The 115,343-nt window shown below is 31.1% G+C and carries 114 protein-coding genes and 1 pseudogene (2 of these 115 running past the window's edge); 13 read left to right on the forward strand and 102 right to left on the reverse strand.

All coding sequences use genetic code 11. The features are described from left to right. The 22 genes and pseudogenes from truB to G9F72_RS16425 all read right to left on the reverse strand — a co-directional run. Nucleotides 1-480, reverse strand: the 5' portion of a protein-coding gene (gene truB, locus G9F72_RS16320) for a tRNA pseudouridine(55) synthase TruB (protein ID WP_164955700.1). It extends 390 nt beyond the left edge of the window; 480 of the gene's 870 nt are visible here — the first part of the coding sequence; the start codon lies at nucleotides 478-480; its stop codon lies off the left edge, out of view. Beyond that, nucleotides 477-1,439 carry a DHH family phosphoesterase gene (locus G9F72_RS16325; protein WP_164956062.1) on the reverse strand — a complete coding sequence of 321 codons (963 nt, stop codon included), beginning with the start codon at nucleotides 1,437-1,439 and terminating at the stop codon, nucleotides 477-479. Before G9F72_RS16325 ends, truB begins: the two co-directional genes overlap by 4 nt. 58 nt (nucleotides 1,440-1,497) lie before the next feature. After that, nucleotides 1,498-1,854 (reverse strand): annotated as a pseudogene (rbfA, locus tag G9F72_RS16330) (30S ribosome-binding factor RbfA); the annotation flags it as partial. Between the two features lie 20 nt (nucleotides 1,855-1,874). Then, entirely contained in the window at nucleotides 1,875-3,950 is a 2,076-nt protein-coding gene (infB, locus tag G9F72_RS16335) for a translation initiation factor IF-2 (RefSeq protein WP_164955702.1), read from the reverse strand. 5 nt (nucleotides 3,951-3,955) lie between these two features. Next, a complete protein-coding gene (locus tag G9F72_RS16340; protein WP_164955703.1) occupies nucleotides 3,956-4,321 on the reverse strand; it encodes a ribosomal L7Ae/L30e/S12e/Gadd45 family protein in 366 nt (121 codons plus the stop codon). Further along, nucleotides 4,311-4,598, reverse strand: a complete 288-nt coding sequence (rnpM, locus tag G9F72_RS16345; protein WP_164955704.1) for an RNase P modulator RnpM — start codon at nucleotides 4,596-4,598, stop codon at nucleotides 4,311-4,313. Before rnpM ends, G9F72_RS16340 begins: the two co-directional genes overlap by 11 nt. Nucleotides 4,599-4,609: 11 nt before the next feature. Then, nucleotides 4,610-5,716 carry a transcription termination factor NusA gene (gene nusA, locus G9F72_RS16350; RefSeq protein WP_164955705.1) on the reverse strand — a complete coding sequence of 369 codons (1,107 nt, stop codon included), beginning with the start codon at nucleotides 5,714-5,716 and terminating at the stop codon, nucleotides 4,610-4,612. A gap of 13 nt (nucleotides 5,717-5,729) precedes the next feature. Further along, nucleotides 5,730-6,191 (reverse strand): ribosome maturation factor RimP, encoded by a 462-nt coding sequence (gene rimP / locus G9F72_RS16355; protein WP_164955706.1) that lies wholly within the window; start codon nucleotides 6,189-6,191, stop codon nucleotides 5,730-5,732. A 221-nt stretch (nucleotides 6,192-6,412) separates the two neighbouring features. Continuing rightward, nucleotides 6,413-10,762 carry a PolC-type DNA polymerase III gene (locus G9F72_RS16360; RefSeq protein ID WP_164955707.1) on the reverse strand — a complete coding sequence of 1,450 codons (4,350 nt, stop codon included), beginning with the start codon at nucleotides 10,760-10,762 and terminating at the stop codon, nucleotides 6,413-6,415. A 24-nt stretch (nucleotides 10,763-10,786) separates the two neighbouring features. Further along, nucleotides 10,787-11,845 (reverse strand): flavodoxin-dependent (E)-4-hydroxy-3-methylbut-2-enyl-diphosphate synthase, encoded by a 1,059-nt coding sequence (gene ispG / locus G9F72_RS16365; RefSeq protein WP_187356025.1) that lies wholly within the window; start codon nucleotides 11,843-11,845, stop codon nucleotides 10,787-10,789. A gap of 12 nt (nucleotides 11,846-11,857) precedes the next feature. Beyond that, on the reverse strand, nucleotides 11,858-12,889 hold the full coding sequence (gene rseP / locus G9F72_RS16370; protein ID WP_164955708.1) for an RIP metalloprotease RseP: 1,032 nt from the start codon (nucleotides 12,887-12,889) through the stop codon (nucleotides 11,858-11,860). Nucleotides 12,890-12,903: 14 nt separating this feature from the next. After that, nucleotides 12,904-14,064: a 1-deoxy-D-xylulose-5-phosphate reductoisomerase gene (locus G9F72_RS16375; RefSeq protein ID WP_164955709.1), complete on the reverse strand. Its 1,161-nt coding sequence runs from the start codon at nucleotides 14,062-14,064 to the stop codon at nucleotides 12,904-12,906. Nucleotides 14,065-14,537: 473 nt separating this feature from the next. Next, nucleotides 14,538-15,344 carry a phosphatidate cytidylyltransferase gene (locus G9F72_RS16380; protein WP_164955710.1) on the reverse strand — a complete coding sequence of 269 codons (807 nt, stop codon included), beginning with the start codon at nucleotides 15,342-15,344 and terminating at the stop codon, nucleotides 14,538-14,540. Nucleotides 15,345-15,355: 11 nt separating this feature from the next. Further along, nucleotides 15,356-16,060, reverse strand: coding sequence for an isoprenyl transferase (locus tag G9F72_RS16385; protein ID WP_263487169.1), 705 nt, complete (start codon nucleotides 16,058-16,060; stop codon nucleotides 15,356-15,358). A 144-nt stretch (nucleotides 16,061-16,204) separates the two neighbouring features. After that, entirely contained in the window at nucleotides 16,205-16,762 is a 558-nt protein-coding gene (gene frr / locus G9F72_RS16390; RefSeq protein WP_164955711.1) for a ribosome recycling factor, read from the reverse strand. A gap of 21 nt (nucleotides 16,763-16,783) precedes the next feature. Further along, on the reverse strand, nucleotides 16,784-17,506 hold the full coding sequence (pyrH, locus tag G9F72_RS16395) for a UMP kinase (RefSeq protein WP_164955712.1): 723 nt from the start codon (nucleotides 17,504-17,506) through the stop codon (nucleotides 16,784-16,786). 71 nt (nucleotides 17,507-17,577) lie between these two features. Further along, nucleotides 17,578-18,498, reverse strand: coding sequence for a translation elongation factor Ts (gene tsf / locus G9F72_RS16400; protein ID WP_164955713.1), 921 nt, complete (start codon nucleotides 18,496-18,498; stop codon nucleotides 17,578-17,580). Nucleotides 18,499-18,634: 136 nt separating this feature from the next. Beyond that, nucleotides 18,635-19,336: a 30S ribosomal protein S2 gene (rpsB, locus tag G9F72_RS16405; protein WP_164955714.1), complete on the reverse strand. Its 702-nt coding sequence runs from the start codon at nucleotides 19,334-19,336 to the stop codon at nucleotides 18,635-18,637. Nucleotides 19,337-19,605: 269 nt separating this feature from the next. Then, nucleotides 19,606-20,382 (reverse strand): GTP-sensing pleiotropic transcriptional regulator CodY, encoded by a 777-nt coding sequence (codY, locus tag G9F72_RS16410; RefSeq protein WP_164956065.1) that lies wholly within the window; start codon nucleotides 20,380-20,382, stop codon nucleotides 19,606-19,608. A 247-nt stretch (nucleotides 20,383-20,629) separates the two neighbouring features. Further along, on the reverse strand, nucleotides 20,630-22,741 hold the full coding sequence (topA, locus tag G9F72_RS16415) for a type I DNA topoisomerase (protein WP_164955715.1): 2,112 nt from the start codon (nucleotides 22,739-22,741) through the stop codon (nucleotides 20,630-20,632). Nucleotides 22,742-22,776: 35 nt separating this feature from the next. Then, the gene (dprA, locus tag G9F72_RS16420; protein ID WP_164955716.1) at nucleotides 22,777-23,859 is read right to left on the reverse strand and encodes a DNA-processing protein DprA; all 1,083 of its coding nucleotides are present in this window, start codon (nucleotides 23,857-23,859) and stop codon (nucleotides 22,777-22,779) included. Nucleotides 23,860-23,947: 88 nt separating this feature from the next. Then, nucleotides 23,948-25,471 carry a YifB family Mg chelatase-like AAA ATPase gene (locus tag G9F72_RS16425; RefSeq protein ID WP_164955717.1) on the reverse strand — a complete coding sequence of 508 codons (1,524 nt, stop codon included), beginning with the start codon at nucleotides 25,469-25,471 and terminating at the stop codon, nucleotides 23,948-23,950. Between the two features lie 235 nt (nucleotides 25,472-25,706). Between G9F72_RS16425 and G9F72_RS16430 the strand changes: the two genes are divergently transcribed. Further along, nucleotides 25,707-26,075, forward strand: a complete 369-nt coding sequence (locus G9F72_RS16430; protein ID WP_164955718.1) for a YraN family protein — start codon at nucleotides 25,707-25,709, stop codon at nucleotides 26,073-26,075. A 69-nt stretch (nucleotides 26,076-26,144) separates the two neighbouring features. On the opposite strand, the gene G9F72_RS16435 is transcribed toward G9F72_RS16430, so the two are convergent. From G9F72_RS16435 to pta, 20 genes are all read right to left on the reverse strand, one after another. Beyond that, nucleotides 26,145-26,951 carry a ribonuclease HII gene (locus tag G9F72_RS16435; protein ID WP_411955962.1) on the reverse strand — a complete coding sequence of 269 codons (807 nt, stop codon included), beginning with the start codon at nucleotides 26,949-26,951 and terminating at the stop codon, nucleotides 26,145-26,147. Between the two features lie 201 nt (nucleotides 26,952-27,152). Continuing rightward, on the reverse strand, nucleotides 27,153-27,998 hold the full coding sequence (ylqF, locus tag G9F72_RS16440; RefSeq protein WP_164956066.1) for a ribosome biogenesis GTPase YlqF: 846 nt from the start codon (nucleotides 27,996-27,998) through the stop codon (nucleotides 27,153-27,155). 110 nt (nucleotides 27,999-28,108) lie between these two features. Then, complete coding sequence (gene rplS, locus G9F72_RS16445) at nucleotides 28,109-28,456, reverse strand: 50S ribosomal protein L19 (protein ID WP_164956067.1); 348 nt, start codon at nucleotides 28,454-28,456, stop codon at nucleotides 28,109-28,111. Between the two features lie 180 nt (nucleotides 28,457-28,636). Continuing rightward, the gene (gene trmD / locus G9F72_RS16450) at nucleotides 28,637-29,362 is read right to left on the reverse strand and encodes a tRNA (guanosine(37)-N1)-methyltransferase TrmD (RefSeq protein ID WP_164955720.1); all 726 of its coding nucleotides are present in this window, start codon (nucleotides 29,360-29,362) and stop codon (nucleotides 28,637-28,639) included. Continuing rightward, nucleotides 29,359-29,850, reverse strand: a complete 492-nt coding sequence (gene rimM, locus G9F72_RS16455; protein WP_164955721.1) for a ribosome maturation factor RimM — start codon at nucleotides 29,848-29,850, stop codon at nucleotides 29,359-29,361. The genes trmD and rimM overlap by 4 nt, the downstream gene beginning before the upstream one ends. Before the next feature lie 121 nt (nucleotides 29,851-29,971). Continuing rightward, a complete protein-coding gene (locus G9F72_RS16460) occupies nucleotides 29,972-30,199 on the reverse strand; it encodes a KH domain-containing protein (protein WP_124999039.1) in 228 nt (75 codons plus the stop codon). Between the two features lie 34 nt (nucleotides 30,200-30,233). Beyond that, the gene (gene rpsP, locus G9F72_RS16465; RefSeq protein ID WP_164955722.1) at nucleotides 30,234-30,476 is read right to left on the reverse strand and encodes a 30S ribosomal protein S16; all 243 of its coding nucleotides are present in this window, start codon (nucleotides 30,474-30,476) and stop codon (nucleotides 30,234-30,236) included. 40 nt (nucleotides 30,477-30,516) lie between these two features. After that, nucleotides 30,517-31,866 (reverse strand): signal recognition particle protein, encoded by a 1,350-nt coding sequence (ffh, locus tag G9F72_RS16470; RefSeq protein ID WP_164955723.1) that lies wholly within the window; start codon nucleotides 31,864-31,866, stop codon nucleotides 30,517-30,519. A gap of 10 nt (nucleotides 31,867-31,876) precedes the next feature. Further along, nucleotides 31,877-32,224 carry a putative DNA-binding protein gene (locus G9F72_RS16475; RefSeq protein WP_164955724.1) on the reverse strand — a complete coding sequence of 116 codons (348 nt, stop codon included), beginning with the start codon at nucleotides 32,222-32,224 and terminating at the stop codon, nucleotides 31,877-31,879. A gap of 88 nt (nucleotides 32,225-32,312) precedes the next feature. Continuing rightward, on the reverse strand, nucleotides 32,313-33,224 hold the full coding sequence (ftsY, locus tag G9F72_RS16480) for a signal recognition particle-docking protein FtsY (protein WP_164955725.1): 912 nt from the start codon (nucleotides 33,222-33,224) through the stop codon (nucleotides 32,313-32,315). 45 nt (nucleotides 33,225-33,269) lie between these two features. Continuing rightward, nucleotides 33,270-36,824: a chromosome segregation protein SMC gene (gene smc, locus G9F72_RS16485; RefSeq protein ID WP_164955726.1), complete on the reverse strand. Its 3,555-nt coding sequence runs from the start codon at nucleotides 36,822-36,824 to the stop codon at nucleotides 33,270-33,272. A 344-nt stretch (nucleotides 36,825-37,168) separates the two neighbouring features. Then, nucleotides 37,169-37,429, reverse strand: a complete 261-nt coding sequence (locus tag G9F72_RS16490) for a stage V sporulation protein S (RefSeq protein ID WP_164955727.1) — start codon at nucleotides 37,427-37,429, stop codon at nucleotides 37,169-37,171. Nucleotides 37,430-37,493: 64 nt separating this feature from the next. After that, nucleotides 37,494-38,585 (reverse strand): elongator complex protein 3, encoded by a 1,092-nt coding sequence (locus G9F72_RS16495; protein ID WP_164955728.1) that lies wholly within the window; start codon nucleotides 38,583-38,585, stop codon nucleotides 37,494-37,496. Then, nucleotides 38,578-39,279 (reverse strand): ribonuclease III, encoded by a 702-nt coding sequence (gene rnc / locus G9F72_RS16500; RefSeq protein ID WP_164955729.1) that lies wholly within the window; start codon nucleotides 39,277-39,279, stop codon nucleotides 38,578-38,580. Before rnc ends, G9F72_RS16495 begins: the two co-directional genes overlap by 8 nt. Before the next feature lie 187 nt (nucleotides 39,280-39,466). Beyond that, complete coding sequence (gene acpP / locus G9F72_RS16505) at nucleotides 39,467-39,700, reverse strand: acyl carrier protein (RefSeq protein ID WP_318010983.1); 234 nt, start codon at nucleotides 39,698-39,700, stop codon at nucleotides 39,467-39,469. Nucleotides 39,701-39,733: 33 nt separating this feature from the next. Next, nucleotides 39,734-40,756: a phosphate acyltransferase PlsX gene (gene plsX / locus G9F72_RS16510; RefSeq protein WP_164955731.1), complete on the reverse strand. Its 1,023-nt coding sequence runs from the start codon at nucleotides 40,754-40,756 to the stop codon at nucleotides 39,734-39,736. A gap of 191 nt (nucleotides 40,757-40,947) precedes the next feature. Continuing rightward, complete coding sequence (rpmF, locus tag G9F72_RS16515) at nucleotides 40,948-41,133, reverse strand: 50S ribosomal protein L32 (protein ID WP_164955732.1); 186 nt, start codon at nucleotides 41,131-41,133, stop codon at nucleotides 40,948-40,950. 12 nt (nucleotides 41,134-41,145) lie between these two features. Continuing rightward, on the reverse strand, nucleotides 41,146-41,646 hold the full coding sequence (locus tag G9F72_RS16520; protein WP_164955733.1) for a YceD family protein: 501 nt from the start codon (nucleotides 41,644-41,646) through the stop codon (nucleotides 41,146-41,148). A gap of 218 nt (nucleotides 41,647-41,864) precedes the next feature. Beyond that, on the reverse strand, nucleotides 41,865-43,058 hold the full coding sequence (locus G9F72_RS16525) for an acetate/propionate family kinase (protein ID WP_164955734.1): 1,194 nt from the start codon (nucleotides 43,056-43,058) through the stop codon (nucleotides 41,865-41,867). Between the two features lie 51 nt (nucleotides 43,059-43,109). Next, nucleotides 43,110-44,111 (reverse strand): phosphate acetyltransferase, encoded by a 1,002-nt coding sequence (gene pta / locus G9F72_RS16530; protein ID WP_164955735.1) that lies wholly within the window; start codon nucleotides 44,109-44,111, stop codon nucleotides 43,110-43,112. 229 nt (nucleotides 44,112-44,340) lie between these two features. On the opposite strand from pta, the gene G9F72_RS16535 reads away from it, so the two are divergent. After that, a complete protein-coding gene (locus tag G9F72_RS16535; RefSeq protein ID WP_164955736.1) occupies nucleotides 44,341-45,564 on the forward strand; it encodes a nucleotidyltransferase in 1,224 nt (407 codons plus the stop codon). Nucleotides 45,565-45,689: 125 nt separating this feature from the next. After that, nucleotides 45,690-46,868 carry a sporulation integral membrane protein YlbJ gene (gene ylbJ, locus G9F72_RS16540; RefSeq protein ID WP_164955737.1) on the forward strand — a complete coding sequence of 393 codons (1,179 nt, stop codon included), beginning with the start codon at nucleotides 45,690-45,692 and terminating at the stop codon, nucleotides 46,866-46,868. Here the strand turns inward: ylbJ and G9F72_RS16545 are convergent. The 6 genes from G9F72_RS16545 to G9F72_RS16570 all read right to left on the reverse strand — a co-directional run bounded on the left by G9F72_RS16545 (nucleotide 46,851) and on the right by G9F72_RS16570 (nucleotide 52,819). Next, entirely contained in the window at nucleotides 46,851-47,375 is a 525-nt protein-coding gene (locus G9F72_RS16545; protein ID WP_164955738.1) for an ATPase, read from the reverse strand. The genes ylbJ and G9F72_RS16545 overlap by 18 nt on opposite strands. A 10-nt stretch (nucleotides 47,376-47,385) precedes the next feature. Further along, nucleotides 47,386-47,868, reverse strand: coding sequence for a pantetheine-phosphate adenylyltransferase (coaD, locus tag G9F72_RS16550; RefSeq protein ID WP_164955739.1), 483 nt, complete (start codon nucleotides 47,866-47,868; stop codon nucleotides 47,386-47,388). 39 nt (nucleotides 47,869-47,907) lie between these two features. Further along, nucleotides 47,908-48,471: a 16S rRNA (guanine(966)-N(2))-methyltransferase RsmD gene (gene rsmD, locus G9F72_RS16555; RefSeq protein WP_164955740.1), complete on the reverse strand. Its 564-nt coding sequence runs from the start codon at nucleotides 48,469-48,471 to the stop codon at nucleotides 47,908-47,910. Nucleotides 48,472-48,547: 76 nt separating this feature from the next. Beyond that, the gene (gene recG / locus G9F72_RS16560; RefSeq protein WP_164955741.1) at nucleotides 48,548-50,656 is read right to left on the reverse strand and encodes an ATP-dependent DNA helicase RecG; all 2,109 of its coding nucleotides are present in this window, start codon (nucleotides 50,654-50,656) and stop codon (nucleotides 48,548-48,550) included. 143 nt (nucleotides 50,657-50,799) lie between these two features. Continuing rightward, on the reverse strand, nucleotides 50,800-52,455 hold the full coding sequence (locus tag G9F72_RS16565) for a DAK2 domain-containing protein (RefSeq protein WP_164955742.1): 1,656 nt from the start codon (nucleotides 52,453-52,455) through the stop codon (nucleotides 50,800-50,802). Nucleotides 52,456-52,468: 13 nt separating this feature from the next. Then, entirely contained in the window at nucleotides 52,469-52,819 is a 351-nt protein-coding gene (locus tag G9F72_RS16570; RefSeq protein WP_164955743.1) for an Asp23/Gls24 family envelope stress response protein, read from the reverse strand. Nucleotides 52,820-53,016: 197 nt separating this feature from the next. On the opposite strand from G9F72_RS16570, the gene rpmB reads away from it, so the two are divergent. Beyond that, complete coding sequence (gene rpmB / locus G9F72_RS16575; RefSeq protein WP_164955744.1) at nucleotides 53,017-53,208, forward strand: 50S ribosomal protein L28; 192 nt, start codon at nucleotides 53,017-53,019, stop codon at nucleotides 53,206-53,208. 212 nt (nucleotides 53,209-53,420) lie between these two features. On the opposite strand, the gene G9F72_RS16580 is transcribed toward rpmB, so the two are convergent. From G9F72_RS16580 to G9F72_RS16685, 22 genes are all read right to left on the reverse strand, one after another. Further along, a complete protein-coding gene (locus G9F72_RS16580) occupies nucleotides 53,421-53,591 on the reverse strand; it encodes a hypothetical protein (protein ID WP_164955745.1) in 171 nt (56 codons plus the stop codon). A 122-nt stretch (nucleotides 53,592-53,713) separates the two neighbouring features. Then, nucleotides 53,714-54,349, reverse strand: a complete 636-nt coding sequence (locus G9F72_RS16585) for a thiamine diphosphokinase (protein WP_164955746.1) — start codon at nucleotides 54,347-54,349, stop codon at nucleotides 53,714-53,716. 1 nt (nucleotide 54,350) lies between these two features. Beyond that, the gene (gene rpe / locus G9F72_RS16590) at nucleotides 54,351-55,001 is read right to left on the reverse strand and encodes a ribulose-phosphate 3-epimerase (protein ID WP_164955747.1); all 651 of its coding nucleotides are present in this window, start codon (nucleotides 54,999-55,001) and stop codon (nucleotides 54,351-54,353) included. Next, the gene (gene rsgA, locus G9F72_RS16595; protein ID WP_164955748.1) at nucleotides 54,998-55,867 is read right to left on the reverse strand and encodes a ribosome small subunit-dependent GTPase A; all 870 of its coding nucleotides are present in this window, start codon (nucleotides 55,865-55,867) and stop codon (nucleotides 54,998-55,000) included. Before rsgA ends, rpe begins: the two co-directional genes overlap by 4 nt. Nucleotides 55,868-55,918: 51 nt before the next feature. Beyond that, nucleotides 55,919-57,811: a Stk1 family PASTA domain-containing Ser/Thr kinase gene (gene pknB, locus G9F72_RS16600; protein WP_164955749.1), complete on the reverse strand. Its 1,893-nt coding sequence runs from the start codon at nucleotides 57,809-57,811 to the stop codon at nucleotides 55,919-55,921. Next, nucleotides 57,786-58,532: a Stp1/IreP family PP2C-type Ser/Thr phosphatase gene (locus G9F72_RS16605; RefSeq protein ID WP_164955750.1), complete on the reverse strand. Its 747-nt coding sequence runs from the start codon at nucleotides 58,530-58,532 to the stop codon at nucleotides 57,786-57,788. Before G9F72_RS16605 ends, pknB begins: the two co-directional genes overlap by 26 nt. A 2-nt stretch (nucleotides 58,533-58,534) precedes the next feature. After that, entirely contained in the window at nucleotides 58,535-59,572 is a 1,038-nt protein-coding gene (gene rlmN, locus G9F72_RS16610; protein WP_164955751.1) for a 23S rRNA (adenine(2503)-C(2))-methyltransferase RlmN, read from the reverse strand. Nucleotides 59,573-59,592: 20 nt separating this feature from the next. Further along, entirely contained in the window at nucleotides 59,593-60,921 is a 1,329-nt protein-coding gene (gene rsmB, locus G9F72_RS16615) for a 16S rRNA (cytosine(967)-C(5))-methyltransferase RsmB (RefSeq protein ID WP_164955752.1), read from the reverse strand. Nucleotides 60,922-60,948: 27 nt separating this feature from the next. Beyond that, nucleotides 60,949-61,626 (reverse strand): zinc metallopeptidase, encoded by a 678-nt coding sequence (locus G9F72_RS16620; RefSeq protein WP_164955753.1) that lies wholly within the window; start codon nucleotides 61,624-61,626, stop codon nucleotides 60,949-60,951. Nucleotides 61,627-61,642: 16 nt separating this feature from the next. After that, nucleotides 61,643-62,572, reverse strand: coding sequence for a methionyl-tRNA formyltransferase (fmt, locus tag G9F72_RS16625; RefSeq protein WP_164955754.1), 930 nt, complete (start codon nucleotides 62,570-62,572; stop codon nucleotides 61,643-61,645). 1 nt (nucleotide 62,573) lies between these two features. Further along, nucleotides 62,574-63,026 (reverse strand): peptide deformylase, encoded by a 453-nt coding sequence (def, locus tag G9F72_RS16630; RefSeq protein ID WP_164955755.1) that lies wholly within the window; start codon nucleotides 63,024-63,026, stop codon nucleotides 62,574-62,576. Between the two features lie 86 nt (nucleotides 63,027-63,112). Further along, on the reverse strand, nucleotides 63,113-65,314 hold the full coding sequence (priA, locus tag G9F72_RS16635; protein WP_164955756.1) for a primosomal protein N': 2,202 nt from the start codon (nucleotides 65,312-65,314) through the stop codon (nucleotides 63,113-63,115). 47 nt (nucleotides 65,315-65,361) lie between these two features. Then, the gene (gene coaBC / locus G9F72_RS16640; RefSeq protein WP_164955757.1) at nucleotides 65,362-66,552 is read right to left on the reverse strand and encodes a bifunctional phosphopantothenoylcysteine decarboxylase/phosphopantothenate--cysteine ligase CoaBC; all 1,191 of its coding nucleotides are present in this window, start codon (nucleotides 66,550-66,552) and stop codon (nucleotides 65,362-65,364) included. Between the two features lies 1 nt (nucleotide 66,553). Further along, entirely contained in the window at nucleotides 66,554-66,772 is a 219-nt protein-coding gene (gene rpoZ / locus G9F72_RS16645) for a DNA-directed RNA polymerase subunit omega (protein WP_164955758.1), read from the reverse strand. Further along, on the reverse strand, nucleotides 66,765-67,376 hold the full coding sequence (gene gmk / locus G9F72_RS16650; protein WP_164955759.1) for a guanylate kinase: 612 nt from the start codon (nucleotides 67,374-67,376) through the stop codon (nucleotides 66,765-66,767). Before gmk ends, rpoZ begins: the two co-directional genes overlap by 8 nt. Further along, nucleotides 67,376-67,648: an extracellular matrix/biofilm regulator RemA gene (remA, locus tag G9F72_RS16655; protein WP_124998964.1), complete on the reverse strand. Its 273-nt coding sequence runs from the start codon at nucleotides 67,646-67,648 to the stop codon at nucleotides 67,376-67,378. The genes gmk and remA overlap by 1 nt, the downstream gene beginning before the upstream one ends. 14 nt (nucleotides 67,649-67,662) lie before the next feature. Further along, nucleotides 67,663-68,541 (reverse strand): YicC/YloC family endoribonuclease, encoded by an 879-nt coding sequence (locus G9F72_RS16660; RefSeq protein ID WP_164955760.1) that lies wholly within the window; start codon nucleotides 68,539-68,541, stop codon nucleotides 67,663-67,665. Nucleotides 68,542-68,750: 209 nt separating this feature from the next. Next, nucleotides 68,751-69,905 (reverse strand): aminotransferase class I/II-fold pyridoxal phosphate-dependent enzyme, encoded by a 1,155-nt coding sequence (locus tag G9F72_RS16665; protein ID WP_187356027.1) that lies wholly within the window; start codon nucleotides 69,903-69,905, stop codon nucleotides 68,751-68,753. Between the two features lie 154 nt (nucleotides 69,906-70,059). Next, nucleotides 70,060-71,481: an NCS2 family permease gene (locus G9F72_RS16670; RefSeq protein WP_164955761.1), complete on the reverse strand. Its 1,422-nt coding sequence runs from the start codon at nucleotides 71,479-71,481 to the stop codon at nucleotides 70,060-70,062. A gap of 144 nt (nucleotides 71,482-71,625) precedes the next feature. Next, nucleotides 71,626-72,621 (reverse strand): asparaginase, encoded by a 996-nt coding sequence (locus G9F72_RS16675; RefSeq protein WP_164955762.1) that lies wholly within the window; start codon nucleotides 72,619-72,621, stop codon nucleotides 71,626-71,628. A gap of 258 nt (nucleotides 72,622-72,879) precedes the next feature. Next, nucleotides 72,880-73,080, reverse strand: coding sequence for a hypothetical protein (locus tag G9F72_RS16680; RefSeq protein ID WP_164955763.1), 201 nt, complete (start codon nucleotides 73,078-73,080; stop codon nucleotides 72,880-72,882). Nucleotides 73,081-73,362: 282 nt separating this feature from the next. Continuing rightward, nucleotides 73,363-73,506 carry a hypothetical protein gene (locus tag G9F72_RS16685; RefSeq protein ID WP_164955764.1) on the reverse strand — a complete coding sequence of 48 codons (144 nt, stop codon included), beginning with the start codon at nucleotides 73,504-73,506 and terminating at the stop codon, nucleotides 73,363-73,365. A 370-nt stretch (nucleotides 73,507-73,876) separates the two neighbouring features. Between G9F72_RS16685 and G9F72_RS16690 the strand changes: the two genes are divergently transcribed. Beyond that, nucleotides 73,877-74,062 carry a hypothetical protein gene (locus G9F72_RS16690; RefSeq protein WP_164955765.1) on the forward strand — a complete coding sequence of 62 codons (186 nt, stop codon included), beginning with the start codon at nucleotides 73,877-73,879 and terminating at the stop codon, nucleotides 74,060-74,062. A gap of 176 nt (nucleotides 74,063-74,238) precedes the next feature. Here the strand turns inward: G9F72_RS16690 and G9F72_RS16695 are convergent, their stop codons facing one another. Beyond that, complete coding sequence (locus tag G9F72_RS16695; RefSeq protein ID WP_164955766.1) at nucleotides 74,239-74,730, reverse strand: ferritin family protein; 492 nt, start codon at nucleotides 74,728-74,730, stop codon at nucleotides 74,239-74,241. 270 nt (nucleotides 74,731-75,000) lie between these two features. Between G9F72_RS16695 and G9F72_RS16700 the strand changes: the two genes are divergently transcribed. The 3 genes from G9F72_RS16700 (at nucleotide 75,001) to G9F72_RS16710 (ending at nucleotide 79,299) form a co-directional block, all read left to right on the forward strand. Next, complete coding sequence (locus tag G9F72_RS16700; protein WP_164955767.1) at nucleotides 75,001-77,952, forward strand: hypothetical protein; 2,952 nt, start codon at nucleotides 75,001-75,003, stop codon at nucleotides 77,950-77,952. Between the two features lie 225 nt (nucleotides 77,953-78,177). Continuing rightward, nucleotides 78,178-78,723, forward strand: coding sequence for a glutathione peroxidase (locus G9F72_RS16705; RefSeq protein WP_164955768.1), 546 nt, complete (start codon nucleotides 78,178-78,180; stop codon nucleotides 78,721-78,723). Between the two features lie 129 nt (nucleotides 78,724-78,852). Continuing rightward, nucleotides 78,853-79,299, forward strand: a complete 447-nt coding sequence (locus tag G9F72_RS16710; RefSeq protein ID WP_318010955.1) for a MarR family transcriptional regulator — start codon at nucleotides 78,853-78,855, stop codon at nucleotides 79,297-79,299. An 80-nt stretch (nucleotides 79,300-79,379) separates the two neighbouring features. Here the strand turns inward: G9F72_RS16710 and G9F72_RS16715 are convergent, their stop codons facing one another. After that, complete coding sequence (locus G9F72_RS16715; protein WP_164956070.1) at nucleotides 79,380-79,802, reverse strand: putative ABC transporter permease; 423 nt, start codon at nucleotides 79,800-79,802, stop codon at nucleotides 79,380-79,382. 223 nt (nucleotides 79,803-80,025) lie between these two features. Between G9F72_RS16715 and G9F72_RS16720 the strand changes: the two genes are divergently transcribed. Then, the gene (locus G9F72_RS16720; RefSeq protein WP_164955769.1) at nucleotides 80,026-80,796 is read left to right on the forward strand and encodes a YkgJ family cysteine cluster protein; all 771 of its coding nucleotides are present in this window, start codon (nucleotides 80,026-80,028) and stop codon (nucleotides 80,794-80,796) included. Nucleotides 80,797-80,846: 50 nt separating this feature from the next. Here G9F72_RS16720 and G9F72_RS16725 read toward each other — a convergent pair whose 3' ends face one another. The 6 genes from G9F72_RS16725 to G9F72_RS16750 form a co-directional block, all read right to left on the reverse strand. Then, nucleotides 80,847-81,695, reverse strand: coding sequence for an AraC family transcriptional regulator (locus G9F72_RS16725; RefSeq protein WP_164955770.1), 849 nt, complete (start codon nucleotides 81,693-81,695; stop codon nucleotides 80,847-80,849). Between the two features lie 96 nt (nucleotides 81,696-81,791). Next, entirely contained in the window at nucleotides 81,792-82,820 is a 1,029-nt protein-coding gene (locus tag G9F72_RS16730; protein ID WP_164955771.1) for a Gfo/Idh/MocA family protein, read from the reverse strand. A 21-nt stretch (nucleotides 82,821-82,841) separates the two neighbouring features. Then, nucleotides 82,842-83,765 (reverse strand): sugar phosphate isomerase/epimerase family protein, encoded by a 924-nt coding sequence (locus G9F72_RS16735; protein WP_164955772.1) that lies wholly within the window; start codon nucleotides 83,763-83,765, stop codon nucleotides 82,842-82,844. A 21-nt stretch (nucleotides 83,766-83,786) separates the two neighbouring features. Then, nucleotides 83,787-84,887, reverse strand: a complete 1,101-nt coding sequence (locus G9F72_RS16740) for a Gfo/Idh/MocA family protein (RefSeq protein WP_164955773.1) — start codon at nucleotides 84,885-84,887, stop codon at nucleotides 83,787-83,789. A gap of 343 nt (nucleotides 84,888-85,230) precedes the next feature. Continuing rightward, nucleotides 85,231-86,508 (reverse strand): FAD-dependent oxidoreductase, encoded by a 1,278-nt coding sequence (locus G9F72_RS16745; RefSeq protein ID WP_164955774.1) that lies wholly within the window; start codon nucleotides 86,506-86,508, stop codon nucleotides 85,231-85,233. Next, nucleotides 86,505-87,464, reverse strand: coding sequence for a sulfide/dihydroorotate dehydrogenase-like FAD/NAD-binding protein (locus G9F72_RS16750; protein WP_224676299.1), 960 nt, complete (start codon nucleotides 87,462-87,464; stop codon nucleotides 86,505-86,507). Before G9F72_RS16750 ends, G9F72_RS16745 begins: the two co-directional genes overlap by 4 nt. Nucleotides 87,465-87,621: 157 nt before the next feature. Between G9F72_RS16750 and G9F72_RS16755 the strand changes: the two genes are divergently transcribed. Further along, nucleotides 87,622-88,281, forward strand: coding sequence for a phosphatase PAP2 family protein (locus G9F72_RS16755; protein ID WP_224676151.1), 660 nt, complete (start codon nucleotides 87,622-87,624; stop codon nucleotides 88,279-88,281). Between the two features lie 87 nt (nucleotides 88,282-88,368). Here the strand turns inward: G9F72_RS16755 and G9F72_RS16760 are convergent, their stop codons facing one another. Both G9F72_RS16760 and G9F72_RS16765 read right to left on the reverse strand, forming a co-directional pair. Continuing rightward, complete coding sequence (locus G9F72_RS16760; RefSeq protein ID WP_164955777.1) at nucleotides 88,369-90,723, reverse strand: ATP-dependent Clp protease ATP-binding subunit; 2,355 nt, start codon at nucleotides 90,721-90,723, stop codon at nucleotides 88,369-88,371. Nucleotides 90,724-90,908: 185 nt separating this feature from the next. After that, a complete protein-coding gene (locus tag G9F72_RS16765) occupies nucleotides 90,909-91,061 on the reverse strand; it encodes a hypothetical protein (RefSeq protein ID WP_164955778.1) in 153 nt (50 codons plus the stop codon). A gap of 232 nt (nucleotides 91,062-91,293) precedes the next feature. Here G9F72_RS16765 and G9F72_RS16770 point away from each other — a divergent pair, with 232 nt between their 5' ends. Continuing rightward, nucleotides 91,294-92,886, forward strand: coding sequence for a recombinase family protein (locus tag G9F72_RS16770; RefSeq protein WP_164955779.1), 1,593 nt, complete (start codon nucleotides 91,294-91,296; stop codon nucleotides 92,884-92,886). Nucleotides 92,887-93,142: 256 nt separating this feature from the next. Here the strand turns inward: G9F72_RS16770 and G9F72_RS16775 are convergent, their stop codons facing one another. After that, a complete protein-coding gene (locus G9F72_RS16775) occupies nucleotides 93,143-94,273 on the reverse strand; it encodes a D-alanyl-D-alanine carboxypeptidase family protein (protein WP_164955780.1) in 1,131 nt (376 codons plus the stop codon). Between the two features lie 128 nt (nucleotides 94,274-94,401). Here G9F72_RS16775 and G9F72_RS16780 point away from each other — a divergent pair, with 128 nt between their 5' ends. Both G9F72_RS16780 and ytfJ read left to right on the forward strand, forming a co-directional pair. After that, on the forward strand, nucleotides 94,402-94,986 hold the full coding sequence (locus tag G9F72_RS16780; RefSeq protein WP_164955781.1) for a DUF2953 domain-containing protein: 585 nt from the start codon (nucleotides 94,402-94,404) through the stop codon (nucleotides 94,984-94,986). After that, nucleotides 94,979-95,401, forward strand: coding sequence for a GerW family sporulation protein (ytfJ, locus tag G9F72_RS16785; RefSeq protein WP_164955782.1), 423 nt, complete (start codon nucleotides 94,979-94,981; stop codon nucleotides 95,399-95,401). Before G9F72_RS16780 ends, ytfJ begins: the two co-directional genes overlap by 8 nt. Before the next feature lie 107 nt (nucleotides 95,402-95,508). Here the strand turns inward: ytfJ and scpB are convergent, their stop codons facing one another. The 21 genes from scpB to spoIIIAE all read right to left on the reverse strand — a co-directional run. Beyond that, a complete protein-coding gene (gene scpB, locus G9F72_RS16790) occupies nucleotides 95,509-96,108 on the reverse strand; it encodes an SMC-Scp complex subunit ScpB (RefSeq protein WP_164955783.1) in 600 nt (199 codons plus the stop codon). A 1-nt stretch (nucleotide 96,109) separates the two neighbouring features. Continuing rightward, nucleotides 96,110-96,850, reverse strand: coding sequence for a segregation/condensation protein A (locus G9F72_RS16795; RefSeq protein ID WP_164955784.1), 741 nt, complete (start codon nucleotides 96,848-96,850; stop codon nucleotides 96,110-96,112). Between the two features lie 221 nt (nucleotides 96,851-97,071). Continuing rightward, nucleotides 97,072-98,265, reverse strand: a complete 1,194-nt coding sequence (locus tag G9F72_RS16800) for a serine hydrolase (protein ID WP_411955937.1) — start codon at nucleotides 98,263-98,265, stop codon at nucleotides 97,072-97,074. A 497-nt stretch (nucleotides 98,266-98,762) separates the two neighbouring features. After that, a complete protein-coding gene (gene spoIIM, locus G9F72_RS16805) occupies nucleotides 98,763-99,413 on the reverse strand; it encodes a stage II sporulation protein M (protein ID WP_164955785.1) in 651 nt (216 codons plus the stop codon). Between the two features lie 254 nt (nucleotides 99,414-99,667). Then, the gene (spo0A, locus tag G9F72_RS16810; RefSeq protein WP_164955786.1) at nucleotides 99,668-100,483 is read right to left on the reverse strand and encodes a sporulation transcription factor Spo0A; all 816 of its coding nucleotides are present in this window, start codon (nucleotides 100,481-100,483) and stop codon (nucleotides 99,668-99,670) included. Nucleotides 100,484-100,685: 202 nt separating this feature from the next. Then, nucleotides 100,686-101,807: a SpoIVB peptidase gene (gene spoIVB / locus G9F72_RS16815; RefSeq protein WP_164955787.1), complete on the reverse strand. Its 1,122-nt coding sequence runs from the start codon at nucleotides 101,805-101,807 to the stop codon at nucleotides 100,686-100,688. A 353-nt stretch (nucleotides 101,808-102,160) separates the two neighbouring features. Then, on the reverse strand, nucleotides 102,161-103,843 hold the full coding sequence (recN, locus tag G9F72_RS16820; protein ID WP_164955788.1) for a DNA repair protein RecN: 1,683 nt from the start codon (nucleotides 103,841-103,843) through the stop codon (nucleotides 102,161-102,163). Nucleotides 103,844-103,854: 11 nt separating this feature from the next. Beyond that, on the reverse strand, nucleotides 103,855-104,307 hold the full coding sequence (locus G9F72_RS16825) for an arginine repressor (RefSeq protein WP_164955789.1): 453 nt from the start codon (nucleotides 104,305-104,307) through the stop codon (nucleotides 103,855-103,857). Further along, nucleotides 104,276-105,157, reverse strand: coding sequence for an NAD(+)/NADH kinase (locus G9F72_RS16830; protein WP_164955790.1), 882 nt, complete (start codon nucleotides 105,155-105,157; stop codon nucleotides 104,276-104,278). The genes G9F72_RS16825 and G9F72_RS16830 overlap by 32 nt, the downstream gene beginning before the upstream one ends. Before the next feature lie 56 nt (nucleotides 105,158-105,213). Further along, on the reverse strand, nucleotides 105,214-106,026 hold the full coding sequence (locus G9F72_RS16835; RefSeq protein WP_164955791.1) for a TlyA family RNA methyltransferase: 813 nt from the start codon (nucleotides 106,024-106,026) through the stop codon (nucleotides 105,214-105,216). Nucleotides 106,027-106,061: 35 nt separating this feature from the next. Next, nucleotides 106,062-107,924 (reverse strand): 1-deoxy-D-xylulose-5-phosphate synthase, encoded by a 1,863-nt coding sequence (dxs, locus tag G9F72_RS16840; RefSeq protein ID WP_164955792.1) that lies wholly within the window; start codon nucleotides 107,922-107,924, stop codon nucleotides 106,062-106,064. A 262-nt stretch (nucleotides 107,925-108,186) separates the two neighbouring features. Then, a complete protein-coding gene (locus G9F72_RS16845; protein ID WP_164955793.1) occupies nucleotides 108,187-109,056 on the reverse strand; it encodes a polyprenyl synthetase family protein in 870 nt (289 codons plus the stop codon). 115 nt (nucleotides 109,057-109,171) lie between these two features. After that, nucleotides 109,172-109,402: an exodeoxyribonuclease VII small subunit gene (locus tag G9F72_RS16850; RefSeq protein ID WP_164955794.1), complete on the reverse strand. Its 231-nt coding sequence runs from the start codon at nucleotides 109,400-109,402 to the stop codon at nucleotides 109,172-109,174. Continuing rightward, nucleotides 109,402-110,607, reverse strand: a complete 1,206-nt coding sequence (gene xseA, locus G9F72_RS16855; protein WP_164955795.1) for an exodeoxyribonuclease VII large subunit — start codon at nucleotides 110,605-110,607, stop codon at nucleotides 109,402-109,404. The genes G9F72_RS16850 and xseA overlap by 1 nt, the downstream gene beginning before the upstream one ends. After that, nucleotides 110,597-111,445: a bifunctional 5,10-methylenetetrahydrofolate dehydrogenase/5,10-methenyltetrahydrofolate cyclohydrolase gene (locus G9F72_RS16860; RefSeq protein WP_164955796.1), complete on the reverse strand. Its 849-nt coding sequence runs from the start codon at nucleotides 111,443-111,445 to the stop codon at nucleotides 110,597-110,599. Before G9F72_RS16860 ends, xseA begins: the two co-directional genes overlap by 11 nt. 156 nt (nucleotides 111,446-111,601) lie before the next feature. Next, complete coding sequence (nusB, locus tag G9F72_RS16865; RefSeq protein ID WP_164955797.1) at nucleotides 111,602-111,997, reverse strand: transcription antitermination factor NusB; 396 nt, start codon at nucleotides 111,995-111,997, stop codon at nucleotides 111,602-111,604. 157 nt (nucleotides 111,998-112,154) lie between these two features. Beyond that, nucleotides 112,155-112,544: an Asp23/Gls24 family envelope stress response protein gene (locus G9F72_RS16870; RefSeq protein WP_164955798.1), complete on the reverse strand. Its 390-nt coding sequence runs from the start codon at nucleotides 112,542-112,544 to the stop codon at nucleotides 112,155-112,157. A gap of 81 nt (nucleotides 112,545-112,625) precedes the next feature. Then, complete coding sequence (locus G9F72_RS16875) at nucleotides 112,626-113,126, reverse strand: SpoIIIAH-like family protein (RefSeq protein ID WP_164955799.1); 501 nt, start codon at nucleotides 113,124-113,126, stop codon at nucleotides 112,626-112,628. 38 nt (nucleotides 113,127-113,164) lie between these two features. Continuing rightward, the gene (gene spoIIIAG / locus G9F72_RS16880; protein WP_224676152.1) at nucleotides 113,165-113,830 is read right to left on the reverse strand and encodes a stage III sporulation protein AG; all 666 of its coding nucleotides are present in this window, start codon (nucleotides 113,828-113,830) and stop codon (nucleotides 113,165-113,167) included. Nucleotides 113,831-113,942: 112 nt separating this feature from the next. Further along, nucleotides 113,943-114,536 carry a stage III sporulation protein AF gene (gene spoIIIAF, locus G9F72_RS16885; protein ID WP_164955800.1) on the reverse strand — a complete coding sequence of 198 codons (594 nt, stop codon included), beginning with the start codon at nucleotides 114,534-114,536 and terminating at the stop codon, nucleotides 113,943-113,945. A gap of 56 nt (nucleotides 114,537-114,592) precedes the next feature. Beyond that, on the reverse strand, nucleotides 114,593-115,343 hold the 3' portion of the coding sequence (gene spoIIIAE, locus G9F72_RS16890; protein WP_164955801.1) for a stage III sporulation protein AE. The gene runs 398 nt beyond the window's last position; only the last 751 of its 1,149 coding nucleotides appear in the window; its start codon lies beyond the right edge, outside the window; its stop codon occupies nucleotides 114,593-114,595.

Consider the following 115,343-nt stretch of genomic DNA (forward strand, 5'->3'; position numbering starts at 1 on the left):
AAAGTTCACGTAAGGTATTTTAATAGAACTAATTTCTATGTCATAAATTGTTATAGCTCTCGCTTCTCTCTCTATTTCTATCCCAGCCCTTGCCAGTTCATAAAGTTTTTTTCCATTAACCTTTAGCGCTGAGTACATAGGAGGAACTTGTTTTATTTCTCCTATAAATGAATTAATCGCACGTGTAATTTCATCTTCACTTGCATTGACCTCACACTCATGTAGAATTTTGCCTTCTCTATCATAAGTATCTGTAATAACGCCCAACTTAAGTTCAGTTTCATAAATTTTAAAGTCCCCCATTATATAGTCAATAGCTTTTGTTGCTTTTCCTATACAAACAGGTAAAACCCCGCTAGCCTCAGGGTCTAGAGTGCCAGCGTGGCCTACTTTTTTTATATGACTGATTTTTTTTATTATGCGAACTACATCAAAAGAGGTCATTCCTGTAGGTTTAAATACATTTAATATACCATTCATTTTATCAACTCTTTTTCTATAATTTCCAGCAGTTTCACTTTAGTATCATGAAAATCCCCTTCTGTGAAAAAACCTGAAGCTCTAATATGCCCACCACCGTTAAATACTTCCGCAATTTTGCTAACATCAACTAGTGATTTAGATCTTAAACTCACTTTAACACCATTTTCAGCATCTTTTATAAGAATAGTAACTTCAACCGTATCGATGGAAGCACCAAAAGCAATAACATCTGATGTATCTTCGGAAACAGTCTCATATTTTTCAAGCATGCTTTTAGATATATACATAATACACACTTTAGAGTTAAGTTCTGAAGTCATGTTATTAATAACTTCTCCATAAAATTTTATTTTTTCAAATTTCTTATTTTCAAAAATCATTCTATGTATGTTACTAAATTCTATACCTGTATTAATAAGTTCACCTGCTATATTATGAGTTACTGCTGTAGTACTTGAATGTTTAAAGGAGCCTGTATCTGTAAGTAGTGAGGTGTACAAGCATGTACTTATTTCTTTATCTAATTCCACATGAAGAAGTCTAAGCACTTCATATACAATTTCTCCAACTGCAGAAGCGCTTGTATCTACAAAATTTACATCTCCATATAAATCATTAGATAAGTGGTGATCCATATTAATTAATTCAAACTTTTTATTTTGCATACATAAATTTGCATTAATTCTTTTGAAATCACCACAATCCAACACTATGACACACTCTGTATCCACTAATGGTTCAATTATTTCACCATTAATTTCATTGGAGCATGGCAAAAATAGAAAAGCTTGTGGCATAACCTCTTTTGAAATTATATAAACTTCCTTTTTTAATTTTCTAAGTCCAATAAGTAAAGCCAGCGCACTACCTAATGAATCACCATCAGGTGAACTGTGAAAAGTTATAGCAATTTTTTTAAATAGCTTTATTCTATCAACAATTTCATTAATTTTCATTGCTATCTTCGTCATTACCATTTTCTTCATTTATATCTTCATCATTTATGTTTTCTTCATCAAGTTTTTCTTTTTCCTTTATTTGATGAAAAATACCTTCTAAATGTATCGCACGTTCTATAGTTTCATCTACCTCTATGAGAACTTGAGGAACATGTCTTAGCTTAACATGAGCCCCTATTTCTTTTCTCATAAGACCAGTTGAACTCTTAAGTGCTTGTATTGTTTCTTTCTTAGACTCTTCGCTACCAAATATACTAACATAAATCTTTGTATAGCTTAGGTCTTTTGTTGTGTCTACTTTTGTTACACTTACCATAGCACTTTTTCTTGGATCCTTTATTTTGTTTTGAATTGTATTGCTTACTTCTTTTTTAATTTCTTCATTTATTCTACCATTTCTATAATTAACCATACAACTCACTACTCCTTATATTAAGCTAATTTGGGTTTTACTTCTTCCATTATGAAAGCTTCAATAATGTCGCCTTCTTTAATGTCATTGAATTTTTCTACACTTAATCCACACTCATATCCTGCAGCAACCTCTTTTGCATCATCTTTAAATCTCTTCAATGAAGCTAAAGTTGATTCAGTTATTACTATTCCATTTCTAAGAACACGTACACTACTATTTCTTGTAATCTTACCGTTTAATACATAAGACCCAGCTATTGTTCCTACGTTTGAAACTTTATATATTTGTCTTATTTCAACTCTACCTAAAACAACTTCTTTAAATACAGGATCTAGCATACCCACCATTGCAGCTTTTATATCATCAAGAGCATTATAAATTATTCTATAAGTCTTAATTTCTACCTTCTCTTTTTCTCCGATTAAAGCAGCATTGTTATCTGGTCTTACATTAAACCCTATAATTATTGCATTTGAAGCAGCTGCAAGTATAACATCTGTTTCTGTAATTGCTCCAACTCCAGAATGTATAACTCTTACTTTAACATTATCAGTAGATAGTTTTTCAAGTGATTGGCGTACAGCCTCTACAGATCCTTGAACGTCAGCTTTAACAATAACACCAAGTTCTTTAACAGATCCTTCTTGTATTTGACTATATAAGTTTTCCATGGAAACTCTATTACTAGATTGAAAATGCTCTTCTCTTGATTTTAATTTTCTACTTTCAGCCATGTTTCTTGCAGTTTTCTCATCTTTAACTACATTAAATCTATCTCCAGCTGCTGGCACTTCAGATAATCCAAGTATTTCTACTGGTATCGAAGGTCCTGCAGTTTTTATTTTGTTACCCTTATCATCAAACATTGCTCTTATTCTTCCATAAGTTAAACCAACTATTATAGAATCTCCAGTGTTTAATGTACCATTTTGTACGAGTAGTGTAGCAAGAGGACCTCTACCTTTATCAAGTTTTGCTTCAATTACAGTTCCTTTTGCACTTCTGCTAGGGTTTGCTTTTAGTTCTAGCATTTCTGCTGTAATTAATACCATTTCAAGCAAAGTGTCTATACCCTCTTTAGTATGCGCTGATACTGGAACACAAATTGTGTCTCCACCCCAATCTTCAGCTACAAGGCCATATTCTGTTAATTCTTGCTTAACTTTATCAACATTAGCTCCTGGTCTATCTATTTTGTTTATAGCTACTATCATTGGTACTTTAGCAGCCTTACAATGATTTATAGCTTCTGCAGTTTGAGGCATAATACCATCATCTGCAGCTACAACAAGTATAACAATATCTGTTATTTGTGCACCTCTAGCTCTCATTGCTGTGAAAGCTTCATGACCAGGTGTATCTAAAAATGTAATTTTTTCTCCATTAATATTAACCGTATAGGCACCTATATGTTGCGTGATTCCGCCCGCTTCTGTTTCAGTGACCTTAGCTTTTCTAATACAATCAAGTAATGATGTCTTACCATGGTCAACATGACCCATAACTGTTACAACAGCTGGCTTTTTAGCTGTTGCTAAATCTGCATCAATATCTTCCACTTCTTCATCGTCAGCAATTTTGCCTTCTTCTTCTTCTTTGAGTACTGCAAGTGCACCATATTTTTCTATTACTTTCTCAGCTGTAGCAAAATCAATTTCTTGGTTCATTCCAGCCATAACACCTATGAAAATAAGCTGTTTTATTACTTCAACATAAGGTCTCTTTAATGTGTCAGCTAAGTCCTTAACTGTAATAGAACTTTCTATAACTACAACCTCATCATCTATTGCTTCAACACTATTGTTACCATTTCCCAGTTCGTCTCTACCTTTTCTACCTCTTTTTCTAATAACTACTTTGTTAGCATCTTCATTAGCTATATTTTCATAGTGCTCTACTGTTTCATTTTTTTCATCTTTAAGTCCTGAATTTTCATCACTATAAAGTTCCTTTATTAACTCAGCATCCTCTTCCTCAATCACACTCATATGATTCTTGGCTTTTATACTAAACTCTTCGAATAGTACATTAATTAATTCTTTACTTGACACTTCTAATTCTTTTGCTAATTCATATATTCTGACTTTTGCCAAATCATTCACCCCCGAAATTTAATTTCTTCATTTTCTTCATTTTCTTCATTTTCTTCATTTTCTTTATTTTCTTCATTCCATAAGCTGAGTAGTTTAATACTCATTCTTTTATCATTTACACACAAAACATTAATTTCTGCTCTTCCAAGACACTTACCTAAAACCTCATTGGATACTCCTTCTATAAGTGGTATATTGTTTTTAATACTAAATCTTTTAAATTTATCTTTAGTATTTGTGGAGCTTTCCTCAGACAGTATCATAAGGGTTCCTCTTCCATGTGACAACGCATCTTCACATTGATTGTAACCTTCAATAAGTTTGCCTGCCTTCTTAGTTAAACCTAAAAATTGAAAAAATTTATTGTTCATTATTTACCTCATCTTTAGGATCTATCTGAGCCTTCAGTGTTCCATAAATTTCTTCACTTATTTTTCCACCTAAATTTCGCTCTAATCTTTTTGTCTTAAAAGATTTTTCAAAGCATTCTATATTTTTACAAATATATGCACCTCTACCTGGCTTTTTCCCGGACAAATCTATAGAAATTTCTCCTTCTTTGCTACGAACTATACGTAACAATTCTTTTTTACATTTCATTTCCATACAACCTGTACACATGCGCTGAGGTATTTTTTTAACCTTCATAAAGCTATCACCTACTCCTGCGTAATGGTTTGAATTACTTTATTTTCAATAGTTTCCATTGCTTCCATCTTATATTGAGCTTGAGTTCTACTTTTAATATCAATTTTCCAACCTGTGAGTCTTGCAGCAAGCCTAACATTTTGACCTTCTTTTCCTATAGCTAGAGATAATTGATTATCTTCAACTATAACCTTTGCTGATTTAGAAGCTTCTTCAACTACTACATTCAACACTTTTGCTGGACTTAAAGCATTTGAAATATACTCTTCAGATTTTTTGCTCCACTTAATAATATCAATTTTTTCGTTTCTTAACTCATTAACTATATTTTGAACTCTAATGCCCTTTGGTCCAACACAAGCTCCCATAGCATCAACATTTTCATCATTTGAATATACTGCAATTTTAGTCCTTGAACCTGCTTCTCTTGAAATACTTTTAATTTCAACAACTCCACCAAAAACCTCTGGCACCTCCAGTTCAAATAATCGTTTTACAAGACCTGGATGAGTTCTTGATACTCCTATTTGAGCACCTTTAGTAGTATTTTTAACCTCAACAATATATAGTTTTAGTTTTTCGTTAAAATTATATTCCTCGCCGGGCATTTGCTCATTAGCTCCAAGCACAGCTTCAATCTTGCCTAAGTCTATAAATACATTGCCTCTATCTTTTCTAATAACGCTTCCTGTAATAATATCAAATTCTTTGGTAATAAATTCATTGTAGATGATATTTCTTTCTGCTTCTTTAATTCTCTGAATAACTACTTGTTTTGCAGATTGTGCAGCTATTCTTCCGAATTTTCTTGGAGTAACCTCAATATCAACAATATCATCAATTTGATATCTAGGACTATATTCTTTAGCTTCTTCCAGTGATATTTCATTAACTTCTTCAACCACTTCTTCTACAACTACTTTTTGACCATAAACATGTATTTCACCTGTTTCTCTATTCATTGATACTTTTACATTTTGGCTATTGCTGGATAACGTAGCATAATTTTTCTTATATGCTGCAACTAATGCATCTTCAATAGTTTGAAAAAGTAAATCTTCACTGATTCCCTTTTGATCTACAATTTCTCTCAATGCTTCAATAAATTCCTGATTCATTTTAACATCCTCCTTACAGCACTGGCTTCAAATTCACAATGGAAATCTTTTCTTTAGGAATAGATATATTATTCCCCTCATATTGAATTTCTATTTGCATATCAGAAAATCCTAATAAATTACCCTCAAATTTTTTCTTGCCCTCATATAGACTATTTAAATTAACTAATACATTCTGGCCAATGTATTTTTCAAGATGATTATCGTTATATAAAGTTCTCTCGATTCCTGGAGAGGAGACTTCTAAACAGTAACTATCAGTTATTGGGTCTTCTACATCTAATATTTCACTCGTGGCTCTGCTGACTTTTTCACAATCTTCTAAAGATATTCCATTAGCACTATCTATATAAATTCTCAGAAAATTTTCTCCTGCCTCTTTTACATACTCTATATGATATAATTCAACATTATTTTTTTCTACTATTGGCTCAGTTATTTTTCTAAGTTTCTGTATCAAGGTATCATTTTTCATTTTAACACCCTCCTTTTATTAATATTTTCTACAATTATTAACATAATTAATCATAATATTATAATTAAAACGCAACCATGAGTTGCGTTTCAATAAATAGAGAGTAGGCGGGCCTACTCTCTTACAATAAAATTCTCTCTTACAATAAAATTATCAGCGATAACCAATATATATTATTCTATCATATAAAATTTGCTATTTCAAGGGCTAATTACATTTCCCTAAAAAAACGACAGCTGATTTGTCTCAGGTAACCCTTTTAAGCATCCATGATTGGCTAATGCTTCAACAACTGTTTTAGAAATTTTACAACGAGTTCTTAAATCTTCTTTTGAAATGAACTCACCTTCATCTCTTAAGGCGACTATGCTTTTGGCAGCATTTTCTCCTACACCCTCAAGTCCATTTAGTGGTGGTCTTATAGCATCATCTTCAATTTTAAATTTAACAGCATCAGATTTATAAAGGTCCACATTTAATAATTTAATTCCTCTTTTAAACATTTCATAAGATAACTCAAGCGTTGTAAGAAGTCCCTTTTCTTTAGTTCCTATATCGTTACCCAAAGCACCTAATTCATCCATTTTAAGTTTTATAGCGCTCTCACCTTTTGCAATCAAATCCGCATCAAAGTCATCTGCCCTTATTGTAAAGTAAGTTGCATAGTATTCCTTAGGATAATAAACCTTATGGTATGCTATTCTTACCGCCATCATTACATAGGCTACTGCATGACCTTTAGGAAACATATACTTTATCTTTTTACATGATTCTATATACCAATCAGGTACATCATGTTCTCTCATTACCTTCTCATCATCTTCCTTAAGTCCCTTACCTTTTCTTACGCTCTCCATGATAGTAAATGCAGTCTTAGGAGGAAGTTCCTTTTGCATTAGATATACCATTATATCATCTCTTGTAGAAATACAATCTTTTAATGTGGTAAATCCTTCTTTAATATAATATTGTGCATTATTAATCCATACATCCGTACCATGTGATAATCCTGAAATTCTAACCAAATCAGCAAAAGATTTTGGTTGTGTATCTAAAAGCATCTGTCTAACGAATTTTGTACCAAACTCCGGCAGACCATAACTTCCTACTTCACACCCTAATTCTTTAATGGTGAGCCCCAATGCTTTTGGTGAGGTAAATAAACTTATAACCTTAGGATCTGATAATGGGATAGTTTTGGGGTCAAGGCCAGTTAAGTCTTGAAGCATCCTAAGCACTGTAGGATCATCATGACCAAGTATATCAAGTTTTAATAGCCTTCCACTTATGGAATGGTAATCAAAATGTGTTGTAACAATATCTGATGTTGGATCATCAGCTGGGTGTTGTACTGGGCAAAAATTATATATCTCATTGTCGCTTGGTACAACCATAATTCCACCCGGATGTTGCCCCGAGGTTCTCTTAACACCAGTGCAGCCCAGAACCAGTCGTTCTATTTCAGCTTGAGGCACCGTAATGTCTTTTTCTCCCAAATATTTTTTTACATATCCATAAGCAGTCTTGTCAGCAATTGTTCCAATGGTCCCAGCCTTGAATGTATGCCCTTTCCCAAATAGTACTTCTGTATACCTATGAATATCTGCTTGATTTTCTCCTGAAAAATTCAAATCTATATCCGGTTCTTTATCTCCTTCGAAGCCTAAGAATGTTTCAAATGGGATATCGTGCCCATCTTTCATATATTGTGCACCACAACTTGGACATACTTTTTCAGGTAAATCAGCACCTGATCCAATAGATCCATCTAAAAAAAATTCACTCTTTTTACAATTTGGACATACATAATGAGGTGGCAGACCGTTTACTTCTGTTATATTAGACATATTGGCTACAAAGGAAGATCCAACTGAACCTCTCGACCCTACTAAATAACCATCTGCAAGGGACTTAGTCACTAATTTTTCAGCTATTAGATAAAGTACAGCATATCCATTATTTATTATAGAGTTTAATTCCTTGTCCAACCTTTTTTGTACTACTTCTGGTAAGGACTCCCCATATATTGAATGGACTTTATCCAAGGTCATCTTGCGAATTTCCTCTTCTGCACCTGGTATTTTAGGTGGAAAAGTTCCATCTGGTATTGGTTTTATAACTTCTATCAAATCAGCAATTTTATTTGGACTGAAAATTACAACTTCCCTGCATTTTTTTTCTCCTAAATAAGCAAACTCCTTTAACATCTCATTAGTAGTTTTAAAATATAGCGGTGGTTGGTCATCTGCATCTGAAAAACCTTTACCAGCCATCAGAATTTTTCTAAACACTTCATCAGAGGCGTCTAAAAAGTGTACATCTCCTGTAGCAACTACCGGTAAATTATTTTTTTCTCCTAATGCACATATTTTCTTATTAATATCCATTAATTCATTTTCATCTTTTACCATACCATTTTTAATTAAGAATTTATTATTTAGGAGAGGTTGTATTTCTAAATAATCATAAAATTCTACAATACTTGTAAGGTCTTCTTCCGATTTTCCTTGAAGCACTTCCTTGTATACTTGCCCAGCTTCACAGGCAGATCCAATTATAAGACCTTCTCTATACTTTTCAATTAATGTCTTAGGAAGTCTAGGTCTTCTATGGAAATATTCTAAATTTGAAATTGAAATTAGCTTATAAAGATTTTTAAGACCTATTAGATTTTTTACCAAAATAATAACATGATAAGTATTTGCCTTTTTTATATCGAAATCGCCTAAAAACTTTTTATTTAGTGTATTGAGATCTAAAATGTCTTTTTCTTTTAATAAACCGAAACAATGTAATAGTATATCTGCAGTAGCTTTAGCATCGTCTACGGCTCTATGATGATTTTCTAGTGAAATGCCTAAATGCTTAGCCACTGTGCTGAGCTTAAAGCGTTTAAGAGTTGGTAGTAAAAACTTTGCTAGTGGAATTGTATCCATAATTGCATTTTCAAACACGAGCCCTAACCTCTGTGAATTTTTTATAATAAAAGCTATATCAAAAGCAGCATTATGAGCTACCACCACACTACCCTGCACAAATTCTAAAAACCTAGGAAGTATTTCATCAATAGAGTCTGCGTCCTCCACCATTTCGTTTGTTATTCCAGTAAGTTCTGTAATCTTATAAGGTATATCTATTCCTGGATTTACAAATTCATTAAATCTGTCTACTATTTTTCCATTCTCAATTTTAACTGCCCCAATTTCAGTAATTCTATCATTTTCACTGGATAGCCCTGTTGTTTCTATATCAAAGACTACAAACCGATCATCTAAACTTTCATTCTTATTATTAATAACAATAGGAACTCCATCATCTACAAGGTAACCCTCTACACCGTATATAATCTTAATATTATTCTTTTTAGCTGCATCCATGGCCTCTGGAAAAGCTTGTACTACACCATGATCAGTTATTGCTACTGCAGAGTGCCCCCATTTAGCAGCTCTTTCAACAAGTTTACTTGTGGAAGTCATTCCATCCATAGCACTCATTTGAGTGTGCATATGAAGTTCAACTCTTTTTTCCTGCGCATTATCCATTCTTTCTATTTTCTTTAGCTTTACTATATCTCTTGCCATTACAACAACCTCTTTTGCATAGGTGTCATAACTTGCTTCTCCACGCACCTTACAATAAAGTCCTACTTTAATTTCATCCATTATCTTTTCTACATCTTTAGGCTTTGGAAAACATTTCACTGTAATGGAGCTTGAATAATCCGTAATAAAAAACGTTATAATTATTCTACCAGTTTTTGTTTCTAATATATTTACTTTAAAAATATCACCACAGGCACATACTATTCCTGCAGTTTCATTTATATCTTTTATTTCTATATTTTCACCATTTATATTTCTGCCCATTATAGTGTTTTCATCTGCAACCTCATTCTTTTTATAGCCTTGTCCGCCGCCTTTATTCCATTTGTTACCATTCCCAAAATCTTTATTTTGACTATTTCCTTGGCTATTACCTTGAGGTTTATCTTTCTTTTCTACATTTATGTTTTTAATAATTTCATTTATTACAGTTTGATTTTCTTTTTCCTTTTTACCAAAATCCTCTTCCTTAGAAAGTTCACTATTGTGTTCTAATTTTACAAGTGAATTAACTCCGAACATATCATTTATAGTGTTTTTTAAAAGAACTTCTATGTTTTTATCTCTTAGAATCTTGCACATAAAATCATTACCACACTGAATTTTCAGTATGCCATGCTCAATAATCCTAGAAGATTTTAATAAACTATCCTTGCTGGATGGTTGTGAGGTAGCTATTACATTGACTACATCTACCCAAAACTTATCTGATACATCTTCTATTGTGGCATTTGATACATCTTGGTAACAAATTAACTGTATATCTTCAAAACTACTTAACCGTTTCGAAATAATATTCTTGATTAATAGTGTTTTATAATCATCTATATTCTCAAAAGATTTGATTATTACTCTTAATTTGTTGCTTTTTTTAAGGTATTGAACTCTCAATACCTTAATATCATCTACTAATGTTTGTTCATTAGAATCAAAATCATTTTTTAACATTTCAGCTAGGCTTACATTCATTAGTATTCCTCCTGATGTGACATTTTATAATTTATCTATCTCTCGAAGAAGTTCTTCCACTAAATCTTCTTCCTTAACGGTTTTAATTATTTCACCTTTTTTAAATATAAGACCAATTCCGTTGCCTCCAGCGATGCCAATATCAGCTTCTCTTGCTTCACCTGGACCATTTACGGCGCATCCCATTATTGCAATTTTTATGTTCTTATGGCAATTTGCCAATCTTTCCTCTACTTCATTTGCAATTTTTATAAGATTAATTTGAGTTCTGCCACAAGTAGGGCATGATACAAATTTAATTCCCTCATCAATATAACCTAGTGATTTTAAAATTTCTATGCCAACTTTAACCTCGTCTACTACCTCACCAGTTAGCGATACTCTTATAGTATCTCCAATTCCAAGGGCTAGTAGTGCTCCAATGCCCACACTTGATTTTATTGTTCCTCGCCATGTAGTTCCTGCCTCAGTAACACCTAAGTGCAATGGATAGTCTACCTTGCCTGATATTAATTTATAACTTTCAATCATCATGACTACATCAGAAGATTTTATAGAAATAACTATATCATAAAAATTTAAACTCTCTAATATTTCAACATGTCTTAAGGCACTTTCAACTAATGCCTCTGCGCATACATGACCATACTTTTCAAGAATATCTTTTTCTAGGGAGCCTGAATTAACACCAATTCTAATGGGGATGTTCTTATCACTGGCAGCCTTTGCAACTAATTTTATTTTATCTAGACTTCCAATATTACCTGGATTAATTCTTAATTTAGATATCCCGTTCTCAATAGATTTTAATGCTAGCCTATAGTCAAAATGAATATCCGCAACTAAGGGTATGTGAATCCTTTTTACGATATCTTTAATAGCTTCCGCCGCTAGCATATCAGGCACAGCGCATCGTATAATGTCACAGCCTGCCTCTTCTAACAAAAGAATTTGGTTTACAGTAGCCTCTACATCTCTAGTATCAGTGTTTGTCATAGATTGCACCGCGACTTTTGAATCTCCACCTATATATATATTTCCAATTTTAATCTTTCTAGTTTTTCTTGTTCTTATATCTTTCATAGTCTCCATCTCCTAAAATTTTAGTGGACTAACTATATCCTTTATGACTACGAACACCATAAATGCCATTAAAATCATAAATCCAATATAATTTACAGCTCCAACTTTCTTATCATCTAATTTCTTACCTGATATTATTTCAAATAACAATATAAAAATCCATCCTCCATCTAGTGCTGGGAAAGGTATTATGTTTAATATTCCTAGTTGCACACTTAACATTGCTGTTAACATCATTAAATTTATTATTCCAGTTTGTGCAGCCATTGTTGAAATTCTTATTATACTTATTGGTCCACCTACATCATTTACTGAAACTTGCCCGTGAAATAAGCTCCCCAAAAATCCGAAAATTAGTTTTGATGTGCTAATAGTTTGATTAAATCCATAACTTGCGATTTCGCCAAAGTTCATTTTTTCTTGTGTACCACTGACTCCTATCATATATCTATTTTCTTTCTCGTTTTTAATAGGGGTCAAAGTGATTTCTTTCACTTTTGAATCTCTAAGTATTTCAATATTCATACTTTTCCCTTTAGCAACAGAAAGTTCATTTATAAATTGCTCCCATTTGTCTATACTAACTTTATTAACCTTAGTAATCTTGTCTCCAACTTGCATACCAGCCTTCATAGCCGCACCATTAGGGACTACTTCCCCTATTACTGGCACTATTTTCCCTGTCGTAGCGCCTATAATAGCAAATAAAACCACTGCCAATATTATATTCATAATTGCACCAGCAGAAACTATGCTTAATTTTTGAAGAGGAGTTTTATTGTTGAAAGCTCTCGGATCATCACTGACTTCATTTTCCCCTTCCATCTTAACATAGCCACCAATAGGAAACGCTTTAATCAAATACTCCGTTTCTTTTCCTTTTATTCCAAAAAGTTTTGGACCCATTCCTAGTGAAAACTCATGAACTTTTACTCCATTTAGTTTAGCTAGAGTAAAATGACCCAATTCATGTATTATAATCAAAAGACTAAATGCTAATATAGCCATAATAAAATATGGTATGTTTGCTATAATACTACTCATAATAATTCCCCTTCCTACTCTTTATCATAATTATTTCTTACATATTCCCTTACCCTTAAGTCAATTTCTAAAATCTCTTCTAAACTAGGACTCCTGTGGTACTCAAATTTATTCATACATTTTTCTATAATATATTCAATTTGCAGATACTTTATTTTATAATCTAAAAATAATTCAACAGCTACTTCATTTGCAGCATTCATTATAGCAGGCATATTACCGCCCATTTTCCCTGCACTGTAAGCCAATTTAAGGCATTTAAAAGTATCCATATTCGGCTTTTCAAAAGTTAAATTACCCATATTGTAAAAATCTAATTTATCTATAACTGCCTCATTTCTTTTTGGATAATTAATAGCATATTGAATAGGTAGCCTCATGTCAGTAGCACTTAGCTGTGCTATTACACTTCCATCTATGTATTCGACCATAGAATGTATTATACTTTGAGGATGAACTACCACTTGTATATCTTCATAATCTACACCAAATAACCAGTGTGCCTCTATAACCTCTAGCCCCTTATTCATAAGTGTTGAGGAATCAATAGATATTTTTTTTCCCATATTCCATTTAGGGTGTTTTAACGCCTCTTCCGGTTTTATTTCAATTAATTGCTGTTTGTTTTTACCTCTAAATGGTCCACCTGAAGCAGTTAATATTATTTTATTAACATCTTTTAAGTTATTACCTTGAAGACATTGAAAAATCGCACCATGTTCTGAATCAACTGGTAAAATATTTACATGGTTTTTTTTTGCAGCCTCCATTACAAGGCTGCCTGCTGCCACTAGTGTTTCTTTATTAGCTAAAGCAATATCTTTCCCAGCATGTATAGCTTTTATAGTAGGGACTAGTCCTATCATACCTACAACTGAAGTTACTACAAGATTAACTTCCTCTAGTGTACTTATATAGTTTAAACCTTCAAGTCCCTGCAAAATTTTTGTTGAATAGTTTTTCTCCCTGCAGTATTTTTCAAGTTTTAATGAAGCTTCCCTGTCCATCATGGCAACATATTTAGGTTTAAATTCCTCTATGATGGGTATAATTTTTTCACAATTTGTATTAGCTGATATCCCTACAATATCAAAATTTTGAATATCCTTTCGAATAACATCTAACGTTTGAGTTCCTATGGATCCCGTAACGCCTAAAATAGTAACCTTCTTCATGTAAATCTCTCCATTCGTGTATTACTATAATTAAATCTTCAATTGTGCAGCTATTTGTATTCTTCGAAGCTACAATATTTTTGTTATTTTTTTACAGTTAGTATAAATCTATTTAAAAATAGAGCAAATAAGTCCAAATTTTTCTCCCTTCTATATTGAATATTAACAATTTACGCAAGAGATACACTTGGAGTTTATTGTTCAACAAATTTTCATATTTTCATTAGTTAGTAATTCTTCTATAGCATTTAATATAACATATTTATCTACTAAAATAAAGTAAGTAGCACTATTCCCTATTATACAGAATATTATTTCATTTATAGTATAATTACACAATAAATGAAATAATATTACAATGAAATATAAAATCATATATTACAGCCAATGCCAATTCAACAATTGAGTTAACAATAGCTAGAAATTGCTTTTTGCATTTTGCTCAATATATGATTTTTTAGTGTTATATGAATTTATATTCCTAATACAAATGTAATATAATAAAATGCTACCACTGACACAAATAGAATACTATCAAACCGATCCAAAATTCCACCATGTCCCGGAATAAGGCTACTATAATCTTTAGCTCCTACAAATCTTTTTATAGATGAAGCAATTAAATCTCCAAATTGTCCAAAAACACCACAAGCAGCACCAATTATAGCGTAATGATATAATTCTATAGGAACACCATATTTTGAAATAACAAAACCATAAATCGTGCATCCTATAGTACTTCCAAGGAGACCTCCAATTGAGCCCTCAATTGTTTTATTAGGGCTAACTTTAGGACATAGCTTATGTTTGCCACCTTTTCCTAAAAACCTTCCAGAATAATAAGCTGAGGTATCACAAACCCATGAACAAATAAATATAATCCATACTAAATATCCACCATAGGGTTTAGTATTCGTAAAAACTATAAAGCTAAAAAATACTGCCACATACAAAAATCCAAATATAGTAAGGGCCACATCTATAAAATTATAGTTTGTATAAATTACAGGAATACAAAGTAACAAGAAAATTGTTGCTATCAAAGTGTATATATTAAAACTACTTGAAAAATCATTGCCCATATTTAAGTAATATACTATACACAAAATATATCCTATAAATCCCATTGGCTTATAGTGTTTTTTCCTAGAAACTTTATAGAACTCATACATACCCAAAAGTGAAAGTACCATTACAAGATATTTTAGGTAATCCCCCCCTAAAAATAAAAATATTACTAATGGTGCTAGAATAAGTGCTCCAATATATCTATTATTCATAATTTTCTCCCTTATTTAACCTTTCCAAATCTTCTGTCTCTTTTCTGATAATCTCCTATTGCAAGTGTTAGCTGCTTCTCATTAAAATCTGGCCAATTAATATCCGAGAACCAAAATTCTGAATATGCGCTTTGCCATAGCAAAAAGTTGCTTAATCGTAGCTCTCCACTGGGTCTTATTATAAGGTCCGGATCTGGCATTTCCCTGGTATACATATATTTTGAAAATAGCTCTTCAGTTATTTCATCTTTTGATATTTTTTTACTAATTAAATCTCTTGAAATTTCTTTTACAGCATCTACTATTTCATTTCTTCCGCCGTAATTTAAAGCTAAATTTAAAATTAAGCCCTTATTATTCTTTGTTTTTTCATAGGCATTATCGAGTTCTACTCTACATATCCTTGGTAACTTTGATATGTTACCAATAGAATTAATAACAACATTATTGGCGTTTAATTCCTCAACCTCATTTTTTAAATATTCTACTAATAATTTCATTAGTGAATCTATTTCTTGCATTGGCCTATTCCAATTTTCAGTGGAAAATGCGTACAATGTTAGGTATTTAACCCCTAAGTTGTTACATTCTTTTACGATTTTCCTTATTGCTTCTACGCCAGCCTTATGTCCAAGCGCTCTAGGCAGCTTATGCTGTTTGGCCCATCTACCATTTCCATCCATAATAATTGCAATATGCGCAGGTATCCTCGTCATATCTAACTCAACATTATTACTTGCATTTTTAGTTTTCCTAAAAAAAGCGAATAATTTTTTCAATAAAATTCTCTCCTTTTTACTAGTTATAGTATAATTTTAAATAGAACCTGCATAACTGCAGGTTCTATTTAAAATTATATACTAAACTACCATTATTTCTTTTTCTTTAGTGTCTATCATTTTATCTACTTCTTTAATGAATTTGTCTGTTTCCTTTTGGATGATATCTTCTGATTTTTTCACTTCATCTTCAGTAACTTCATTGTTTTTTTTCAAAGTCTTTATTTTATCATTAGCATCTCGCCTAATAGATCTTATTGCTATTTTAGCATCTTCGCCTGTTTTCTTAACAGTTTTAAGCAGAGTTTTTCTTGTTTCCTGCGTAAGTTCAGAAATAATCAATCTAATTGATGTACCATCATTTGATGGGTTTAATCCTAAATCAGATTTCAATATAGCTTTTTCTATATCTTTCATAGATGATTTGTCCCAAGGCTGAATTAGTAGTACTCTAGGTTCTGGCGCAGAAATATTTGCTAGTTGACTGAGTGGCATAAGACTTCCATAACATTCAACATGAACCCTATCTAACATTTTAGGATTTGCTCTTCCCGCTTTCATACCTTCAAACTCATGTTTTAAAACAGCAATAGTTTTATTCATTTTTTCATCAGCAATACTAATAATTTCTTTAATCATAGAATTCCCTCCATATTATTGTTATTCTTTAATAGAAGCAGTTACTAAAGTACCTATTTTTTCTCCTAAAACTGCTTTTTTTATATTCTCTGGTTTATCAAGCCCAAAAACTAATATAGGTATATTGTTATCCATACATAATGATGTAGCAGTAGAATCCATAACTTGAAGTCCTTTTTCAAGCACGTTTATATAACTTAGCTCATCAAACTTCACTGCGTCATTATATATATGTGGATCCTTATCGTAAACTCCATCAACTTTTTTAGCAAGGAGTATTACTTCAGCTTCTATTTCTGCCGCCCTGAGCGCTGCTGTTGTATCAGTTGAAAAATATGGATTACCTGTACCAGCTGCGAAGATAACAACCCTGCCTTTTTCCAAATGTCTCATTGCTCTTCTTCTTATAAATGGCTCAGCTACTTCCTTCATTTCAATGGCAGTTTGTACTCTAGTTTTCACACCTAGATTTTCTAGTGAATCTTGAAGTGCTAATGCATTGATGCAAGTTGCCATCATTCCCATATAATCTGCAGTAGTCCTGTCCATGCCTTCACCACTTCTACCACGCCATATATTTCCACCACCGACAACTATTCCTATTTCTACACCGAGCTTTACCAATTCTTTTATTTGAAGTGCTATTTCATTTGTAGTATCAAAGTCTATTCCAAATCCTTTTTCACCAGCTAGTGCTTCTCCGGAAATTTTTAACATAATTCTTTTATACTTAGCAATCTCCATAAACATTATACCTCCAAATTTAAAGTATTACTTATTTTAAAAAAGAGAACACTCAGTGTTCCCTTTAATTATTATTTACCTTCTACTTGTCTTCGAACTTCTTCAGCAAAGTCCTCTACCTTCTTTTCTATACCTTCGCCTCTTTCGAATCTTACAAATCTTGTTATCTTTATTTCAGCACCAAGTTTTGTAGATTCTTCTTGAAGATATTTTGTAATACTATAGTCAGCATTTTTAACCCAAACTTGTTCAAGCAAACAAACTTCTTTATAATATTTATTTACTCTACCCATTACCATTTTTTCAACGATTTTTTCTGGTTTTCCTTCATTTAAAGCTTGAACTCTGTATATTTCTTTTTCTTTTTCTAAAGTTTCATGATCAACGCATGTATTATCTAAGAACAGTGGACTAGCAGCTGCAATTTGCATTGCAACATCTTTAGCAATCTGAATTAGAACATCATCTTGTTTATCACAAGCAAGTTCTACTAAAACGCCTATTCTTCCACCACCGTGAACATAGCTTTGAACTACACCATTTTCAATTGCAAACTTTTGAAATCTTCTTACAGACATGTTCTCGCCCAATTTAGCTATTAGTGCTGTAACAGCCTCATTAATAGTAATGGCTTCATTAGCTATGTATTTTTCAGCAATGAATTCATCAATAGTAGTTGAAGTAGTTTGTGCTCCTTGGATTGCTACATTTTTAGCTAGTGTAACAAAGTCTTCATTATCAGCAACGAAGTCTGTTTCACAGTTAACTTCTACAACAGCTCCAACCTTCATATCTTCTGAAATATATGTGCATACTAAACCTTCTGCCGCTATTCTTCCAGCTTTTTTAGCAGCAGCAGCTAATCCTTTTTCTCTTAAAAGTTCAATGGCTTTATCCATATCACCCTCTGTTTCACTTAGAGCTCTTTTACAATCCATCATTCCAGCCCCAGTTCTTTCTCTTAACTCTTTAACCATGCTTGCAGTAATCATTATTTTTTCCTCCTATTCCTATCTAACTTAAAAGGTAAATGAAAGAATTAACTTCCACCTACCCCTCAACTTTTATTCCATAATTATGTTTTAGATAAATATAGTTACTATTCCTATTAAATAAATATAGTTACTATTATTCAGCTAATTGTTCGCCTTGTCTTCCTTCTATAATTGCATCAGCTAATCTTTCAGTTATTAATTTAACTGCTCTTATAGCATCATCATTACCTGGAATTACATAATCAACTTCATCTGGATCACAGTTAGTGTCAACTATAGCAACTACAGGAATTCCAAGAATTTTAGCTTCAGAAATTGCATTTTTTTCTTTTCTTGGGTCTACTATAAATAGAGCTCCAATTTTGTTTGCATCCATGCTTCTGATTCCGCCTAAATTCTTTTCTAGTTTTTCTCTTTCATTTAAAAGTTTACTAACTTCTTTTTTAGGAAGAACTTCGAAAATCCCATCTTCTTCCATTTTATATAATTCTTCTAATCTTTGTATTCTTGTTTTAATTGTTTTGAAGTTTGTTAACATTCCGCCTAACCATCTATTGTTTACAAAATGCATTCCTGATCTTATTGCTTCAAATTTAATAGCTTCTTGAGCTTGTTTTTTTGTTCCTACGAATAGAACATCCTTACCTTCTTCAGATACAGATTTAATAAAGTCATATGCCTCATCGATTTTTCTAACTGTTTTTTGTAAATCGATAATGTATATTCCGTTTCTTTCTGTAAATATGTACGGAGCCATCTTAGGGTTCCACCTTCTAGTTTGATGTCCAAAATGAACACCCGCTTCTAATAATTGTTTCATTGATATAACTGCCATTAATAGTAACCTCCTTGGTTTTTACCTCCATTACCATCATCTTATTGAAGACCAAATATTGGCACCCTTCCATAATTAAGCAATGTGTGTATTTTCTCACTAACTTATTGTATCACATGGTAAATATGTATTCAATGAAAATTTTTAATAAAGTTGAAAACTTTTAATGGGATTAAAAAAATAATGCATTATTAATATCTTCATTTATTACATATTTATACTTTAAGAGCTAAAAAAAACGAGTCAGAGCTTCATTGCCCTGACTCAGTTTATTTTATTTTTTTAAGTTCATCCATTAGTTTCTCATTTAAAATCTTAATATGAGTACCTTTCATTCCAAGTGATCTTGATTCTATTACTCCTGCACTTTCGAATTTTCTAAGTGCATTAACTATAACAGATCTTGTTATTCCTACTTTGTCTGCTATTCTAGATGCTACTAGTAATCCTTCGCTACCATCTAATTCATTAAAAATATGTTGTACAGCTTCAAGTTCAGAATAGGATAAGGTTCCAATAGCAAGTTGTACTACAGCTTTCTTTCTTGCTTCTTCTTCTATCAAATCATTTTTAGATCTCAAAATTTCGAGACCAACTATAGTAGCACTATACTCAACTAAAACTAAATCATCATCTGTAAAGTCTTTATCAAATCTTGCAAGTAAAAGAGTACCTAATCTTTCTCTGTTTCCGTTTATTGGTACAATAGTGGTTATTTTATTTTCTATTGTACATTCCTTACTATCTGCGAATACACAGTTGTCTTTATTAGTAAGATTGGCCTTTGTTTCATTGATATTAAGCAAACTACCATTGTAATCTTCTGGAAACCTCATATTTTTTATAATGTCGTCTTTCATAATATCACATTCGTATCCGCTTGATAAATCATAACCCAGTATTTTACCTCTTCTGCTAATAATGTACACACTACACTGTAATACATCGCTTAGCAAATTACAAATATCATCAAAAACTACAGGCTCTGTTCCTGATTTTTGCAATATTTTGTTTAACATTCTTGTTTTAGCTAATAATGACACAATATTCCTCCTCGTTTATGTTATAAACACAATCTATATTATTTAACCCAACTCATAAAGCAACTTTTTTCAAGAACTACTTCTGAATAGATAAAATTCAAAATATTTAAAATATTAAAAATTTTTAGAATCGTTCGGCCTCTATTTAATAATATCACAGTATTCATGCTATATCAACAGTGTTTTCATAAATTTCGACATAATATTTATGAAGTTTTAGTGAATTGGTTAAATAATAATAATAATAATTTTACTTTTTTTCAGTATTTCCTTCAGTATTTTCCTCTACTTTGTATTCCTTATGCTTACATTCTTTATTAGAACATTCCATATATTCGCCTTTAGTTTTACTATACCTTTTTAACATGTATTCACTACACTCAGAGCATTTTATGTCAGTGGGCTCAAACCAACTTACAAAATCACACTCTGGATAATTGCTACATCCGTAAAACTTAGTGCCCTTCTTACTTCTTCGTTCTAAAATCTTCCCTCCACATTTAGGACAAGGAACTTCTAATTCTTTAGTAATTGCTTTTGTATTTTTACATTCTGGATATCCAGGACATGCCAAGAAATCACCAAATCTCCCATGTTTTATTACCATGAACTTACCGCATTTATCGCATTCTACCTCTGTAACTTCATCTTCAATGGTAATTTTAGCTATCTCTTTTTCAGCAATTTCAATATCCTTTTTCAGTGGTGTAAAAAACTCATTAACTACATTTTCCCATTTTTCTTGTCCTTCTTCTATAATATCTAAATTATTTTCCATTTGTGCTGTAAATTCAATATCTACAATCTGTTTAAAGTATTCACTTACAATGTTATTTACTATATTTCCAAGTTCCGTTACTTCTAATGTTTTTTTGTCTTTTTCTACATATTTTCTACCAAGAAGCGTTGAAATAATTGGCGCATAAGTACTGGGTCTTCCTATTCCATTCTCTTCTAATGTTTTTACTAGGGATGCCTCAGAATACCTTGCAGGCGGCTGCGTAAAATGTTGTTTCCCTTCAGTTTTTTCACTGATTAAAATATCATCTTCATTTAATTCTGGAAGTTTTAAAGTATTTTCCTCTTCGTCCAGCTCTTCATTATATATTTTTCTAAATCCGTCGAAGGCCACTTTAGACCCCGATGCCTTAAGCATATAATCCCCATTGACAATATCTATAGAAATAGTATCAAGCACGCAGGATTCCATTTGACTTGCCACATACCTATTCCAAATCAAGGTATATAATTTGTATTGCGGATCTTTAAGGTTTTTCTTTGCTATTTCTGGTGTTATTTCAACATAAGAAGGCCTAACAGCTTCATGCGCATCTTGTATATTCTTTTTGCTTTTAAATATTCTAGGAGTGTTAGGACTATATTGTTCCCCATATTTATTATTAATAAACTCTTTTGTATTTTTTTGAGCTTCTTCAGATATTCTAGTAGAATCAGTTCTCATATATGTAATTAAGCCTACTGTTCCATACCCCTCTACCTCTATGCCTTCATATAATTGCTGTGCTATAGACATAGTTTTTTTAGTGGGAAAATTAAGTTTTCTATACGCATCTTGCTGAAGCGTACTTGTTGTAAATGGTGGTAGCGGATTTTTATTTTTGGATAATCTCTTTATTTTACCTACAACAAACTCTTTTTCATTAAGTGAATTAATAATAATATCACTTTCTTCTTTAGAATTTATCTCGATTTTCTCCCCACCCTTAGAAGCTAACTTAACATTTAATTTCTGCTTATCTCCTTCTTTAAATAACAGGCATTCTATACTCCAGTACTCTTTAGTGATGAAATTTTCTATTTCCTTTTGTCTATCGCAGATTATTTTAAGCGTAACTGATTGCACACGTCCAGCACTAAGTCCCCATTTAACTTTTCTCCAAAGTATAGGACTAATTTCATATCCAACTAATCTATCAAGTATACGCCTTGCTTGTTGGGCATCCACAAGTGTTTCATTTATTACTCTTGGAGATTTTATGGCATTTTTAACAGCTGTTTTTGTTATCTCATTAAATTCTATTCTACACTTGTCTTTTTCATCTATTTTCAAGGCTTTTGCTAAATGCCAAGCTATAGCTTCACCTTCTCTATCAGGGTCAGTCGCTAAGTAAATTTTGTCGCTTTTTTTTGCTTCTTTTCTTAATTTATCAAGTAGTTCACCCTTACCGCGGATAGTTATATATTTAGGTTGATAATTATTTTCTATATCAACCCCCAATTGGCTTTTTGGTAAATCTCTAACATGTCCCATGGACGCTTCAACTACATAATTACTACCTAAATATTTTTTTATAGTTTTAGCTTTTGCTGGTGACTCAACTATAACAAGTTTTTGTCCCATCTTATCCCCTCCATCAATGTATTATATCTTTTTACTTATATTTTGTTGTTTACTCTTACATAATAGTTTCCTGATAAACATAATATTTCATTTTTAATCTGCATTTCAAATAATACCTCATATAATTGTTTTATGTCAATGTTAGTTATTCTAATAATATCGTTAATATGTAGTGGACTATCATTTATAATGCGATATATCCCACTATGAATTTCATTATTAAAAGACCTTGCAGTGGTTTCCTTTTGATTTTTCATTTCTATTCCAATCAAATTAAATATATCATTTGCACAGGTCAATGGGAAGGCTCCATCCTTAATTAATTTATTTGTGCCTTTACTTTCCTCTGAAAATATAGACCCTGGGACAGCCATAACATCCTTACCTTGCTCAAGAGCCAAATTTGCTGTAATTAAGGATCCACTTTTCTCACCAGCCTCTATTACTATAATAATATCACTTAGAGCACTTATTATTCTATTCCTAAGTGGAAAATTATAGGCATAGGGCGGTGTGCCCGGTAAAAATTCTGAAATAACGCAGCCACTTTGAACTATTTTATTGAAGATTTTATAGTTTTCTTTAGGGTACACTATATCGAGGCCTGAGCCCAAAACTGCACAAGTATAGCCTTCATTACTGAGACAGCTCTCATGAGCAAAAGTATCAATTCCCTTAGCCATTCCACTAATAATATTAATATTATTTGCACATAAATCTCTGCATATAATTTTAGTAACATCCTTTCCGTAATTTGAATACTTCCTTGATCCCACTATAGAAATATTATACCCCTCATTTATAGGCATTATGTTTCCTTTATAAAATAATGAAAATGGTGCATCATCATAATTTTTTAATTTCTTTGGATATTCATCATCATGATAAGAGATAGATTTTATTTCATTAATTTCTAAGTTTCTTTTTACATTATCAATTTCACTTTTATTCCAAGCATTGTTTAAAAGGTCCATTAAATTTTTATTGAAATATTCTGTTTTTTTGTCATGTATACCATAATACCATACTTTTTCTGTATCATGGAAATCATTTATTAATTTTAGCTTAATTTTAGGGGATAATTTTACTAGTGAAAACCATATATCATAATCATTCATTATACTAATATACCTCCAACACATTAAAATTTCTATTAATTAATTTACAGCTGCGAAGCCATTGATTTTCTTCGAAGCTGCAATATGATTAAACTATTCTTTCATCTATAAATTTTCTATATTGCATTGCTTCAATAATATGTATATCTAAGATATTTTTACTGCTATCTAAATCCGCAATAGTCCTAGCTACCTTAAGAATCCTAGAGTAAGCTCTTGAACTTAGACTAAATTTATCATACATTAACTCCATAATATTACTAGCACTATTGTCCAAATGGCAGTATTTTTTAATTAGCTTTTGACTCATCTCTGCATTACAATTAATTTTATCACTCCTGAATCTTTTTTCCTGAATTTTTCTTGCTGCTTCTACTCGTTTTCTAATATTCACAGATTTTTCGCTATTCGCTACACTCGCTATTTTATTATAGGGCAGAAGATTCGCTGCTGTAAAAATATCAATGCGGTCGAGTAGTGGTCCCGAGAGTTTATGCAAATACCTTCGTCTTTCATAGTCACTACAGCTACATTGCTTTTCATAAGAGCCATAATATCCGCATGGACAGGGATTTAAAGCACTTACAAACATAAAGTTTGATGGATATTCAACTGTTCCATTATACCTTGAAATATTGATTTTTCTCTCCTCTAACGGCTGCCTTAATATTTCTATTACATTCTTTTTAAATTCTAATATCTCATCTAAAAACAGTACCCCCTTATGTGCTAAAGAGATCTCTCCAGGTATTATTTTATTTCCACCGCCTACAAAAGCAATTCGTGATATAGTATGATGTGGATTTCTAAAAGGTCTTTGCACAATAATGCCTCCATTACCGGAAAGCATGCCTGAAACACTATAAATTTTAGTAACCTCCAGCGACTCCTCCCGACTTAAGGAGGGTAATATAGTTGGAATCCTCTTAGCCATCATTGATTTTCCAGAACCTGGTGGGCCATACATAAGCAAATTATGACCACCAGCTGCTGCTACTTCAATGGCACGTTTTGAGCTCTCCTGCCCCATAACATCCTCAAAATCTAACTCTTCATTGATTAATATCTCTGTATCATTGCACTGCTTATAAGGCATCAAGTCCTTATAATTAAGAAAATCCACTACTTGATTTAAATTATCTAGTGGATATATTTTAGCCGTTTTAACAAGGCTACATTCTTTTGCATTATCAGTCGGAACAATAAACTTTTCAATATTTTTTTCTATTCCCTCCATGACAACTGGCAATGAGCCTCTTACTTTCTTAAGTCCACCAGATAGTGATAATTCCCCTATAAAAAGATAATCATTAATATCATCAACAATTATTTGTTTAGTTGCAAGCAGGATACCTATAGCTATAGGTAAATCAAATAGAGAGCCTTCTTTTTTCAAATCCGCTGGCGCTAAATTTATAGTTATTCTATGAACTGGAAAATCAAACCCTGAATTTAATATTGCAGAGCGTACTCTTTCTTTTGATTCTTTAACTGAAATATCTGCTAGACCAACAATATTTAGTGCGGGTAGTCCTCTTGTTATATCAATTTCAACGGTAACTATAACTCCTTTAATTCCTGTAAATGCAGCAGACATAATTTGTATCGCCATATTATCACCCTTACCCTTATTATTTCTCATTACATAATTATTGACAAAATAGCATTCAGTAAACTTAATATTAAATTAAATTTACATTTACTTTTAAATTTATGTACATAATTATTAGTACGTAAGTTAAAAAAATATATTTTACTGATTATTAACATTTTGTTGATTTTTATTTTTTTTTAATTTAATATTAAATCCATACAAATTATCGAACTTATGGAAGGATGGTTTATTCATGAAGACTTTCAATAAAGATATTGGAACACTTGGAGAAGATATATCAGAAAATTATTTAAAAAATTTAGGATATAGTATTTTAGAAAAAAATTTCAGATGTAAATGTGGTGAAATCGACCTGATAGCAACAAATAATGGTTACATTTGTTTTATAGAAGTGAAAACTAGATATACAGCGAATTTTGGAATACCCTCCGAATCAGTCATATTTTCAAAGCAGTATAAAATTCATAAAACAGCCCAAGTATATATTTTAAGAAAAAATATTATAGACTCAAATTTTAGATTTGATGTTATAGAAGTCCTACTGAGCCATGATAATAATGATTTTTTAGTTAATCATATCCAAGATGCTTTTCAATTATGATTTTAGGAAAAATAACAAAAAAAAACAAATGCACTTTTATAATTTTAAAGTGCATTTGTAAATTTTTTGTTAATTATTATTATTATTATTATTATTTTCTAGAATATTTCTTAAAAAACTTTCTCTATGTATTGGAGTAGTTCCATATTTTTTTATAGCAAGCACATGCTCCTGCGTTCCGTACCCAACATTTCTATCAAACCCATAATTTGGGTATAAATCATGATACTTAAACATCAGTTCATCTCTATATACTTTTGCAATTATAGAAGCACAAGCTATACTTATACTTTTAGTATCTCCTTTTATTACAAACTCATTTAAATTCGAGAAGTTTTTTATTTTGTAGCCGTCAGATAAAACTAAATCTGGCACAATAGAAATCTCATCACAACTGTCTAAAAATACTTGATTATTGCAAAAGCCAATACCCTTTTCATCAATAAGGTTATTGTCAATAGCAATAATTTTATAGGCTAGGGCTTTTTCTTTAATAATATAAGATAGTTCTTTCCTTACAGCTATTGACAATTTTTTAGAATCGTTTGCTCTTAGGATTAAATCTTTCTCCTCATTCGCTTCTAAATCTAATATTACAGCCGCTGCTACTATGGGGCCCGCTAGAGGACCTCGCCCTACTTCATCAACTCCAGCAATGTATTTATAGTTACCAAAGCTTCTATCAAATTCGTACATTTTTTTAACTCTCTGAAATTCCTTTTCTTTTAACTCAGTGCTTTTATACATTTTATTCCCTAATTTTTGAACAGTCTTCCTATGATCTTGCACGAGCATTTCAATTATACTTGCCCTATTAATATATTTGATATCGTTTTCAATTTTTAACACATAACTAGATATTTCACTATAGCTCATGTTTGAAAAATCAATATTAAACTCCATAGCATTTTCTCCTTAATACTTTATAAATTGTCTTGATTAATTTTGTAAAAAAAGACAACCTTCCGTTATTCCCTTAGTAGATAGCAATTGTTTATTGTAATCTACTTTTAAACAGAAAGTTGTGTATTTAATAAATTTAAAATTAAATATGATTATCCTTTATAATATTTAAACTTATTCTACTCTTTCTAAAGATATCGGTCCTAATTTTCCACCTCTAAATTCATCTAAAAGCATAACTGCCACTCTATTATAGTCAATATTACCCCTAGATATTACAGATCCCCTTTTTTTAGCTATATTATCTAGATTGTCTATAGGATTCTCCATAATTTCTGTAAGTTTATATCTTTCCATTAATCGCTCAGCATTATTAGTTTGAAGTCTTTCTACTAATCTGAGTGCTAATTCCTCTATATCTATGACTTCATCTTTTACCGCACCTGTAAATGCCAAATTAAGTCCAACTGTCTCGTCTTCAAATCTAGGCCATAATACACCTGGAGTATCCATTAGCTCTATTCCTAAGCTAGTTTTTACCCATTGCTTGCTTTTAGTAACTCCTGGTCTATCTCCCGTTTTAGTAATGTTATTTTTCCCTAGTTTGTTTATAAAAGAAGATTTACCAACATTAGGTATACCAACTACCATAACTCTAGTAACAATATTCACTAACCCTTTTTTCCTTTGTCTATCATGCTTTTCTTTCAATAATTCATCAAGAGTAATCTTTATCATTTTTAGCCCTTGACCAGTAATACAATTCACAGCCAGTGGCTTTACATTATCAGTTGTTAGTTTTTCTATCCATTGTTTAGTCACTTTATCTTCAGCTAAATCACATTTGTTTAATAAAATTACTCTAGGCTTATCTTTGCAAATCTCATCGATTTGTGGGTTGGCACTTGATTTAACTATTCTTGCATCTCTAATTTCTATTACAGCGTCAACAAGTTTTAAACTCTCTTGAATTTGTCTCCTCGTTTTCGCCATATGCCCTGGAAACCAATTTATGGTCATGCTCATATTATCGAATCCTTTCCGTACTATTTAATGGATAAAGCCTTATATAGGCTTTTCCTTCTTAAAGCAACCTAAAAATAAAAAGGGACTTTACAGCCCCCCCAATTTTATCTCATTCTTTCTTTAACTTTTGCAGCCTTACCAACTCTATCTCTTAAGTAGAATAGTTTAGCTCTTCTAACTTTACCTAATCTTACGATTTCAATTTTCTCAATAACTGGAGCGTTTACTGGGAATGTTTTTTCAACACCAACACCAGATGCTACTCTTCTTACTGTGAAAGTTTCTCTTAAACCGCCGTTTTGTCTCTTAAGAACGGTTCCTTCGAATACTTGAACTCTTTCTTTGTTACCTTCACTGATTTTGATGTGAACCTTAACAGTATCACCTACACTAAAGTTTGGTAAGTCTGTTCTAATTTGTTCTGCTTCTATTGCTCTTATAATTTCTAACATGTGCATTCCCTCCTTAAAGTTTTATTGTGACGTTCATGCCCTTATAATATGACAGAGGACCGCCCGTACTAGCACAAGGTACATTCTATCATATATATATATATATATCAACATAAAAATATCTTTTATGCACATATATAAGGTATTTTTTTTATTTGATTTTAAATAAATCACTGTTGTTTATACTATTTTTTCGGCTTCCTTGCACAATAGTTTTTTATCTTCCTTAGTGAGTTTAAGTTTTTGGAACATATCCGGTCTTTTTTCTTTAGTTATTAAAAGAGATTGCAATCTTCTCCACTTTCGTACATTTTCATGATGTCCCGAGGTCAATACCTCTGGAACCACACTACCCTCAAAACATTCCGGTCTTGTATATTGAGGATACTCTAATACTCCATCATAAAAAGATTCTTCTGTGTAGCTCTCCGCGGAAGATAGTACCCCTGGGATTAACCTACAAATACTGTCCACTATAGGAATACATGCCATCTCTCCACCGGTCAAAACATAATCACCCAGCGAAAGCTCCATATCTATATAATCATAGGTTCTCTCATCAATACCTTCATAATGACCACATATAAATATTAATTCACTTTCCGTACAGAGTTGCTTTGCAATTTCTTGAGTAAAAGTATTCCCTCTTGGTCCCAAAAATATTACCTTTCCGCCATTATGCAATTTAACATCCTTTATACAATCAACTAGTGGCTGAGCTAGCATTACCATTCCCGCTCCACCACCATAAGGATAGTCATCTACTTTTTTATGCTTATTTAAGGCATAATCCCGAATATTATGAGGTGAAATATCCAGTATATTTTTTTCTATAGCTCTTCCAATCATACTGTGATTAAAAATTTCAAACATTTCAGGAAATAGAGTTAATATATCTATTTTCATTCTAGCCAATCATTCACTGGTTTAATTATTATTTCACGCTTTTCAATATCTATACTAACCACAATATCCTTAAGTACTGGAATAAGCACTTCTTTTTTCCCCTTAACCCAATATACATCATTACCTGGTGTATGAAGAACATCAAATACTTTTCCGAGTTCTTCCCCAGCATCGTCGAAAACACTGCAATCTATCAAATCAGCTACATAATAGCTACCCTCTGGCAATTTAATAGCATTTTCACGACTAACCATCAAATACTTGTTTCTATATAGTTCTGCCTGTTCTATGGTATCTATGCCTTCAATTTTTAGTATTGCTTTATCTGCTTGAAGTTTACAACCTTCAATTTTTCTGATTTCCCCATCAATATACACACTTTTTAATTCTTTAAATCTTTCAAGTGAATCAGTTAATGAAAAAACTTTAACTTCACCCTTTAACCCATGTGTTTTACCAATCTGACCTACACTCATAAAATCTTTCATTTAAAACCCTCCTTTCAATCTTGCTTATATGCATAACTATAATTTAAAAATCATTTTTAAATGCTCTTGTAGATAAACCCCCGATATTTAATTAAAATAAGAGTTAGGCTGAACCTAACTCTTACTTTATTTCAACAACTACTTTTTTGTTTTCTTTAACAGCAGCTGCCTTTACAACAGTTCTAATAGCTTTAGCTATTCTACCCTGTTTCCCTATAACTTTTCCCATATCCTCATGGGCAACAGATAATTCAAGGACTACCGTATGCTCATGCGCTACTTCGTTTACTACTACCATTTCGGGTTTATCAACTAAAGACTTTGCCAATACTTCAAGTAACTGTTTCATGGAAAACTCCTCCATTCATTACTTACAAACTTTTCTAGTTGACTGCTATTTTATTAAGTAATCTCTTAACTGTATCAGAAGGTTGTGCACCATTCTTAATCCAACTAGCTGCTTTTTCAACATCGATTTTAATAGTTGTTGGCTCTGTTGTTGGGTTGTAGTATCCTATTTCTTCGATAAATCTTCCATCTCTAGGTGCTCTTGAATCTGCAACTACTACTCTATAAAATGGAGCATGTTTAGCACCCATTCTTTTTAATCTTATTTTAACTGCCATGTATATCACCTCCTTAAATTTATTTATTACAATTTTTTTATTAAAAAGGCATTTTACCAAACAACCCTTTTTTACCTGGTTTTTGGAATCCCTTTGCTTGCTTCATCATTTTCTTTGCCATTTCAAAATCTTTTAAAAGTTTATTTACCTGCTGTACCAAAGTACCTGATCCATTAGCTATTCTCTTTTTTCTAGAAGAAGAGCTACTAATCATACTAGGATGTTTTCTTTCTAATGCAGTCATTGATTTTATAATAGCTTCAACCTTTCCCATATCTTTTTCGCTTTTAGAAAAGTCTACTCCCTGCAATTCCTTTTTATTAGCACCAGGCATCATTTCCATTAATTTATCTAATGGTCCCAGTTTTTTCATTTGTTGTATCATTGATAAATAGTCTTCTAGATTAAATTCTTGAGAAAGCATTCTGCTACCAAGTTCTTTTGCTTCATTTTCATCTATAGACTGCTGTGCTTTTTCAATTAATGAAAGTACATCTCCCATACCAAGTATTCTTGACGCCATCCTATCAGGATAGAATACTTCCAAATCATTCATTTTTTCACCAATACCAACAAATTTTATAGATTTGCCAGTTATAGCTTTGATAGATAGTGCTGCCCCACCTCTTGTATCTCCATCTAATTTAGTCAAAATGACTCCAGTTATATCTAGTTGTGAATTAAAGCTATCTGCAACATTAACTGCATCTTGGCCTGTCATAGAATCTACAACAAGTAGTATTTCACTTGGTCCTACACTTGATTTTATATTTTGAAGTTCTTCCATTAGATTTTCATCTATGTGAAGTCTTCCTGCTGTATCAATTATAACTACATTATTACCATTCTCCTTGGCAAAGGCTAAGGATGCTTTTGCAATATCTACAGGACTAACCTTGTCTCCCATAGTAAATACTGGAATATCAATTTGTTTTCCTACTACCTGCAATTGTTTAATTGCAGCTGGTCTATATACATCACAGGCAACCAACAATGGTTTTTTGTTTTTCTTTTTAAAAGAAAGAGCAAGTTTTCCACCCATTGTAGTTTTACCAGCACCTTGAAGACCTACGAGCATTATAATTGTTAGCCCATTTATAGAAAACTCTATTTTACTTTCTGAATTACCCATTAAACTAGTTAGCTCATCGTTAACAATTTTGATAACCTGTTGCCCAGGTGTTAAACTTTCTAACACTCCATTACCTAAACACTTTTCACTAACATTTTTCACAAAATCCTTAACTACTTTATAATTAACATCTGCTTCAAGCAATGCTAATTTTACTTCTCTCATAGCGTCTTTAATATCTTTTTCAGAAAGCTTACCCTTACCTTTTAATTTTTTTATGGTATCCTGTAACTTAGAAGATAATCCTTCAAATGCCATAATAAACCTCCTAAATATTTTCACTGATCCGGGCTTTTATATCATATATAAGTTGATTCATTTTTTCATCTTTTATATCAATTTGCAAATTATCTAATTCTGATATAATGTTTGTTAATGTTTCTTTCAGTTTGTGATCTTTATTTAATAATTTCAATTTTTCTTCATATACTAAAAGCATCTTTTCACATGTTTTAATTGTATCATGGGTAGCTTGCCTGCTAGTATTATTTATTTCTGCTATTTCTGATAGTGACAAATCATTATTAAAATACAAATCCATTATATCCTTTTGCTTTTCAGTAAGCAATTCACCATAAAAATCAAATAATAGGGAAATTTCAAATCTTTTTTCCATTTAATCACCCTGCTCACAAATCATATAATATCAGAATTTGAATACTGTGTCAAGTAGTTTTACTTAACAGCGCAATATTTTTAGAAAATTAAAATAGTGCCTCTACAAAATCTCTTGAATTAAACTCTTGTAAATCATCTATACCTTCACCAACTCCTATATATTTTACAGGAATATTTAGTTGTTTTTTTATCGATATTACAACCCCACCTTTTGCAGTACCATCTAATTTAGTTAATATTATGCCATCTATAGGACATATTGCCATAAATTGCTTAGCTTGTTCAACACCGTTTTGCCCAGTAGTCGCATCAAGCACTAATAAAGTTTCCATATTAGCCTCAATAAACTCCCTTTTAATCACCCTATTTATTTTTGAAAGTTCATCCATAAGATTTTTTTTATTATGAAGTCTACCTGCAGTATCACAAATTAGCACATCAACCTTTCTTGCTTTGGCTGCTTGAACAGCATCAAAAACTACAGCAGCTGGATCAGAGCCCTCTTGATGCTTAATGAGTTCCACACCTGCTCTATTGCTCCAAATCTCTAACTGTTCAATTGCCGCTGCTCTAAATGTATCTGCTGCAGCAATGAGAACTTTATATTTCTCAGCTTTGAGCATTGTCGCGATTTTACCAATGGAAGTAGTTTTTCCAACTCCGTTAACACCAATTATCAAAAGGACTTTTGGTAGATTTCTAGTATTTATTGAATTTTCACTTTCACCTAATATCTCAATTAAAACTTCTTTTAAACAGGGTTTAATTTCTGTTGGATCTTTTATTTTATTTTCTTTTACCTTCTTTTTAAGTTCGTCAATGACATAAATAGAAGTCTCTACACCTATATCTGCTGTTATTAATATCTCTTCTAGTTCCTCATATAATTCATCATCAATTCTAATGGCTAAGTTTAATACTTCACTAACTTTTTCTGTTATGCTATTTCTAGTTTTAGTTAGTCCATCTTTTAGCTTATCAAAAAATCCTCGCAGCATTTTTAATCCTCCTTTTAGGCCTTATCGTTACTATCACTAATTTTTTTACTTATTAAAATCTACAGATACTATTTTCGATACTCCTTTTTCTTCCATGGTAACGCCATATAATACATCACTAGCTTCCATAGTTCCTTTTCTGTGAGTTATTATAATGAACTGAACATTATCAGAGAATTTCGTTAAGAATTCAGCATATCTAACTACGTTTGCATCGTCCAGAGCTGCCTCAATTTCATCTAAAATACAAAAAGGTGTTGGTTTCATTTTTAAAATTGCAAATAATAATGCAATTGCTGATAAAACTTTTTCTCCACCAGACATTAAACTTATGTTTTGAAGTTTTTTCCCTGGTGGTTGTACGTTAATATCAATTTTAGCTGTAAGTTCATCGCCCTCTGTAAGTATTAAATCCGCACTGCCACCCTTAAACAATTCCATGAAGGTTTCATGGAAATTTTGCCTTAGTATCTCAAAGTTTTCTGAAAATATTTCCTTCATTTTTTTAGTCATTTCACAGATTACAGTTAATAATTCATCTTTAGCTAATATTAAGTCTTGTTTTTGGACATCCATAAAAGTAAATTTCTCTTTTACTTCTTTATACTCTTCAATTGCACCTACATTAACTTTACCAAGTTTTGATATGTTTCCTTTTAATGCTAAAATTTCCTTTTTAAGCTTATCAATGTCGTCAATTTCATATTTAAATTCTAACGCTTCTGCATAGGTTAATTCAAAGTCTTCATTCAATTTCTGGTAATAATTATCCTTTTCCATTCCTACTTTTTCAAGAATTAGCTCACATTTATACAAATCTTTTTCGCTTTTTTCTAGGATTTGGGAAACATTTTCTAACTGTTCCACGTTTATTTTTATTTTATCTTTGATTTTAATCCTTTGAATTTCACTGGCTTCAAAGTTTTTTTCCATATTTTCTAATGTGGTCAGTATTTCATTGGCTTTTTCTTCACTATTTTGAATTGAATCTGCGCTTGTTTTCTTATTTATCATTGCTTCTTGTATTTCCTTGGAGCAAACAATTATTTTATTATTATATACTAAAATTTCTTCGTTTAGCCTTTTAATTTCAGAAACCTTATTGCGTATGGTTTCGTCAATTCCAGCTTTTTTTATCTTTGCATCAATAATTGATGCTTTAATATTCTCAATTTCTTGCAATTTATCTTTTAATGTAAGTCCCACATTACTTTGGTTTTGTTGTATTTCATCTTTTACACGTGCCAATTCACAAACAGATACATTCTTCTCATCTACTTCACTATTATCAATTTTTAATTTACTCTCTTCTGACAATTTTTCAGTATCTAAAGTCATTATATTATTTTTCAGTCTATTTGTTTCATCTTCTAATGTATTTATTTTAGCTTCCATTTTTGTCTTTTCAATATTCTCAAAATGAGCCTCGTCCTTTAAGTTTATATTTTCTTTTTCTAACCTTAAAATTTCAGATTTACTTTGTTTTATTTTCTCTAAATAAATAATCGATTCACTTTTTAAGGTATTTAAATCTTTAGCCAGTTCTTCTATCTCCCTTTTTCGCCCAATTATACTTGAGGTTTTTGAATATACACTCCCACCAGTTAATGATCCACCCAGATTTATCACTTCTCCTGATAATGTAACAATTTTATATCTAAAATTATTCCTTTTAGATATGTATAGGGCTGAGTCCATATCTTTACATATAATTGTTCTGCCAAGTATAAAAGAAATAACTTCACTAAACTTTTCGTCAAAGCCTACTAGCTGGTTTGCAATTCCAACATAGCCTGGACTATTTTTAGTTTCATTATCAATTGTGAGCATTTTACCTTTAATTATATTCAACGGCAAAAAGGTTGCACGTCCAAGATTATTTGATTTCAAATAACTAATTAACAGTTTTGCCACAGTTTCATCTTTAGTTATCATGTGTGATATTGAACCGCCTAAAGCAATTTCTATTGCTACTTCCAATTCTTTTTCTACTTTTATAACTTCGCCCAGTACAAAACACTCATGAATGTTACCTACCTTGCCTTCATTAATATGTTGCATTAAATTTTTTACTGATTTATTATAACCTTCATGTTTTTTTTCTAAAGTTGTCAATACATTAAAATTAGCTTCAGTTTTGTTTATTTTAAAATTATAATTTTTCATTGTTATTTCATCATTGTTTAGCATGTTTTGAAGTTTAGTAATCTCTCGCTTATTTTCCGAAAGCTGATTTTCATAATGGAATATTTTCTCTTTAAATTCTTCCATTTTACTTTGAAACATTATTTTTATATTTACATTGCTTTTTATTGAATTATTAAAGTTTTCAATATTATTTTTCAAAAGTTCTACTCTTCTTTTAGCAACCTCTATATTATTATTTAAAATTAATAATCTATTGGTAAGTAAAATAGTTTTAGAAGTATTGTTTTGCTCTTCATCCTTAAGAGATTGCGCCTGCGCACTTTCAACTGCTATATTTTCTTGAATAACTTTAATTTTCATTTCCTCAGTCTGAATTTTTTCTTCTATTTCTATTTGAGTATTTTTTATATTACTTAAAGAATTCTCCAGTCCATGTAAATTAACTTTAAAATCCGATAATTTTTCATGAATGCCATCGCTGTCCTTTGATGTTTTATCTATAAGCTTTACTAAATTTTCTATTCTTTCCTTTAAAATATTTATTTCAGAGATACTATTCTGATAAATTAATTTATTGTTATAATATAATTGCTTTTCTTCCTGATTCTTAATTTCAAATTTTTCAAGCTCACCGTTCCAGTATTCAACATCCTTCTTTAATTGGTTTTTTTCTTCTGTAATATTTATAACTTCTAACTTTAATCTAGAACATTCACCTTGAGTGTTTTTAATTTTTTCTTCCACTTTATTTATAGCATCAATAATTAGGCTAACCTCTTTGCTTTTTAACTCTTCAAAAAATTTCAGAAATTTCTTAGCCTTTTCACTCTCAATCATTAATGGTTCTAATCTTTCTTCATAAGTACTTAAAATATCTTCTATTCTAATAAGATTCTGCTGAGTGATGTCCAATCTCTTTTCTGCTTCTTCTTTTCTGCTTTTAAATTTTACAATCCCAGCAGCCTCTTCAAACAACTTTCTTCTTTCTTCAGTTTTTCCACTTAAAATAGCATCAATTTTACCTTGACCAATAATTGAGTATCCTTCTTTTCCTATGCCTGTATCCATAAAAAGCTGTTGAACATCTTTTAATCTACAAGATGTATTGTTTATTAAATATTCACTTTCTCCTGACCTATATAATCTTCTGGATATGGTCACATTAGAATAATCAATATCTAATTCGCAATCACTATTATCTAGTGTCAAAGCAACCTGCGCAAGACCAACGGGTTTCCTAAACTGTGTGCCCGCAAATATAACGTCCTCCATCTTATCTCCTCTTAGATTTCTTACACTTTGTTCTCCAAGAACCCATCTAACAGCATCAGAAATATTGCTTTTACCACTACCATTAGGTCCTACTACCGCTGTAATGCCCTTTTTAAATGTTAACTCTGTTTTATCTGCAAAGGATTTAAATCCTCGTATTTCAATAGATTTTAAAAACATGATAACACTCTCCTATTTTACCTAAATAACATGGGTAATACAAAACTTAATGTAAAAATTATAATCAATCCATAAATCATTACCTTTGTATATTTTTCTCTTTTTTTCTTTTTCATAATTCACCTCATATTTTGATTTTATGCTTTTCTTTAATATAAAAAAAGAAAAATATATATTACTACAAATTAATTAAGCGTAATATAAACTTTCTTTACTGTGCTAAATGTTAGAACTTATATATCTAATTTATAAATTAATTCTATTATATAGTTTATAGCATTTACATGAAAATATCAATTGTTAGACTAAGAATAAATTAAGAAAACCGTGCATGCACGGTTTTTTTATCTTGGTTCAACTATAAATTTTATTGCTGTTCTTTTTTCTCCATCTATTGTTATTTCTACAAAAGCAGGAATTACTACTAAGTCAATACCATTGGGTGCAACAAACCCCCTAGTAATGGCAATAGCTTTTACTGCTTGATTAACTGCTCCTGCACCTACAGCTTGTAATTCAGCAATTGAATTCCCCCTTAGTGCTGCCGCTAATGCTCCTGCTACTGATTTAGGTTGTGAATTTGCTGATACTTTTAATACTTCCATATATATTACCCCCTACTGAATTCCTTATTACAAATACTATAGAAACTATATTCTATACAATAAATTAAAATCCTTCTTTATATTTCGAGTGTGCATATTCAGATATACTAATATTAATACATTTTTCTCCAATATATACACTAATATTTCCACGTTCTATGGTAATATCTTGAAATACCTCTATTAAATTTGTACCTATTTGTTTCTTTATGTCATAAAAAAAGCTTTTGCCATTAGCATAAAGTTTTGAAATATCTTTTGGATTTATTTTAACTGAAACTGTATTAACAGTATTATCATTTTTAATATTACTGCTGATGACATCATGTAGTATGTCATTATATATACTACCTTCAACGAGTTCTCTAAATGCTGGATGAAATGGCCCGGAAACCAAATCATTCCCCTCAGAAATTTCCTCAGTGGGTTGTAATCCTATTCTAATAACATTTATTTTGTTTGACATCATCATAAGATAAATTATTTTACTTATATTTATTGCTTCACTTAGTGAATAAGGTTTAAATGTTTGATTTTTATACATTTTTTCCATTGGTGTATCTTTAATTACAAGAGCAGGATATATTCTACAAATATCTGGTTTAAGAGCAATAACTCCTTTCGCTGTATCTATGTCTTTGTTTATATTATCTCCTGGTAGCCCTATCATAATTTGATGCCCCAAGATAAACCCATATTGCTTTATAAGTTTCGATGCGCGCTCCACATCTTCCGCAGTATGCCCTCTGCCTGATTTCAATAGTACTTCCCCGTCTAAGGACTGGACTCCTAGTTCTATAATATCTACAGTGTATTTTTTAAGATTTTGCAATATACTATCATCGATATAATCCGGTCTTGTAGACAATCTTATAAATTTTATTTTATTACTATCTTTAAACTTCTTTGCAACAGTTAAAAGCTCTACCTGCTTTTCTGTTTTTATAGCTGTAAAAGTTCCTCCAAAGAATGATACCTCAATAATAGCATCATCATTGTTTATTGTTCTTAAGTATTCATTTACTGTTCTATCCACATATGCTGCGTCAACTTTTACTTTTGTGCCTGTTATGCTATTTTGATTGCAAAACACACAATCATGTGGACAACCTTCATGTGGTACAAAAATCGGAATTATGTAATGCAAATTACTCATGCATATCCTCCTGACTTGCAATAACTTCTTTGGCTGCATTTTGCTCTGCCTCTTTTTTACTAAGTCCTTGACCTGAACCACTTACAGTTCCATTTATTGATACATTAACAAAAAATTTCCTTTTATGTGGTGGTCCTTCAAATTTTACAAGTTCATAGCAAATATGCACTTCTCCATTTTGCTGTAATATTTCCTGAAGCTTAGTCTTATAGTCCAAAACTATCTCATTACTAATCGCTTTATCAATAGTTGATTTAAAGTTCTTAAGTATAAAGGACTTTGAATACTCTATTCCGGTGTCTAAATATATAGCGGCAATGACAGCTTCAACACAATCTGCCAATATTGAAACTCTATTTCTACCGCCAGTAATTTCTTCGCCTTTGCTCATGTTCATGTACATTCCGAGTTTCCAGGCGTTTGCAATATCGCACAGTGAATTTTCACAAACAATTAGAGATCTAATTTTAGTTAAATAGCCTTCATACTTTTCAGTAAAATTAATGTATAAATATTCGGATATTACAAGTTGTAACACCGAATCCCCTAAGAACTCAAGTCTTTCATTAAATTCAACCTTTTTTTTCTGATTTGCAAAGGAACTATGGGTTATTGCAGTTTTTAATAACTCCTTATCACTAAAATTTAATTCCAGTTCATTCTCAAGGTTCTGTAATTTTATATCGCACTTCATAAATCATTGCTCCTTTTAGGAAGTTTATTTAAATATCTTTTGTTTACATTCACCTTAGCCCTATATATCAAGTTTATTATTCAATTTACTCCATCACACCTAATATAATAACTAGACTTGATTTTTATAATAAATTCAAAAATAAGTTTGAAAAAGCTAAAGGCCCGCAATACTGCGGAGCCTTATATTATTCTTCAGTGTGGGCTTTAATATATTCTACTACATCGCCGACAGTGGCAATTTTCTCAACATCTTCATCAGGAATCTCTATATCGTATTCTTCTTCCAATGCCATAATTAATTCAACAATATCAAGAGAGTCAGCGCCTAAATTATTCATAAAAGATGATTCCATTTTTATTTCTTCTTCATCTATACTTAACTGTGATGCTATAGTAGCTCTAATTTTTTCAAACATAATATTTTCACCTCCTTAACTTTTTTTAAATAGCTATTACAAATTACTACTTACATTCTTTTCTTGCTCAGAGGATTTTTCAATTTCCAATTTTAATTTTTCTACCACATTATTATCATAAAATATTGTAGCCTGTTTTATTGCATTTTTAAATGCTTTGGCGTCTGAACTTCCATGAGCTTTTATACAAATCCCATTTACACCCAGAAAGGCAGCCCCACCATATTCTTTATAGTCAAAATCCAGTTTAAACTTTTTAAACACAGGTTTTAATAGCAAGCCTCCAAGCTTGGTTCTAAAAGAACTCATTATGCCAGTTTTTAATATATCAAATATATTAGCAACTGCACCTTCATATAATTTTAATATTACATTTCCTACAAATCCATCACACACCAAAATATTAATGTCTCCAGTCGGTATTTCTCTTGCTTCCACATTACCTACAAAATTTAAATTTGCCTCTTTAAGTAGTTTATGAGCTGATTTAGAAAGTTCGTTACCCTTCTCCTCTTCTGTACCTATATTTACAAGGCCCACAGATGGATTAGCTATTTTTAGAATATTTTCAAAATATGTTTTCCCCATAAGTCCAAATTGAACTAAATAATGAGGCTTACATTCTGCATTGGCTCCACAATCAATTATCATAAAAGGACCACTTTTTCCCGGCATTATAGGTGCAAGCGCCGGTCTATCTATGCCTTTTATTCTTCCTACTATAAGCGTACAACCAGCTAAAAAAGCACCAGTACTTCCAGCTGAAATAATAGCATCTGCATCGCCACTTTTTACAAGATTCAAGGCTTTTACGAGGCTAGAATCCTTTTTGCGCTTAATTGCCATTACTGGATGTTCACTTGTACTAATAACTTCCTTTGCATCAATAATTTTTATTCTATTAGAATCATAGGTATATTTCAATAGTTCTTCGCAAATTAAATCCTCAGCACCAGTTATTAAGATATCTATATCATACTCTTTTATTGCCGCAATGCAACCTTCAACCACGGCACTTGGAGAAAAATCTCCACCCATTCCATCTACAACAACTACCATTTTAAACCCTCACTTTGAATTTGCCTTATAAATAAATATAATATATATAAATACAAATAAATATTTATATATATTATATACTATAAAGCACAAATATTTCTAGTATTTTTAATACTAGAATAAAATATAATTATATTTTATTTACCATAATTATATTTAAATAATAAAAAAAAAGTCTTTCGACTTTCTTTTTATTTTGGTTCCATAACAATAACTTCTCTATTTTTGTAATAACCACAGTTTTTACATACTCTGTGAGCAAGTTTCATATCGTGGCACTGAGGACACTCAACTATTCCTGGTAAACCAAGTTTAAATGTTTGCGCTCTTCGAGAATCTCTTCTACCTTTAGAAAATTTTCTAGCTGGATTTCCCATTGTAACACCTCCTTAATCAGTTAAAAACAATTCTTTTAATTTTGCCAACCTTGGATCAACATCCTCATTTGCACATTTGCATGTACTATGATTTAAATTAATTCCGCACTGATGGCATAATCCTTTACAATCTTTACTACAAAGTTTTTTTATAGGTAACATAGAAATGATATTATTTTCCACGATTTCATCTAAATCTAATCTATCATTATTAATAAAAATAATATCCTCATCTTCACTCTTTAGAGTTTTCGACAGTTTTTCATTTAATTCAATATGTATTGAATGTGAAAAGGTCTCAAGACACCTAGAACAAGCAAGCAATAGTTCTGTCTCAATACTTCCAGATAAATCAATTTCATCACCTATAGGTTTTAAAATCAAATCTAACTTAACTGGTTTAGAAAATTGTACAAATTCATTATCATAGAAAAACTTATCTTTTTCTAAATCTAATTGAATTTTTTTCCTTGTGTTTTTATTACTAAATAATTCTGAAACATCTATTACCATACTATCCACTCTGAAAAACTAAATGCCATTTAGTTTATTCTCATATAAAGGAAATCTTTATACATTGTATAATAAATATACAGCTCGAGCAAAGCTTCTGCGTCCCTCCTAACTAAATAGTTTTTTACTTACATCAAACACAGACTATTATATAAACAATGCAGTAAAAAGTCAAGATTTATTTATCATAGAAATTAACAATAATTTTATTAAAGTCACTATTTTATTAAAGCTTCAGTGTCTCTTGCAATTACTAATTCTTCATTTGTTGGTATAACAAATATTTTAGTCTTAGAATCTTCTGTATTTAATTCTACAGCTTTTCCACGAACCTTGTTTTTTGATTTATCTAAAATTGCTCCCAAAAATTCTAGTCCATTACATACGTCTTCTCTTGTTTCTGGAGAGTTTTCACCAAGTCCAGCTGTGAATATAATTGCATCTACTCCACCCATTGTTGCAGCATAAGAACCTATATACTGTTTAACTTTATAGGTAAATATATCAAGTGCCAACTGCGCTCTATGATTTCCCTCTTTCCAAGCAGCTGTTTCTATGTCTCTAAAGTCACTACTAACACCAGAAATTCCCAGAACCCCTGATTTTTTGTTCATCAAATCATTTGTTTCATCAATTGTTAATTTCAATTCCTGCATTATATAAGTTATTATAGCTGGATCTATATTTCCACATCTAGTTCCCATAGCTATTCCTTCAAGTGGTGTGAATCCCATACTTGTATCTACAGATTTACCATTTTTTATAGCACAAACGCTTGCTCCATTTCCTAGGTGACAAGTGATTAATTTTAGATCTTTTATGTCTTTACCCATCATTTTTGCAGCTTTTGCTGAAACATAGTTGTGAGATGTTCCGTGGAATCCATATTTTCTAACTGCATACTGAGTATAAAGTTCATATGGAAGTGGGTATATATATGCAACTTCTGGCATGGTTTGATGGAAGGCAGTATCAAATACAGCTACCATAGGTGTCTTTGGCATTAATGCGCTACAAGCATTTATTCCAATTATATTAGCTGGGTTGTGAAGTGGTGCAAGTTTTGCACATTCTTGAAGGTTCCTCATTACTTCATCTGTAATTATAACAGAATGAGCATATTTTTCTCCACCATGAACGATTCTATGCCCTACCGCGCCTATTTCAGATAACTCTGCGATAACACCATGTTCCCCCTCTATTAGAGCTCCAAGCACTAATCTAATAGCATCTGTGTGGTCTTTCATTGGTTCTTCAAGAATATATTTCACGCCACTCGCCTTTTGAGTTAATTTTGATCCTTCTATTCCTATTCTTTCTACCAAACCAAGGGCCAAGCATTCTTCGTTTTCCATGTTTATTAATTGATACTTTAATGATGAACTTCCGCAGTTTATAACTAATATTTTCATTAAATTAGCCTCCCAAGCCGTATGTGATTTTAATATTTATTATATATTAAATTATTTTTGAATTTGAGCTTGAACTGCAGTTACTGCAACAACATTAACTATATCTTGCACACTGCAACCTCTTGATAAATCATTTATTGGTTTAGCAAACCCTTGACAAACTGGTCCTATAGCTTCTGCACCCGCAAATCTTTGTACTAATTTGTACCCAATATTTCCAGATTGTAAATCTGGGAATACTAATACATTGGCATTTCCAGCTACAGTACTATTTGGTGCCTTTTGTTTTGCTACACTAGGAGATATAGCTGCATCTAGTTGAAGCTCTCCATCAATTTGTAAATCTGGTCTAGCATTTTTTGCAATTTCAGTAGCTTTTGCAACTTTATCAACTAATTCATGCTTCGCACTCCCCATAGTTGAAAAAGATAACATTGCAACCTTAGGCTCAAAATTACATAGACATTTCGCATTATCTGCAGTACTTATAGCAATTGACGCTAATTCCTCTGCATTAGGATTTGGATTAACAGCACAATCCGCAAATAAAAGCAGACCATCTTCACCATATTCATTGGTTGGCAATTCCATTATAAAGAAACTTGAAACAACCTTAATTCCTGGTGCAGTTTTAATAATTTGCATTCCAGGTCTAAGTAAATCTCCTGTAGTATGTACTGCTCCTGATACTAAGCCATCTGCATCATTCATTTTAACCATCATGGTTCCAAAATACATAGGATCTTGCAATGTCTCTGCCGCTTTTTCCAGTGTCATTCCTTTATTTTTTCTTAATTCATAAAATGCCTTTGAATAGCCCTCAGTTTTTTTAGAAGTTTTTGGATCTATAATCTCAATCCCGGAAAGGTTGACTCCAAACTGAGTTGCTTTTGCTTTAATTACAGTTGAATCACCTATTAATATTACCTCAGCTATTGAATTATTTTTAATGATTTCACTAGCCCTAATAGTTCTTTCTTCCTCACCTTCTGGAAGTGCTATTATTTTCACATCTGCTTTTGCCATTTTACATATTTTCTCTATAAACGCCATTCTTATTTCTCCTCTCAGTTATTATCAACTTATATACACTAATAATATACTACTTTTGCGGTATACATTTCAACCTAAAATATTAAATTTCGCTACATATATTGTATTTTATATATTCATAATTTTCCGGCTTTTTATTTTACCTGTGAATATATATGCTTTTAATAATTTATTTTTTATTATATACTATACCTAAATAACTAAATAAAAGTTTTCACGAGGTGTTTAAATGAATATTTCAGGTATAATTGTTGAATATAATCCACTGCATAACGGTCACGTGTATCATATTAATAAAACCAAAGAACTAACAAATTGCGATGCATTAATTTGTGTTATGAGCGGGAATTTTGCTCAACGTGGAATTCCATCTATTATAGATAAATGGACAAAGACTAAAATGGCTTTAAACAATGGAGTAGATTTAGTAATAGAGCTACCAGCTATTTACAGTATTTCTTCAGCAGATTTTTTTTCCTATGGCTCTGTAAGTCTCCTAAATAGCTTAGGCATAGTTGATAATATTTGTTTTGGTAGCGAGCAAGGGGATATAAAGGACATATGCGATATTTCCAATATACTGCTTAAAGAGCCTATTGAATTTAAATCATTATTAAAAACTTATTTATCCAAAGGTATTGTTTACCCAAAAGCCCGAGCTAATGCACTTTATGATTATTTAATAAATTCAAAAAATCACATATCAAACTTATTATTAGATGATTTTCTCAAATCTCCTAATAATATACTAGGTATTGAGTATTGTAAAAGCTTAATAAAGTTAAATAGTTCAATTACACCCTATACACTAAAAAGAGAAGGTGCGGCCTATAACAGCAATATGCTACATAATGAATTTTCGAGTGCCACAGCTATAAGAAGGTTCATTAAAGAAAACGGTTCACTATCAGCACTAGAGGGTCATGTTCCAAATTCAGTATTAGCTGAAATGCTAAATTTATACTCAAAAAATTATGAATTTCCCTTTGAGGATTCCATGTTTCCGTATATAAAACATAAATCAGCTACATCAAGAAATTCATTAGTAAACTTACCAGATGTATCAGAGGGTCTCGATAATAAGATTATTAAATCTTTACAAAATAATTTAAGCTATTCTAGTACTTTAGAAAATATAAAAAGCAAACGGTACACCTATACCCGAATTAGCAGGATATTATGTCAATATTTTATAGGTTTTGATAGCTTCGATTCCCAAAATTTAAGATCACTGCCTTGCCCTTATGCTCGTGTTTTAGGATTTAATTCAAATGGAAAATCAATTCTAAAATCTATAAAATCGAATAGTAGCATTCCACTTTATACTAAAATCCCCAAAGATCAAAATGCTACCTTGCAATTAGATATTCAGTCTACAAGAGCTTACAGCATATTAAATAGCTCCATAAGTCCTAATAGTGATTATTTAATTTCCCCTATAATTGTAGATTAAAAAATAAATGCTACTATCATAAATTGCTAGTAGCATTTATTTTATTTTATATTGTTCACTTAATACATAAGTTTATTAAATTTTAAATATATTTAATACAGAAATACTTTAAAAGGGGTTTGAAATTGAAGTTACTATTAGTTATAATATTACTTCTCATAATATTCATATTGTTTAAACTATTTAAAACCTTGAATATAAATATTTTAATAACAATAATTTGTTCACTTGTTATTCTTCAAATAATATTAGCACCAAATATTTGTATAAAGTACACTATATCTGGTGCTAAATTGTTTTTCAACGCTGTTTTTCCTTCTCTTTTCCCATTTTTAGTTATAATAAATATTATAATAAGCTACGATGGCATTCATATTTATTCTAAACTATTAGGCAATATAATTAGTAGACCTTTAAAACTAACCAAAGAATGTAACTTTGCACTGTTAATTAGTGTATTATGCGGTTATCCCTTAGGCGCACGCTACACTTGTGATTTATACGAAAAAGATTTAATTGATTTAAATACCTGTGAAAGATTACTAAATATAGCTACTAATTCTAGCCCTCTTTTTATTATAGGTTCAGTAGGAGCATCCATGATGTTAAGTGCTAAAATTGGTTATATATTATTAATTTCTAATCTTCTATCCTGCATGTTTATGGGCTTTATTATTCCCTCAAAAAATTCTCTTTATAAAATTAAAAATAAAAATGGTGATTCCCCTAAAAGGGCAGTCACCACTATGAATATTGGTATAATATTTAAAAACAGTATTGAAGATGCCCTAAAAAATTCCTTAAATATAGGTGGTTTTATAGTAGTCTTCTCTGTAATTACCGGAATAATTAAAGACAATGTGCTATTTCACATTGTCCTTAATAAGTTTTCTTTAATAATTGGTCTTTCTTCGAATTTTACAGAAGGTTTATTATTAGGGTTACTCGAGGTAACTAATGGATGCTATTTAGTAGCTTCTAGTAATTCAAATTTATATGTAAAACTTCCAATATTAAGTTTTTTAATTGCTTTTAGTGGTTTATCTATCATTTCTCAAGTTTATAGCTATACCTATAAACACGATGTATCAATGACAAAATACATTGCTAGAAAATTTATTCAAGGCATAATTTCTTCAATTTTTACAATAATTCTATATTTTGCTTTTCTTCAGACCTCATCTGTTTTTACCTTTAATAATATGAATTTATATAGCGGTAGTAATTTATACTTTTTAATCTTATTAATTTTGTTTATTCCATTACTACTTGTAAACATAATTAAACTATTTCATACTTCTTAATTCTTTAACATTTTCTCTTATTGAAGTTGTGGTATCAGTAACTTCTTCTTGAAGAGATATTAAAAACGTTTGAACATCTGATTTGATTTTATGAAGCATTTGTTGCCCTTTTAAATCAATCTCTTTATCTAATTGAGATAATATTTCATCAGCATAGTCTTTAGCCCCTAGCCTCATAATTTTAGCATCTCTTTGGGCTGCAGCTATGATTTCTTCTGCTCTTGTTTGTGCTTCTTTAACTAAGTCTTGCTTTTCAACTCTTCTTCTTATTTTGTCAATGGTCTCTTCCTCGAAAATTTTAGCTTGTTTTTTTGCATCAACAAGAATTCGCTCTTTTTCGTCGCAGATCCACTGTGACTTTTTAAACTCATCTGGCAAGTGATTTACAATTTGATCAATTATATCCAATATTTCTTTTTTGTTTATTACAGACTTACCTGTAACAGGTATTTTAGATGAACTCTCAATAATTTCTTGAAGATACTCTAAAAGTTTTATAACATCCATATTTTTCCCCCTATTTAGAATTAATTTTCTTCATAATATCTGGAATAATCTGGTCAGGTACTAATCCTTTAATACATCCTCCAAACATTGCAACCTGCTTAACTGAGGAAGAACTTAGATAGCAATACTCTGCCTTTGTCATCATAAACATAGTTTCCTTAGTTGGATCCAATTTATTATTCATTGATGCCATTTGAAACTCATATTCAAAATCCGAAAAAGCCCTAAGTCCTTTCACAATAACTCCCGCTTCTTCTTTATTCATTAGGTCAACAAGTAAGCCACTAAACTTCTTAACCCGAACGTTAGGTAAATCCTTCACTAATTTCTTTATTTGTTCTACTCTCTCATCTACAGAAAAAAGATTCACTTTTTCAGGGTTAACAAGTACTCCTACAATTAATTCATCAAAAACTCTAGCAGCCCTCTCAATAATGTCTAAATGTCCGTTAGTTATCGGATCAAAACTTCCAGGGCAAATTGCTTTTTTCATGTTATTCCTCCATGTATTCCTCTGGTATGCTAATAACTTTTAACTACTAGCCACCTTGTATTTGTAAAACAATACAGTTGTATTCCCATATTTTCTCAAATCAGAAAGATGAATAATAGAGTTCCCATCATATACTTCTTCTGAAGAATCTATTTTACAAACAATCAATCCGTCATTACTTAAAAGTCTATTTGCTGCAATAATATCAATAGCAGGGGGAATCATATCTTTTGCATATGGGGGGTCTATAAAAATTAAATCAAACACAATTTTTTCCTGCGCAAATTGTTGCATATATTTATATGTGTCCCCTTTTAAACAGATGCATTTATCATTAAACTTTAAATTATCTACATTCTTCTCTAACATCTCGAAGGTAGTATCACCCATATCAATTAGATAGCATTTTTCAGCCCCCCTACTTGCTGCCTCTAGTCCTAAGCTGCCAGTACCTGAAAACATATCTACCACTACCGCATTCCTTGTTCTGTCTTGGATTATATTAAATATAGCTTCTTTTATTCTATCTAATGTAGGCCGCGTTCCCATCCCAACAGGGGATAATATCTTTCTTCCTCTTGCACTTCCAGAAATTATTCTCATATGTTTATTCCTCCATCTAGCCAGTTTCGATAATATTTTAACATATATATGTATTATTTACAAAGATATTTTTACCCTAATTAAAACAAATATAATTAGAACTTTGCTGGATTTTTTCTATTATCTCATTTTTCACCTTTATATCTTCAATATTATCACTTTGTATTAATTGTTTTGCTTCATTATTTGCTAGTTTTAAAATATTAATGTCTTCAATCACATCTGCTAGAATTAAACCCGATTCACCATGCTGTTTAAAGCCAAATAACTCTCCAGCACCTCGAGTTTTCAAATCCTCTTCAGCAATATAAAAACCATCATTACTTTTTATCATTATATCTAATCTTTTTTTCACTATTTTGTTTGTGATATTGGCTAGTAGTATACAATAGGACTTATGTACTCCTCTTCCTACTCTTCCTCTAAGTTGGTGAAGTTGTGCAAGTCCAAATCTTTCCGAGTTTTCTATTATCATAACAGTCGCATTTGGTACATTTACTCCAACTTCAATTACTGTTGTGGAAATCAATGCTTTAATTTCTCCAGATTTAAATCTATCCATGATTTCATTTTTTTGCTTACTGGGCATTTTACCATATACCATTGCTATTTCTATAGAACTAAAATATTCACCCTTTAATTTTTCATAAAGTACCTGAACGGAACTTAACTTCATTTCTTCATTTTCTTCTACTAAGGGGCAAACTATATAAACCTGTCTTCCCTTATTAATTTCACTTAGTGCAAATTCATAAACCTGTTTACTAGAAGCCATACTTTCATAGGAGGTATCAATATTCTGTCTACCTGGTGGCAATTCATCTATAATTGATACATCTAAATCACCATATAAATATAGTGATAGTGTTCTCGGAATAGGAGTAGCTGTCATTACAAGAATATCTATATTTTTGCCTTTATTGGATAACCTATTTCTTTGTGACACTCCAAATCGATGCTGCTCGTCAGTAACAATCATACCTAAGTTTTTAAACTCTACATTCTCTTCAATAAGTGCATGGGTTCCAATAATAATATCAATAGTTCCATTCTTTAGTTCCTGTTTTATTAATTCCTTATTTTTAGGCGATATACTTCCAGTTAATAGCTGTATTGTTAGTGGAAAATCCTTTAATACCTTTTGAATTTCCTCGTAATGTTGATTTGCTAAAATTTCAGTTGGTGCCATCATAACTGCTTGATAACCATTTTTCACCACATTAAACATAGTAATTATAGCAACTATTGTTTTACCACTCCCAACGTCACCTTGCAGTAACCTATTCATGGCTATATCCTTCTTTTGATCTATTAGAATTTCCCGTACAACTTTACTTTGTGCTTTAGTAAGGTTAAAGGGAAGGCAGTCCTTCAAAGTTGTAAGTTCTGGAGCTATTTTAAATTGGATACCATCATTATGAGATTTTATAAACTCTTTTAACATTAATATTTTCAATGAATATGTAAATAACTCTTGAAATTTAAGTCTTTTCTTTGCTGCATCAAGCAATTCTGAACTTTTGGGGCTATGTATATTTCGGGTAGCCTCATCCAAGGAACAAAAACCATATTTCTCCAGAATCCATTTAGGCAAATTCTCACTTATCTCAACATTGCACAGCACGTCAGAAATAATTTTATTGAAAAAATTATTTGTAATATTGTTTTTAAGTGGGTATGTTGCAATAATTTTATTTGTTTTCATTGCACTATTCGTATCCAATGAATTAATATTATCTAATGAATCACTTATATTCAATGTGTCATCTATGTCCATTGAGGTGTTTTTTACTATTTTAGGATTCATCATTGTGATTTCACCCTTAAACGTATTTACTTTACCTGTTATCATATATTTATTTGAAATTTTAAAGCTGTTTTTTGCATATGGTTGATTAAACCATTTGCCTTTGAATTTATTTTCACCTTGGCAAAAAACTATGGTAGAAAGAGTTTTATTATTTTTTAACCTAAGATCTTTTAATATATTTAAAACAGTACACTCTACAATGATTTTTTCACTGTCCGCAGAGTCCAGAATGCTTTTGCCAGCAGATACATTCTCATAATCTCGTGGAAAATATAACAATAAATCTAATACATTAAAAATCCCACATTTATTCAAAGTTTCTGCCATCTTAGGTCCAACACCCTTTATATATTTTATATTACTATAAATATCCACAAATACCACTCCAAAAATATGATTTTAATAATACATTTTTCATTACTAAATTTAGGCTACATTAAAAAGTATTAAGTATATACACAATTATCTTTAACTTATTATGTATTTTAATGCACCTAAGAAAAAAAGCCCTAGGGCTTTTATTCAACGGAAGCAATAAAATAATATAGTGGCTGTTTTCCATTATAATGTTGAATGTCTATATTCGGATATTTGTTCTCTAAATCAGAAATAAATTCTTCTACTTCACTTGTTATACAATCCTCACCATAGAAAATTGTAACAAGCTCACTATCCTCTGTGATCATACTATCTATAATATCGGAGCAAACCTTGTAAATATCTGTTCCAACTTCTTTAATTTTGTTCTCAACTAAACCTAGAATATTTCCTTGTTTTATTATATTACCATCAGATTCAGTATCTTTAACTGCATAGGTTACAGAAGCGGTTGCAACATTTTTAATTGCTTCTTTTAATGTATTTTCATTTTCTTCTACACTGACTTCTGCATTAAACATTGTTACGGCAGTTATTCCTTGAGGTATTGTTTTAGAAGGAATAACTATTACGTTTTTGTCTGTAAGTTCCACCGCCTGCAGCGCAGCCATAAGTATATTTTTATTATTAGGTAATACAAATATATTTTCAGCATTAATTTTATTGATACTATCTAATATATCTTGTGTACTTGGATTCATAGTTTGACCGCCCTCAATTACAACGTCGACACCCAAATCCTGAAAAATATTTTTAATGCCCTCACCTAGTGCAACGGATACAAATCCATATTTTTTTTCTTCAGCAGTATTTTCTTTTACCGTTCCCTCTGTTGCTTCCTCAGATAATTCCTCTTGAATGCCTAATAAATTTCTATGTTGCTCTCTCATATTTTCTATTTTTATCTTAGAAAGTTCACCTAGTGTTACTGCTTTAGAAAGCACTAGCCCTGGATCATTGGTGTGTATATGAATTTTAAGAAATTCATCTTGGGTCACTACAACCATTGAATCTCCATGTTTTTCTAAGTAATTTTTTAATTCATTAGTATCAACGCTTTTAACAATAACCAATAATTCAGTACAGTAACCATACTTTATGTTTACTGGCATATCTGCAGCTGCAGATGATATTGTTTCTGATTTACTAACTTGTTTATCTGATTTATTAATAGTAGCTTCCATATTGTTTTTTAAAGCTTCATACATTCCTTTAAACAATATTAGAAGCCCCATGCCACCTGCATCAACTACTTTTGCTTCTTTTAACGCTGGAAGCATATCTGGAGTTTTATCTAGCATAATTTGACTATGCTTGCAAACTTCTTCCATAAGTGCAACTAAGTTAGTTGCTTCGCTATTGACTGCACTTTCACCAGCAGCTTTAATTATAGTTAAAATAGTTCCTTCAGTAGGTCTCATAACAGCCTTATATGCAAAAGTTGCACCTTCTAAAATACTTTTAGCAAATTCTTCAGAAGTAACTTCCTCCTTACCTTCTAGGCCTTTTCCAATGCCTCTAAATATTTGTGATAGTATAACGCCTGAATTACCTCTTGCACCCATCAGCGCGCCTCTAGCTATCTTTTGCGATATCTCACCAATAGACGTAGTTGACATATTTTCAATTTCACACACTGCAGCCTTAAATGTCATTGACATATTAGTACCTGTATCTCCATCTGGAACTGGAAATACATTTAGTGAGTTTACATATTCTTTTTCATCTTCTAACCTATTTGACGCATTAATTACCATATTACGGAAATGTTGTCCGTTAATTTTTAAGTATTCCAATGTTGTTACCCCCTTAAACCCTTACACCTTGTACGTTTACTGTTATTGCTGCAACTTTTAGTCCTGTATAATTTTCAACATTATATCTTATTTTTTGAATTATATTATTTGCAATTACAGAGATTTTCGTGCCATATTCAACTATTATATACAATTCAATAAATAGCTGATTTTCCTTAGAATGAATTTTAACGCCTTTATTTAACCCATCGCTCTTAATTAATTGCCAAAATCCATCCTTAGCATCTTTTAATGCCATGCCCACAACTCCATAACACTCCATTGTAGAAATGCCAACTATATTAGCTAACGACTCCTCTGAATAATATATAATACCATTCTCGTTCGTAATGTTACCTTTCATTGTAATTCCTCCTTATAACGCTATATAGATTATTTTATATTATAAAGCTAATTTATTCAAGAAAATTAATTATTTAATTACTTTAGTTACTAATAATTTTGTATTCTACTTGCAAGAGTAGTAGTATCTATGTTACAATAATGCGTGTTTCAATTGAGAAGATTTTTTTTCTTATTAGTCTTAAGGAGGTGTTTTCATTGTCAAGAAAATGCGAAATATGCGATAAAGGTGTTATTTCTGGTGTTCAATATAGTCACTCACACCGTCAATCAAAAAGGAAATGGGCTCCAAATATCCAAAAAGTTAAAGCTATAGTTAGCGGAACGCCTAAATCTATACATGTATGTACTAGATGTCTTCGTTCAGGTAAAGTACAACGAGCTATATAATTAGGAAATAAAAAATGCAGCTATGAAAGCTGCATTTTTTATTTTAACTACTATAATTGAGAATATTAACCTCATTATGCGCATTTCTATGTTATTTTCTAAAGAAAAATTTGATTATTCGAGATATAAACCTAGGTAATTTAATAGCCACAATATTCATCTCTATCCCCCCCTAATCATGAACTATATAGCACCTATCTATCATCATATCACTAACAGTGATTGTTGTGATTCATTATAGTAAAGCCACAATAAACAATTCCTCCTCCCGCAGCAATCAGCCACCACCAAAACGGAACTATTACTACCGATATAATCCCTATACCTACACACGCAAGGATTACTCCAAGCTGATTTCCTAAACTCTTATAATACTTTTTCATAAGTTGTTACCCTCCCAAAGTATTCCAATATTATTATATGATTAACCGTCCCTTATGTTGCAAAAATAAAAAACTATTTTTTTATTGAGGTTATCAATAAAAAAATAGTTTTTATAGTGATATTAATCTGATGATAATATTAACATTAGCGTTCCAGCTTTAAATTTAATTTCAACTTGCGGCACCGCAAATTCATTTGAAATAGTTATACTCTGTCCGACTTTTAAATTATAATTATTTAGTGGATATTTTGCGCCCTCTATGGTTAATCCAATTATTTCATCCCCATAAGATTGTACAGAGAATATCTGCCCCACACTGCCCTTTAACGATATTGATGTGTTAATTAACCTAACAACATTGTTCTCATCCTTTAAGTAGGCATTAACGCCGTTTTGCAAACAAATTTTAAGCATTCCAATGTTTCCGAGTAAATGATCAATTCTACTTCCGGTGCAACCGAGGAATACTATTTCATTTGGTTTCATGCATATAGCCTTTTGTGTTGCAATTTCAGTATCAGTAAAATCTTTTTCTGTAGGGTAGATATCGATAGTACATTTGCCTTTTTTAAAATAATCAAATGCCACTTTATCAATGGAGTCAAAATCTCCTACTAATAAATCTGGCTCTATATTATAATCATATAGACAATTAGCCCCACTATCTGCTCCAATTAAAAATGTATCCTCAGTAATTTCCTTCAAGAGAAATTCTAGAGATGGAGGATTCCCCCCGGATATTATTATGACCTTCATATTAAATACCGGCTCTTAATGATTTTATGTTTTTCTCAATTTCATCATTCGCAAATATAGCGGACCCAGCTACAATTACATTAGCCCCACTACTCACAACTTCTGAAATATTAACTCCATCAATGCCACCATCTACTTGAATCATCAGGTCTTTATTATATTTATCTGCAAGAGCTCTAACTTCTTTAATTTTACCTGAGCAGTATTTAATATACTTTTGCCCACCAAATCCAGGGTTTACGGACATAATAAGTACCATATCAAGATTACTTATTAAATGTTTAATACAGTCTACAGGTGTTGCAGGATTTAATGCAACTCCTGCTTTAATCCCAAAACTTTTTATGTAATTAATAGTTCTATCAATATGCCTATCAGCTTCATAATGAACAGTTATAATGTCAGCTCCCGCGCCTGCAAAAGCTTCTACGTATCTAGATGGTTCTTCTATCATAAGATGCACATCAAATGGCAATTTTGTTAGTTGTCGTACACTCTTAATAATTGGAATACCAAAAGAAATGTTAGGCACGAACATACCATCCATTACGTCAATATGAATCATATCAGCACCATATGCGTCTAACTGCTTAATATGTTCTCCTAGCCTTGAAAAATCCGCTGACAGTATGGATGGTGATATTTTTATCATTTTCTATTCCCCCTAGCAATAATTTCTTCTAATGTTTTTATATAAAATTTATACCTATCCCTGTAAATTTCATTATCTTCTACCGCTTCTTTAACTCTGCAGTTAGGTTCCTTATAATGCATGCAATTAGAAAATCTACATCCATCTCTGTGCTTTTCAAATTCTGGAAAACAATGTTGTAATTGTTCTTTGTCGATGAAATCTAAACTTAAAGAGGAAAATCCTGGTGTATCTAGTAAAAATCCTTCTTCATATTCGATAAGTTCACTGTGCCTTGTAGTGTGCTTGCCCTTTTGGGATTTCTTGCTTATATCTCCGGTTATCATAGCTTCTCTTCCAACTATATTATTGAGTATAGTTGACTTTCCAACTCCAGAAGGCCCACAAAAAACACTAATATTATTTTTTATTTTTGTTTTAAGCTCGACTAGACCTTCACCCTCTTTTGCTTTTAAAAATACTATATCACATCCCACACTTCTTAATTCTTTTATAAGATCCTCATTAACTTCTTCAACTAAATCCAACTTATTTAAACAAAGGACTATCTTTAACTTATAAAATTCACAAAGCACTAGAAATTTATTGAGCAAATCCATATTTAAGTCAGGTTGTTTAAAAGCAAAAACTACAAAAGCTTGAGTAACATTAGCAACCACTGGGCGTATCATCTCATTATCTCTATCAAAGATTTTTTCAATTACGCCTTTGCTAGTGTCTACCTCCAGCATTATTTCAACTTTGTCACCAATAACAGGGGAAAGTCCAGCATACCTGAACTTCCCTCTTGCCTTACATTCAATAACTTTATCTTCAACTTTTACAAAATATAATCCGCCTATACCTTTTATGATTACTCCTTGCATATATCCTCCATGGTTTAACTTTAATTTAATATTTTCAAATATATTTAAATTTTATTGAGTAACTGGTGGTGTTACTGGAGGTGTTGCCGGCTTTGATGTTAGTGTAATAGTATCTCCAACATCGGCCTTACTCCCTGGCGCTTTATCTTGCTTATCAATGATATCTGCATCATTACCATTAACCGATATAGTTATATCATATGATGTAGCATAATCTTTTGCTTCTTTAACTGTTTTACCTATAAACTTTGGAACCTCAAATTGCTCTTTTACAGGTTCTTTATAAGTATAATAACTATATCCCACTAAATTGCCTTGCTCCACTTTTGTAGTTGCTGCAATTGTTTGACTGAAAATTTTACCACCCTGTGATTTATCACTAGTTACTATTTCTTTTGTATTACCTACTTTTAAATTTGAACTTTGCAATGATCGTTGCGCCTCGTTTAGAGATAGTCCAGTTAAATCTGGCACCACTGTATATTTAATGCTTGCTCCCTTACTTATAACTAAATTTATTTTATCACCCTTTTGAACTGTGCTATCTACATTGGGATCCTGACTTATTACTATACCACTAGCAATGGAATCACTGAACTCCTCTGAAACATTGCCTAATACCAAACCGTTTTGTTCAATCATAGCTTTAGCGGTAATTTTATCATATCCTTTAACATAAGGAACTGTGAAAGTCTCTAGCCCTTTACTCACCCTAACTCTTACTTCACCATTAGTTTTTATTTCTGTTCCTTCAGGAGGAAAACACTCTAGCACCGTACCTTTGGGTTTGTCATTATTTTCTTCTCCAATTTCCGTAAAAGTCAGATGCTTTCCTTCAACTAATGTTCTTGCTTCGCCTTTATCAAGCCCTAAAATTTTAGGCACAACTAGCTTCTCTACAGGCACTCCTTTACTATTACCGGCAAAAATACCTTTATATATTAAGCCTGCAATACTCAGTAGTACAATTAATAAAATTACTGCAACAGATACTATTATCTTTGTTTTATTATTTTTTTTGTTTTCATTTTTTGAAACATCAGTTTTTTCATAATCAGCTGCATTTACAGGTGCCATAACTCTAGTATATTCATTTTCATTATTATTTGATCTTATAGTATACTCACTATTCTTTTGTATCCTTTGTAAATCTAAAATCATTTCATTGGCAGTTTGATATCTTTTTATTGGTTCCTTCTCTATTGCTTTTAATATTAATTTATTTAGGTTTTCAGGAACATTGTCATTTATGTCCTTAGGAGGCACCACTGGTTCTTGTATATGTTTTAAGGCTACGGATACAGGACTTTCTGCATCATAAGGAACTCTCCCTGTAACCATCTCATAAAGCACTATTCCGAAAGAATAAATATCCGTTCTGCAGTCTACAAAGCTCGCTTTAGCTTGTTCTGGTGAAAAATAATGAGCTGATCCCATTACTGTACTAGTATTAGTTATTGTTACAGAACTAGAAGCTTTTGCTATGCCAAAATCCGTAACTTTAACGGTTCCATCTTCAGTCACTAATATATTATGCGGTTTTATGTCCCTATGTATAATGTTATTCTTATGAGCACATTCAAGTGCCTTTGCAATTTGGATACCATAATCTATTACCTGACTATTATTCATACTACCATTTTGAAGTATAATTTGCTTTAGTGTTTTACCTTTTATATACTCCATTACAATGTAGTTAATGTCTCTTTCTTGTCCAACATCATAAATATTAACTATATAATTTGATGAAAGACTAGCTGCAGATGCAGCCTCTTTTTTAAACTTTTCCATGAAATCTATATTATTTGAGAATTCTTCTTTTAGTATTTTTACAGCAACATAACGATTAAGTAAATGACACTTAGCTTTATAAACTATTGCCATTCCGCCCTCTCCAATTTTTTCTAGGAGTTCATATCTACTCCCTAATATGGTTCCTATCATCTCTGCACTCTCCTTCAAATACGATAACTGATATGTTATCTCTTCCGCCCTTAGATTTGCTTAAATCCACTAACATTTTGCAGCTAGAATCATTGTCATTTTCCATAATAATATCATACATTTCTTCATAAGTCACATCATTAGTAAGCCCATCTGTACATAAAATACATTTAATTATACTATTCAAATCCACATCAAATAAATCAACTTCTACTTCCTCATTTGTTCCAAGTGCTCTTGTAATAATATTCTTATTTGGATGATTTCTAGCTTTTTCTTCAGTTATAGTCCCATTATCTAAAAGCTGTTGTACCAGTGAATGGTCTCTTGTGATTTTTAATAATTTTCTATTACTATCGATGACATAACAACTACTATCCCCTACATTTGCCACAACCATTTTATCTTGCTTTTTAAAACAAATTGTTATAGTTGTACCCATGCCACTAAGGGCATCACTCTCACTTGCCATTTCATAAATTTTCTTATTCGCAGATTTTATTCCCTCAGAAAGCACTTCTTTTAAATCCATGCCATGCTGATTCTGCTTCACATATTCTAGTATAACCTTAATAGCAAGTTCACTTGCAACTTCTCCTGCATTGTGTCCTCCCATACCATCTGCTACAGCATAAATGTCAAAATCACTGCCTTCAAAATAACCTACAGAGTCTTCATTTGTTTTTCTAACATTTCCAACATCAGATAAAACCCCCAGCATTTCTACACCCCCTCATTTCCTTTAATATAGCTTCCTCTAAGTTGTCCACATGCTGCATTAATATCCAGGCCCATTTCACGCCTTATTGTTGTCTGAATATTATTAGCTTCAAGTACACTCTTAAATTTAGAAACCGCATCATTTGAAGATCTTTTAAGTTCATTCTCTTGTATCTCATTAATTGGAATTAAATTAACATGACATAACATGCCCGAAAGAAGCACACTTAACTTTTCCGCATCTAGCAAACTATCATTAAGATCCGCTACAAGAGCATATTCAAAAGTTACTCTTCTATTAGTTTTATTTATGTAGTACTTACATGCATCAATAATTTCTGCAATAGAATACTTATTTGCAATTGGCATGCTCTTCATTCTAATTTCATCAGTAGCTGCGTGAAGTGAAATAGCCAGGGTAGTTTGCAAATCAATATCTGCAAATTCTTTTATTTTTGGTACAATACCACAAGTAGAAATAGTTATATGTCTTTGACCAATATTAAGTCCATTTTCTGAATTAACAATGTCTAGAAATTTTATTACATTTTCAAAATTATCAAAGGGTTCCCCACTTCCCATTAGCACAACATTAGAAATTCTCTCACCAATTAGATTCTGTGATTTCATTATTTGAGACAACATTTCTCCTGGTGTTAGGTTTCTAATCATACCCCCAATAGTAGAAGCACAAAATTTACATCCCATCCTGCATCCAACTTGAGTGGAGATGCATATAGAATTTCCATGTTTATATTTCATAACAACGCACTCAATTAAATTACCATCATTTAGTTCAAAAAGATATTTTCTTGTATCGTTTATTTTTGAAGTATATTCACATGCAAGTTCTGGTATTCCTATATAAAAATTACTTTCAAGCTTTTCTCTTGTACCTTGTGGAATATTATTCATATCTTCAAATTTCCAAATCCCCTTATAAATCCAGTCTGACACTTGTTTAGCTCTAAATTCACTCTCGAAATTACTTTTCATCCATTGCTTTAGCTCTACTAAATTTAAGTCTAAAATATTTGTCATTATATACACCTACCACCATTTTATAATTTTATGATTTTGGCTATAAAAAAACCATCCATGTACTCATTTGGTAATATAGTTGCATACCCCAGATTACTATAGTTTATATTTTTGAGATCACCATAAAATACTGGCTGAATCTTAAAATCTGGATGGTTCTCTATAAACCAATCAATATTACCTTCGTTTTCTTCTTTGTTAAGGGTGCATGTTGAGTATACAAGCACCCCACCTTTTTTTACATATTTCGAAGCATTCTCCATTATTTTTCTTTGTGTATGGACTATATCTTCTATGTCCTTTATATGCTTACTCCACTTTATCTCAGGTTTTTTTCTAATAATTCCAAGCCCAGAACAAGGTACATCCATAAGTACTCTATCTGCTGATTCCAAAAGATTTGGATTATAAACCGTAGCGTCCATAACATCACAAGTTGTATTTGTAATTCCTATTCTATTCAAATTTTCTTTTATTAAGGACAACTTGTTTTTATGGATATCAAATGCAGAAATGTGCCCTGTATTTTTCATAATTTCTGCAATATGTGTTGTCTTTCCACCTGGCGCACTACAAAGATCTAATACTTCTAGATTTGGCGCTAGGTCCATAGAAGGTGCTGTAAGCATTGCACTTTCATCCTGAACTGTTATGCTACCTTCGTTAAATAAAAGGTTATTCTCTATATTTTTCCCTTTAATAATTCTTATAGCGCAGGGAAACGCGTAGCCCTTTTCTATATTATACCCATTTTCTATAAGTTTTTCCCATATTTCTTCATAAGTTAATTTCAAAGTATTAGCTCTAACTGTAACATCAGGTTTATAATTTAAACCTCTTAGAATTTCCTCAGCGGAAGCAAGACCATATTGCTTTATAAACAGCTTAACCAAAGCCTTAGTAAAGGAATACTCAAAGCATAATCTTTCAATATCATTTTTTTCATTATAGTACACTGCAGTACTGTCTCTTAGATAGTTTCTAAGTACCCCATTAACAAATTGTGATGCTCCTACATTACTCATCTTTTTTGTTAAATTTACAGCCTCATTAACCACAGCAAAGCTTGGGATTTTGTCTAAATACCTAATTTGATAAATGGATATTCTTAATATGTTTAAAACAAAACTGTCTATGGATTCGAAGCCTTTTTTTATAAAGCTGCTCAAAATTTTATCAATTGTATATTTATATTTTAATGTACCATAAACTATCTCTGTAACTAGCGCTTTATCTTTATCATTTAATTCCGATTTATTAAGTTCCAGTCCTAAAACTATATTAGAATACGCATTTTCATTTATTACTTTTTCAATAACTACAATTGCTGCTAGTCTACTATTATTCATGTTATTACCTCAATTTTCTATTTGATTTTATCTATCGCGACTTAATAAAATGAGACGTATAAGCTGGGAAATCGCCATAAGTGTTGCAGCTACGTATGTCATAGCAGCAGCACTGAGCACTGATTTGGCTCCTTTTATTTCATTTCCATAAAGTATACTTCTAGATTCTAAAATATTTAGCGCTCTACTTGATGCATTAAATTCAACTGGTAAGGTAATTAACTGAAATACTACCACGGCTGAAAATAACACAATACCAATATTTACTAATATTGGAACACTTAAAATTATTCCTATTAAAAACAATAACCAGGATGCATTTGAGCTAAAATTAACTGCTGGCACTATAGCGTTCCTTATTTTTAAAGGTGCATAATGTTCTTTATCCTGCAGCGCATGCCCTGTCTCATGGGCCGCGACCCCTATAGCTGCTACAGAAGTCCCATTATAAACCTCGCTTGAGAGCCTCATAATTCGTTTAGAAGGGTCGTAATGGTCAGTAAGCTTTCCACGTACTATTTCTACCGGTATATCAAAAAGACCACCATCATCCAGTAGCATTCTAGCTACTTGTGCCCCCGTATAACCATTTGCACTATTTACCTTTGAATATTTACTAAAAGAGGACTTTATTTTAAGCTGTGCCAAGGCTGAAATAATTATAGCTGGGACTAATATAATCATTGTACTATCAAAAAACAACATATTTAATCACCTCTCTTTATTTTAAAACTACACCTTCATCTATCTTATTTCCTACTATATAATCTTTGACTTTTAGTGGTTTTTTACCAGGGAATTGTATCTCTTCAATAAGCAAAACACCACTGCCAGTTGATACCTTTAATCCCTCTTTTGAAACCTCTATAATACTTCCAATGCACTTATTAGACTCTTCGTTTAAAACTCTTGATTTATATATTTTCATTACCATATTCTCATAATGAGTATATGCAATAGGCCATGGATTTAATCCTCTTATGAAATTATGAATACTCACACTACTATGCTCCCAATTTATGTTAGCCATGTCCTTGCCTAGCATAGACGCGTAAGTGCTAACATCATTTTCTTGTTTAACTTTCTTTATCTCATTATTTACTATACCATTTATTGTTTTAATTAAAAGTTCACCACCGCTATTCATCAGAATATCATGCAATTCACCTGCAGTAATATCACTAGTTAGGTCTATTTCCTCGGTTAAAAGTATATCTCCTGTATCAAGACCAACATCCATGAGCATAGTTGTATTTCCACTTTTATTCTCTCCATCAATTATACACCAATTTATAGGAGCAGCGCCCCTATATTTTGGTAATAATGATGCATGCAAGTTTATACATCCATATTTAGGAATGTCTAATACTTCTTTTGGAAGGATTTGCCCAAAAGCTACTACTACTATAAAATCTGGTTTTATGTTTTTTATAAGCTCTATCATTTCCTCATTTTTTTTAAGTCTTAAAGGCTGATATACCGGTATATTATAGGAAGTTGCTAATTGTTTAACCGGTGACATAGCCAGATTTTTACCTCTACCTTTAGGTCTATCAGGTTGAGTAAAAACTGCAGAAACTTCAAATTCATCTATAAGTCTAGAAAGGGATGGCACAGAAAATTCTGGTGTACCCATAAAAATTATCTTCATATTATTTCTCCTCGTCATCTATTGCTTTGTCTACAAACAAAATACCATCTAAGTGGTCAATCTCATGGCAGATGGCTCTTGCAAGCAGTCCTTCTCCAGGCATTACTATCTCTTCCCCATTTTCGGTTAAGGCCTTAACTGTTACTTTTTCTGGCCTCTCTACATTTTTTTGTACCCCTGGTATGCTAAGGCAGCCCTCATGAGATATATTTGAACCTTCCATTTCTAAAATCTCTGGATTAATAAGTGCCATAGGTCCATTTCCAACATCGATAACAACTATTCTTTTTAAAATGCCAACCTGTGGAGCTGCAAGGCCTAGCCCCTTAGAATTGTACATAGTTTCTTTCATATCCTTAATTAACAATAATATCCTTGGTGTAATTCCCTCTACCACTCTGCTTTTTTTTCTTAATAATTCATCGCCATAGGTTCTAATAGTTCTTATAGCCATACAAAAAACCTCCTCGTAATTACATTACACTATTTTTAAATGTCATCATATCATCTTCTGCGAAGCTGAAATATTAAAGACTTCAGTTAAAACATGCTGCTTGGATTAATATCTATACTAACCCTTATACTATTATAAACATTTTTAACTAATTCATAAACTAAATTTTTTATATCTTCTGCAATATTTTCTTCAATATTTCCTTTAATGATAATTTGCCACCTGTAGAAATTTTTAATTCTAGAAACTCCACAAGGACAGGGTCCAAGTAATGTAATTTTATCATTATTTTCAAGCTTATATTTTAAATTTACGCCAACATTCTGTATACTTTCTATTAACAATTTTTCATCTTCAGAACTCATATTTATAACTAGGATTCTCGTAAAAGGTGGATAGTCCATAGCTTTTCTCACCATAATTTCATTTTTATAGAAACTATCATAATCATTAGCTGCTGCATATTGTATAGTGGGGTTATCTGCACTATATGTCTGAATAACCACGCTGCCTTCTTTTTTACCTCTACCTGATCTTCCGGAAACTTGAGTTAGAAGTTGAAATGTACGCTCGAAGGCCCGAAAGTCAGGCAAATTTAATGATAAGTCTGCAGCGATTACTCCTACCAATGTAACGTTTTCAAAATCTAATCCTTTAGCCACCATTTGAGTTCCAATTAAAATATCTGCCTGCCTGTTTTTAAAGGTATTATATATATATTCATAAGAATTTTTTTTCCGTGTTGTGTCAAAATCCATTCTAAGAGTTTTCGCACTTGGAAAAATTCTATTAATTTCTTGTTCAATTTTTTCCGTTCCAACCCCAAAATACTTTACATAGGTACTTCCACAACTAGGACAGGTTTTACTAATTCTTTCTTTCTCTCCACAGTAGTGGCAAGTTAAATATTCACTTGAATTGTGGTATGTTAATGATATATCGCATTTTTTGCATTTAAAAACATATCCACATTTTCTACAAGACACAAAGGTTGAAAAACCTCTCCTATTTAAAAATAGTATCACCTGCTCATGTTTTTCTAGAGCGCAAACAATACCTTCATATAATGACTTACTAAATATTGAACGATTATTATTCATGAGCTCTTCCCTCATGTCAACAATCTCCACTTTTGGCATGGCCGCGCCATCCGCCCTGTCATTAATAGTAATCAATTCTAATTCATTTATTGAAGCCCTATAATAACTTTCAATAGATGGTGTAGCAGAACCCAGTAATAATTTGCAATTATCTAGCTCACATTTCATATAGGCTATTTCACGAGCATCAAACTTGGGATCCATGTCCGATTTATAACTTAATTCGTGCTCTTCATCTATAACAATTAATCCTAAGTTTTCAAAAGGCAGAAATATGGCTGATCTTGCCCCAATGGCAATTTTAACATTTCCAAGCTTTACTCTCATCCATTCATCAAAACGTTCACCATCTGATAACCTACTATGGAAAACTGCTATATCACGTCCAAAACGGCCTTTGAACCTCTCTACCATTTGAGGCGTTAGTGATATTTCTGGTATTAAAATTATAGATTGTTTATTATCTTTTAGCATATAACTAACCAAATTCATATATATTTCAGTCTTTCCACTACCTGTAACTCCATGCATTAGAAATTTTTTCTTATCAGAATTCATTATAAAATCTACGGACTTTTGTTGTTTATCATTTAATATTTTTTCTTCGTATCTAGAATAGTTTTCTTCATTATACCTATTAATTATAACCTCTTGCGTGGCTAAAAATCCATATTTAATCATGGTATTTATTGAGGACAGTGATTGATTGAAATTTTTACTGAATTCATTTTTATTATATTTCATATTATTCAATTTTATTAATTCATAAATGTCTTTATAAGGTTCATTCAAAAATTTGCCTTCTAGCTCTTTGCATACAGTTAACACTTGAGCGGTCTTGTTTTTTATACCTTTTGTTATGCCTCTTGGAATAATAACTTTTATGCACTCTAAATATGTACACAGATACTTTTTTTTCATAATCTTTACAAGTTCAATATCAGTTATTTTAAGCAGTGGCATTTCATCACATATACTAGCTATATCCTTAATTCTATTCACATTATCACATTGTTCATATAGTTCTAATACAAAAGCATCCAATGTCTTGTTTCCTCTGCCAAATGGTACTTTAATTCTAAATCCTAAAAGTTCTTTACCTATTAAACTAATAGGTATCTTATATGTAAAAACCTTATCCACTTGAACAGAATCGTTATTAACCACAACTCCAGCATACTGATACACACAATCACCCTTTTAATTTATAATTTTCTATAATATAAAAAAGCGCATTAGCGCTTTTTATTTATTAAACTAAACAATTCCCTAGCGACTTGTTTTTTTGACATTTTATCTATTGCTATTGGGCTGTTATCTTTACTTAAAATAATTACTTTATTATCATCAGTTCCAAAACCAACATCTGATGCTGATATATCATTAGCAACTATGTAATCCAAATTTTTCTTAAGCAGTTTTGCATTTGCGTTTTGGAGTAAATCATTACTTTCTGCTGCAAAACCTACTAATATTTGCTTTTTCTTATGTAATCCTAACTCCTCTAAAATATCATTATCACGTACAAATTCTAAGTTTAATCCATTTTCACTTTTCTTTATTTTAGAGGTACTATAAACTTTAGGCTTATAATCAGCTACAGCTGCTGCACTTATAACTATATCACTCTCTTCATAATTATTTAAACAAGCTACCCTCATCTCTTCATTAGTGTTTATATTTATCATCTTGACGCCAAAGGGTACTTTTTCATGACATGGACCAGATATTAAAGTTACAATTGCTCCTCTATCTACAGCTTCTCTCGCAATTGCATATCCCATTTTTCCTGATGATCTATTTGTTATAAATCTTACAGGATCAATAGGTGCAATTGTAGGGCCAGCCGTAACTAAAACTTTAATGCCAAGCATATCTTTTATTGGATACAAATTACTCATAATTATTTCAAAAATATCTTCAGTTGGTGCTAATTTTCCTTGTCCTATGTCACCGCAGGCAAGTCTTCCTGAGGTGGGCATTATAAAATCATACCCATAAGTCACAAGCTTTTGAATATTATCTTGTACTACTCTATTATTATACATATTTACATTCATTGCAGGGGCAAAAATCACCGGTGCCACAGTTGCCATAATAGTAGTGGTAAGCATATCGTCTGCAATGCCATTTGCAACTTTACCAATTATATTGGCAGTTGCTGGAACTACAACCAACAAATCAGCTTTTTTAGCAAGAGATATATGTTGTATCTCCCATGCTTTAGGCTCTTCAAACATGTCATGAATAACCATGTTTTGACTTAGTGCTTGAAAGCTTATGGGGTTAACAAATTCCAACGCCGCTTTAGTCATGATAACATGTACGGAAACATTTTCTTTTCTTAATCTACTAATAACATCTAATGCCTTATATACCGCTATCCCCCCAGTTACACCAATAATTACTGTTTTTGTATTTTCCATACTATTTTATTCCTTCTTTTGTTGTAATAGCCACAATAGCTCCTTCATAAATTTCATGTATAGCTATAGTAACAGGCTTAGTTGAATCCACATGTACAAGTGGACTTTGACCTTCTATTATTTGTCTTGCTCTTTTTGATGTTGCTACAACTAGTGAATACCTGTTGTCAACTCTCTCTAATAAATTTACTATTGATGGGTTTATCATTGAATTATTCATTAATTATTTCCTCCTTTAGAAAATCTCCATTCATTCTATCTACTCTACATCTTTCTGCAATTACAATACTTTGAATTTTCTCGCAGGCACAGGCTACAGTGTCATTTACAACTGCATAATCATATTTTGATACAAAACTAATTTCTTTATGTGCTGACGTAAATCTTGTAATTAAAGACTCTGGCGTTTCACTGCCTCTATTTGTAATTCTATTTTTTAATTCCTCCATAGATGGCGGAAGAATAAAAATAAATAAACCATTTGGATAAGCTGTTTTTACTTTAAGAGCACCTTGAATATCTATTTCAAGTATTACATCTTGGCCATTATCTAATACTTTTAAAACTTCTGATTTAGGTGTTCCATAATAATTTCCATAAACTTCTGCATATTCAAGAAAATCCCCTGACGCGATTCTTTCTAAAAACTTTTCTTTGGTTATGAAATAGTAATTTACGCCATCTATTTCATCACTTCTTGGACTTCTTGTAGTTGCAGACACTGAAATCCAAAAATTATTTTTTTCTATAATAGACTTACATACAGTTCCTTTACCAGCACCAGAAGGCCCTGAAATAACAATGAGCTGCCCTCTACTCGTCATTATTCCTCAACCTCATCTATATGTTCCTCATCTTTAACAGATAAACGGTGTGCAACAGTTTCAGGTTGAACCGCTGATAAAATAACGTGATCACTATCAGTGATAATAACTGCTCTGGTTCTTCTTCCATAAGTAGCATCAATTAGCATACCTCTATCTCTTGCTTCTTGAATTATTCTTTTAATTGGTGCTGATTCAGGGCTGACTATGGCTACCAATCTATTTGCTGAAACAATGTTCCCAAAACCTATGTTTATCAATTTTATACTCATCGCGCGCCTCCTGCTTATTCTATGTTTTGTATTTGTTCTCTAATTTTTTCTATTTCGCTTTTCATGTTAATTACTGTATTTAAAATTTCTAAATCATTTGCTTTTGATGCTATAGTATTAGTTTCTCTGTTCATTTCTTGAATAATAAAATCAAGTTTTCTTCCTATTGGTTCATCTATTACTAGAGTCTCTCTCATTTGCTGTATATGACTATTAAGTCTTACAATTTCTTCATCAATTCCAGCCTTATCTGCAAAAATTGCAACTTCCATGGCAACTCTATTCTCATCAAATTCAACTTCCTTATGCAGAGCATTTAACCTTTGAGTAAGTTTGCCTTTATACTCGTCAAAAACAAAGGGCGATCTTTCCTTAACCTTTTGAACTAAGCCACTTATAAAATCACATTTAATTATAACATCCTCTAGTAATTTTTCGCCTTCCCTTTCTCTCATAAAAAGAAGAGCTTCAAGGGCTTCATTTAGTGATTCCTCAATCTGCTCAAAGGTTTCTGAGATATCTTCTTCCTTTTGTTTAAGAGTTATTACCTCAGGTAATCTAGCTATTTGAGAGACTGATATATCGCCTTCTAGATTATATTTATCTTTTAAAACTTGGAAGCACTTTATATAACTTTCAGCTAATTTTTCATTCAAATTAGCGTAAGCGTCTTCCTTATCATAATTACCTTGAGTTACAAATACATCAAGTTTGCCTCTTTTTACTTTTTCGCCAATTATTTTTCGGATTTTATCCTCAAAAGCTATTAATACTCTAGGCATTCTTATATTAGTTTCGAAATATCTATGATTAACACTTTTAATCTCAATGGTAAAACTTTTACCATCTTTTTCGCAGTTCCCTCTCCCAAACCCAGTCATACTCCTAATCATAACAACGCATCCTTCCAATGTTCATTGTGAACCCTTATAATTATACATAAACTATCACTATAATTTCAAGTTAAAATTATAAGTTGTCACTTTTACCAGGATTTTTATTTAAAAAAATACTGTGGCACTGTAATTTAATGTATTTTAAAAATAGTTCTCACTTATACTAAAATATTTCCTATATAACTTATATTATACCAATAATAATATTAATCACCACATTTATTTAGAGATTTTAAAGCTTCTTTAATAATAAACACATCTTTTGTAAGTGCTATACGGAAATAATCATACCCAAGTTTCCCAAAAGCATTCCCTGGTGTAACCACAATTCCATTATTAGTAAGCATCTCTTCACAAAACTCATTAGTTGTATAATTCTCAGGTGTTTTGCACCACAAATAAAAAGTCCCTTCTGCATCAAAAAAATTAATGTTTTTTTGTAGTAGAATACTTTTAGCAGCTTCTCGCCTTTCATCGTATATTTTACGTATATTGTAAACATAATCCCGTTCTAGGTTAAGAGCAGCAACGGCGGCCTTTTGCACTGGAATAAATTGCCCAGAATCACAATTACTTTTCACTTTTAAAAGAGCATTTATTACTTTAGCATTACCTACAGCATATCCTATTCTATATCCTGTCATATTGTATGTTTTAGATAGTGTTCCAAACTCCACACATTTCCTTTTTATATCAAATTGCATAAGACTAATAGCTTTCTTATCTGCCTTAATTATCTCATTATATGCCGAATCATTGCATAAAACAATATTATTATCATAAGAAAACTTTATAATACGCTTATAGAACTCACAGCTTGCAACGGCACCAGTTGGATTATTTGGATAATTTATAAAAATAAGTTTACTTTTAGAAATTATCTCTTCTGGAATAGTAGTAAAGTCCAACATATATCCATTGATTCGCTTTAAAGGTACCGTATAAGGTATACAGCCCCATAGTTTCGAACAAATACTATAAACAGGGTATGCAGGTTCTGGCACTATTACAACATCTCCTACATCACATACTGCTGGAATGATATTGCTTATACCTTCTTTTGAGCCTATAAGAATTATTACCTCATCTAAGTCTAGACTTACAGAATAGGCCTGTTTATAGTATTGTATAACAGCTTTTTTAAGTTCAATTGTGCCATCATAAGGAGGATAATTATTATACCTATAATCTTTTAATCCATCTATTAGGGCATCTGTAATCTTTGAATGAACTTCTAAATCTGGATCTCCAATACTAAAGTCAATAATTTTTTTTCCGGTGAGAAGTGCTTGATTTTTCATGTCTTCAATTTTTTTAAAATGATATTCATTAATATTAGTTATTCTATTATTTATTTTCATAATATCACCCTTTATACAATTTTTTATTATTTTATTCGGGCGGTATTAACTTTGTTACAGTACTTTATTTATAATAGAAAAAAGAAGAGTACATATTGAACTCTTCTTACTAGTAATAAGTATATATCCTTGTACACTCATATCATGCTATGACTTAAGGTAATATGATAAATCTAATTATAAATAATGCTGCTAAAACGTAAACTATAGGACTTACTTCCTTGTATTTTCCTGTTGCAACTTTTACTATTGGATAAAAAATAATTCCTGCCGCTATACCATTTGCTATACTATAGCTAAAAGGCATTATTGCTATAGTAAAGAATGCTGGAAGAGCTTCTGTAAAATCTTCAAAGTCTATTTTAGTCACTGCACTCATCATAAGTACCCCAACTATTACAAGTGCTGGAGCAGTAGCTTCAGCTGGCACTATTCCTACAAGTCCACTAAAGAATAATGAACATAAAAACAATACTCCCACTGTGGCTGATGTAAGACCTGTTCTTCCGCCTTCTGCAACTCCTGCTGTGGATTCAACATAAGTTACTACAGTACTTGTTCCCATGAATGCGCCTGCTGTAGTAGCTAATGCATCTGACATCAATGCCTTTTTCATATTTTTCACTCTACCAGTTTCATCCAGCATGTTAGCTTTTGTTGCTGTTCCTACAAGTGTTCCTATAGTATCAAACAGGTCTACTAAGCTAAAAGTTATTACAACCATTATTACACTTACTATTGCTGAAAATACTCCCTTAGATGCACCTGCCCCTAAAAGACCTGCAAAGTCAAACTTCATAAATGTGGGAGCAAGAGATGGAGGTGCACTAAATACTTGAACCCCTGTGAGTTTAGTAATTCCAAAAGGAATTCCTACTATTGAAGTTATAATTATTCCAAATAATATAGAGCCCTTTACTTTTCTGGCCATAAGTATTGCCGTAACAGTTATACCTATTAATGCCACTATTGTGCTTGGATTGGTAAAGTTACCAAATGTTACTAAAGTTTCTTTGCTTCCTACGATGATACCACCACTTTTAAAACCGATAAGTGCTATAAATAGACCAATACCACCTGAAATAGCAAGTTTTAAATTCTGAGGTAATGCATCAACTATTTTTTCTCGTATTGAAGTAAGCGTTATTATTATAAATAAAATTCCAGACAAAAGAACTGCTGCTAATGCTTGTTGCCACGTATATCCCAGGGTTAAGCATACGCTATATGTAAAGAATGCATTGAGTCCCATGCCTGGTGCCTGTGCAAAAGGCAGATTAGCGTAGAACGCCATTACAAAAGTACCCACTGCCGCTGCAAGACATGTAGCTGCAAAAACTGATGCTACAATTGGATCATTTAGAGCATTAAAGGCTGCTGCGCCATCTCCCTTTATTCCGGGTAGATTCATTCCAGCAAATTTAAGAATGTTAGGATTTACAAATATAATATATGCCATAGTTATGAATGTAGTTATACCTGCAAGTATTTCTGTTTTTACCGATGTATTATTTTCTTTTAGTTTAAAAAGTTTTTCAAATATTGAATTTTCGACCTTATCTTTTGTTGATTTCATATTTATCCCCTATTCTGTATTTTATTATAGCTTGGGTAATGATTAACAATTTATCATTAGTGGGTATTTCCTTTTCACAAACATAATATCAAAAAAAGATATTTCCGTCAATGCCATCACGAATATTTAAATTAAATTTCTTTACTATATTCGGCTTTTATATCGTCCTCTTTCAAACATACCTTCAATTTCTTCTAAGTTTGTGGTACTAGCAAGTGCAAGCATAAGTTTAATTCTAGCCTTTTGACCTGGAAGGCTATCTCCGAAAATCACACCAGCGTTTCTAAGCTCTTTCCCACCACCAGGATACCCATAAGAATCTAATACCCTTCCTTTGAAACATCTAGATACCATAACTACTGCCACGCCATTTTTTATAGCTTTTTTTACTCCTTCTGCCATTTTCGGTGGAATGTTTCCTCTTCCCATAGCTTCAATAACAAGCCCTCTTGCACCCTGCTCCACACAAAAATCAATTAATTTCGAATCCATTCCAGCACAAGCTTTTATTAAATCTACCCTAGTTTCTATTTTTTCAGTTAATATATGTTCTTTTTTTAAACTATCCCTATAAAATATCGCTTCATTATTGTCGATAATCCCTATGGGACCAAATTCTGGGCTCTGAAAAGTATTTAGATGCATAGAATGTGCTTTAGTGACTTCACCAGCACAATTAAGTTCATCATTTAAGCATACGAGTACTCCCCTATTGCGCGCCTCCTCTGAAATAGCAGTACAAATAGATGCTGATAAATTTGCTGGTCCATCATACCCAAGTTCTGAACTATTTCTCATTGAACCAGTAACAATTACAGGCTTTGGATTATCTATAGTTAGGTGCAATAGATAGGCGGTTTCCTCAAGTGAATCTGTACCATGAGTCACTACAACTCCACATATATCCTCTCTAAGTAGGAAACTTTGTATGTATTTAGATAGTTCCATCATGAGTTCTGGAGTCATATGAGGTCCTGGTAGACTTGAAAAAGTATATGATTCTATTTGTGCATAATTTTCAATTCCCGTAACCATAGACATTATTTCTTCTCCACTTAGTGTTGGGATTGCAGCCTTTATTCTTGGATCAACCGTCATAGCTATTGTGCCGCCATTAAATATAACCGCAACTTTTTTCATTTGAAATTCCTCCTAATATTTAGTCTTAAAATTAAATATAATTTTTCTGGGACAAACAAACTCTATTTTACAATATATTTATAACAATTACATCTCTTATTTTAAAATTTTGTACCTGGTAATAAAAGAAAATAAGATATACTCCTTGTTACAAGTATATCTTATTTACATCATTGCCATTATAATGAATAATTATTACAATATATATTTTTTAATATGACATAATCATTCATGAATATGACAGCATAACTATTCAAATTATTTACTCTTTAAATATTCAAATAAATTCTTTTCTATTTCATCTGCACCATTACCATCTAAAGTTATATACTGCCTATGGCCATCTAACGCTTTTACTTCAACCTTTCCTATTTCTTCACCAGTAACTTTATCAATATCACGTTCAAACTTCATTATCTTATAGCCTTCACTTATAAACTGTTCTGTTTGATTTGCCATCAAATCACGCTCCTTTTCTATATACAGATGTATACTTTAAAGTTTAAAATAAAATGTAACTATCATCCAAAATTTTATTTTAATTCCTTCTTTCCTTCTTCTGCTCCTTTTGTTTATCACTAGGCTCTGTTCTTTTAGTCCCAATATTTACTTCTTGACTATTAGCCTCACTTTTTTTACCCTTTTGCATATTATTACCCTCCTTAAAATGGCGTTTGTTTTACAATAGTTTTTCTGCAAATTCATTTGAATAAGTTGCAATACTATCACTACTTATATTATCTACTCAAGAGTTTCTCCATTGAAATTTTCATACAGTGGTGGTTTTTTCTTATCGCCATTACTTTTCTTAGGTCTACTTATATTGTCACGTTTAACATTAATATTACTATTTTTACTACCTCCAACATGTTGATGATCTGGCATATTTAAAACTCCTTTCAAATTAAAATATATTCTTTTTTATTTTCTGTCTATTTAAGAATTATTATACCTAGTAGCATTATTTATAATGTTTTTTCATATAATAATAAAGAATATTTATTTTATATATACTGTAAAATATAGTAACCTTTTAATGAAATCCCCATAATATATATTAAAGTAACATTAATTGTAATATTTTTCATATTATTAATTACTTATTTGTTTGTTTCTATCCCCCCCCATAAAAAACCACCGCTCTATTAAATAGATTGGTGGTTTTATCATTATGGTTAAAATATTTCTTTATATTTGGAATATTAATTTGCCTATGGTTAATATATATAAGTAAGTAATTTATGAGGTGTATTAAATGGATGATGATTTTAAAAAAATAATACATGCTGAAATTAATAAACCTACTAGTAAAAATGTTGATATTAAAACCCCAAAGCCCAAAAATAGAGATTACAGGCTTATGGTCCTTTGGGTTATAGTAGGTTTACTTGCTGTATTACTACTTTACTATGCTTATCAAATGATATACATTTACTTTTAGTGGATTTTAACTATTAAACTATATTTTATAGTATTATTTTCAAAATAGAAATTTTACACTTTATTGTAAAAAAAGAAGGTATTTATGTTTATTTATTAAACATAAATACCTTCTTCCTTTAATTAAACATATAAAGCTATATTGATGTAAATCATAAATATTAATATAAGAATTATTTAAAATGGTGCATAACCTTGCTCTGACCACCATTCTTCTCTTAGCTCCTCATACTGTGATGAAAATTTATATAAATGAATTGTTTCCCATTTGATTAAAATATTAAATAATTCCTTGGCTTCTTTAATTTCAGTTTCTTTAGCAGCCTTTGTATAGTATTCTATTGATGCTTTTTCCATCTGTATTCCAATGCCAAAAGCAGATACTGCAATGCCAGCATCCTTTCTATCAATATTCTCCCATTTAAAAATTGCTGGAGAAGTTGGTTCAGGAATTAATGCCATTTGAAAATCCACCATATTATCAGCTTTAACCTTGTTAAACAAGTCCTTTAGCCAAACTACATGTTGCATTTCTTCCTCAGCAAGTTCTAAAAAAGCATTTTTCACTTCTGTAGAATTAGAATTACTTGCCGCCATATTATAAAATTCATATCCTTCTACCTCGTTTATAATTGCTTGTTTTATAATCATTAGTTCTTGATTGTTCACTATTATCTCCTCCTCAATATACTATTAAAAATTCAAATTCAGCTTATATTAATTGTCCATTAATAATTAATATCTTTTTATTATTTTATCATATTTTGAAAAATAATACAACAATTATGTTTTATTACTTTTGTATAAATAAAATATTAGGAACAGTTTACAATTTTGAATAAAATTAAAATTTTCCAATCTTGTTATAAAATTATAACAATTGTGTTAAAATAATTGAGAAAGTAAAAGTAAGTATAAGCAGAGGGGGATTTACAAGAGATGAAAAAATTATTAAAAAACGCATTTGTTTTATTGGTATTTTGTGTTCTGTTATTATCTGCACATACTTCATATGCATTTGAATCTAGGAATGATGAAGTAGTTAGCGCAAATAAAGTCTGGAATATTCAGTTTAATAAAGAACTTAAATATGATAACGCATTAAAGCAATCTATAACTATAGTAGATAGTGTGGGAACCATAATTGATACAAAATTAGAACTAGGAAAAGATATGCAATCTATTATAATTAAGCCGCCAGCAAAAGGATATACCCTTGGAAAAATGTATACATTGAAAATTGCTACAGACATTTATTCAAAAGACAATATGAAATTGCAGGAACCCATACAAATGAATTTTAAAATCAATAATAATGTACTTGTAGAAAACAATGAAAACCTTAAGGTTATTTTTAATGATAACTGTAGTAGCATATTTGATAGTGGCTGGAGTAAAAGTCTTGATAATTCACAGCAATCATTTATATCCGATTTTAGTGAGCATAATAAATATATTACTAATGTTCCATATGAACAATATTTATTTTATAATAGCTCACAAAATTCAATAATGCAACTAAGTAAAAACGTAGAAATAGGAGCTGGACCTTTCAATATAGAATTTGATGCTAAAATGGTGGATTTACAAACTCCAAGTAAAAATTCAGGTTGGAGAGGCTTTGCAATAGATGCAATTGCTAATAATAAAAGATACCGCTTAAGCTTTAATAGCAAAGACTCAGATAACAAAATAAAAATAAACTTAATGAATAAAGCCTCAGGAGATGGTTCTTTTCAAACTGTTGATGCCTATTTGCCTAAGGATGATAATATTCATAGATGGTCTATTAAAAATAATGGAAATAATACCATTTCCATATTACTGGATGGAAATAATATAGCTAACTTCTATGATCCAGAATTAGTAAGTACTGGCCTTAATGATAGGGTTATTTTATATAATGATATGACTGATGCAACTACTGGCATCAATCAAATATATATAGAAAATTTTGCTATAACAAAATCTTTAACGATAAAAGACTTTACTGTAATTGCCGATGAAAATAAACAAACTGTAAATGCTTCCATATCTATGAATATTGAAGATGAGAAGCTTATACTGGAAAAGCATTATATAATTAAATGTAGCTTATACAAAAACGATAAAATTGTAGCTGAGGATACAAAGACACTAGACAATAAAAATATTAGTTTTACACTCAATAATATAACCCAATCTGGAGAAATGAAAGTTGTAGCTACGGTTATTGCAGTAGATAAAAAAATTGATGAAATATCAAAAATTATTAACCTTAATGTTGCCACAGTTAATTTAGAGCCAGGTCAAACTATAAGCTCCCAGCCAGGAAAAGTATACTTATATAATAAAATGGATAAGATGCTTACAAACGACCAAAATGATGCACAGCACTCAGGGTGGGAACTAGAGACTTACACAGATTATGACACTAATAAGACTGGAACAATACTTGAAAATGTAGAAAATGCTCTTCCCATAAATATTCCCATAAAACTAAATGGCTGGTTTAGGGTTTATGTAGGGTATGTTACAGGTACGGAAAGCTTTAAAATAGGTCAAACAGATGGTTCTTCCATGCTCCAAATAAATGGTGATATATCTCTTGCCTCGAACGAGTTATATGGTGATCAGTTTATTAATGAAAAATCTACAATAATATCAAATTTTAATAGCAGTTCAATTAAAATTTTCCCAAGCTCATCACAAAGAGCCAGGATTGCTTATATTAAACTAGTAGGTTTAACCGACGAGCAGATATCCATATATGGGCTACAATCAGAGAATAAAAAAACAGTACTATATGATCTTGATGGATATTCCGCTTTTTTCGATGGATCATATCCTAATATTGAAACTCTTAAAAGTAGAACTGTAGATATTCTTTCTGGTAGAAATGTTGGAGAATTAAATTGGTGTTTAGGAACTACAGGTATGTTAAATTATAATAGTAAATATGCTGGCAATGCCTTTGAAGGTCTAGAAGCATATGATGATCAACTTAGAGATGGTGATAAATTAGCAAAATATCAAATATTAAATATCTTAAGTTCTGGAAAATCCCCTTTAGAAATCCTTGCTGATAGAGGACAGGAGAAGGGAATGAAGGTTAATGCCTCATTTAGAATGGATACATTTTATAATCCACTAATTTACGGATTTTTAAATGGTGCTATGTATAATGAATATAATAAGTTTACTCAACTTGGAAGCTACGAATTAGACTATAAGTACCCAGAGGTTAGAGCTTACATAAAAAACATACTTTTGGAATCAGCCTCTTTTAATAATGTTTCAGGCATAACATTAGATTTTTGTAGATATCCTACAATCTTCGGACCAGAAACTTCAAATGAAGAAAAAATACTCATTATGAATGAATTTTTACGAGGTTTAAGGCGTGAACTACCAAAAAACAAAACCATTACCATAAGAGTACCCTACAATGAACCTATTAAATATGGCTATGATATTAATACATGGATTAAAGAAGGTTTGCTTAATAGATTAATACCCTCAAGTATTGGTCGAGAGGAGTATTTTAATATTAAACCATATGTAGATATGGTAAAAAACACCAATGTGCAATTATATATTGGTATTTCTGCAGATGTTAGTGGACATGACATTACAAAAGAAGAGGAAGAGTTAATAAAGCAAGGATTATATGTAAATAATAAAGTATATTTAGATGTCCAGCAGTATTTGCTACGAGCTTGCGCCGTATATAAAGCTGGTGCTGATGGAGTATTCTTATTCAACTCAAGTTCCAGTCTTCTTGTAGATAACAATGCACCTATTGAATCAACCTTCATAGGTGATAAATCCTTAATTCAAAAGTGGCGTGAATTTGATTACGCATCAGGCTTTATGATAAATAAAATTAATGTTCAAAAGCCAACCTTCTAAGTATATGGTAACTATTTATTGATTTTTAATAGTATACGGATTATTATAAGCATTCATTATGATAATACGTATATTATTTTTATCTCATTTAAAAAGAAGTCCTTGACAGTTTATGATTAAGGTGATATATTCAAGTCATAAATCAATTGAATACAATTTAATTTAACATAATTAAATTAACATATTGTAATATAAGAAAAACATTTAAAGGAGGATTATTAAATTATGAACATTTATAACTATAAATTTAAAACTATCGATGGAGAGGATGCAACGTTAGGTGAGTTCAAAGATAAGGTATTATTAATAGTTAATACTGCAAGTAAATGTGGGTTTACACCTCAATTTACTGATTTACAAAAACTATATGAGAAATATAATTCTAAAGGCTTTGAAATACTTGGTTTCCCATCTAATCAGTTTGCAGAGCAAGAACCTGCAAATAATGACGAGGTAAAAAGTTTTTGTGAAATTAATTTTGGAGTAACTTTTCCACTTTCTGAAAAAGTTGAAGTTAGAGGTAATGATGCTCATCCACTATTTAAATATTTAACTGATAAAGTAGCATTTAAAGGATTTGACATGAATAACCCAAGTGCTAAACATTTACATGATTTTTTACAAGAAAAATTTCCTGACTATTTATTAGGTGATTCAATTAAATGGAATTTCACTAAATTTTTAGTAGATAGACAAGGAAATGTTGTAGAAAGATTTGAATCACCCATAGAGCCAATGGGTATTGAAGAAAATATAAAAAAACTACTATAAAACTCCATTGCGTTAATTTTACTAGTGTGAACATAAAACATATTTTTCAAGTTTTAATATATGTTTTATGTTCATACTTTTTTTATTTTAACATAAGTAAAATGAAAAACCATAAAGGAAGTGATCCAAGTGAAACATGAAGCACTTAAATTAGATAACCAATTATGCTTTGCTCTATATGCTTGTTCACGTGAAATAACAAAGTTGTATAAGCCTATTTTAGATAAACTGGGTATAACCTATACTCAATATATTTCTCTTTTAGTATTATGGGAAAAAGATAATATAACAGTAAAAGACCTGGGAGAAAAATTACATCTAGATTCTGGAACATTGACGCCACTGCTTAAAAAATTAGAGTTCATGGAGCTAGTAAATAGAAATCGAGATACTATAGATGAAAGAAAAGTATACGTTAAATTAACTGATAAGGGTGTTGAATTAAAAACAATGGCCATTGAAATACCAAATAAAATTCTTTGCTCTACAGGACTTTCCCTTCAAAGTGCAGAACTTTTGAAGGAAAACATTAATTCTTTATTGTTAACTTTAACTCCTGGTAATAATATCAAATAAAAGAATATACAGTAGTTTAATGTATTTATTACATTAAACACACTGTATATTCTTTTACATTTCTAAAAATTTCACATTACTCATTTAGCCTTATAATTAATACTGTTTTCAATGCGTATTATAGCATCATGGATTTTTTCAAAGATAATCCCAACCAAAAACCATACTGGGGCATATTCCAATGTAATTATTCCGCCTATTGATAATGTTTTATTTACATAGTTCCAAGGGCACATACCTAAAACCGACCTTAGCAGCAGTCCGCAAACTAATTCTACTGCAAATATAAGAACCATGTATATACCTCCCCTAGCAATAAGCGGAAGATGTTTTATCCTATAATGCACAGGTTCAAGAAATACAGCAAGCCCATATATAGGGAACATCCAAATACAGGTAGTGCCCCTAAGTAAAACATCACCCGTAAGCAGCGCGCCAAAACCATTCCACAAAACCTCTGCCAAAAGGCCTAACAGTCCATAAACAATAAATCTTTTCCACATAAATGTATTGTTTGTATTCCCTTGCATAATATACTGCTAACTTAATTAATTAGTGAAAAAACAAAAATACACATGCATTTACAATAGGATATACTGTACTGAGCTTACATTTACTTGTAGAATCAACCTATCTATTGTAATATAATATAAATAATATAATGATAGTGCACAAATTATAAACAGTAATTTTTCAAATGAGCTTAAACAAGGGGGAAAGTTTAAAATGCAAATTAATGCTAGTTTAGCAATAATTCCTAAAGATCAATTATGTATATGCGGAAGTGACAAATTTTTTTCTGATTGTTGTATGAAAAAAGATCATATTTATGAAGCAATGACCCTACCTGATACTGGAAGGCAAGTCATTTACGATCAAACTGAAATTATCATGGCAGTTAAAATTTTAAATGGTTTTATTGAATCTAGAATCGATTCAATAAATTCCGAATTACCTCAGGTGGAGGCAATACGGAAACTCAAACGACTTTACGAAAAGCTAGATAATGCTTTAAAACCTATAGAGAAAGTAACTTCTTGCAAGCAGGGTTGCAATCATTGTTGCTTTTTACCGATTTTATCAAGTCAACTTGAAAATGAATTAATAAAAAATTATATGAGTGAACATTATTCTACTGATAAATTGGCTGAATTTGAGTATAAAATCAATCAAAACAAAGATACGCTATCACAGCTTATACATATTAATGGTAGATTTATGGATGAAAACTATAAATTATATTCCACCGCTAATATTCCTTGTTCTTTTTTAGATAGTGATAGCAATTGCAGCATTTATAATGTAAGGCCTTTTATCTGCAGAAAATATTTAGTTTTTAATAATCCAACAGTTTGTGAAAACACTTTAAATAAAACCGATCAGTACTATTCAACTTACCTAACTAAGGTAAAAGACTCCATAATAAAGCTTAATAAGCTAACCTATGGTGAAAATTTTCAGTACAAACATATATTATCTTGGTTTTTAGAAAACTGAAATATCTAATAAGTTTAATTAAAAACGGCGTTGATATTAAACTATCAACGCTATTTTATAGTTTTTCTGTACTCCATAGGTGCCGAGCCCTTTGAATTTTTAAATACCCTATTAAAAGTTTTAACGCTATTAAATCCAGATTTATACGCAACTTCTGTAATTGAATTGGTATCATACATAAGGTACCACTCAGCTTTTGTTATTTTAAAATTGTTTAAATACTCCACAAAGGTCATTCCAGTATTTTCTTTAAAAAATCTAGTGAAATGGTACTTACTAAAGCCTGCAACTTTTGAAATCTCATCTAACCCTATTTGATTTTGATAATTTTTCTCTACATGTGCAAATACCTTATCCAGCTTCTTAAGTCTCTCCATTTGTCTACTCTCATCCTCCTTTGAATAGGCTGTTTTAGGCATATATCTAAGTAGTATAACTGCCAAATCATAGAGTCTTGCTTTTAAAATGAGTTTATATCCTTCTTTAGTTTTGCCGTACTCCTCAATAATCTCCTGTATCTGTTTTTCCATTAAATCGTGAACTTCACTTCCGTAAGTCAGGAGACTCGAGTGAATAAACATTGGTTTAATAATTCTATTATCCTTTGTTCCCGAAAGAAAGCTATCGTATATTGACATTCTAAATTGTATCACGGCTCTTTTGCTGACTTGTTTTTGCTTAAAAAAATAATGAATCTCTCCTGAACCAATAATGAGTATGTCCCCAACTATCAAGTTATAGATTTCCTTATTTACCATTACTTTAAGATTTCCTTCCACAAGATAAATAATTTCAATATCCTCATGAAAATGATGAGGTGTGCTAGTATTCCCATCATTAAAGAACAATCTAAACGGAAAATCCTGCTCTAATATTGTTTTTTCTAAGCTAACTTGCATAATACCCTCCAGAAGTTTAATTAATTCAGACAACAATTGTATATTAAAATAGGCATACAAATTTTTAGACTTGTATGCCTATAATTATTTTGCCTGTTACAGCTTTATTTTAACTCTTTTTTTACCAGATTCATAGATGCTACATATAATTCTTTGTGTTTTTATTGCTTGTTCCCCATTAATATCAGGCTGGATGCCTAAACTTAATGCATGGTAATAGTTCTTTATTTGTTTTGAATGGCTTATTCCCCAATATCCCTTTGCTCCATTTCCATAATCGAAAGTTTCATTTGGGTTATTATCTGCAATTAATTCTCTGCCATCGTTAAGCACCACATGAGCTCTATCCCCTACCATAGTTGCAATCCCATTTTCACAATGAAGTTCTATTTCTACCGGAGCATCATAAGTATAATAATTAATGGCATGAAAAGCTGTAACTACTCCATTCTTATACTTTATAATTCCTTCAGCACAGTCCTCTACCTGTATTATTTCATGAGCCCTATTACTTATGCTAGCATCTATATAATCTATGTCACAGTTTACAAACCAGCTCATTAGATCCATAGTATGAATTGCTTGATCTATAATAACTCCTCCACCTTCTTTTTCCCAGGTACCTTTCCAATCACTGTGACTGTAATATTCATCTGAACGGTTCCAAGTAACCTCAAGCTTACCTGATAGTATTTTACCAAGTTCACCGGAATCAAGAGTGTTTTTTATAAGTTGTGACCCTGGATTATATCTATTTTGAAATATAACTCCCAATGTAACCTTGTTATCTTTTGCAGCCAAAATCATATTTTCTGCGTCTAGAAGGCTTATAGACATAGGCTTTTCAGTAAGCACATGTTTACCATGATTGGCAGCATAAATAGCCACCTCTGCATGAAGATAGTGAGGAAGACATATGTGAACTGCATCTAATTCTTCCTTTAAAATCATTTCTTTATAATCTGTATAGTATGCACAATTATATTGCTCTGCCTTTATTTTTGCTCTATCTTCCTTTATGTCACATACACAAGTCACCTTAGCATTCTCGAGTGCATTTACAGATTGAGCATGCATGGGAAATATGTTCCCACATCCAATAATTCCTACTTTAAATATCTTCATTTCAACATCTCCTAAATAGTTCTATATTAATTTTTGAAGATAATCTATTCCAATTTGCAGACCTTCCTTTACCTTTTCTGCGCTACCTTCATAAAGGGGATCTTCATGTTCAATACTAACCACTCCCGCATAGCCTACATCTGTTAACTCCTTAAAAAGACTTTTCCAGTCTACCTGTCCAAGTCCAGGCATTCTATATCTCCAATATCCAAAGTCCTCGGAGCTTATGTTTAGTTGTTTGTTAAATACACCATATGTTTTTAAATTTTCCTTAAATACTTCTGTGTCCTTTGCATGTACATGGAATATTCTATCCTTAAATTCCTTAACAGGAGTAATATAATCCATTAGTAGAGCATGCATGTGAGATGGATCATAATTTAATCCAAAGTTTTTATTAGGAACTCTTTTGAACATCTCTCTCCAAAGCTCAGGAGTAAATGAAATAGTCCCTGGCATTCCCGCTACCTGCCAACCAATCATTGGACAGTTTTCGATTATCACCTTAATGTCTCTCTCCTGCGCATACTTCACTAAATCTCCAAAAACAACCTCAAACTCATCAAAGTTCTCCTCCAGGGACTTATCTATATTTCTTCCTACAAAAGTTCCTACTGCTGGCACCCCTAGGAGTACTGCTGCATCTACACATTTTTTAAAATGTTTATTTATATTAGACCTTATAGTAAGGTCTCTATGTAAATTGTTATCATAATAAGCAATTGAAGATATAGTAAGCCCATACTCATTAAAGTATGCTTTTATTTTCTCCGCTTCCTCTTGCGTAAAGTTAGCTACATCTATTTCACTTCCTGAATAATCACGACTGTTAGTTCTTGGCCAACAAGCAAGTTCTAAAGACTTAAACCCATGCACGCTTGCCCATCTTGCTTTTTCTTTAAGTGGAATACCACCTAGACATCCTGTTAAAAGTCCTATATACATATTAACAACCTCCTTATATTCTTAATTATTAAAATAGACAGGTTTTCCTGTTTTAGAAGACTCATATATTGCTTCAAGTATTTCTGTAACTACTAATGCTTGTTCTGGTTTTACTACAGGCTCACTATCATTCAATATACAGTCAATCCACGCTCTTGCTTCCAGGTCTGCTGGATCTTCTGAGCTTCCTTCATAAAAAGCAACCCCACCAGAACTAAAGTCTACTTTGGTTTCATACAATCTACTTAGATTTTCTCCGTTTATCCGAAGTCCATCCTTCATATCTGCTCCCCCCTTTGTACCGCAAAGAGTTGTTTGCGCTTCACCTACATCAAGACTATTTAATGCCCAACTTGATTCTAAAATAATAGTTGCTCCATTTTCCATGGTAATAAATCCAAAGGCTGAGTCCTCTACAGTGAATTTTTTAGGGTCCCAGGGTCCCCATGCATTAGCTGCATTTTCTTTACTACTAAGCTTATGATATACATTTCCAACTACATATTTAGGTTTATAATTATTTAACATCCATAAGGTTAGGTCCAATGCATGAGTACCTATGTCTATTAAAGGGCCTCCACCTTGCTCAAATTCATTAAGAAAAACCCCCCAAGTAGGCACCGCACGTCTTCTTATAGCATGCGCTTTTGCAAAATATATTTCTCCCAAATTACCATTTTCACAAATTTCATGAAGGTATCTTGAGTCACCTCTAAAGCGATTCTGATAGCCTATAGTAAGTTTTTTACCTACACGTAATGAAGCTTCCAGCATTCTTCTTGCTTCAACTGTGGTTTTAGCCATTGGCTTTTCACACATTACATGCTTGCCAGCTTCTAGTACATCTACAGTAATGGTGCTATGCGATCTATTCGGTGTACATACATGTACAACATCAATACTTTTGTCTTTCAAAAGTTCCTTGTAATCTTCATAAACCACTGCATCTTTAGTTCCAAATTTCACTGCAGACGCCTCAGCTTTTTCTTTTGAAATATCACAAAATGCTACCATTTGAACCTGTGATATTTTAGCTAAACTGGGCATATGTTTGTTATTTGCAATGCCACCACAACCTATTATGCCAACTTTCAACTTCTTCTCATTACATGTATTCTCCATAATATATACTGATTTTCAAGTCACAACATAGTTATAACAGGAAAGTCAGGTTTTTCACTTCCTTTCAAAATATATTAATTGAGAATCTACTTTTCTATAATTTACTATTACAAAAGACTAGTTTCTCTAAGTAATTCTTATTTATCGTTTACATTTCTCATTTTACAATATAATAAATTTTATTACTCGCCATGAATTGCGGAATTATCCTCAAATATTGCTTTTTATTAAAAAATAGCTACATAGTCCCCTAACTTATTTGTTTTGAAATACCTTGCAGTTATAAAGGTTCGAAAAAGTAAAAAGGTCCGCTCATCTTAAGCTGACCTTTCCATTTCTTGCTCTATATAAGTTTTTCGTTAAATATGTGGGTTAGATTTAATTTTTCTACTTTCCCCACAATTTTGTCTATATCCAAAGTATAAAGTCCGAGTTCCTGCATTCTATTAAAATACTCTGCTCCTGCGAAGGTATATCTGTTTGTTCTTCCTTCTTTAGAGTCTATTTTTTCATTTGCATATGCTATTATGTCTCCCACGGCTAGAGATCTTGGTAATATAAGTAGCGGCATACCTAAATAATTTCTTATTGCATTGTGTCCAGCTAAAGCACCCGTTATAATAGCCTCTGTGTGCCCTACAAATAACCCAGCCTTCTCACCTGCACAGAACAAGTTATCTAGGCCTATAACCTTCATACTGTTTGTTCTTGGAGCTACGGATAGGTATCTTATGGAGTTTCCCTTTCCCCCTGCATATGGATCTATATATTTTGCATGCTCTAAGCCTTTAATTTTTCTTAATTTATCTAATGGATAATACGACGTCATAAGCTTTGCATGACCCGTATCTAAAAGTATTAAATTTTCTGCAAACTCTTTAAGAGCATACTGCTGACATACCTTTAATTTAAGTTTATCTAAATTAACATCTTCTTCTGGGACCTTTAAAACAACCACTCCTGTTTCATCCAGTTGTTTTATAACGTCACTCGTTAAGGAATCCTTAGCTAGTTTACAAGAACCGCTAAAGGCTCCATATACATCTTCTTCTCTTTCTCCTTTTAAGTCTTCAATACCTGCTCTGTAGCTTATGCTTACTCTTGGTCCAAAAGCTGGGCATCTTAACACACACATTGAACATCCATTTCCATATTTTAAGCAGTTACCCATTGGACCTGTTGAACCTGTAGTTTCTATAAATACATCTGCCTCAACATATTTTCCATCTGATAGATATATTCCTTTTAGTCTATTGCCTTCTTTTTCAACATCTACAACTCTTGTTACCATGTTTATTTCTATATCCATAGCTTTTAAATATTTTTCAACTGCTGGTTCAATTTTATTTACATCGTAAAGCCAGGCATGTTTGTGCCCCGGAAAATCAATATTTTTATGTCTACTATTATCATCAGTTAAATGTATTAAATCTCCTGCTCCTAGAGCTATCATTTCTTCTGATGCAGTATATCTTCCATTATTTCTCATAATGCCACCTACATTTCCAAGTCCTAAAAGCATATCTGTTTTTTCATATAATATAACCTCAGCACCAGCTTTCTTTGCTGTGATTGCCGCACTACACCCAGACCAACCACCACCAATTACAATAACCTTCAAAATATTCTCCTCCCCTCTAATACGTATTTAGGTTCTGTCTGCATTTTGCAGAGCCTTCTTAATTTGCGGTCGTTATTTTTTCTTGTGCAACAACCGCAAATGCCTTCTCCACAGCACATTTTCGCATTATTGCAACAGGAATATTTAATGTTTTTGTCTATATCTTGTACAGCCTTCATCAATTCATAATTTAAAACATCTGCCGCATCACAATGCACTAATTTAATATCATTATTATGGATTAAATCCTTCAATATATTATTAAATTCATCTGTGATTCTGCCACGGACTATAGTATTAACCATTATAACTTTTGAAGCATATTTATCTAGATACCCACTCACGAAGCTATTTTTATAGGGAGAATTGTCAAGCACAACTGTAATTTCATTATTATTCCCATGCAAATGCTTAAGTGGAGGTATCATGGGGGCCTGCCCTATACCTCTTGCTACAATTAAACATTTGCTATTCACAATTGTATTTATGTTTTTTAATCCTAAAATGCCATTCCAAAATGGTGCTTTTACCAGCATCTCCTCCCCTTGCTTTAATACATCTAATGCTTTAGTTTTAGATCCTTTTAATTCTATTGCAATAGTTATGGTATTATTTCTTGTATCAGTATCCATTATTGATATTGGTGTATCAAATCTTGTATCCGTATCTGGCCGTCTAACAAAAACATAGCTTCCTGCATGAACCAGTTCACTTACCAATTTATCACTTGCTTCTAATGTAAATACAATAATATTATCCTCATATTTATTTTTCTCTACTATTTTGCAATAATAATATTTCCTACTTTCTTTAGCTTTGTAGTTGTTTGAAGCATATTCTTGATATATACATACTCCATTCCAATTACTACAGTCACAGAAATTTTTACCTGCTAGCTGCGAACATAATATACAGTCTCCTGTTTCTGCCAGATGGCAAGGACATGCTCGCAACACCAAACTGCGATTCTACCCTGTGCATTTTATTCACCCTGTTCATAGAAATGTTTAAATTTTATAGTAATGACACAATATTCATAAAAAATTTTCACAAAAATCATTGAAACTATTTTGATTTTCCGTTAAAATGGTCTATGAAGAGAGGACTGATTACTTGAAAAAACTTTTTAAAAATTTGTTGCCACTAATACTTATTGGTTCTATCCCTTTTTCTAATTTATTTTATTGGACACTGAATAATACCCAGAGAGGGGTTTATGACCTAACTACTGATTTAGATAGATCTTTACCACTTATAAAAATCTTTATAATACCTTATATGTCTTTATGGTTTTACTTAGCCATTTGTTTTGTTTATTTGTGCTTTAAAAACAGAAAAGTTTATTATAAGATTATGATTACACTAGTCCTATGTTATGTTATTGCTTTTATAACCTTTTACTTTTTTCAAACCACTGTTTCAAGGCCTCTTGTCACAGGGAATGATATATTCTCAAAAATGATTCTATTCACCTATAAGTCGGACAAGCCCTTTAATTGTTTTCCAAGCATACATGTAATTACTGCATACCTTGCCATGAAAGGAATTAATCTCACAGATGCTAGGAAACGGATTAAAATTCCAGTTAATGTGGTAGGATTTCTTATTATTATATCCACTCAATTTGTTAAACAACACGTTATAATGGATATATTTTTCGCAATCTTTTTATGTGACGTATTTTTCTATTGCATTACCTATATGGAGGAGCATTACGTGTTTTACAGTTCTAAAAAAGCTTATAATTTACTAGAAAAAGATATTGAACAATAAAGTGTAAAAGCTGCTGAATGATTTTCAGCAGCTTTTACACTTTATTTTGTACATTAGTATAAACGGTTTATCCTTATGGCATCTTATTTATTGAAGCCTTATAACGATTTTACCACCTTTTAATTCTATGGTTATATTTGACCCTTCAGTAAATTCATTTTGAAGATACTGCTCTGCAATCTCATCTTCAATATATTTTTGAATAGTCCTCCTGAGTGGCCTTGCTCCATATTTATCATCGTATCCTTTTTCTAATACAAAGTCTTTTACCTCGTCTGTTATTTCTAATATGATTTTCTTTTCTCTTACCTCATCCACAACTTCCATAATCATTAAATCTACTATTTTGCGAAGTTCTTCCTTGTTTAGAGGAGTAAATACAATAGTTTCATCTACTCTATTTAAAAATTCCGGCCTAAACGTTTCTTTTAGTGCATCCTTTACACGAGCTTCTAAAATATCATAATTGTCCTGAACAAAACCAATGCTACTTGCTTTAAATTTAGTACCTGCATTAGATGTCATTATTATTACAGTATTATCAAAAAAAACAGTTCTGCCTTGACTATCTGTTAATCTTCCGTCTTCAAGAATTTGTAACAGCATGTTAAAAACATCGGGATGAGCTTTCTCTATTTCATCTAAAAGGATCACGCAGTAAGGCTTTCTTCTGACTTTTTCAGTTAATTGGCCAGCTTGATCATAGCCTACATATCCTGGCGGTGCACCAATCAACTTTGAAACCGTATGTTTTTCCATGTATTCAGACATATCTATACGAATTAATGCTTCCTCACTTCCAAAAAGCTCACAGGCCAGTGCTTTAACTAGCTCTGTTTTTCCAACCCCAGTTGGTCCAACAAAAATAAAAGAGGAAGGCTTTTTCTTTTTTCGAAATCCTGAACGATTCCGCCTAATTGCTCTAGATAAACTCGTAATAGCTTGATTTTGTCCTATAACTCGTTTATGTAGTCTGTTTTCTAAGTCCAATAGTTTTTTCGCTTCTTTTTCTGTAATCTTTTGAATTGGAATTTTAGTCCATGATTCAATTACAAAAGCAATATCCTCTACAGTAATTTGAACCTCATTGCATTTTTTCTCGATTTCAACAATATCTTCTTTTATTTTGCATAACTTCATTCTATATTCTGCAGCTTTTTCGAAATTTCCAGTTTCCTCTGCATCATTCTTTGAGTTTTGTACTTTTTCTGATTGTTCTTTTAATCCTGCAAGTTCCACAAGTCCTCTATTCTTTAAATTCGCTCTAGAACCCGCTTCATCAATGACGTCTATAGCTTTATCTGGAAGAAATCTGTCAGTTATATATCTTTCAGATAAACTTACAACTTCTTCGATTATTTCATCAGATATTTTAACTTTGTGATATTCTTCATAATAGCCTCGTATTCCTTTTAAAATTTCTATTGTCTCAGCTATACTAGGTTCTTCGACTAAGACTGGCTGAAATCTTCTTTCAAGTGCAGCGTCTTTCTCTATATATTTTCTATATTCCTCAAGTGTTGTCACGCCAATAACTTGTATTTCACCTTTAGATAGTGCAGGTTTTAAAATGTTTGCTGCATTCATTGACCCACCTTGAACTTCTCCAGCACCCATAATATTGTGCACCTCATCAATAACCAATATTATATTTCCACTTTCCTTAGCTTCCTCAATGATTGACTTCATCCGACTTTCAAATTGTCCTCTAAATTGAGTGCCTGCAACAACAGCCGTAAGATCAAGGAGATAAACTTCAGCATTAAATAATTTCTCTGGAACTTGTTTTTCCGCAATTCTAACGGCTAAGCCCTCTGCAATAGCTGTCTTGCCTACACCAGCTTCTCCAATTAGTATAGGATTATTTTTGGTTCTTCTATTTAAAATCTGTACCACACGATCAATTTCTTTATTTCTTCCAATAACTTTGTCTACACCCTTTTGATTTGCTTTGTTTGTTAGATTTATTCCATAAGTGTCTAAGTGCTTTCGCTTCTTTTTAAACCAATTCTTTTTTGATTTATCTTCAGGTGTATCTTTAACCTTTGAGGAAGTTTCAATTTCCTCATCTATAAAATCTTTATTTTCATCTTTAGGTGAAAATAAGCCATTAAAAATATTACCAATAAGTTTTTTCCCTTCACCATTCTCATTGTTCATATCTCCAAGATTCATATCCTCTAAGTTCATATCTTTTAAATTCATATCTTCTAAATTCATATCTTCTAAATCCATGTCTTTAAAGATATTACCCATTTGCTGGTTTAAATTTTCAATATCCTCTGAAGATATGCCAGCTTGTTGCATCAATTGATCCATAACTGGAACACCCTTCTTTTTAGCACACTCTATACATAAAGCTACTGTTTCAGTTTTTCCACTTTCAATTTTTGATGTTAATATCATTGCTATATTTTTTTTACATACATCGCATAACTTCATATAAATCATCTCCATATTTCATGTTGTATTAATATTATAATAGTATATCATTTTTTAATAGAATTTGTTTAGTATATTCAGTATTGTTTGTTTTTTATTAATAAATAACACTTCTAATTGCTTTTAAGTTCTCCCTTTTCTATTCATTCTACACCTGTAACCATAATCCTTTTTATAAGCTAGTGTTACTTTTGGCTAAGCTTCTCTATTAATTCATCTATTTCTTGTAATGAAAGCTTTGAAGCTAATATTCTTAACGCAGTTTTTGTATAGAGTCCGCTTAAAAGTTCTATTTCGCTCTTATTTAATTCTAAAAGGACGGTAGAGTTAACCTTCATTTATAATCCCCCAAACACACTATTATATTATAGTATGCTTATTTAACCACAATGTTACAAAGATGTAAATACCAAAATATATTAAGTTATATACATCACTTGTGCATATTATTTTTTAAAATACATATCTTTATTTTGTAAAGCTATTAAAGTCCACATACTATGGAATTTCACCTCTTATCCAAGTTTACCCTTTAACAAACTTTAAATCAATTATTGAGGAGTAAGTAAATTGAAAATTGCAGCTATATACTCCAGAAAATCAAAGATTACAACAAAAGGTGAATCACTGATTAACCAAATTGAACTATGTAAGCATGAAGGTAATCATTTGGGCATTGATAAGTTTATAATATACGAAGATGAAGGTTTTTCAGGAAAAAATATTCAAAGGCCTCAGTTTCAAAAAATGCTAAGTGATGCAAAAGAAAGAGAATTTAATGTACTTATCTGTTACAGACTTGATAGAATCAGTAGAAATATATCTGACTTTTCTACTCTTATAAATGAATTAGATAGTCTGCATATAAGCTTTATAAGTGTTAATGAGCAATTTGATACCTCAACCCCTATGGGTCGTGCCATGATGTATATTGCTTCTGTTTTTGCACAACTTGAACGTGAAACTATTGGTGAAAGGGTAAGAGACAATATGTTGGAGTTAGCTAAAAGCGGACGATGGCTGGGAGGCCAAACACCTTTAGGCTATGAAAGTAAAAAAACGTCCTATTTAGATTCTGAGTTCAAAGATAAAACTATGCATACTCTATACCCTGTAAAAGAAGAATTAGATGTTGTAAAGTTCATATATGATAAATATTTACAATATAAGTCTATTAGCCAGGTTTTTATCTGTGTTTTTCAAAAAAATATTAAGACAAAAAATGGAGCTGACTTTAATAAGAAAAGAATTCAGCTTATATTAAGAAATCCTCTCTACGTTAGAGCAAATGAAGCAGTTATGAAGCATCTAGAATTTATTGGAATGAATGTAATGGGAAAGGTTGACGATATTCATGGCATTCTAACTTATAATAAAAGTAAAGGTACTAATATTAAACGAGATATAAGTGAATGGATAGCTGCTGTTTCTAAACATGAAGGAGTTATTGATGCCCCTGTTTGGCTTTTGATTCAACAAATATTAGATGAAAACAAAAACAAAGCTCCCCGCCTTGGAACCTCAGCCGCTGCTTTACTTACCGGAACTTTAAAGTGTTCTAAATGCGGTAAAAGTATGATAGTTAAACATGGTCATATTAGTGCGCATTCCAATAAAAAAATCCAGTATTATGTTTGTAGTACTAAAGATTATTCAAAAGGCCTTCGATGTAACAATCCTAATATCCGAGTAGATGAACTTGAACCAATAGTTATAGATAATTTAAAAAATGTGACAATGGACAAAAGTGTTCTTTTAGAAGAGTTAAATAAAATTAAATCTGATATGACCAGAAATAATTTTATGCAATGCGAATTAGACAATTTACCATCACAAATGAAAATAAAGCAAGCCCAAATAGATATTCTAATAAGCCAATTATCACTAGACAATGAGATATCAAAATATATAAGACCGCAAATTTTGAAATTAGGGGATGAATTAGAAAAACTAAAGTATAAATTTGAAAACTTAAAAGCTACTTCCTATAAAAACGATAAATGGGACGCAAATAAATTCCTATATTCCTTAAGTAACTTTTCTTCTCTATCCGATGAGTTAGATTTCAATAGTAAACATCTATTAATTAACAGTATTATACATTCAATATATTGGGATGGTGCTAAAGGTATCATTAAAATAAATCTGAGGTCCTTAAAATGATAAGCTCATTATCGCAGTTTAGTGTGGCTAGGACAAAATTCACTTCCTACATCAATACAATCGTAGGGTTCATAACTCATCAATATAACCTCCTAAGCACTATACTATTAAAATATTTAAAAGTCTAAAAATTGTTACAATTTAAATAACAATAGTTCGAAATACCAGAAGAATATCTAGTCACTTACTAAATGGTTACTTATAATGTTTTTAGCAAATAAATAAAAGAGTCTTATAGGCTCTTTTATTTATTTATTTATTTATTAGGAATAATAAAATTCACAATTTTATCAAATTTTCGACTAAACATATTTTTCCTTGGCACAGTGTTTTTAGCTACTAACGCTTCTGTAAACAAGAGTTTACTGTTTGAATATACTTCTACCCTACCGACCTTTTCACCCAATTTTATTGGAGCAATTATCTCATATAAGGGCTTTTTAATTTTAATATCAATATTTTCATCCACCTTTACTGGTATTATAATATCTCTTGCACTTACTATTTGTACATTAGTGGTCCCATTTTTTATTTTAAGAGATCCCAAAGTATCATCTTTACTAATTAGTTTCTTATATTCATAGTTTTTTTCTATATAATTATTTATTTTTTCAGTTTCTTTCCATCTAGGAGTACAATTCAAAGTAATTATAATAACCTCTCTATTTTGAATTTTAACAGAAGTAACTAAACATTTACCTGCCTTTCCAGTAAAACCTGTTTTTACTCCTGTGGCATTTGGTAAAAGATATAAAATTTTATTTATATTATGGTAGCTTCTATTAAAACCATATTCTTTAGCATCAATATCTTTAGAACATACTATATCATTAAATAGTTTAATTTCTTTTGCCTTTGCAGTAACTAAAGCTAAATCATATGCCGTAGAATAATGATTACTACTATCTAAGCCATGAGGAGATTCAAAATTGCTATTAAGTAATCCAATTTCTAGTGCATACTCATTCATAAGCTTTAGAAACTCATCCACATTTCCACTTATTCCTTCTGCAATAGCAATAGCAGCATCATTTCCAGACCTCAGCATAAGCCCATATAATAACTCTTTCAAGGTTATTTCTTCTCCACTTTTTAACCCTATTTCTGAACCACGTATAGAAGCCGCCTTTTCTGACACAATTATTTTTTTGTTTAAATCTCCACATTTAATTGCCACAAGGCAAGTTATTATCTTTGTGGTGCTTGCAATTTCAATGGGAGTATATGCATTTTTTTCATATAAAACAATCTTTGTATCTGCGTCTATTGCTATAGCACTTATAGCATTAACGTATATATCCTTAGCGTAAACATTTTGAATTAATGATGTGAATAAAAAAAATAAACATAAAACTATTGATAAAAACATTTTAAACTTTTTTCTCATAACCTCACCTCTTTATTTTTAGTAAATAATTTTGAACAACTATAAATATAGTGATATATAGTGCTTAATTGATTTTTTTATAGATTTTTGGACATAATACCAATTATTAGCCATACTGGGAGGTTGACATGTTTAAAGGTATAATAGTAATTCTTTTAACCTTAATAATTATATTATTTCCAATCCCATTGAAAATAACTCTTAAATATAGGAACAAAGTTTTGGAAATTTATATATATAATAAAAAAATAAAGGCAAAAAGCCCTTCGAAAGATAAAGTAAATTCTAAAATAAAAAGCATCGAAAAAGGAATCGCAAAGATAGATTTTTTTAAATCATTAACTTATAACGATATAAAATTAATTATTTACAAAATTAAGAATTTAAAATTTAAGCCAACAATGATTTTAAATACTTATTTAGAATATGGGCTTGATGATGCTGCATTTGTAGCTATTTTATACGGCCTAATTCATACTTCCTATAGTTTTTTGTATTTGCTATTACAAAATTTTGTTGAAGTAAAGAAAATAGATCTTAAAGTTACCCCTCATTTCGAAGAAAATGATTTTAATTTAGAAATTTCTAGTATAATTTATACCAGTTTAGGAAAAATTATTTATATGTCATTTGTAATGATAACTTGCCTTATAAGCATAAAGCATAAGAATTCAAATTTGAAAAAATATAAAGGAGGAAATGTACATGGATAGTCATCCAATTGAAAATTTAATGAGGACCACTATGGAAAGTATAAAAGATATGATAGATGTAAATACCATTGTAGGAGACCCTGTAGAATCAATAGATGGTACTACAATTATTCCTATATCAAGAGTATGTGTTGGTTTTGCATCTGGTGGTAGTGAATTTAATAATGTTAAACCTAGTTCTTCCTGCGATAAATACCCTTTTGGTGGTGGTTCTGGAGCTGGAGTAACTGTTAAGCCTGTTGCATTTTTAGTTGTTAAAAACGATTCAATAAGGCTATTATCTGTAGATCAGCAAAATACATATGATAGAATCGTTGATACTGTACCACAAGTAATCGACATTATTAAAAGTATGTTTAAGGATAAGAGCGATAAGTATAAAGAATCTGAAGATAGTGAAAAGTGTGATGAATAATTAAATTTAAACTTATAAATGTCAAATGTGAAACCCTACCATAATAAAGTTTTTAATATAAAGCTTTATTATGGCAAGGTTTTATAATTTTAAATCTTTGAAAATAGTTATTCTGCTTCATCGCTTTCAATATTTTCTTGCAAATTTTCATTATTAAACTTTTCTAAAGACGGCATTTCAGCCAGACTATAAAAATCAAAATGTTTAAGAAATTCATCTGTAGTTACATAAATAATTGGTCTTCCAGGGACATTTTTTCGTCCACTTTCTTCAATTAACTTTTTTTCTGACAAGGTATATATGGCTCTATCACTTTTTACACCTCTGATATCCTCAATTTCCACTCTTGTTATGGGTTGTTTATATGCAATTATTGCTAGTGTTTCAAGTGAGGCCTGCGAAAGTGATTGTCTAATATTCGTCTTTAACAGTTTTTGAACATAGTCACTATTACAGGGTTTTGTAACAAATTGATATTGATCATTAGTTACTATAATTTTAATTCCCCTGTCCTCTTCTTCATATTTTACTATTAATTCATTTACTAGTTCTCTTGTAAAATCATTGCTACATTCTAAAATATTTGCTATATCCGTTAGTTTTAATGAATCTCCAGTAACAAACAACAAGGATTCAATAATAGAAAAATATATTTTTTTAGTAGAAACCTCTTCAATGTCTAATTGTGTAATATTAAATTCCTTCATGCTAATTTACCCTTTCTAAATATATGTCTTTAAAAGTACTTTCCTGAATTACTCTCACACTTCTAATCTTAATTAGTTCAAGTAATGCTAAAAACGTGACAATAACTTCTATTTTTGATGAATATCCAATGATTAACTTTGAAAAATATACTTTTCCAAATAAATTAAGTGCTTCTTTTAATTCTTCCATCTTATCTTCTATTTTGTATTCATCCACTAATATTTTTTTATTTATGATATTATCAACATTCATTTTATTTATATATTGCTGCATTAAATTGTTGTACAAATTATACAAATCAAGCATTGTAACATTTTTTAGAAAATCTATTTCTTTAGTGCTTTTATTATCTTCTTCTATTATTTCTGGTTTCTTACTAAACATTATACCTGCTCCCTGCTCTAGTATCTTTAAGTCTTCCGCTACAGCTTTATATTTCCTATATTCTATTAATTTATTTAATAATTCCGCTTCTACATCATTTTCTTCTTCTTTACTGTTTTCCTCTTTATTTTTAGGTAATAATCGTTTGGATTTAATTTGAATTAAAGTTGCAGCTATAACAATGAATTCCGATGTTACTTCTAAATCCATTTCACTCATAGTTTTAAGATACTCCAAGTACTGATTGGTAATTTCATAAATATTAATGTCATAAATGTTCATCTCATTTTTCTTAATAAGATGCAATAACAAGTCAAAAGGGCCTTCAAAATTAGTTACTTTAATACTTAATGGCATGTACACTCTCTCCTAAATAAAATTTTAATTATAAAGAAATATGGCATTTATATTAGTTTCTTTATATTATGCTATTTTAAGTATAGTGCATCTTAAAATAAATAACTAGTCAGTATGTAATTTAAAAAGAAAAATATACTATATTATAAAAAAAATCAGCTTCCAAGCAAAGTTTTTTTTGCCTAGAAGCTATACTTTTATATCACAATAAATGTATTAACTTAGATTGCTCTATCAAAAAGGTCAGTAAAATTATTTTTAATATTATCCCACACTCTAGATTTTTTAATATCTCTATCACTATAGATAATAATCTTACCTCTTAATTCATTATCAACATATATTTCACAAAATCCAATAGCCACATCTTTTTTATACTCTTTCAAGCCTTCCTCTAAAACAAACTTTTTAGTGATTTCATTTTTCTTACCTCTCTCAAGAGTTATAAGAAAATTTTCTTTTGCTTTAGCTATTAGAAATTTATCAGCTTTTTTATTTAGTGGTATTTTTTCCAATTCTTCATCTTTTGCTATTACTTTTTTAGTTTCAAATTTAGAGAAGCCATAGTTCATTAACATGCTAGCATCACTATTTCTTATTTTATAAGTTGGTGCGCCCATAATTATTGCTAGCATTCGTACATTATTTCTTACTGCGGTGGCAGAAATACAGTATTTCGCCTCGCTTGTGAATCCAGTTTTAAGTCCATCACAACCATCAAAAAATCTAACAAGTTTATTGTGATTTACAAGACCTATAGGAGTCTTTCTCCCTTCAGTAATAGTTTCCATATAAGTTCCTGAATATTTCAGTATTTTAGGATGTTTTAATAACTCTCTAGACATAATTGAAATATCATAGGCAGAGGTAAGATGTCCATCCGCACTTAGCCCAGTGCAGTTTTTAAAAGCTGTATCTTTCATATCGAGACTTTTTGCTTTTTCATTCATCATAGTTACAAATGCACCTTCACTGCCCCCTAAATACTCAGCCATCGCGACTGCTGCATCATTTCCTGAGGCAATAGAAATGCCTTTTAATATTTCTTCCACAGTTCTAATTTCACCAGTATCAAGTATCATACTGCTTCCACCCATTTTCTTTGAGTTTTCACTTATAGTTATTTTATCTTGTAATTTAATCTTACCTGCATCTATAGCCTCCATAGCGAGTAGCATAGTCATTATTTTTGTTACTGAGGCCGGAGCAAATTTTTCATGAGAATTTTTTTCATATATTATTTTTCCACTAGACGGCTCCATTAATAGTGCTGACTTTGCTTCTACTTGAATTCCGCTACTAACCTTATTTTCTCCTTCCGCCTTTGCTGAAATTGTAAAAACCTGTGTGGTAAAAATTAAGGATAAAAACAAACATACTAAACTTTTAATATTTCTTTTCATATTTCTTTTCATATGGTTCCTCCTCATGTTTCTTTCCGCTAGACAACAATTATTATGTGCTGTCTACCTTGTTCAAAATTTATATCATTATTTTTACCAAGTTACCACAATATTATCACTATTTATTTAAATAAAATAAAAAAAATTATTATACTCATTAAACAAAATAAAAACCCGCCTTCATATTTGAGAGCTGGTTTTTGTTTTATTAAATTCTATTAGTGCAAATAAATTGCTCATAATATTTCTCCCATATTATAGTAAATATTGTTGTTTATAAAGAATTTAGCCTCTAAAAAACAAATAAAATGTAAGAATGTAACTATAAGCTAATTTATAGTTTTTATCAACTAATTTGTAAACAAATATAGAATTTTTGTAAATTGTTGTATTATTAATTATATTTTGAAGTAAATACTCCACAGCTTTAGGTAAGAAAACTCCAATTACTAGTAAAATTACAAAGCATTTTATCGTTAGCATTACAAAACGCAATAATTCCTTATGCCTCATTTACTTACGCTTCCCAAATTATTAATAAGATGTTTAATAAAATATGGTGCAATATAGGATTCTATAATTATCCCTATAAACAAGAATGCTATTATTACAATAAATATTACGCTATAATACATAATTCTGCTAGATATACTACTTGTCCATTGTTTATTAAACTTATCTTTAAGTAACATTATAGAAAATTCCATTGATACAACAGATGCAAAGATAACGCATGGAATATAGATCAAATTTTGAGGCAGAACCCCTAGTGCTGCAATTCCAATACCGCTTTTTCCAAGACCGCTAATCATAAAGCTAAATGTAAATCCAACTGTAAATCCTTTCAATAAATCAATAATTATGATTATTGGTATTCCTACAATGGTTAAACCTAAAAACCAAAGAAAAATAATCACAGGTAGATTATTTTTAAGTGATTGAAAAAATATTAACTTATAACTAATCCCATTTGTATTTGAAGGGTCGATAAAATTCATCAAGTAATTTACTAAATCATTTTTTTCAATCTCCCCCATGTATTTCACACTATAGATTCCTAATATTATACCTGTAAATACACAAAGAATACTTATAATATATAGCCAGAAATTTTCTTGTATATGTTTGTTTATATTACTTATTAGTGTATTAGATGACATAACTTATTCCCCCTTTGTTTATCATTTTTCTTATTAATCAGTACTCATAATAAATTGTAAAATTAAAAGTAAATAATTATAAAATGAATATTATAACTTATTTCATATTTATGATAATAAAGGGGGTTATATGCATACTTAGTTTAACATTTTTAACAAATAATTTTATATTGCTTTTATAGTTTTTGTAATTTGTATTTTCGTTAAAAAAATAATACAACCCTATGCATAGTGCACGTAGGTTGTATCACTTATCAACTTACTCTGTTTTGTAATCTTAACTTATCAGCTACCATAGCTATAAATTCACTATTTGTTGGTTTGCCTTTAGCATTGTGTATAGTGTACCCAAATATCTTATTTATAGTTTCAACTTGACCACGTCCCCATGCTACTTCTATAGCATGCCTTATTGCTCTCTCTACTCTGCTAGCAGTTGTATTGAATTTTTTAGCAATAGATGGATATAACTCTTTTGTTACTGCAGATAAGAGTTCAATATCATTTACTACCATAGTAATTGCTTCTCTTAAATACATATATCCTTTAATATGAGCTGGTACACCAATTTCATGAATTATACTTGTGATTTCAGCTTCTAAATCCATTGGTTCATTTCGACTGGTTTTTCTAGGTTCAGTTGTGTCAATAAAAGAAATTGATTTCTTGCTATGATCACTAGAAATTGTATTATTAAACATCTGTCTTATTCTTTTTGTAAAAACATCCATATCGAAAGGTTTTACTACATAATAATCTGCTCCCAAAGTAATAGCTCTTTGTGTAATTTTATCTTGACCTACCGCAGATAATACTATTATTTTAGGTATCGGATCAAGATCCATGCTGCCTAATCTTTCTAGAACACCAAGACCATCTAAATGAGGCATTATTATGTCTAATACTACTAAATCAGGTTTTCTCTCTTTTATTAGTTTAAGAGCTTCTATTCCGTCCTTTGCAATGCCTGTAACTACAATATCCCTTTGGCTTAACAGATAATCATTTAATATATTACAGAATTCTTTATTATCATCTGCAATAAGCACACTAATTCTAGGCTCTTCCATATTATAACTCCCCCTTACAAATAAATTACCGTTTCCATAACTTAACAAATTATAAATTCGACAAAAGAATTTTAATTCCTTCTAATATTGAAAAAAATTACAAATAAATAAAAATTTATTATTATTTGTAAAATAAAAGATAGCATTTGCTATCCTTTACCTGTTAATCTCTATTTTACCTCTTTTTTTTTAAAATTGCTAGTTATTTTGATATTATGCCAGCATCTTTAAGCATCCATTCTATATATATTCCGTACCCCATATCAGGTTTATTAATTAAAACATGAGTAACCGCTCCAATAATTTTATTATTCTGAATTATCGGACTACCGCTCATACCTTGCACTATACCTCCAGTTTTTTCTAGAAGTCTAGAATCTGTAATTTTAATAATCATACTTTTAGATCCAGATGTATTTTGAGGTAATAGTTTCTGAATTTCTATTTGAAACAATTCAGGTTCAGTTCCGTTTATAGTAGTTAGAATTTCAGCTTTACCTTCTTTAATTTCATTTCTTAAACCAATTTTCATAGGCTTATTAAATTTACTATTAATAAGGCTTTTAGCTCCGTTCCCAAATATACCGCATTCTGTATTTTTTATTATTTGTCCTTTTGTTTTATTTTCATCTATAAAAAGGCCTCTTAATTCTCCCGGATTTCCTCTTGTTCCTTTTTTTATAGATACGATATTAGATGATACAATTACTCCATTACTAACACTTAAAATCGTTCCTGTATCTGCATCTGTAATGGGATGGCCAAGAGCCGCAAATTTTTTAGTTTTATCATCATATAGTGTTAATGTTCCTACACCTGCCGTTGAATCCCTTACCCATAATCCAATTTTTCTTTTCCCATCTTTAGAATCCACTGTAGGTTTAACCTTTATATCAAAGGTATTTAAATTATTTTTTCTCTGTATTTTTAAGGTAATATAAGAATTATTTTCCCTATTAACAAATCTCGTTACATCTTCCGCACGATTTATTTCAATATCATTTATTTTTATTATACTATCTCCTATCTGCACACCTGAAGTTGCCGCAGGACTTGCTATTTTCCCCTTACTGCTATCAATATCAGATAAAGCTACTACTAGGACACCTTTAATATTCAATTTAACACCAATTGGTTGTCCTCCTGGGTAAACCATGATTTCTGCATTACCTTGATCCACTTTTGCAATTTGGCTAAAATATACGCCTCCAATAGGTCTATCAAATTTAGCAAGAAGGTTATTTTGTGTTTTAAAGTATCCACTTAAAGCAATAATTACTAGAGGTGTCATAATCCAACATATTAAATTAAATCTCTTCTTCATGTGCTTTACCTCCTTATCTCTTATAGTTATAACTTTAAGTTACCCTCGACTTCTTTACATTATGCTATAACATTAATTCAATAATAGTTAAACAAATAGATTGAAAACTAATTTATCATAAATTAAATAAATTATTCTTCATTTCAATTATTTTCACATTTTTTTATAAATTTCATAGTGGCAAATTTGTTATTATATATAGAAATAGGATTTTCAAGCTTACTATATTTTCCGAAAAGATAACTAATAATAAAAAAAATCATCAATGATGCATTTAACATCATTGATGATTTTATTTTTCCCTATAAAACATATTTTTATTACTATATTATTTTTAAAAACAAAAACTAAATTTACTTTTGATTTTTGGCCATATTTATCATTTCTTTAGAATTTTCTAAAGTTAATTTCGTAACCTCGGTCCCACCTATCATTCTGGCTATTTCCTGTTGTTTTTCACCATCATTCATTTTTATAATACTAGTATAAGTTTTATCATTTATAACATTTTTAGATATTAAATAATTTGTATCCGCCATACTAGCTATTTGAGGTAAATGAGTTACGCAGAATATCTGATGATTTTTAGATATTAAATACATTTTTTCCGCAACACATTGTGCAATTCTACCACTAATACCAGTATCTATTTCATCAAATATAACAGTAGGTATTTCATCCTTATCGACGAACACAGTTTTCAGTGCAAGCATTATACGTGACAATTCTCCTCCAGACACAATAGCTTCTAGTGGGCTCAGTGGTTCTCCGGGATTAGTAGATATACAAAATTGAACCTTATCACATCCGTTTTCATAAAATTCGTCTTCTAATTTTACCTCTATGTAGAATTTACTTTTTTCAAGTCCAATATAATTTAATTCATCTTTTATTTTATCCTGGAGCTCTTTTGAAATATCACATCTAATTCCATGAATCTCGTCCCCTATAATTCTCATTTCACGCTCTAAAACTATTTTTTCATTTTTAAGACGAGTAATTATTTCACTACTATTAGTTAATTCTTCAAACTCAGCTTCAATTTTTTCTTTATATTCAAAAATTTCTTCAATAGTGGCTCCATATTTCCTTTTGCAAATGTTAATTTGGCTTATTCTGCTATTTAAATATTCCAATTCACTTTCATCATAGTAGATTGTTTCTTTTAAGTTTCTGAGGTCTGTAATGTTTTCTTCTATATTATAGTAGCTTTCTTCTATAGAGTCTGTAATTGTCTTTATCTTTTCCATATGCTTTTCTATGGTTCGGAGTTCCTTAATAGCAATAGCTAAATTATAAAAAACAGAAGTATTTTCCTCATCGCTAATATATAACAATCCGTAGCTTTTTGATAGATGTTTCTCCAATTTTTCTGCATTACTGATGATAGCATACTTTTCTAAAAGTTCTTCATCTTCACCAATTTTGATATTAGTATTATTAATTTCTTCTATTTGGTAATTCAAAAAATCAATTCTCTTAGCACGTTGTCCTTCATTTCCTTCAAGTTTGTGAATCTTATTTTTAATCTGGGTAAGCCTTGCATATTTATCATTATATCCTGCAAGAACCTCATTGATCTTATCCCCACCAAAGGAATCCACATAAAATATATGATTAACACTATCTAATAAATTATGATTATCATGTTGGCCATGAATATCTAGTAATGTCTTACTAATATATTTAACCTTTGAAAGTAGCAATGATTTACCATTAACTTTAGCAATACTTTTTCCAGATTGAAAGGTTTCCCGACTTACAATTACCATGTCCTCATAATCAATTTCCATATCATCTAGTGCATCTTTGTTATTTTTATTATCGATGGTAAAGATAGCCTCAACATAAGTTTTGTCTTCCCCTGTTCGAATTGTGTTCTTATTAAATTTTCCCCCTAGCACATAATTTATAGCATCAATCAAAATTGATTTTCCTGCTCCCGTTTCACCAGAAAGCACGTTAAATCCTCCATCAAAATTAATACTTAAATTTTCAATTAAAGCAAAATTTATGATATTTAATTGTAGGAGCATACTGACTCCCCCTATTCGTTAATCATTTTTTTAATTTTTTGGACTATCACTTTTGTATCTTCTTCATTTCTAGCTAAAATAAAAACAGTATTATCTCCAGCTATAGTTCCTACAATACCATTGAATTTTAATGAATCTAAAGCCTCAGCAGCAGCTGGTGCAGATCCAGATATAGTTTTCAATACTATAAATTTATCTACATTGTCAACATAAAGCACGGTTTGGCAAAAAATATTAACCAATTTATTTGATAAGAAGCTATCCTCTGGAGAAATAGTAGCATATTTGTGAGTCCCATGTGAATTCATTACCTTAATTAATTTTAGTTCTTTTATGTCTCTAGATACGGTTGCTTGAGTAATATCAAAGCCTTTACTTCTTAGTTCTTCAGCTAACTGCTCTTGAGTTTCAACTTCTTTAGACTGAATGATCTCAATTATTTTCGCATGACGTGCAATCTTCATTTTTCTCTCCCTCACAATCTGTGGTTCTAGAAATTATTTTTTTTCTTAAAATTTCAAAATAATTATAATCATTAAATTTAACCAATCTACATTTTTTGTCTGAAACACTTACTAATATTTTTTCATAGTTATTTAGCTTTATTGCCCGTTGTCCATCCAGTGTCAAAAATATGCTTTCATGTTCACTTTTTATGCTTATTGATATTTCACTTTTACCGTCCAGCACTATAGTTCTCATAGATAGTGATAATGGGCAAATAGGCGTTACAGCTATAACATCTAAATTAGGATAAATTATAGGACCACCTGCTGATAGCGAATAAGCTGTAGACCCTGTTGGTGTAGCTATTATAAGTCCATCCCCTACAAAATCAATATAGAACTTATTATCTATGTGAAGTTCATATTTAACAACTCTTGCTAGTGTTCCCTTGGAAACAACTATATCATTTAAAGCAGTATATTCTTCATTGCTTGCTCTATTAGGCAAGGTACACTTAAGAATCATTCTATCTTCTACATAATAATCTTCTTCAATAAATCTTTTCATAGCATTTTCAAATTCTCTTAGCTCCACACTGGAAAGAAAGCCTAAATTACCTATATTCACTCCGAGTATTGGGATACTCGCATTATTTAGATTTCGTGATGTTAATAAAATCGTCCCATCTCCACCTAATGCAATTATAATATCTAAATCCTTATATTTTATATCTTCAAGGCCAATTGAATCTTTAAACATAAATATATTAGTATCATCAATATATTTGCTAATAATATTTCTTACATGTTTAATTATCTTGCCATCTTTATCCTTTGTGGTATTTATATTAATGCCAATGCTTTTCATAATTTCTCCTTGCCCTTCTTAGCAAATATCAACTATTAATTTTTGCCTCATTGCCCCTAATTTAAATTTTCATGGGCCTGCCTAACTAATAGCTCTATATTTTCCACATTATAATTTACAAAGTGGTCCTTAGATTTTGTAAAATAAATTAAATACTCAATATTACCATTGGGTCCTTTTATTGATGAGTAATCTAAATTGATAACATTTACATTGAGACATTCCAATATGTTTAAAACTCTAGTTATTACCTCTATATGTAGGCTTTGTTTTTTTACCACACCTTTTTTATTAACAACGCCTATACCTACTTCAAATTGTGGCTTTAATAGTGCTACAATACTGGCATTATCTTTTAATAGATTAAGTAAATTAGGGATAACTTTTTCCAGTGATATAAATGACACATCAATACTTGCAAAGTCGGCAAGTTCCCCTATACTATCTAGGCACAAATATCTGATGTTTGTATTTTCTAATGACACAACTCGGGGGTCGCCTCTAAGACTACTATCTAACTGATTTGTTCCAACATCTATAGAATATACTCTGCATGCCCCATGTGCAAGCATGCAGTCTGTAAACCCTCCTGTGGATGCTCCTATGTCCAGACATACTTTATCTTTAAGGTCAATATCAAAACAATCTATTGCCTTTTGCAGCTTCAATCCCCCACGGCTTACATAAGGGATATCTTCTCCAATAAATTCAATATTGGATGATGTATCTATTTTTTTTCCGTATTTTCGAGTCATAACACCATCTACAAATATATTACCAGCAATTATATTTTCCTTTGCTCTTTCTCTAGAAAATAAAATTCCCCTTTGAACTACTAGAACATCTAATCTCTCTTTATTCTCTACCATGAAAAACTCCTTACAAGTCCACTAAAGTGGGTTATTTAGACTAACTTTAGAATGCTTTGAAATATTCCATCTACGTCTAACTTATATAATTTATATAGTATATCAACTGTCCCATGAGGAATAAATTCATCTTTAAACCCTAAATTAATGACCTTTGTTTCCCCATCCAATGAATTTACATATTCTAATACTAATGAACCTAATCCTCCATGTACAAGATTATCTTCTATGGTTACTATGGAATATTTTTTATGGACTAACTCTGAAATCAGGGCTTCATCAATGGGCTTAATAAAGCAGGCATTAATTACGGTAGCCTCTACTCCCAGTTCTTTCAGTTTTTCTCTAACTAAAACAGCATTTTGGACCATTTTACCAGTAGCTATTAACGCTATTTTACCACCTTGAAAAAGAATTTCCCATTTCCCTCTCTTAAAATTTTGAATAGAGGACATGCTAATATTGGGATTGTCTCCTCCCCTAGGATATCTTATAGCAATTGGGTAATCTTGTTTAACTGCAAAAGTTAACATAGACTTTAATTCACTTATACATTTAGGAGCCATAATTGTCATATTAGGAATATGAGATAAATAGGATAAATCAAATATGCCTTGGTGTGTTTCTCCATCTTGACCAACTATGCCAGCTCTATCTATAGCAAAAATAACAGGTAGCTTTTGAATGCATACATCATGTACAATTTGGTCATAAGCCCTCTGAAGAAAAGTAGAGTAAACTGCAAAAATAGGCTTTAACCCTTGTGATGCCATTCCTGCCGCCATAGTAACTGCATGTTGCTCTGCAATTCCTACATCAAAAAATCTATTAGGAAACTGTTTTGAAAACATTTCTAGCCCAGTCCCTTCAGGCATGGCTGCCGTTATTGCCACTATATTTTTGTTCTCTTTTGCAAGGCTCACAATCTGCTCACCAAATCCGTCAGAGTAACTTTCCTTAGAGCTACCACATAACTCTCCAATTAAGGGGTTAAATGGACCTACGCTATGATATTTACGTGGCTGGTTTTCAGCAAATTTATAGCCCTTTCCCTTTTTAGTTATAACATGAATAATTACTGGTCCATCTATATTTTTAGCTAGCTTTAGAACCTTACTCACTGCTTTAATATCATGTCCATCTATAGGTCCTAAATATTTTATACCCATATGCTCAAATAACATCCCCGGAACAATAACCTGCTTAATTCCATCCTTAATTTTATGAATTGATTTAACCATACCATTGCCTACACTAGGAATTTTTCTAAGGGTAGAATTTATTTCTTTTTTTATTCTATTATAAGTTGGATCTATTCTAATTTCGCTTAAGTACTTAGACATTCCTCCAACATTTTTAGAAATAGACATTTGATTATCATTGAGCACAATAATCATTTTAGTTTTCCTAAATCCTACATCATTTAAAGCTTCCAAAGCCATGCCGCCTGTAAGCGCACCATCACCTATTACTGAAATAACATCATAATCTTCACCTTGTAAATCTCTAGCTCTTGCCATACCAAGCCCTGCAGAAATAGAAGTACTACTGTGTCCTGATTCAAAGCTATCATATTTACTCTCTTCTGTTTTAGGAAATCCGCTGAGTCCTCCAAAATTTCTAAGCGTATCAAATTTATCTTTTCTTCCTGTAAGAATTTTATGTACGTAAGATTGATGCCCTACGTCCCATATTATTTTATCTTTATCTAAATCAAAAACATTGTATAAACTTAGGGTTAATTCTACTATACCAAGATTAGAAGCTAAATGCCCTCCAGTTTTAGAAACTTTTTCAAGGAGAAAATTTCTAATTTCCACTGCAAAAATATTTAATTCTTCTATAGACATTTTTTTTACTGCATTTATATCATTAAAATCATCTAAAATTCTACTCATATATCTCTACCTTCTTTATTAATTATAATATTTTAAAATCCCCCAAAATAATATCAATACAAACTTATTATAATAGCCTATTAATATAAGAAACTATTAATAGCAATGTACCAAAATTACTAAGGCATTGACTTTATTTTGCCCGCATTTATGGGGACATTATATCATATAATAATATTTAATTCAAAAGCTATTTCCACTTAAATAAACAATTTAGTGTCATTTTAGAATGATATCATCAATTTAATATATTAATATATTTTTAAAATTCTCTTTTCAATAAAAATTCTGTTATTTCCTCTAAATATTTTGTATTTACCTCAAGCTTTTTTAATATTTGAAAACAATCCTGGGTTAAATCATTGCACTTTACCCTGCATTTTTCTAAGCCATACATAGTTATAAAAGTTGTTTTATTATTACATTCATCGCTTTTTACATTTTTACCTAGGACGTCCACATCCCCAATTACATCTAATATATCATCTTTTATTTGAAAGGCGAGTCCTAATTTTTCGCCAAAGTCGCTTAAATTAGCTAAATCTTCGATCGGTGCATTTGCAAGGATTGCACCACTCACTATTGCCACTTTAATTAGTTGCCCTGTTTTATTTCTATGCATATAAAGAAGCTCTTCCTCTGAAATAGTTTTACCTTCACTTAAAATATCGCAAATTTGACCAGCTATCATTCCTTGAGATCCAGAAGCAGTTGCTATGGTAGCGCTTGCGTTAATTTTGTTTAAATTTCCATCTAAACATTGGTTTAGCATTATTATCATAGCCTCATTTAATAATCCATCTCCTGCAAGGATAGCTATCGCTTCGCCGTAAATTTTGTGATTTGTAGGTTTCCCTCTACGCAAATCATCGTTATCCATGCTTGGCAGATCATCATGAATAAGAGAATATGTATGAATCATCTCCAGAGCCGCTGCAAAAGGCATTATATCTCTATAATCACTCTTGTACATAGCATATGTAAGAAGCATTAAAATGGGTCTGACTCTTTTTCCACCAACTTTTATACTATAAATCATTGCTTCGAAATTCCTATTATCAATTTCAGGCTTATCATTAAAATAATCACTTATCCATTGTTCTAATACATCTTTCATGGATTTTATATTCATTTCATCCCTTCTCTTCTCTATAAAATGTGGAAATAATTTAGTTCAAGGCGTATGGAACAAATAACAAGTGCTACGCTTATCTATTTTGACTTGTTATTTATTTTCATGCGCTAAATTAATTTTCAACTTCGGGTATTGCACCAAAATCTTTTTCACCTTCAGCCGTTAGTATTTTTATTTTACCTTCTGTATCATTTAAAATTTTATATAGACTGTTGCAGATTTTTATACCTTCTTCATAGATAGACATGGTTTGTTCCAATGTAACTTCATTTCCATCCATAACATCTACAATTTCTTCAAGTCTTCCCATCATATTTTCATAAGACTCTTTTTTCTTTGCCATTAAAATTCCTCCAAATCGCTTATTTTAAATTCAGCACTACCATCTTTCAAGGTAATTTTCACCTGTTTTATATTTTTCAAATTGCTAATTTCACTAATAATGACCTTTTCGTTATTTTGCAATAGTGCGTACCCCTTATTTAGTACATTTAAGGGGTTATGTGCCTGCAAAAGAGCATTGAACTTGGAAAGTTTCTGCTTTTCTAATGAAATCACAAAATTAAATTTATAGCTTAAACTTTCTTTTAAATTATCAATACGAATATATTGATTAACTATATAATTTAGTGGGTTATTTATTTTTAATGATTTATTTAATAAATTAACTTTATTGTATTCCTTGGTGACCTTAAATTGAGCAGATCTAATTAGCAGTTCTCTAAGTGAGTTAATTTCATTGTTTAACTCTTTTAAATTCTTCACAGCAATCTCAGCCGCAGCTGATGGAGTAGGCGCTCTGTAGTCGCTTGCGAAATCTGCTATAGTAAAGTCTGTTTCATGACCTATTCCAGTAATTATAGGTATTTTAGAATTGTAGATTTCTAAAGCTAAGTTCTCTTCATTGAATGCCCATAATTCTTCTATAGATCCTCCACCTCTTGCAATAATAATTAAATCAACATTTTTTGTACTATTAAAATATTTTATGCCGCCTATAATGTCCTCGCTTGCGTTTACCCCTTGAACTAGGGCTGGATATATTAGCATGTTGATTTTTGCATTTCGCCTTGTGGCTACATTAATAATATCCTTAATTGCAGCTCCTGTTTCCGATGTAATTACTCCTATTTTTAAAGGAAATGAAGGTATATTTTTCTTGTGCGCGTTATCAAACAATCCTTGTTTTTCTAATTTTTCCTTAAGCTTTTGGAAAGCTAAATACAATTGTCCTTCTCCGTCTGCCTCTATAGATTCACAATAAATCTGATATGCTCCCTCACGCTCATAAACAGAAACCTTACCGCGAACAATAACATTCATGCCGTCTCTCGGGGTGATTTTAAGTTTATATGTTTGTGACTTAAACATTACACAATTTATCTTTCCAAATGCGTCTTTTAATGAAAAATATATGTGCCCACTAGAATGTATTTTCACATTAGATAGCTCGCCTTTTACATTAGCATTGTTTAATATAAAGTCACTATCTACTATTTTTTTAATATATCCATTAAGGGCAGTTACTGTTATTACTTTAATAAACATTATTCCTCCATGCTTCGCAAGCATTTTTAATAAGCATTGTAGTAGTCATTAGTCCCGTTCCACCCGGTACAGGGGTCACATAGCTTGCATGATCAATAACATCGTAAAAATTTACATCCCCGGTAATTTTATTATCTATCATTGTAGTCCCAACATCTATAACAACTGCTCCTTCTTTAATAAAATCACCTGTAACAAACCCAGGTTTTCCTATTGCGGCAACTATTATATCTGCTGTTTTACAAATTCCCTTCAAATTTAGTGTTTTAGAGTGACATATAGTTACTGTTGCATCTTCATTAAGTAGTAATTGTGCTGCTGGTTTCCCTACAATATTGCTTCTACCTATAACAACAGCATGTTTACCTTTAATAACGCATCCAGTATTTTTTATCATCTCAATGACCCCTAAAGCGGTACAAGGCATAAAACACTTCTCTCCCTTATAAAATCTACCCATATTCTTATCAGTTAATCCATCAATATCCTTTTTATATGAAATTTTAGATGTAATTTCTTTCTCATTAAATTTTTTTGGCAGTGGTAATTGAAGAATAATACCATCTACAGTACTATCATCATTGAATTTTTCTATAATATCTATAATATCCACTTCATCAACATCTTTACCTAATTGAACACAACTATATAAAACGCCTAATTTATCACAAAGATTATTCTGACTTTTTACATATGACAAGGATCCGCCGTCGTCTCCTACCAAAATAGTCTTAATTGAAGGCACCCGGAGGCCTTTCGCAGTCCCTTCGTTTATAACTGACTTAATTTCATTTCTGTAGTTTTCAACTATTATTTTACCATTAACTTTAATACCCATATTATCCTCTCCTTTTGGTTTTAAAATATTAATTGTATAAGAGATTTCAACTATAATCCTAAAATTCCTCTTTTATAGTAATAAAATAGACTAGCATACTTACTAGTCTATTTTAAATATGCCTTTTCTATAATTAACATTAAAGGCTCTAACATTTTAAATCATTTTTGCTAAGATACCATTTATAAAAGCTGGCGAACTATCTTCCCCATATTTTTTAGCAAGTTCTATTCCCTCGTTTACTGAAACAGCACCCGGTATATCTTCCTCAAATAGTATTTCATATGTACAAATTCTTAAAATAGCTAAATTCATTTTTGATAGTCTATCTAATTTCCACTTAATTAGATACTTTTCAATATTTTTATCAATTTCACCGCCATACTCATGAATACCTGCTAATACCTTTGTAATATATTCCATATCAATATCGTTTAAATCCACATCTGTATACTCTTTGAAGTTTTCAATTATATCCTCATAACTCTCTTTATTTATTGACATTTCAAAAAGTAATTTCATTGCTACTTCTCTTGACTTTCTTCTGTTCATTAGTAATCCTCCTAGTTTTTCTATCCTATATCATAATAACCAAGTTAAAAATATAAAGTTTAGTTTAATTAAATTATTATGGAGTTAATTATAATTATGTCCAAATTTACATATTTTCAACGTACAAACACCCTCTGATTAGAGAGGGTGTTTATTACTATGATTCTATTTCCTCTACCTTTTCTGTTTTAGGTAGTACAACATTTTGTACATACACATTTACTGCTGATACCGCAAGTCCAGTCATGAGTTCTACAGATTTTTTTACATTTATTTGCGCTTTCTCAGTTACTTCTGGAATCTTAACCCCATATTCAACTACAACGTGTAAATCAATTACAGCACTATTTTCTCCTACATTGACTTTAACGCCTTTAGATAAGTTTTTCTTACCACTTAATATTTGAGTTATTCCACCAACGAGACTAGCACTCATTCCAACAATTCCCTGTATTTCAGCAACAGCGAGTCCCGCTATAACACTAACTACATCTTCAGATATTTTAACAACACCCATTTCCGTTTCATTTAAAATTTTATCTTCCATATTAGTACCCCCTTGTTTAGCTTAGGTAAAACATGATAATGCTACATTTATTATAGCAGATAAATATTTGATTTACAATTACTATTCTTTGATCTTAACATCGATTTTTTCTAATTTAGTTTTACTCATGACAACATCTTGAATACCACGAAGCTCTTCTTTTGAAAGCTCCTTCTTTGAACTTTTAACAAATATTTCCACTTTGTCATCTACTATACTGCAAAGTGCTGCATCAAAGCCTTGAGCTTTCAGTGCAAGTTCTATGTCTGACTCATTCTGCGTTGCCGTTGCTACAGCTAAGTATTCATCAGCAGCAGTTGCCTTTTGTTCTTTTGGAGTATTAGCGTCATCTATTAGTGCTTTAATGTTTTGAAGAGTTTTTGCATTGTCTTGATCTCTTGATAATGTTGCTTCTGTAAAAAAGGTTGAAGAACTTTTGCCTTCTTTTAAAGATATTGCAGTCTTCTCATTGAAATCACTATCATTTACATATAACGGTCCATTCACCTTTGTTGCAAGGTACCCTGCAATAACTATAAGTACTACCAAAGTAACAATTATACCTGATTGTTTTTTATTCATAATATTTCCCCCCATCTACCTTTCTAAGAAATTATATGCTAATTATTCATAGGATATACATTAACTTTATTTTCAGGCAAATTAAATAAATTAATTACTGCCTGTCTAATCCTTAGTTCAGTTATTTTTTCATTTGATCCTTCTGCCACTACGCATACACCTGTAATAATAGGCTTGTATTTTTTTACTATTAGTGGCTCATTTGTATTTCCGTTATTGGACATAACAACCGTTCTTCCGTCGTTTTTTTGAGTGGTATTTCTTTTTCCTCCACCAGTATCATTTTCTACTGTAAGACTTTCAGAATCATTTATGTTTACTGCCGGAACACTCTCCTCGCCACTCTCAAAATAGATCATAAGTTGTACCTTTCCAACTCCTTGAATTTCTTCAAGTGTGGATTTAAGTTTGTTTTCTAATTGTGATTCATAATCAGTTAATCCTGAAATGTTTGCCTTTTTTACAACTTTATCCTTCTCAGTTTCTGCTAAAGCAGCCGAGGTTGGACCTGTATTTTTGAAAAAACTACTGCCGAGTACTATTACAACTGCTATTAAGATCATTAATACCAAGTTTCCTAATAGCTTGTCAGATTTTTTAACGCTTCCAATTTTCTTTTTGTCATCACCACCATTTAATTTTGTTTTAATATACTCAGTAAATTTACTAAGTAAATCATCATTATTCATAGACCCATTGTTCATAAAAATCCCCCTTATCTTATTTTTAATCACAGGCACATTTAAATAAATAGATAATAAATATGCTAGTCTCCCTTAATATGCTTTGGAATATCCTAATTGTTAATCCTTGGTTTTATGAATTTAATTTATAAACAGTAATAATTTTACCAGATATTTTAAATTTACTACTTAAAAGCCTCTTTATTTTGTTTCCTTCTTCGCCCTGCAAAATGTTTTTATTAGATGCATTCACACTTTTAGTATTAATTTCTATTTTCTTAATACTTTTAACCCCTTTCTCTACAATCCCAATTTCAATTCTATTAATATTGAATACTGTATTTTTTTCATCATAAGTAATATCTATATCAGCATTATACTGACTTTCTGGATAAGCCTCTTCTAAATTTATAATACATTGATTCTCTAAATTCACTTTAAAATTCTCAGTTGTATTTAGTATGTTACTTTCTTTGTACTTTTGCATATCTGTGACCACAGTACTTGACTCCATGTAATTTGTTGCTTTATTGGAATATGAATAAAAATCAAAGTCCTTATGGAAAATCTTTATTATAGGATTTATAATTACTACAATTAGTAACAGTCCTAACACAAACTTAGCATATTTTCTCATATTATTATCTGGTAAAATCATCTCCACTGCAGTAATAAAAAATATAGCAATAGTGATGTTTGTTACCCAGACTTTTAATACTTCAATCAAATTAGCACCACCCCCTTTATAATAAGTTTACAGTTGAAAGTTTAGATTGGTTTGCTCTAGCCCATTATTATGCCTTTCCCTGTAGAAGCTATTATTGCCACCATTATAAAAAACATTACACTTACCGATATTACGCAGGACATTAAAAGAATAATAGAATCCCCTACCGAACTTATAACATCTACTGTACGGCTATCACTTATTGGTTCAATTATTGCAGCAGTAGCCTTATATAAAAAAGCCATAATTAACAGTTTTATAATTGGCAATAAAACTATTATTAAAATAATAACCAGTCCCAATCCACTTATGGCATTTTTTAAAAGAAGTGAGTATCCAGCTACTGTAGAAATTGCATCAGATAAACATTTCCCAACTACAGGTATAAAATTATCTACCGCAAATTTAGCTGTTTTAATAGTAACTTGATCTATAGTTTTAGCTGCTATACTTCTTAAAGTAATTACCCCAATAAAGACTGTCATCACTATTCCCTGAACCCAAATAGCAATTTGTTTTAAAAGCTTTGTTAAATTATTAATTTTAAAATCACTGGATATATTGTTAACAAATTGTAGTACGAAGCTCATAAAAATTATGGGTATGAGAATATCTACATAAACTCTAGAACTTATCGTAGCAAAACCCATTATTACTGGGTCGAGCAGTGTAGCTTCTGTAAATCCTCCCACACTAGCTAGTAGCATCATTAGTACTGGCATAAGTGCTGCCATAAAATCTGTCATATTAAGAATGGTATCTTTAGCCAGCTCTACTGATATATAAAAACTTTTAGTTATTAAAATG

The sequence above is a fragment of the Clostridium estertheticum genome (assembly GCF_011065935.2).
Lineage (GTDB): Bacteria > Bacillota > Clostridia > Clostridiales > Clostridiaceae > Clostridium_AD > Clostridium_AD estertheticum_A.

Excerpts from the sequence above, each read along its gene's own strand:
- ytfJ (WP_164955782.1), top strand. The coding sequence starts at position 94,979 with ATGGATAGTCATCCAATTGAAAATTTAATGAGGACCACTATGGAAAGT.
- G9F72_RS16835 (WP_164955791.1), bottom strand. The coding sequence starts at position 106,026 with ATGGTAGAGAATAAAGAGAGATTAGATGTTCTAGTAGTTCAAAGGGGA.
- G9F72_RS16795 (WP_164955784.1), bottom strand. The coding sequence starts at position 96,850 with ATGCCATTAAGTATTAAAGTAACTAATTTTGAAGGCCCTTTTGACTTG.
- G9F72_RS16675 (WP_164955762.1), bottom strand. The coding sequence starts at position 72,621 with ATGAAAAAAGTTGCGGTTATATTTAATGGCGGCACAATAGCTATGACG.
- G9F72_RS16425 (WP_164955717.1), bottom strand. The coding sequence starts at position 25,471 with ATGGCGATACAAATTATGTCTGCTGCATTTACAGGAATTAAAGGAGTT.
- G9F72_RS16685 (WP_164955764.1), bottom strand. The coding sequence starts at position 73,506 with ATGCCAGATCATCAACATGTTGGAGGTAGTAAAAATAGTAATATTAAT.
- G9F72_RS16585 (WP_164955746.1), bottom strand. The coding sequence starts at position 54,349 with ATGAAGGTCATAATAATATCCGGGGGGAATCCTCCATCTCTAGAATTT.
- G9F72_RS16385 (WP_263487169.1), bottom strand. The coding sequence starts at position 16,060 with ATGACGAGGATACCTGCGCATATTGCAATTATTATGGATGGAAATGGT.
- G9F72_RS16715 (WP_164956070.1), bottom strand. The coding sequence starts at position 79,802 with ATGTGGAAAAGATTTATTGTTTATGGACTGTTAGGCCTTTTGGCAGAG.
- rsmB (WP_164955752.1), bottom strand. The coding sequence starts at position 60,921 with ATGAATAATAGTAGACTAGCAGCAATTGTAGTTATTGAAAAAGTAATA.
- G9F72_RS16475 (WP_164955724.1), bottom strand. The coding sequence starts at position 32,224 with ATGGAAAAAAGATTTGAAATTTCCCTATTATTTGATTTTTATGGTGAA.
- rsgA (WP_164955748.1), bottom strand. The coding sequence starts at position 55,867 with ATGCAAGGAGTAATCATAAAAGGTATAGGCGGATTATATTTTGTAAAA.
- G9F72_RS16875 (WP_164955799.1), bottom strand. The coding sequence starts at position 113,126 with ATGAATAAAAAACAATCAGGTATAATTGTTACTTTGGTAGTACTTATA.
- G9F72_RS16870 (WP_164955798.1), bottom strand. The coding sequence starts at position 112,544 with ATGGAAGATAAAATTTTAAATGAAACGGAAATGGGTGTTGTTAAAATA.
- G9F72_RS16670 (WP_164955761.1), bottom strand. The coding sequence starts at position 71,481 with ATGAAATCAACAAAAGATAAGGTCGAAAATTCAATATTTGAAAAACTT.
- G9F72_RS16545 (WP_164955738.1), bottom strand. The coding sequence starts at position 47,375 with ATGGATGTTATAAAACTTTTAGAGTATCTTCAAGAAATTATTGAGAGT.
- rimP (WP_164955706.1), bottom strand. The coding sequence starts at position 6,191 with ATGAAAAATGATACCTTGATACAGAAACTTAGAAAAATAACTGAGCCA.
- G9F72_RS16535 (WP_164955736.1), top strand. The coding sequence starts at position 44,341 with ATGAATATTTCAGGTATAATTGTTGAATATAATCCACTGCATAACGGT.
- dprA (WP_164955716.1), bottom strand. The coding sequence starts at position 23,859 with ATGAATGATTATGATATATGGTTTTCACTAGTAAAATTATCCCCTAAA.
- spoIIM (WP_164955785.1), bottom strand. The coding sequence starts at position 99,413 with ATGTCATCTAATACACTAATAAGTAATATAAACAAACATATACAAGAA.
- G9F72_RS16680 (WP_164955763.1), bottom strand. The coding sequence starts at position 73,080 with ATGGCAAATCAAACAGAACAGTTTATAAGTGAAGGCTATAAGATAATG.
- pknB (WP_164955749.1), bottom strand. The coding sequence starts at position 57,811 with ATGATAGGAACCATATTAGGGAGTAGATATGAACTCCTAGAAAAAATT.
- G9F72_RS16495 (WP_164955728.1), bottom strand. The coding sequence starts at position 38,585 with ATGAGTAATTTGCATTACATAATTCCGATTTTTGTACCACATGAAGGT.
- nusB (WP_164955797.1), bottom strand. The coding sequence starts at position 111,997 with ATGAACAGAAGAAAGTCAAGAGAAGTAGCAATGAAATTACTTTTTGAA.
- trmD (WP_164955720.1), bottom strand. The coding sequence starts at position 29,362 with ATGAAAATAGATATATTAACTCTATTTCCTGAAATGTTTGAAATTTTT.
- spoIIIAG (WP_224676152.1), bottom strand. The coding sequence starts at position 113,830 with ATGAACAATGGGTCTATGAATAATGATGATTTACTTAGTAAATTTACT.
- G9F72_RS16665 (WP_187356027.1), bottom strand. The coding sequence starts at position 69,905 with ATGAAAATAAATAATAGAATAACTAATATTAATGAATATCATTTTAAA.
- G9F72_RS16430 (WP_164955718.1), top strand. The coding sequence starts at position 25,707 with ATGAAGACTTTCAATAAAGATATTGGAACACTTGGAGAAGATATATCA.
- G9F72_RS16720 (WP_164955769.1), top strand. The coding sequence starts at position 80,026 with ATGCAAATTAATGCTAGTTTAGCAATAATTCCTAAAGATCAATTATGT.
- rpsP (WP_164955722.1), bottom strand. The coding sequence starts at position 30,476 with ATGGCAGTTAAAATAAGATTAAAAAGAATGGGTGCTAAACATGCTCCA.
- G9F72_RS16760 (WP_164955777.1), bottom strand. The coding sequence starts at position 90,723 with ATGAAGTTATGCGATGTATGTAAAAAAAATATAGCAATGATATTAACA.
- G9F72_RS16605 (WP_164955750.1), bottom strand. The coding sequence starts at position 58,532 with ATGCTGGGGGTTTTATCTGATGTTGGAAATGTTAGAAAAACAAATGAA.
- scpB (WP_164955783.1), bottom strand. The coding sequence starts at position 96,108 with ATGAAGGAATTTAATATTACACAATTAGACATTGAAGAGGTTTCTACT.
- pta (WP_164955735.1), bottom strand. The coding sequence starts at position 44,111 with ATGGCGTTTATAGAGAAAATATGTAAAATGGCAAAAGCAGATGTGAAA.
- rpe (WP_164955747.1), bottom strand. The coding sequence starts at position 55,001 with ATGATAAAAATATCACCATCCATACTGTCAGCGGATTTTTCAAGGCTA.
- rlmN (WP_164955751.1), bottom strand. The coding sequence starts at position 59,572 with ATGACAAATATTTTAGACTTAAATTTAGTAGAGCTAAAGCAATGGATG.
- spo0A (WP_164955786.1), bottom strand. The coding sequence starts at position 100,483 with ATGGAAGAGCCTAGAATTAGTGTGCTTATTGCAGATGATAATAAAGAA.
- tsf (WP_164955713.1), bottom strand. The coding sequence starts at position 18,498 with ATGATTACTGCAAGCATGGTTAAAGAGTTAAGAGAAAGAACTGGGGCT.
- G9F72_RS16780 (WP_164955781.1), top strand. The coding sequence starts at position 94,402 with ATGTTTAAAGGTATAATAGTAATTCTTTTAACCTTAATAATTATATTA.
- G9F72_RS16725 (WP_164955770.1), bottom strand. The coding sequence starts at position 81,695 with ATGCAAGTTAGCTTAGAAAAAACAATATTAGAGCAGGATTTTCCGTTT.
- plsX (WP_164955731.1), bottom strand. The coding sequence starts at position 40,756 with ATGGTAGTTGTTGTAGATGGAATGGGTGGAGATTTTTCTCCAAGTGCC.
- G9F72_RS16340 (WP_164955703.1), bottom strand. The coding sequence starts at position 4,321 with ATGAACAATAAATTTTTTCAATTTTTAGGTTTAACTAAGAAGGCAGGC.
- ylqF (WP_164956066.1), bottom strand. The coding sequence starts at position 27,998 with ATGACCATAAATTGGTTTCCAGGGCATATGGCGAAAACGAGGAGACAA.
- rsmD (WP_164955740.1), bottom strand. The coding sequence starts at position 48,471 with ATGAGAATAATTTCTGGAAGTGCAAGAGGAAGAAAGATATTATCCCCT.
- G9F72_RS16730 (WP_164955771.1), bottom strand. The coding sequence starts at position 82,820 with ATGAAGATATTTAAAGTAGGAATTATTGGATGTGGGAACATATTTCCC.
- coaBC (WP_164955757.1), bottom strand. The coding sequence starts at position 66,552 with ATGGAAAATACAAAAACAGTAATTATTGGTGTAACTGGGGGGATAGCG.
- rpmF (WP_164955732.1), bottom strand. The coding sequence starts at position 41,133 with ATGGGAAATCCAGCTAGAAAATTTTCTAAAGGTAGAAGAGATTCTCGA.
- G9F72_RS16490 (WP_164955727.1), bottom strand. The coding sequence starts at position 37,429 with ATGGAAGTATTAAAAGTATCAGCAAATTCACAACCTAAATCAGTAGCA.
- remA (WP_124998964.1), bottom strand. The coding sequence starts at position 67,648 with ATGAGTATAAAATTGATAAACATAGGTTTTGGGAACATTGTTTCAGCA.
- rnc (WP_164955729.1), bottom strand. The coding sequence starts at position 39,279 with ATGAAGTGCGATATAAAATTACAGAACCTTGAGAATGAACTGGAATTA.
- G9F72_RS16850 (WP_164955794.1), bottom strand. The coding sequence starts at position 109,402 with ATGGCAAAGAAAAAAGAGTCTTATGAAAATATGATGGGAAGACTTGAA.
- G9F72_RS16520 (WP_164955733.1), bottom strand. The coding sequence starts at position 41,646 with ATGGTAATAGATGTTTCAGAATTATTTAGTAATAAAAACACAAGGAAA.
- G9F72_RS16620 (WP_164955753.1), bottom strand. The coding sequence starts at position 61,626 with ATGTTGTTTTTTGATAGTACAATGATTATATTAGTCCCAGCTATAATT.
- G9F72_RS16860 (WP_164955796.1), bottom strand. The coding sequence starts at position 111,445 with ATGGGTATTAAAGTTAATGGTAAAATAATAGTTGAAAACTACAGAAAT.
- G9F72_RS16845 (WP_164955793.1), bottom strand. The coding sequence starts at position 109,056 with ATGAATATAAAATCCATGAAAGATGTATTAGAACAATGGATAAGTGAT.
- G9F72_RS16700 (WP_164955767.1), top strand. The coding sequence starts at position 75,001 with ATGAAAAAATTATTAAAAAACGCATTTGTTTTATTGGTATTTTGTGTT.
- G9F72_RS16460 (WP_124999039.1), bottom strand. The coding sequence starts at position 30,199 with ATGAAACAGTTACTTGAAGTATTGGCAAAGTCTTTAGTTGATAAACCC.
- rimM (WP_164955721.1), bottom strand. The coding sequence starts at position 29,850 with ATGAAAGATTTTATGAGTGTAGGTCAGATTGGTAAAACACATGGGTTA.
- G9F72_RS16660 (WP_164955760.1), bottom strand. The coding sequence starts at position 68,541 with ATGATTAGGAGTATGACTGGGTTTGGGAGAGGGAACTGCGAAAAAGAT.
- def (WP_164955755.1), bottom strand. The coding sequence starts at position 63,026 with ATGGCTATAAGAACTATTAGAACCTATGGCGATGAATTATTAAGAAAA.
- G9F72_RS16765 (WP_164955778.1), bottom strand. The coding sequence starts at position 91,061 with ATGAAGGTTAACTCTACCGTCCTTTTAGAATTAAATAAGAGCGAAATA.
- G9F72_RS16705 (WP_164955768.1), top strand. The coding sequence starts at position 78,178 with ATGAACATTTATAACTATAAATTTAAAACTATCGATGGAGAGGATGCA.
- rpsB (WP_164955714.1), bottom strand. The coding sequence starts at position 19,336 with ATGGCAGTTATATCAATGAAACAATTATTAGAAGCGGGTGTTCATTTT.
- G9F72_RS16380 (WP_164955710.1), bottom strand. The coding sequence starts at position 15,344 with ATGAATAATAGATATATTGGAGCACTTATTCTAGCACCATTAGTAATA.
- G9F72_RS16570 (WP_164955743.1), bottom strand. The coding sequence starts at position 52,819 with ATGAAAGGTAACATTACGAACGAGAATGGTATTATATATTATTCAGAG.
- G9F72_RS16830 (WP_164955790.1), bottom strand. The coding sequence starts at position 105,157 with ATGAAAAGCATTGGCATTAATATAAATACCACAAAGGATAAAGATGGC.
- G9F72_RS16740 (WP_164955773.1), bottom strand. The coding sequence starts at position 84,887 with ATGGAGAATACATGTAATGAGAAGAAGTTGAAAGTTGGCATAATAGGT.
- rplS (WP_164956067.1), bottom strand. The coding sequence starts at position 28,456 with ATGTTAGAAATTATAAGAGCAATAGAAGCAGAACAAATTAGAACAGAC.
- rpoZ (WP_164955758.1), bottom strand. The coding sequence starts at position 66,772 with ATGAATAATTCAATGATAAACCCATCAATAGTAAATTTATTAGAGAGA.
- G9F72_RS16375 (WP_164955709.1), bottom strand. The coding sequence starts at position 14,064 with ATGAAGAAGGTTACTATTTTAGGCGTTACGGGATCCATAGGAACTCAA.
- pyrH (WP_164955712.1), bottom strand. The coding sequence starts at position 17,506 with ATGGAGATTGCTAAGTATAAAAGAATTATGTTAAAAATTTCCGGAGAA.
- G9F72_RS16735 (WP_164955772.1), bottom strand. The coding sequence starts at position 83,765 with ATGTATATAGGACTTTTAACAGGATGTCTAGGTGGTATTCCACTTAAA.
- spoIVB (WP_164955787.1), bottom strand. The coding sequence starts at position 101,807 with ATGAAGAAGAGATTTAATTTAATATGTTGGATTATGACACCTCTAGTA.
- G9F72_RS16360 (WP_164955707.1), bottom strand. The coding sequence starts at position 10,762 with ATGAATGTAAGCCTAGCTGAAATGTTAAAAAATGATTTTGATTCTAAT.
- smc (WP_164955726.1), bottom strand. The coding sequence starts at position 36,824 with ATGTTTTTAAAATCTATTGAAATACGAGGATTTAAATCCTTTGCAGAT.
- G9F72_RS16825 (WP_164955789.1), bottom strand. The coding sequence starts at position 104,307 with ATGAAGATTGCACGTCATGCGAAAATAATTGAGATCATTCAGTCTAAA.
- G9F72_RS16325 (WP_164956062.1), bottom strand. The coding sequence starts at position 1,439 with ATGAAAATTAATGAAATTGTTGATAGAATAAAGCTATTTAAAAAAATT.
- dxs (WP_164955792.1), bottom strand. The coding sequence starts at position 107,924 with ATGAGTAGAATTTTAGATGATTTTAATGATATAAATGCAGTAAAAAAA.
- ffh (WP_164955723.1), bottom strand. The coding sequence starts at position 31,866 with ATGGCATTTGAAGGATTATCTTCTAAGTTACAGGATACCATAAAAAAA.
- G9F72_RS16690 (WP_164955765.1), top strand. The coding sequence starts at position 73,877 with ATGGATGATGATTTTAAAAAAATAATACATGCTGAAATTAATAAACCT.
- G9F72_RS16800 (WP_411955937.1), bottom strand. The coding sequence starts at position 98,265 with ATGAAAAGAAATATGAAAAGAAATATTAAAAGTTTAGTATGTTTGTTT.
- frr (WP_164955711.1), bottom strand. The coding sequence starts at position 16,762 with ATGATTAAAGAAATTATTAGTATTGCTGATGAAAAAATGAATAAAACT.
- rseP (WP_164955708.1), bottom strand. The coding sequence starts at position 12,889 with ATGAGTAGTATTATAGCAAACATACCATATTTTATTATGGCTATATTA.
- ispG (WP_187356025.1), bottom strand. The coding sequence starts at position 11,845 with ATGAAAGATATAAGAACAAGAAAAACTAGAAAGATTAAAATTGGAAAT.
- coaD (WP_164955739.1), bottom strand. The coding sequence starts at position 47,868 with ATGAAAAAAGCAATTTGCCCTGGAAGTTTTGATCCGATAACTAACGGA.
- G9F72_RS16525 (WP_164955734.1), bottom strand. The coding sequence starts at position 43,058 with ATGAAAATATTAGTTATAAACTGCGGAAGTTCATCATTAAAGTATCAA.
- recN (WP_164955788.1), bottom strand. The coding sequence starts at position 103,843 with ATGCTCCTACAATTAAATATCATAAATTTTGCTTTAATTGAAAATTTA.
- xseA (WP_164955795.1), bottom strand. The coding sequence starts at position 110,607 with ATGTTTATTAAAGTAATAACAGTAACTGCCCTTAATGGATATATTAAA.
- rnpM (WP_164955704.1), bottom strand. The coding sequence starts at position 4,598 with ATGAAGGTTAAAAAAATACCTCAGCGCATGTGTACAGGTTGTATGGAA.
- G9F72_RS16580 (WP_164955745.1), bottom strand. The coding sequence starts at position 53,591 with ATGAAAAAGTATTATAAGAGTTTAGGAAATCAGCTTGGAGTAATCCTT.
- G9F72_RS16775 (WP_164955780.1), bottom strand. The coding sequence starts at position 94,273 with ATGAGAAAAAAGTTTAAAATGTTTTTATCAATAGTTTTATGTTTATTT.
- G9F72_RS16435 (WP_411955962.1), bottom strand. The coding sequence starts at position 26,951 with ATGAGCTATAGTGAAATATCTAGTTATGTGTTAAAAATTGAAAACGAT.
- nusA (WP_164955705.1), bottom strand. The coding sequence starts at position 5,716 with ATGAATCAGGAATTTATTGAAGCATTGAGAGAAATTGTAGATCAAAAG.
- ftsY (WP_164955725.1), bottom strand. The coding sequence starts at position 33,224 with ATGCTGCGAGGATTTTTTGATAAGCTAAAAGATGGACTAACTAAAACT.
- gmk (WP_164955759.1), bottom strand. The coding sequence starts at position 67,376 with ATGACGAGTAGAGGGCAGCTCATTGTTATTTCAGGGCCTTCTGGTGCT.
- fmt (WP_164955754.1), bottom strand. The coding sequence starts at position 62,572 with ATGAAGATAATTTTTATGGGTACACCAGAATTTTCTGTGCCATCCCTT.
- topA (WP_164955715.1), bottom strand. The coding sequence starts at position 22,741 with ATGGGACAAAAACTTGTTATAGTTGAGTCACCAGCAAAAGCTAAAACT.